We start from the raw sequence: 115,343 nt of genomic DNA on the forward strand, positions 1-115,343 counted from the left end.
TCTGCTGCAAATAGCATGAGAATTGCAAGTGAAGCTACTAAAGAAGCTGCTTCAAGTATAGGTGTTATGTTAGCACCTATTATTGCAAAGGTAGCTCAACATATTACTTCACTCGTAAAAGGCTTTAGTTCTTTAAGTGATGGCACAAAGAAAGTAATACTTGTTATTATGGGTTTAATTGCAGCCATAGCACCGGTGGCAGGGTTAATAAGTGGAATTGCCACCATAGTTGGAGCTGTAACCGCAGTAATTACAACTATATCAGGAGCAATAGCTTTATATACAGGTGCAGCCACAACAGCAGGTATTGCATCCACTGTATTAGCTGGTGCCATAACATTTATAACTAGCCCTGTGGGAATAGTTATAGCAATAGTTACAGCTCTTGTGCTTATTATCAAGCATTTATGGGATACAAATAAAGACTTTAGAACTGCGGTTATAAGTATATGGAATGGAATAAAAACAACCATTGGCAGTGTAGTTGATGCATTAGTGAAGTTTTTTACAAGTACAATTCCGGGGGCATGGAATAGATTAGTGTCATTTTTTACAGGCATACCGGCTTGGTTTACCAGTTTAATAAATAAAATAAAGACTAATATACAAAGCTCTTTTAATGCCATAAAAACATTTTTTTCAACGGTATGGAATGGAATAAAAACCACCATGATAGCAATTATAACTAGCATAGTAACTGCAATTAATTCTAAATTTGGCGGAGTTGTAACAGGTATAAAAACAATATTCAATGGGGTTAAGACCTTCTTTACTGGATATTGGAATGTTTTAAAAACACTATTCTTAGGAGCAATACTTATAATAACTGACCTTGTAACAGGAAGGTTTGATAAATTAGGCTCTGATATAAAGCTTATATTTAATAAACTCATAAGTTCTTTTCAAACTATTTGGAATGGTATAAAACTTATATTCACAGGAGAAATACAAGTAATAGTTTCTTATGTTACAGGTGTATTTAGTACCTTAAGTACAGTTATACAAACCATATGGAACGCTATTTCTAACTTTTTCGTTGCACTATGGAACGGAATAACAAGCACAGCAGTAAGTGCATGGAATAATTTAAAAGAAACTGTAGTTAATATTATAAATAGCCTTGCAGACAATATTAAATATGTATGGACTAGCATTTTAAATTGGTTTGAAAGTTTACCGGGGCGATTATATTCTCTTGGAGTAAGTATAATAAACGGACTTGTAAATGGTATTCAAAGTATGGTAGGAAGTATAAGCAGCACTATACAAAATGGTTTCAATGATGCTATAAACTTTATAACTTCGCTTCCAAGTAAAGCTCTTCAATGGGGTAAGGATTTTATAAGTAACCTTGTAAGCGGTATTACTGGTAGTATTGGTGATGTTGGAAAAGCAGTTGAAGGAGTAGGTGATAAAATACGTTCTTTTCTTCATCATAGTGTGCCTGATGAAGGACCACTTAAAGATGATGATGAATGGGGAGGCGATTTTGTTCAAAACTTAGTTGATGGAATAAATGCTAAAAAGAATTTATTAGGAAATGCAGTGAGAAACCTTGCAAGTGATATAAAATTAGGGATGCAAATAACTCCGGCACTAGCTACAGGAATAATGCCTACAAGTAAAGATAATAGTAATTATAGTTCAAATACAAAGAACACTATAAATAATATCAATATAACAAGTCCAGTAGCACAAACACCAGCACAGCAAAGGCGAGACATGGAGGCAACCTTAAGAAAGCTGGCATTTACAACATCATAGAAAGGAGATAATATGCAGGAGCTTACATTTACAAATTCAAAGGGGCAATATATTACTTTTGGTAATACTGCCCCTTTTTTACTAGAAAAATTTGATCCTGATCCACCTAAAAGTACAATTTTAACAAGTAAATCACCTAATCAAGATGGTAAAACATATCATGGTACCCTTTTAGATGAAAGAGTATTAAATATAGAAATTGCAATACTAGGTGATAGTAGTAATGACATGTTTCTAAAAAGGCAGTATTTTTATAATGTATTTAATCCTAAATTAGATATAACGCTAACTTATACAAATGATGTAGGAACACACATTATAAAAGGTGTGGTGCAAGATAGTCCAACCCCTAAAGACAGAACTATTACTTCACAAGAATTCTTAATACAGTTATTTTGTCCTAGTCCCTATTGGCAGGAGCTTGAGGAAATAAAAAAGGAAATGGCTTTATGGGTGAGTGATTTCGAGTTTCCTCTTGAAATACCTGATAAGGTTGGAATTGAAATGGGACATAGGTCAAGTAATTTAATAGTTAATGCATGTAATACAGGTAATGTTGAATGTAGTATGAGAATAGAATTTACAGCATTAGCAACAGTTGGTTCACCTAGTATTGTGAACGTGTATACTAAAGAATTTATTAAAGTTAAGAGAACTTTGGTTTCAGGTGATAAGCTTGTTATTAATACAGAGTTTGGAAATAAAAAGGTTGAAATGGTTCATAATGGAGTAAGCACAAATGTATTTTACTATATTGATTTACAAACAACCTTTTTACAATTAGCGGTGGGTGATAATTTATTAAGATACAATGCAGAGCAGGGAATTGATAATTTAGAAGTAGCAATATATTTCACACCAAAATATACAGGTGTTTAAGGGGTGATAGCTTGGAGAAAAGCGGTTTTTTTAATAGTATAAATGGTGATAGAAGGTATCAAGCCAAAGACTTTGCAGAATACTTCAATAGTTTTATAACAAATGGGGTATTCCCTAATCCTTCATCAGCTTGTCAGGTCATGGGAGACAACAACAATATGACTATAAACTTTAAACAGGGTAAGGCTTGGATAAATGGTTATGAATATTATAATGATAGTGATTTGATTTTAAATATAGATGCGGCAGATGGTGTTTTAAATAGAATAGATAGAGTTGTTTTAAGGATGGATACCGTTGGCAGAGCAATAAACGCAGTGGTAAAGAAAGGTGATTTTCAAAGTACACCCATAGCTCCGGATTTACAACGAGATGCTGATAGGTATGAATTAGGTATTGCAGATATTTATATTTGTGCTGGTACCACAAGTATAGTACAGGCTAATATAACGGACTTAAGACTTAATACAAGCTTATGCGGTATAGTGAGCTTTGTAAATCCTATTGATACAACAGCCATATTTAATCAATATGAAAGTTGGTTTGAAAGTAAGGTTAAACAATACGAAAATGATATGTCTTTAAAAGAAAGTGACTTATATACTCAATTTAATAATTGGTTCAACAATGTAAAAGGTCAACTTAGTGGAGATGCAGCAGGAAATTTGCAAAATGAAATAAATATACTTCAAAGTAGAAGACAAATATTTATATCTAATAATCAGCCTACAACAGCAACTAGCGGTGACATATGGATTCAGGAGTTAACATCATGAAAAAGGTATCTTTAAGAATTATTGATACAAGCTTTAATTTACTTGGAGAGATAGATGATTATGAAAGTCTTCAATTTATAAGAAGATTCTACAGTGTAGGAGAGTTTGAACTTCATATAAATATAAATAAAAACAACACTAATTGCTTAGTAAAAGATAATTTAATACTTTTAGGTAATAGCCTTAATAAGGTTGGTATTATCATGTATAGAGAAAACCAGCCGGACAGCTCCGGCAATGATGAATTGATAATAAAGGGTGTAACCTTAAAAGGCATTATGAATAGAAGACTTATATTACCTACTATAGATGGTGGTGGTTATGATATTGAAACAGGTACTACAGAAACAGTGATAAAAAAGTATGTTAATAACCATGTAGTTAATCCTACAGATATTAAAAGGAAAATACCTCAATTAGTTATAGCAGAAAATAAGGATAGAGGGACACAAAACACTTGGAAATATAGATATGAAAATTTAGCAGATAAAATTTGTGAAATATCTCAATATACTCAATTAGGTTGGGATGTAACCTTAGATGTAGAGAATAATAGATGGGTATTTGATGTAATTGAAGGTAGGAATTTAACCGTAGATCAGGAGGATTTACCACCAGTAATTTTTAGCACTAACTTTGATAATATATTAAGTCCTCATTTTATTGAAAGCAGCATGAACAGTGCTAATGTAGGTTATGCCGGTGGAAAAGGTGAAAATGAAAATAGAATTGTAGAAGAAATTGGAGATAAGGAAGGTATAGAAAGAATAGAGAACTTTTTCGATTGCTCTAATACGGATAATAATACCGATCTTACTACATTAGGTATTCAAAAACTAGATGAATTAAAGGAAACAAAAACCTTTGAATTTCAAATTGATCCGGATAGTACATTTACCTATGAAAGAGATTATGATTTAGGTGATTTTGTTACAGCTCAATCAAAAGAACTAAATATAACAATGAACGCACAAATTATTGAAATAAAGGAGATTTACGAAACTGACAAGGTTAATATTGAAGCAACCTTTGGAAGTAACATACCTAATCTTATTACTAAAATAGATAAGCTTAAAACTAAAAATACAGAAGTACCAACAAAAATTAGTGAGTTTGAAAATGATAGTAATTATGATACAGAAGCAGGAGCACAAGAAAAGGCTGATGCTGCTGAAAATAACGCAAAGGCTTATGCGGATAATTCACTACAAGTTGAAAGAGATTATGCAGATAAAGGAGACCAAGACACCTTAAGCAGTGCAAATAAATATACAGATGATGAAATAAGCAAATTACAAAATAACTTAAATGCACATGTGGCTGATAATACAAGGCATATTAAAGAGCGTGAGAGGAACGCTTGGAATAGTAAAGCAGAAGGGACACATAAGCACACTAAAGGGGATATAACAGATTTTCCAACATCATTACCAGCAAGTGGAGGGACAGCAGACAAGGCAACTATAACTCATAGGTTATACAGACATGAAAATGAAAGTGAAGATTTTTATTTTATATCGCCTTATTGGACAGGGAATATTAATGGTTGGAGAATAGGAGCATATAACACTAATGGAGATGAGCAGGTAAATATTCATAGGGTTTCAGTTGATTATGCTGACAGTGCTGGTAACGTTCCAACAAAATTAAGTCAGCTTGAAAATGATATTGGAGCAGGTGCAGGAACAACCATTATAACTTCAAGTAATGAGCCAAGCAGTCATGCAAATGGTAGAGTTTGGGTTGAAATATTATAGAAGGAGGCTTTAATTTGGCACAAATAAAAAAGGCAATTTATAAAGTGGATAATGGAACAGACTATGACATTATTCACTTTGAGACAGAAGAAAGCATGGTTAAAGGAGTTTCAGGAAAGATTGAATATTTTGCACAAAGTACACCACCTCAAGGTTATTTAAAATGCAATGGTGCTGCCATATCACGTGCAGCATATCCGGAATTGTTTTCAGCCATAGGCACTTATTATGGAGCTGGTGATGGCTCTTCAACCTTCAATGTTCCTGATGTTCGAGGTGATTTTATACGCTGCTTAGATGATAACAGAGGTGTTGATTCAGGAAGAGTTTTAGGAAGTCATCAAGATGATACAATGGCAAACCATAGGCATACACAAACATTAAAATTTACAACGAGGACATACGAGAATGGAAATGGTTTAAAATATACCTCCGGCGAAAGTGTTCCGGATGATGTAACATACACCGGCTGGGATACAACTAATAATCGAATAGATAGTACAGAAACAAGACCAAAGAATACAGCTTTTTTAGCATGTATTAGATATTGTTAAAAGGAGGTTTTAAGATATGGAAATATATAATTATAGTAGAGAAACATTTGAATTTTTAGGTACAAGCACAGCAGACGAAAGTCCAAGAGAACCTGGTGTGTTCCATATACCAGCATTTGCAACAAATATAAAACCGCCAAGTGTTTCAGAAAATCAAGCAGCAGTTTTTGAGAAGGGGAATTGGATAATTAAAGAAGATTATAGAAATAAGTCCGCTTGTAAAATAGATACAAACGGATTTTTTATTAGTGAATATAATTTTTCAATAGGTGAAAGTCCAAGCTTCACATTAATATTAGCAGATGTTCCAGATGTAAACTTGTATAAACCTAAATGGAATGGTGAAAAGTGGATAGAAGGCTTAAGCGATTCGGAACTTGATAAAATTAAAAAGCAACAGAGTTCTAATGTGGTAATGCTTACACAACTAAATGAATTAACTGTATTATGTGCACAGCAGGACAAAATGATTAAAACTTTAGCACAAACAGTAAATAATTTAAATTTAAAAATAGAGGGGGCAGATAATAATGCACAGCAATAATTTTGATTTTTATGATGTATTTTACTCACTAGGATTTTTTACAATAAATCAAGTTCAAGAGGCTTGCAAATGGAGTGTAATAAACCAAAGTGAGTTTAAAGAAATTACAGGACAAGAATATACTTCAAATACTCAATAGGGGTGTACTATGGAAAATGGAATATTTAGATTAGCAGTTAATCAAGGTATATGGGCAGCACTTTTTGTAGTGTTGCTTTTTTATATACTCAAAGAGCAGGAAAAAAGAGATAAGAAATCAGAAGAAAGAGAAAGAAATTATCAAAATATTATAGATAAACTTACAGAAAAATTTGATTTGCTAAATGGCATAAAAAAAGATATTGAAGATGTGAAAAACAAGATTTTTAAATAGGAGGATTTTTTAAGATGAAAGGTATTGATATATATTCAGGTAATGGAACAGTGGATTTTAACGCAATAAAAAATAGTGGAGTTGAAGTGGTTTATATTAAGGCAACGGAAGGTATAACTTATACAGATTCAACCTATAAAATTTTTTATGATAGAGCAAAGGCAGCAGGACTTAAAGTTGGATTTTATCACTTTTTAAGAGCCAATGATCCAGCAATCGAAGCGGAGCATTTCTTAAATGCTATTTCAGGTTTAGAGCTAGATTGTAAGTGTGCTATAGATGTTGAAGTTACATTTGGACAAGGCAATGACAAAATAAGTTCTAATGTAAGACAGTTTGCAGACCACTTAAAGGCGAAAGGCATTGATACATGCATCTATACTTATACAAACTTTTATAAAAATAATTTAAATGAAAGTATTAGGAATATACCTTTGTGGGTGGCTGAATATGGAGTTGATAGACCTAATATATCAAGGGAATATGTAGGCTTTCAACATAGCGAAAGTGGTTCTTTAAATGGTATTAATGGAGATGTAGATTTAAATGAATTTGGGGAAGGAATATTAATAGGAAAAGCAGGAGTATGTAACACTGTTGAGGTTCATAGTGAAAGTGATACCATAAAAATAATACAACAACAGCTTAACACTATTTTAAAGAAAGGACTTACAGTTGATGGCATAGAAGGAGAATGTACTATATTAGCTATAAAGGAATTTCAAGGAGCTATGGGACTTGTGCAGGATGGAATTTGGGGGCAAAAAACAATATGTGCAGTTGGTGAAATATTTAGTAAGCCAGTTGATGGAGTTCCATACCCACATTATGAATATGCTACTAGATATATTCAGTATAGAGTTGGTGGAAAGGTTGATGGTGTGTTTGGTAATGGTACAAAAGTAAATGTGCAAAACTGGCAGGCACAGCATGGACTTGCAGCAGATGGAGTTGTGGGAGCTGGTACTTGGAGTAAATTATTAGATGAAAATTGTTAGGATCATAGGAAACTATGGTCTTTTTTTATTTAGAATGAAATTTTGGAGGAATGAGAAATGAAAGAATTAGTTATAAATCAAATATTAATACCGTTGTTAGTTGCTGTTATAGGAACTATTTTGGAGGTTTCAAGGAGACAGTTAAAGGGATATTTAGATAGTAAAAAGGAGCTTATAGAAAAGCAGAAAGAAGCATTAAAGCAAAGTATGGGAATTGAACAATACAATAAGGATGTTGCTATAATAAAACAGGCTGTGGCTACAGTTGAGCAGTTAGGAAAAGAGTTTAATTGGGATGGCGTTTTGAAGCATAGTAAGGTGCTTGAGATGATTAGAGGTAAAACGAAATTTACAGATGAAGAAATATACAACATGATAAAAGCTACAGTTTTAGAAGTTTAATAAATTTAAGTAAAAAAATACAATGGTTCCATTTATATGATATAGTAATATATATATAATATTTTATATAGGTGATTAGTTGGGAGGAAAAGATGAGGATTAAATATATACATGTAAAAAACTTTAGGAGTTTTGATGATCAAGTTATTGATTTTGAAAAGTTAAATATTTTGATAGGAGCAAATGCAGCAGGAAAATCAAATACAATTGAAATTTTTAGATTTATTAATAATATTATAAATTATGGCTTGGAAAATGCATTTGCACTTATGGGTGGAATTAACTATGCTGTTAATGCTTCAATAGGGAGATATACTCCTATATATATAAAATTTGAATTAGATTTAAGTGATGAAAAGTGGATAAGGAATATAAATGAAAAAACAGGTCATTTATTACAATTATGTTATGTAAGGTGTGAATTTGAAATTTGCTGTAATAAAAGAGGAATGGGATTTAAAATTAGTAAGGATAAAGTGAAAATTGGATACAAATGTGTGGAGATTGATTCTAAAAAAGTAAAAGAGGATGAATTTTATTATAATCTTACAGATAAAAGTTATGAAGTAATATATGAAAAAGTAGGTAATAGAGTTAAACTTAATGTTAGTAATCAAAGTAATTATGAAGACAAAAAGCTAGAAAAGGGTTTAGGTGCTAGTTTTATTTGTAATGTTATTAATGAAGAGTATAAAACAAAAAAAGAGCTAATTATCAATAAACTAGCATTTATGATGCCACCAATGTTTATGGAGGATGATTTTATTAGAATATATGACTTTGAACCTAAGCTAATGAAACAGTCCAGTTCACTAACTACTATAAGAAAGTTAAAAGAGGATGGTTCTAATTTAGCTAGTATTTTACAAATAGTACTGAGAAATAAAAAAGATAAAAAATTGCTTATGAATTTGTTAAGTGATTGTTTACCTTTTATTGAGGACATTTCGGTAGAAAATAATATTGATAAATCAGTTTCATATAAAATCAAAGAGAATTTTAATAGTAAGAATTTTTATTCGAATTTCCTGTCTGATGGAACTGTTAACATATTAGCATTAACAATTGCTTTATATTTTCAAAAGGATACAGGTATTATAATTATTGAAGAACCAGAAAGAAATCTTCATCCACAATTAATGAGGAAAATAATTGAATTAGCGAAAGATAAGTCTATTAATAAACAGATAATTATTACAACACATAACTCAGAGTTTGTGAAGAATGCTGAACTGGATTCATTACTGTTTGCAAAAAGAAAAGAAAATGGTTTTACATCAATTAGCAAACCTGTAAATGATGAGAAAGTGAAAATATTTTTGGATTCTGAATTAGGTATAGATGATTTATTTGTTAAAGGAATATTGGAGGAGTAATATGAATGATATGATAATTTTTGTAGAGGGACCAGATGATGAAAGATTCTACAAATGGTATTTTAAGAATAAAGTTAAAATTATCCCATATGCTACGGAGAAAAAAGAAAAAATTAATAATTACATAAAAAGCATAAAGAAAATAGATTATATGGATTATATTTTTACATGTGATATAGATTCAGTTAATTTAAGTGAAAAAAAGAAATTAATATTAAAGACTTTTTCAAATTGTGATGAGGATAAAATTATAGTTAGTATAGCTGAAATAGAGAGCTGGTATTTAGCGGGATTAAATAAAGAAAATTCAAAAAAAATGAAAATAAAATATTTCTCAAATACAGATAATATTACTAAAGAAAAGTTTAATAATATAATCCCTAAGAAATATTCTTCAAGATTAAGTTTTATGATTGAGATATTAGAAAATTTTGATTTAGAAGAAGGTGTTAGAAAAAATAAAACACTATATTATTTTCATGATTTTATAAGAAAACTGGCTGTTTAGATTTGTATTAGGTAACAGCCAACTAATACAAATCATTTATATATTATATCAATTTAAATATATAATATACATTTAATAGTTAGAATAATCAAGAAATTTATATTATATATATGTTTTTTAAAATTATAATAGTCATATAAAATTTCTCATATAGTGAATGTAATTAAGTCAATCTTCTATATGTTTTTTTAAAAGCAAATTTTAAAGGAATTGATAATAAAATAGTATTTGTACAGAATAATGAGACCACTTCATGATAATTTTTATAGAACGTTTTGATAGATGTGATAATATAAATTTAATTTGACAAAGTAAAAATATAAAGAATAAAAATAAATACTTAAATCAAAAGTATGCAAAAAATAATTTGAAATACTAAATAAAAATCTTATTTTTGTCCGGATTGGATTTTATTGACAAATATGCAAGATAAATAATATCTATGACTATAAGATTTTTATTTATGTTTGAAGATATATATTTTTTATAATCAATTTTTAATACAAAACTTAACTTATAAAATTAATTATCTATTAAAAAACACTAGTTTTCGTGCTTAGTGTTTTTGGAATATTATTCTGCATTATTTTTAAGTTATGGGTAACTAGATGCGTATATACATTGCATACAATACTTTACATATTATTGTAAAAATGCTATACTATAGTAAAAAAATTTTATTACCGTATATTGAGGAAGTGATAAAACTATTATGACTAGAATTTTAACAATTGGAGAGAAAATAAAGCAATTAAGAAGTGAATATAAATTAAATCAAGATGATATCGTAGGGACAGAACTCACACGTAATTTAATTAGTCAGATAGAACATGGAAAAGCAAACTTGACAAGAAGTACAGCAGAATTAATAATTAGAAATACAAAAGATATATTAGAAAAAAGAGGGACAACCCTAGATGAAGGTATAAATGTAGAGTATCTTTTAGAAACAGAAGAATCCCAAGCTAAAAAGGTAATCAGAGCATATATAAAAGAACTTAAGGAAGTAAGTGTATATAAAGGTAGTCGTTTTAGTAATTTACTTGAAAAAATAGAGGATTTACTGTCTAAATGGGAATTTGGAGATTTAAAGATTGAGGTATGTGAGATTGCTGGAGACTATTACTCAAGCAAGAATGATTATCTTAAGTCTTATATATACTATGAAAATGTAAAGTATTTAATTGGTTGTCAAACGGATATGAAAAGAGTAATTTCTATTTTTCGTAAACTATCAACAACCTACACTTATACTGGTAATTTTGAAGAAGGAATACGTATTTGTCAATATGCACTTGGAAGATTTGTTGACATGGAAGATAGTTACAAGTGTATATTTACTTTTAATATGAGCTTATACTATAATTATCTTGGTGAATATGAGAAATCGTTAAATGTACTTAATGGATTTGAAGATGTAATAAAAGAAATCTATAAAGACAGGTATAGCAAATTATTGTTATTAAAAGCTTCAAGTCTACAAGAGTTAAGACGTTATGCAGAAGCTATTCATGTTTATAATGAATTACTTAAAATTACTTCAAAAGATGATTTCAACAATTTATGTGTTTATTATAATAACATGGCACAGGTGTATATAGGTATGGGTAAAATGGATTTTGCTAATAATTATATAGATACAGTTGTAAATAATCTTTCTAATCTCTCTAATAATTTTGAGGCTTTACCACAAATATACTGTGAACTAGGTAAAAGTTATCATATGTTAGCTGATAATGATAATAGTGTTAAATACCTGACAATAGCTTTAAAGTTATCAAAGTCATTCCAATATTATAGTTTCACAAAGAGTATTCTTGATGAACTTTCCCAGATAAATACCTGTATTAGTGAAGTAAATCTTAAAGAAGAATTTATTACACTAATTGAACAACTTGGGAACTCCTATGATAGATATAATCATAGTTTGATATTTAATATAATACAATATTATAATAGATTAAATGATATTAAATCAATTAGTGAACTTTGTGAATATTGCAAGGAAAGGAAGGTTGGTTAATATGAAATTGAAAGTGAAAAAATTATTATTTTTGGCATGTTGCTCATTAGTAGTTATAGGATATTTATCTGTTACGCACATTTCTGTATTAGCTAGTTATCCCGGTTTGGGTTGGTAGTAAATATTAATTTAAATGAAAGTACTGGTTTGGATACCGGTATTTTTTCTATTTACTATTAGATAGTCGTAGGTTGCCTGATTTACAGAGGTGTCTATTATAAGTCATATATAAGATTTACTGTAAAAATATTAATATTAAGTTTTATATTTGTTTTGTATTTACTTACAATAATTACAGTAATATAATAAATTACGTTGTGAGTGTCCGTCCTAACCTTCTGAAACGGTATTGAGAATTAATTGGGTTAATATATTTATCCTTTGACACTCACAAACAAATCTTAATTCAATATTATACCCCAAAAACTACTAGTATGTTAATAGCATACAGTGGCAATTATATTGTTGGCACTTTTCCTGTTAAAATTATAAAAAACATAAAATTAAATTTTTAAAAAGCTATAAAATCTATAATTTAAACAATTCGTAATCAGTTACTCGATTAATATTGTATTTATTTGATGTAAGATTTAAATATATTTCAAGCGTACTAAAAACGTACTTATATTTTTATAAATCATTTAAAATCTAATATTTATAGTGTAATATATGTAATAAAAACAAGAAGTATCAAGGGTTGATACCTCTTATTAAAATATAAAGATTGAGTGGGAGTTGTAGCATAAATACAAGTTATTCAAATGAGAAAAACCAAGAGTATGGCAAAAAACAATTTGCCATACTCTTGCCATACTAAAAATAAAAACTTCATTTTTACATAATTTAATTGTATTTTTATAATAAACCTGTAAGCCAAGTAATACCAATGATTACAAGACCTTTATTTGTATTTGAGAACATATATTTTTATAATTAATTTTTAATACAGAACTCGGCTTACAGGTTTAGTCGTCCATTGAAAACACTAGGTTTCGTGCTTAGTGTTTTTTATTTTGCCGATATTCTTCCGCAATAATTTTAAATTGGATTTATGAAAACTTATATAAAATATTAAAATGCTATTGAATATGTTATAATAGAGACGTAAATAATAACTTTTATCAGGAGGAATGTTATATGGAGCATAAAGAAAAGAGTTTGTACGATATTTTTATGAGTTATTCGTATAAGGATATGATGAAATTATTTCAAAATGCGAAAACGAAAGAAGAAAAAGATTTTTATGCTAATTTGTCAAATATAATTCTTCAAAGAGAGCAAATGAAAGTTATAGGTAAGTAATATGAAAATTTATACTATATTCGCAGGTGTAAATGGAGCCGGAAAGACGTCCATATATAAATCTGTATATTATAATGAAAATAAAAGTGAAAAAAGAATAAATACTGATGAAATGGTTGCTAAAATTGGATCATGGAAGGATGATAACCTTCAAATAAAATGTGCAAGGGAAGCAATAAAATTAATAAAAAAGTATATTTCAGAAGGAATATCATTTAATCAAGAGACTACATTATCTGGGAAGAGTATAGTTAAAAATATAAGGTTAGCAAAGCAAAATGGTTTTTATGTTACAATGAACTATATAGGTGTTGAAAACGTAAACATAGCTAAAGAGAGAGTTAAAATACGTATTAGTAAAGGCGGGCATGGAATTCCAAATGAAGCGATAGAGAGAAGATATACTGAATCGTTATTAAATTTAAAAAGTTTACTTAATGTATGTGATAAGATTGATATATATGATAATACAGAAATGCTAAAGTTAGTTATGTCAATTGAAAAAGGAAGAATAATATGGCAATATAGAAAAATACCTAATTGGCTTGATAAGTTTTTAAAATCTTCTGATATTCTTCCGACATTGCACAAAATAAACTAAGATGAATTAGAATAAAGTAAAATATAGAAATGCTTATAAAGCTAGAAGTTGTAAGGCTTTAAAGATATGATATGATAAATTAAGATACATAAAAATATGAGGCGCAGCAAATACAGAACTCTGTTTATAGGTTTAGTTGTCCACTTACAACACTAGGTTTCGTGCTTAGTGTTTTTTATTTTGCCATACTAATAATTTTTAAATAAGGTAAATAGTTTTTCAGTAGAATCTTTTTGCATAGTTTTATTTACATGAGAATAGATATTTGCTGTTGTGGAAATGTCTTTATGCCCAAGACGTTCTTGAATGACTTTTAAATTAATACCTTGTTCCAATAATAATGTTGCATTTGTATGCCTTAAATCATGAAACCTAATAGCCTTATTTATTTTTGCAAGTTTTAAAACTTTTCTTATTTTATTTGTATAAAACATAGGATGAATATATTTACCTGAACACCACTTCATAATTAAATCATATTTTTTCCCATCAAATATATTATCTGCATAAAATTCTTGTGCAGCTATTTTATGTTGTAGCTGCTTATTGTGTAGATCATTTAATAAGTCTAAAATAGATATTTTCATACAATACCTCTAATACGAAAGTTAAAATTTATTTGACATACAATAATTGGTATGTTATTTTAAATTTAGGTCGTACGTACGAACTTATAATATTTTAGGAGGCATTATTTATGAATGAAAAAACAGTTAATCGTATTCAACACTGTTGTGCTTGGTCTGGTCTTGCTTTTGTAATTTTTTATGGCTTGTCATGGGTTGTCTTAGGACACAATTATCCACCTCCAAATCCTAAATTTACTGGAGCTGAATTGGTAAATAATTTTTATCTTCCATTTCGAAATAATATTCTTTTAGGACAATCATTGTCAACATTTTTTGGTATGTTTTATCTTACATGGACTTGTCAACTTACCGTACAGATGTGGAAAAGAGAAAAAACGCCAATTTTATCTTTGTTGAATCTTACAGGAGGACTACTTACAGCATGGGTTCTTTCTTTCGGTCCAGTATGTTGGGTTTTGTGTGCAGAATTTGCTGGAACAATTGACCCACAAATTATTAAGATGGTTCATTTTTTAGGTTGGTATACGTATGATATGACATATATGATTACAACTATTCAGGGAATAGCCATTTTCTTATTTACACTTCTTGATAAGAAAGAACCAGCAATTATTCCTCGATGGGCAGGATATCTTGCACTTTTTACAGCACTTTCTTTCTTGCCTTTAACATTTCTTCCGTATTTTAAAGAAGGTATATTTGCACTTAATGGTTACTGGTCTTTTCATATCGCATTTGGTTCTTATGGTTTATTTACTGGTGTTATTAGCTATTACATGGCAAAAGACCTTAAGAGAGTTAAAGTTAGATCTGCACAAAGTATAGGACAAGCAAATAGTCGAAATTATAACAATTAAAATTCAAATAAAATATGTCTATGCTACAATTCTCAAATTTGTATCCATGACGTATTTTATACACAAAATAAAGGATGGTATTAATATGAATAAAAGCCGCGAACTTCAAATAATAGAAACAAATTCTGAAAATAGTCTTGGGATTGTAAAAGTACATCCATTAGATATGTTTAATCTAGGGTGCAATAATGGTGATATTATTAAATTAAAAGCAACTCGAAATACTATTGCAAAAATTTTAAGTTCAACTGATTGTAATGAAGGTACCATCCAAATTGACAATATTATGAAACAAAATATTGGATCTGCCACAAATATGTATGTTGAAATTTCAAAAACTTCATATAGCAATGCACAAAGTATTACGTTAGAACCTTCTGCTGATACAAAAATCTTATTTCAAACAAGTTCTGAGAAAAAAAATTATATATTTAATTTACTAAAAAAATTTAAAAATGAACCATCTCAAAAACAAGGTGAAGATATTCGTAAGTATCAACGTTTGGTTGATGGTATGCCTGTAGTCAAAGACAATATAATCCGTATTCATCTTTTTGGACATTTTCTAACTTTTAAAATTTTAGAAACCATTCCTGATACTAACGTAATAATTACACAATCAACACAAATTTCAATTATTGGAGGTGCTATTTTAAAACCACAAAATAATACCATTTCATATGATGATATTGGAGGATTAAGTAAAGAAATTTCTAAAGTTAAAGAAATGGTTGAATTGCCTTTAGTATATCCAAAGTTATTTGAACAAGTTGGTATAGATCCACCTAAAGGCTTACTTTTATATGGACCTCCTGGTTGTGGAAAAACGCTTATTGCACGTGCTGTTGCTCAGGAATCAGGTGTTTATTTTATTAATGTAAATGGTCCTGAAATCATTCAACAACATTATGGTGAATCTGAAGAAAAACTAAGGAAAATTTTTGAGGAAGCCCAAGAAAATGCTCCTTCAATTATATTTTTTGATGAAATCGATGCTATAGCTCCAAATAGAGATACAGTTCTTGGAGATGTGGAAAAAAGAGTTGTTGCACAACTTCTTACTCTCATGGATGGTCTTAAAAACCGTGGTAGTATTATTGTAATAGGTGCAACTAATCTACCTAATAATGTTGACACTGCACTTAGACGTCCAGGTAGATTTGATAGAGAGATAGAAATTAATCCGCCTGATAAAATAGGACGATTAGAAATTTTGAAAATTCATACTCGAGCAATGCCTTTAGACAAAGATATAAATCTTGAAAGTATAGCTGAAGTAACTCATGGCTTTATAGGTGCAGATCTTGCAGCACTATGTCGTGAAGCGGCTATGGTTTGTATTAGAGAATTCTTGCCTAAAATTAATTTTTCTAATAATGAATTTTCGAAACAAGAAATTGAATCCATTAAAATAGGACTAAATCATTTTGAAATTGCATTAAATGAATTTGAACTTTCTGCAACTCGTCAGGTTTCTACTGAAATTTCTGAAGTTAAATGGGAAGATGTGGGCGGTCTTGAAAATGTAAAAAATACTCTACACGAATGTATAGAATTACCATTAAAATATAGTGAGCGATTTAAATTAGCAAAAATAAAACCACCAAAAGGAATTTTATTAACTGGATCTTCCGGAACTGGGAAAACCCTAGTTGCTCGGGCACTCGCAACTGAAAGTGAAATAAATTTTATAACAGTAAAAGGCCCAGAGCTTCTTTCAAAATGGGTTGGTGAATCTGAACGAAGCATTCGTGAAATATTTAAAAAAGCTCGGCAATCTGCACCATCTATCATTTTCTTTGATGAAATTGATGCTATTCTTCCATCACGAGGAAATGGTGGCAGCGGATCACATATTGATGAACATATTGTAGGTCAGTTTATTTTAGAAATGGATAATATAGATGAATTACAAGGTATATTAGTTCTAGCTGCAACTAATCGTCCAGATCTAATAGATAGAGCATTACTCAGACCTGGTCGTTTTGATTTAATTATTGAATTACCTATACCAGATTATGATACACGCCTATCTATTTTAAATATATATTGTAAAACACGGCATCTTGATCCTGATATTTCTCTAGATGAATTAGCCAAAAGAACAAATGGGATGACAGGAGCAGATTTAGCTAGTCTCTGTCATAGAACAGCTATGTTTGCAATTAAAGAATCAATAGAGAGCCATCCTGAAAATGAGTTTACTGATTTTTCAATAAAAAAATCTCACTTTGAAGCTGTACTGAGTAGCATACAAAAAAAACTTTGAATGTTAACTGTATAAACACAAATCATGACCACTGGCTAAGCTGGTGGCTTGCTTTTGACCTATAAGGGGCTATTATTACTTGCTGGGCTGAAAGTCTTCTAAATAATCTGCCAATCGCATGTTTCTTCATGCAGTCGCTAAAGTGACTATTTTTGTTCTTTTTTTATTGGTTCACCAGTAAAATTTTAGGTGGTATTTCTACTGGCATGTGTATGTGATCCGGACAGGCTTATGTTTCTATTATCTTTACAACCTTACGTTCACATAACTTTCTTATAATTTTTCCTATATTACTCTTTACTTTCTCATATATCACTTGTATCCTATACTTTGATGCAAAGACTAGGTTCTTTCCAGAGTTAGTTGAAGGTGCTTTATTTTGTAATATACTGATATTAGAAAATAAGGTATTGCTTATAAATTAAATTATAAAATTATTAGACAATAATTTATGTAACAATGGTATTAATATTGTTACACTTAGAGAAAAATATAGATTTAATTGGGAATGTAATCAATGGGAAAACAGTATAAATTGAAATCACAATATAAATTTTTAATAAAAGTTTTAGTCTAATCATCATAAAATCAGTGAAAATTGCAGTTGATTTTCGTTGGCTATTTTAACTTACAGATTTATAGATGGTTTCATATCCATAACCATATAACGTCATGGGTTTTAAAATTAAATTAACTATAGTATTATGAATATTTGACAAAAATATATTTGCAAATTATACTGTGAGTAAGTATAATGCAATTTTTAAGGAGATATTTTTACATGTTTGAAAGAGAAAAAGATACGTCTCAAAAAATACTTAGGGCTGCTTTTAAGTGTATATCTGAAAAAGGGTATGCTAATGTATCTATGAGAGATATAGCAGAAGAAGCAAATGTTGTGTTAAGTCAAATAAACTATTATTATAAAAATAAAGAGGGACTATTTTGTAAATTAATTAGAGAAGTAACAGAGGAATATTTAAAAATAATTCAAGACAATTTACAAAAAATTACAACAACAAAAGAAAAGGTATCCTTTTTTATAAAATACTGTCAACATATAATGAAAGATAATATTAATACATATAGGCTTATATTAGATTTTTTCAGTATGGCAATGTGGTCAAAATCGTTTAATCAAGAACTAAATTATTTTTTAAATAAAGTTTCACAAGTTATTGAAGAATATGTTACAAATGACTATTTAATAGATGAAAGTTTGCAAAACTATTCTTCTAATACAATTGCAAGAATGATTCTAGGTATTATATTTGGTATGGCTATGCAATATATAATAGAACCAGATAATGAAGAAGTTTTGGATGCAATTAATGTAATTCAAGCATTAATAAAATAAAAAAATGTATCTAAGTGTTCAATTTAAAAAAATACTATATTCTCATTAGAATGTACCCTGTAAGATAGACAATTCAAAATATTGTAATTGGAATTCGAAAAATTCCAATTACTCCCGTAATATTGGTAAGCGTGAAAAATTTAGTAAATAGAATAAAAACACTTCCTTTGAAAATAGAATTTTTCTATATTTTATCAAAGAAAGTGCTTTTATTACATTTACTAAATTTTTCACGCTTACTATTATGGTACAACAAAAGAGATTTTAAATGAATTCACACAGTTTGATACGTCAGAACTGCCAATCGACTTGTTAAAAGAATTTACATTGCTAACAGAAATAACAGGAATAGCAGATAGTAAACTGGTATACAATGTAATTCAATATTATGGTAAAATAAATGATGTGAGTACTGTATGTAAAATTTGTTATTACTGTAAATAAAAGTCTGATAAAATCAAGGGGTGTTTATAATGAAATTTAATAAGTTCAAGAAGTATAAGGCTTTTTTAATAACAGCAGTGGCTATTGTTGTAGCTATAGGGTACATGTCAGCGTTACATGTTGCTGTATTGGCTAATTATCCTGGATTGTCATGGTAGTTTGATAAAACTTAATATTTAACAAATGGAAGGGTAACTGTTGTTAAAAAACTTTCTGTTTTGTGCTTTCTATATAATGTCAGATTTTATTGTCTATAATTTGTATTTCAAATACTGTATTATTTTAGAGAGATGTACATTAATGTCAAGAATCTAAAACAACATGGTAACAGAATTACTCGTTTAATATTATATTTATCTGTTACGCACATTTTTTTGATAGCTCGGTATCTTGGTTTGGGTTGGTATTAAATATTGATTTAAATGAAAGTATTGGTTTTGACACCGGTACTTCTTTTATTTACTATTGTATAGTTGTAGGTTACCTGATTTACAGAGGTGTTTATTATAAGTCATATATAAGTTTTACTGTAAAAATATTTAAATAAAGTATTGTGCTTGTTTTGTATTTACTTGTAACAATTACAGTAATATAATAAATTACGTTGTGAGCGTCTTTCCTAACCCTCTGAAACGGTATTGAGAATTAATTGGGTTAATATATTTATTATTTGATACTCACAAACAAATTCTATCACAATAGTATAATAAATAATTATTAATATATTTTAAACAGAAGTATCTAATAGTGCATTTACAGGTATATTTCTATTTCTCTTATTACCAAATTGCTCATCAATTCCGTAGATATTCAAAACTCTTTGATGAACATTATCAAAAGCATTTTGTACTTCTTTAAAAATATTATCAAAATTTGTGTCAGTATGGGAGTTTAAACCTATGCTTTCAAATGATTTTATATTAATAGAATCAGTGTCTACATCAACACCGAGCTTGTTTTTTAAAATGTCTTCCACATGCTCTATTCCAGGATTAATATTTTCTGATATACCTTTATTTAAATTAGAAATATATTCTGGTGATGTACGATATATTATTTCAGCTTTTGCAGAATTTAATTTTGTTTCAATTTTCTTTCGTTCATCGTCACTTAAATCTTTTCTTTTTAATTCAGAAGTAAATTGATTATATCTATTTTCAGCTATCACCAGGCTTTTTACTGTATCTATAACTGGAGAGTATAAACCGTATAAAACATCAGTTGCAAATGAAATAGATGAAGTTCTATTCTTATTATTTTCAAGTCTTTTTAAATCATCATTAATTTTGTTGATATCATTTTTAGATTGCTTTTTTTTTATATATTTTATTTCCACAAGTATCCATAAATACATTAAATTGTTTTGAAGACATTCTATTTGCATTAATTTCATCAAATGACATTTACCATTCCTCCAATTTAAATTAGTTATTTAACTAATTTAATAGTATAGTTATCGTCAATGCATATTTTATTTTTATCCTTATAATAAAGAATTTTTAGAGGAGATAGCTTCAACATTATTAAGTCTCTTGTTCATTTCTTGTATTTCACTATACATTTTAGTCATTAATTGAAATAAATCAGTATTGCTTTTCTCCATTCTATATAAACTCCTTCTGTAATTCATCTGAATTTTAATTTATTAGTTTTACTTTGAATTTTAATATACAGTAATTAATGCATATTTTCAATGTTATTAGCAATTACATCGTATTTAATTAATTTTGAGAAAAATTATCAACATGCTTTAATTAGCTATAATGAATTAAAAGGTATTCGCCGTAATAAGATAGAATTTAATATAAACTAAAATATAAATAAAATTAAACAAATTGAATTGAAAAATTAGAAGTGTAATCAACTTATTAGGTAAAACCGGCAGTTCTACATAAATTAGTTTTAAGGGAGGTCATGAAATGTTGGATTGGTATAATAAATTTGTTATTAAATTTATTATTATATTAATCATTGTGGCTTTTACTATTAAATTTTTGACTAAAGTAATTTCTTTTTATATATACAGCATGAATATAAAAAAGGTAAAGAGATCTGGAATTTTGAGTTTAATAGTAATAGTTATTAATGCAGCTATTATAATAGGATATTTATTATTTACAAAAAAATATCCTAGATATAATTGTGGATTCACACTAACATTAGTATATTTTTTTCAGTTATTATTAATATTGGCGGTAACTATTCTAACTAAAGAAGGGATTTCTAGTTTAGGAATAACAAAAAATAATGCGTTTAAATCAATCGTTGTTGGAGGACTTTCTGGAGTTATTTTTTGTGTAGCATATAAAAATATTGCGATAGTAAGCTCGGATATTAATATCATGCTTAATAATAACTGTGTCAGGAACTATTTTTGGATATATGAGAATAAAGACTAAAAATATAATTGCATGCTCAATTCTTCATACAGTTATTGATTGGGCACAAGTAGTAATGCAAGCAGTAGGTTAATATATTTTAATAATAGCGGCTTTAAACATAATTTTTTAAAGAAAGATTTTCATTTAATTTAGGTTATAAGCATATTTTATATAAGAAATAATAATATAAAGTATTGAGAACTTTTTAGGTGTGTAAATAAATATGGAATTAGTAGATAATATTGATTTAAATATAGGTGAAAACTATTTAAATGATTGGGATGTATATTATGCTATAAGAGAAATTATTGCAAATGCGATAGATGAAGCAAAAAGTGATAAGATTGAAATAAAAAAAGAAGCTGAAGATGAGTATATAATTAGAGACTTTGGTAGAGGATTAAAATTAGATAATTTTATCATGATGGATAGTGGCAAAGCTACTAAGAATAATGTTATAGGTAAATTTGGAGTAGGTTTAAAAGATGCACTAGGAGTACTTAGTAATAGCGGTATTGAGGTGGAAATTATCACAGCTAATTATATATTTAAAATTAATATGCAGCAGAAAAGTTCAATGATAAAAATTAAAACATTACATGTTGAAGTATACAATAATATTCAAAAAGAATTCAAAGGAACAAAATTTATATTTAGAAAATGTAAAAATGAATATATAGAGAAAGCTAAGAATGAATTTTTGATATACAAAGATAAAGAAATTAAGATTATAGAATCAACATATTATGGTGATATTTTAACAAGAGAAAATAATACATCCAATATTTATATAAATGGAATGAAGGTAAGTGAAAATAGTGATTTATCATTTTCATATAATATAAAAAATATATCTCAAAAATTGAAAAGAGCTATTAATAGAGAAAGAAGATATATAAGCAGAGATGCTTATAGAGAGGATATAAAGAAAATTATTAAGAATTGCAAGCAAAAATCTATTTTAGACAGTTTTGCAAGGCAACTTAAAGGAAGCTACAGTGGTGAAAATTATAAAGAGATAGAATGGAATGATGTATTAATTGCTGTGGTCAACTATATTATAAATAAATATAGACATAAGGATGTAAGATTTATAGATAGTATTGATATTGAAAATAATAAAGAATTATTTGATAGTATTCGTAAAAGCAAGAATACAGAAATAATTAAAGTATCTACAAAAATTAAAAGGAATATAAAAAACTATAAAAAAGCTATAAATAAAGAAAACTTATTTATTGAAGATTTAAATCTTGATAAAGAAAATTTATTAACCCTAGATGAGTTAGAAGAAACAAAGAAGAAAATAGTACAAGAATCTATTAATATTTTGAAGAAAGTAGATTTTATTAAAAATGATTATGTTTCATGGGATAAAATAAAGATATCCAAGGAGCCGGTTGGAAGCATTATGAATGATGAGTATGGAATAGTAATACCATTAAATTCATTAACCGATTTGGAAACTTGTACAGTTAAAATTATAAATGTATTATCTAGTTTAGGAAATAACTCAACAGAATTTAAAGATAAGATAGTTGGGAATTTAATAAACATAATTTATAAAAGTAGTTTAAATAAAAATTATTGAAGTAATTGTATATGAAAAATGAAATAGCATCAGTTAAACCACTATGTCTAGAAGTTAACGATTATTAAAGAATTATAAAAAAAAATCATTAATATCAAAGAAATTTTTATTTAATATTTTAGGAGCAAGATAAAAGTCTAATGGCTAATTAAAAAGGCTTGTAAGGGTAAAAGTCAAATGTAACCATAAGATGAAAAAGGCGTATTAATAGGCTGAAACAATCAATGATGTGTTATTTTATTAACTAATGTTGACACTACAAGATAAATATGTGATACTAATTATAACAAGTAAACATTTACATTAAAACTAGAAGAAATTCAAAATATAGGCTATAGAGAATTTAGAGAATAAGCCGTGTAAAACTGAATTTACTTAGTAAATATTATTAAGTTTAGTTGTACTTAAATGTATTATCTTTAATAATAGCTAAGTAAATTTCAAATATCTATCTTATGAGTATTTTTTAAGATAGGATAAGTTTTATGCGGCTATTATTTTGTAAAAATTCATATAGTATAGGTTTTGGGGGGATAGCTCTTTAAGAAAATATAGTAAGTTAAGTTGATTTTACAATTTAAGAGGAGTTGATGCTATGACAATTTTTTTTGCAGAATTAGTAGGTACTTTATTGCTTATTCTTTTAGGTGATGGTGTTGTCGCCAATGTTGTTCTTAAAAACTCAAAAGGTCATGCTTCGGGGTGGATAGTAATATCAATGGGATGGGCTTTTGCAGTAGCAATTCCAGCTCTTATATTTGGAAGTTATAGTGGAGCGCATTTCAATCCTGCATTAACAATTGCACTTGCGGTAATAGGAAAAGTAGCTTGGAGTAAAGTACCGATTTATTTAGCAGGTCAATTTATTGGAGCTTTTTTAGGAGCAGTTTTAGTGTTTGTTTTGTATTATGATCAATTTAAAAGTAGTGAAAATAAAGCTGACAAGCTTGGAGTATTTTGTACAGGACCGGCTGTAAGAAACAGTTTAATTAATTTTTTATGTGAAGTTATTGGCACATGTGTATTAGTATTTGGAATTTTAGGAATGGGAGCACAAAATTTAAAGAATGGTATGGGAGTATTATTTGTAGGATTCTTAATTTTGGCAATTGGTCTTAGTTTAGGTGGCCCAACAGGATATGCTATTAATCCAGCTAGAGATTTAGGTCCAAGAATTGCACATGCAGTTTTACCTATACCCAATAAAGGTGATTCGGATTGGTCCTATGCATGGATTCCAGTAATTGCTCCTATAGTAGGTGCTATAATGGGTGCAGTATTCTATATAATACTTTTCTAGCATACAAATATAATATATAATTAAAAAGTACATAAGATGTATTAGAATATAAAAGACAACGTTTACTTGGAGGCATTTATGAATATTAAAGAATTATTAGAAGAAAACCCTATAATAGCAGCAGTAAAAAATCAGGAACAACTAGAGTTAGCAGTAAACTCGGAAATTCAAATCATATTTGTTCTATTTGGGGACATAGTCAGCATAAAAGAAATAAGTAAAGTTATAAAAGCCAAAAATAAAATAGGAATAATTCATATTGATTTGGTAGAAGGATTAACTAATAAGGAAGTTGTTATAAGATATATAAAAGAAGAAACTGAATTTGATGGGATAATCAGTACAAAGTCCCAAATTGTAAAAAATGCTATAAAGCATAATTTAATAGCAGTTCAAAGAGTTTTTATTTTCGATACTATTTCATTAAACAATGTTAAGAATCATATTATCTCTGAATGTGATGCAATAGAGGTATTACCAGGAGTAATTCCAAAGGTACTTAGAATTATTGCAAAGCATTCCAATAAGCCAGTAGTTGCTGGTGGATTAATTGAAACAAAAGAGGAAGTAATTGAGGCTTTACAATCTGGGGCAACCTGTGTATCTACAACTAGGAAAGAGATTTGGGAAATGTAAAGTGTTAAAATTTTAGAAAGTTGGTGTACTATGAAAAAATATATAATGGCATTAGATCAAGGAACTACAAGTTCGAGAGCAATAATATTTGACCATGAGCAAAATATATTAGAAATTAGTCAAAAGGAATTTACACAAATTTATCCTAATAAAGGATGGGTGGAGCATAATCCTTTAGAAATATGGTCAAGTCAATATGGTGTTTTGCAAGAAGTAATGGCAAAAGCTAATATAACTCAAGAAGATATTGTAGCAATAGGTATTACTAATCAAAGAGAAACAACAATTGTTTGGGATAAAAACACAGGAGAACCTGTTTATAATGCTATTGTATGGCAGTGTAGAAGAACAGCAGATATAGTGGAAGAGCTTAAAGCTGATATGGATTTTTCTAATTATGTAAAAGAAAATACAGGGCTAATATTAGATGCATATTTTTCAGCAACAAAAATAAATTGGATATTAGATAATGTTGAGGGTGCAAGAGAAAGAGCTGAAAAAGGTGAATTATTATTTGGTACAGTTGATACTTGGCTTGTTTGGAAGCTTACCAATGGTAAAGTACATGTAACCGATTACACAAATGCGTCTAGAACTATGCTCTATAATATAAAAGAATTAAAATGGGACGAAAGAATTTTAGAAAAACTTAATATTCCAAAATCAATGCTGCCAGAGGTTAAAAATTCATCTGAGGTTTATGGATATACAAATCTTGGAGGTAAGGGTGGCATTAGAGTACCAATAGCAGGTATGGCAGGAGATCAACAATGTGCATTATTCGGTCAAACTTGCTTTGAAGAAGGTAGTGTTAAAAATACTTATGGCACAGGATGTTTTTTACTTATGAATACAGGAGAAAAAATGATTCAAAGTAAAAATGGTCTAGTAACAACAATTGCAATTGGATTAGAAGGAAAGGTTCAATATGCATTAGAAGGTTCGGTATTTATAGGTGGTGCAGTTATCCAATGGATTAGAGATGAACTTAAATTAGTTAGTGAAGCTGCAGATACAGAGTATTTTGCTAAAAAGGTAAAGGATAATGGTGGAGTATATGTTGTACCAGCTTTTACTGGTCTTGGAGCTCCATATTGGGATATGTATGCTAGAGGTGCAATTTTTGGACTAACAAGAGGTGCAAATAGAAACCATATAATTAGAGCGGCACTTGAATCTATTGCATATCAATCCCGAGATCTTATAGATGCAATGAAAGAAGATTCAGAATGTGAAATTACAAGAATTAAGGTTGATGGAGGCGCTAGTAGAAATAATTTATTAATGCAGTTCCAAGCAGATATTACAGGAACAGAAGTTGTAAGACCTATAATAACTGAAACAACAGCACTTGGTGCAGCATATTTAGCAGGACTTGCGGTGGGCTTTTGGAAATCAAAAGAAGAAATTGCTGAGAAGTGGTCTGTAAGTGAAGTTTATACTCCAGATTTAGATGAAAATGAGAAGATAAGGTTATATAAAGGTTGGAAAAATGCAGTTAAAAGAGTTCAGGGCTGGGAAGAATAAATTTTGTATTTATTGGACAAAAATAGTTTTCTATGATATAATATAAGTAAAATTAAATATAAATGCTTAGAGAAAATAGAGTCAAGCATAAAACTTTGGTGATTACACCTTTGTTTTTGCTTGGCTTTTTTATGTTTAAATCAGGGTGTACATAAAGATTATAATTAAAATTTTAAGAGTCTTATAATTAGAGGGAGGATTTAATATGTATGATGTTGCAATAATTGGAGCGGGTGTTATTGGGTGCTCAATATTTAGAGAATTAACAAAATACAATTTAAAGGTAGTTGTTTTAGAAAAAGAAAGAGATGTCTCCATGGGAACAAGTAAAGCAAACTCTGCAATAGTTCATGCAGGATATGATCCTGAAGAAGGTACGTTAATGGCAAAGTACAATGTAAAAGGAAATGAGATGTTTGAAGAGTTATGCAAAGAACTAAGTGTACCTTTTAAAAGAAATGGATCCTTAGTTTTAGCTTTTGATAAAGAAGATATGTCTAAGGTAAAGCATCTTTATGAAAATGGAACTAAGTTAGGTGTAAAAGGATTAAAAATTTTAAATAAAGCTGAAGTACTAGACATGGAACCAAATCTTAATGAGGAAATAGAAGGAGCATTATATGCGCCAACTGGTGGTATAGTAGGTCCCTTTGAATATACAATTGCATTAGCAGAAAACGGAGTCCAAAATGATGGAGAAATAAAATTAAAGAAAGAAGTTGTTTCAATAAAAAAGGATGGTACGTTTAAAATCTTAACTAAAGATGGAGAAACAATTGAAGCAAAATTTGTAATAAATGCGGCAGGAGTTTATGCAGATAAAATTCATAACCTCATTTGCAAGGAAAGTTTTAAGATATCTCCAAGAAGTGGTGAATATTTTGTAATGGATAAAAGCCAAGGAAACGTTGTAAGTCATACAATCTTCCAATGTCCATCAAAACTCGGTAAGGGAGTTTTAATAACACCAACCGTACATGGCAATTTACTTGTGGGACCTGATGCTAGGGATGTGGAAGATAAAGAGGACTTGGGAACTATTTCAGAAGGACTTAACCACGTAAGGGAAGCTTCTATGCGTTCTACAAAAGAAGTGAATTTTAGAGAGTCTATAAGAAATTTTGCAGGACTTAGAGCTAATCCAGATACAGGAGATTTTATAGTTGAAGAAAATGATGAGGTTAAAGGTTTTATTGATGTGGCAGGAATGAAATCACCAGGCTTATCATCAGCACCAGCTATTGCTCTAGATGTAGTTAACATACTAAATGCAGCAGGTTGTAGTTTAGAAAAGAAAGAAAATTTTGTTAATAAAAGAGAACAAATTCACTTTATGGAGTTATCGCCTGAAGAAAAAGCAGAATTAATAAAGAAGAATTATATGTATGGAAGAATAATATGTAGATGCGAAAGTATAACAGAAGGCGAAATTGTAGCTGCAATTAAAAGAAGCTTTGGAGTACTTTCTTTAGATGGAATTAAGAGAAGATGTAGACCAGGAATGGGAAGATGTCAGGGTGGTTTCTGTGGACCAAGAGTTCAAGAAATAATAGCAAGAGAATATAAGGTTCCACTAGAAAGTGTGGTTTTGGAAAAGGATAATTCTTATATTTTATTAGGAAAAACTAAATAGAAGGTGAGGTAGAATTATGAACTACGAATTAATAGTTGTTGGTGGAGGACCAGCAGGTCTTGCGGCAGCATATGAGGCATATAACAAGGGAATAAAAAATATTTTAATTTTAGAGAGAGATAAAGAACTTGGTGGTATACTAAATCAATGCATTCATAATGGTTTTGGACTACACACCTTTAAAGAGGAGCTTACAGGACCTGAATATGCAGATAGATTTATTGAAATGGTTAAGGACACTAATGTAGAGGTTAAACTCAATACTATGGTACTTGAGATAACAAAGGATAAAAAAGTTTATGCTATAAATTCAGAAGAAGGCTATATGGAGCTTCAAGCTAAGGCAATAATTCTTTCTATGGGTTGTAGAGAGAGAACTAGAGGAGCTATTAATATACCAGGAGATAGACCAGCAGGTGTGTTTACAGCAGGTGCAGCTCAAAGATATATTAATGTAGAAGGATATATGCCAGGAAAAGAAGTTGTTATTTTAGGATCAGGAGATATAGGTCTTATAATGGCAAGAAGAATGACGCTTGAAGGAGCAAAGGTTAGGGCTGTGGTTGAATTATGCCCATATTCAAATGGCTTAAATAGAAATATAGTTCAGTGCTTAAACGATTACGATATACCACTATATTTATCTCATACAGTTACAGATATCATTGGAAAAGAAAGAGTTGAGAAAGTAATAATAGCTAAAGTGGATGAAAATAGAAGACCAATTAAAGGTACAGAAATTGAATTTGATGCGGATACATTATTATTATCAGTTGGTTTAATTCCAGAAAACGAGCTATCCTCTAATGCAGGAATAGAGTTAGATAGAAGAACAAATGGGTTAAAGGTTACTGAAAGTATGGAAACTTCTGTAGATGGAATATTTGCCTGTGGTAATGTAGTGCATGTTCATGATTTAGTTGATTTTGTAACAGAAGAATCAAAACGTACAGGAATTTCAGCTGCAAGATATATTAAAGGTGAACTGAAAAAAGACAAGTATGTAAATATAATAAATGGTACAAATGTTAATTATACAGTTCCTCAAAAGCTTAATGTAGATGATGTAGAGGATAAGTTAACTATATTTATGAGAGTAAATAATATATATCATAATAAAGCATTAGTGGTTAGAAGTAAAGATGTGGTTATAGCTAAGTTTAAGAGAGCTCATTTGGCACCATCAGAAATGGAAAAAGTGGTTTTAAGCAAGGTTTTTCTAGATAAAATTAAGGATGATATAACAATATCATTAGAGGATGGTGAATAAGATGGAAAGAGAATTAATATGTATTTGTTGTCCTAAGGGATGTCATTTAAAGGTTGATGATAAAAGTTTAAAGGTAGAAGGAAATAGTTGCCCTAGAGGTGCTGAATATGGAGTTAATGAAATTACAAATCCAGTTAGAATAATAACTTCAACAGTTAAAGTAGAAAAAGGGGATGCGGTAGTAGTCACGGTAAAGACTAAAGAGCCAATACCTAAAAAGCTTACTATGAAATGTATGGAGGAGATTAATAAAGCAGTAGTAACTGCGCCTGTTAAGATAGGAGATATTGTAATTAAAGATGTACTCAAAACAGGTGTAGATGTTGTTGCAACTAAAAACATATCCTGCATATAAAAAAATAAAGAGAGATATAGAAAAAAGAGGTTGGAAATATAAATTTCTAATCTCTTTTTTAATTAAGTTAAGTATATGAGGGACCACTAATAATATGGTTTATTTTTTATGAATTATAATAAGTGGATATAATCTTATAATAGTAAGACTATTGGAGGTATGTAAAATGATACAAAGTATGGTTCTAACGCTTATAGGCTATATACCAAATGCGCATCAATCATTAGCAATACTAGATAAATTAAAAGCTTTAATGTTCGTGGTTCCGGCTGTTGGTGTTGCAGTAGCCCTTTTAATATTTGTATTTTTCTATAAGTTAACAGACGAAAAGTACAGAAATATTTTAGCCCAATTAAAAGAAAGAAGAGAGGGTAATGCTGTTAAATAGCTACAATACATAATTTATTGAATATAACAGGAGGATAGTATAATGAAAATAAGTACTAAAGTTATAAATATTAAAAAGATTGAGAATTTTTTGGGGATTGCTACTAATGCAGCTAAATATAGAATTATACTTCTAAATGATGATATAATAAGAATCCGCTGCACCTTCAATAAAGAATTTGAAAAGGAGTAATCTTATGCTTTAGTTATGACTGCTTGGGAAGACGTTACAGATGATTTATTAGCTAAGGAAAGAATGAAAGTAAAAGCACTTAGCAGCGAGTATGACGATTTAGGTGATTATATTTTATTAGCTACTAAAAATTTAAATATAAAGATTTATAAAGAACCATTTGGAATAGAGATTTTAGATAAGTTTGGTAATATATTGCATTCCGATTTGAGAGAAAAGGCTTATAAGAAAGACCCCCATGGAAGATTGTACCATTATTCATGTATGTCAGATGAAGATTATTTTTATGGATTTGGTGAAAAATCTGGATATTTAAATAAGAGAAAAAGAAGAATGAGAATGCATAACTATGATACTTATGGATACGATTCAGAGTATACGGATCCATTATACAAGCATATACCATTTTATATTAAGTTTAATAGCGAAAATAATACAGCTAGTGGAATATTTTATAACAATTCTTATGATTCAATTTTTGATGTAGGATGTGAAAGATCAGGTTAAAAGATAAAATTCAATAAAGAAGGTAATTATAAGACAGAGGTTAAAGAAATGTTTGTAAATGTAATCTGCAAGGATATGGTTCCAAAAGAAGTTAAGTTTAAAGATAAAAAACTTCCTATGTTCTTAGATAAAAAAGAATGGGAAAATAATGAATATGGTTGGTATTATGATATTGAACAGAGAACAGTAAAGATAAAATACAATAACATTGAAGGAGATTATATATTGCATGTTGATTGTGATTTTAAGGATTTAATTGCAATGTAATAAAATAAAAGGTTTAAAGCTTTAAAAATAAATTCATGCCCAAATGTTATGGATAACACATTTTCGCATGAGTTTATTTTTTCAATAATTACAGTAGATCATAAATCAAGAAATTGTAGAAACAAGTCATGGTGTAATAACAAAATTTATCTAGATTATTGCAGCTAAATTTAACATCAAGAGTGAAATTATGGGATTTGACACTAGTGAAATGAATTAAACTTGTGGGTCTAAAGGAAAGATAAAAACCAAAACAATAGGAATTTGTAGGGATTGTGGTGAAAAATTTAATGTCTAAAAGTATTTCTATTAGATAATTTCATAATTAAAATTTGCATAATCAATTCAGTGTATTTACAATGGGGAGAGTGTAAAATTCTTTCTGTAAAATAACTTTCTATGGTAAGTTTTAAAAGACAAGATTGTCAAAAGTGACTTTCTATCTTGTTTTAAATATACATTCTAAAAATATGTATGTCAAGAACGCCTTTAAAAACAGGCGTTTTTGGCATATTAAGCTTTTTATTCAGTAAGTCGTCCTTCATACATAATGGATAATTCACCGTACACTTTACCCCAATTTCTTAGTGGCAAACGCCATTTTTTTGTAGCTTCAAAAGTAGCAAGGTATAAAGCTTTTAAAAGTGATGTATCGCTTGGAAATACAGTTCTTTGTCTATTTAATCTACGATATGTGCTGTTGAGACTTTCGATTGCATTTGTAGTATAAATAACTTTTCTTACATCAGCAGAGAACTTAAAAATAGGGCTAATAGCATCCCAATTTGATTTCCAGCTTTTCATTGAGTTAGGATAATGTTTTTCCCATTTTCCAGTGATTTCTTCTAATTGCTTATATGCAATTTCCTCAGAAGGTGCATGATATATAGTTTTTAAATCTTTTGCAAATTCTTTTTTATCTTTATCAGAAACATACTTTAATGTATTTCTTACTTGATGAACTATACAACGTTGATATTCAGTATTTGGAAAAGCTACTGATATAGATTCCTTTATCCCTGTAAGACCATCTGCACAAAGGATAAGGATATCTTGAACACCTCTATTTTTTAATTCATTGAGAGCACTAAGCCAATATTTACTGCTTTCATTTTCTCCAATATTTATAGAAAGTACTTCTTTTCTGCCTTCATTATTTATACCAAGAATAATGTAAGCTGCAAGCTTACGTATAACGTTATTTTCCCTTACGGAAAAATGAACTGCATCAATGAAAACAATTGGATATACTGTAGATAAAGGTCTATGTTGCCATGCTTCTATTTCAGGAAGAAGTTTATTGGTTATATTTGAAACCATTCCTTCACTAACTTCAAACCCATATATATCTTCAATTTGTTCTGAAATTTGTCTGGTACTTAATCCTTTAGCATACATAGAAATAATTTTTTCTTCTATACCAGAAATATCTTTCTGGTGTTTTTGTACTATTTTAGGTTCAAAAGAACTTTCTCTATCCTGTGGTACATCTATATTCATCTCACCATATTTGCTTCGAATTCTTTTTTGTTTTTTCCCATTTCTTGAGTTTGTAGTTTCGGCTCGTTCATATGGTTCATAGCCTAAATGCTCGTCCATTTCACCTTCAAGCATAGATTGAATAGTTCCACCTAATAGATCTTTTAAAGCTTCCTGAATATCCTCAGCTGACTGAATATCATACTCGTCTATAAGAGCTGATATAATATTTCTTTTTCCTTCATTCATTGGTTTTACCTTATAAATATCTTTTTTTCTTGCCATAATAAAAGGCCTCCTATGATTTTATTTTACCATAGAAAGCCTTATTATTTTTATTTACAGACTTTTCTTCACATGCTCACAATGGGAATGCTACATTACTGTACATTCCCTGAAATTTTATTTCATATTAATAGATTTTACTGTCACTACATCCAGCTCTTTTAAATCATGAATCATATTTTCTAGACTCTCATCTTTACCTCTGAAATTTAAAGTTATGAGTCCATGCTCTTTTTCGCCTGGATCATGTGTTCCAAATCTAGAAACAATACTATCTCCATATTTAGTTAATACCTCTTGAACTTTTGCTGCAGATTTTGTCCGCTCATCTACTAAAATCCCTACTATACTTAATTTACTCAAATCAAACACCTCCATTTAATATTTTTTACACTGACTGAAAAAATATTCTTTTAGTTCTTTAAATTTTAACTAGTATAAAATTTAATAATTGAATACATGTAGATTTATTGATTCGTGAGTAAATATAAAAAAGAAATGGAGTTATTTCATAATGAAAATGTATATTAGTAATTTGTGGTAATAAGCATTAAGACTAGTGAACAGTTATAAGAAATTACATGACTAGCTTGAAAAATTTATCAAGCTAAGGTGGATAATTACCTTAATTTAATAGTAAAATTACTAGTTAGTTAATAGTTGAATTTGTATTATTGTAAAAAAATAAGATAAAGAGTATAATTATAATATAATGGCATATTTTGTACAAAAACATAAAAAATAGAAGAAGATTTAAATAAGAGAATAGTAAAGATATAGCATGTATTAGTGCAAAATTATATGTAAATAAATTAAGTGAGGATAGGTATATCATCAATGAATAGTTTTAATATATATAACAAGTACAAAGACCCAATGAGTTTGTATATCTTAGATATTCACTGAATTTTATGAATACAAATTAAGTTTTTAATTAAAGCTAGTGAATTAAAGTAAATGTAGATGAGGTATATTTTAATTTGAAATTGTATCATGTTAGCCCTAAAAGTATGCTAATATGATATTTTTATATAACAAAAATATCATGATAGGTGGTGATATAATGAGGGTGTATGCGATTTCCGATGTTCATATTGATTATAAGGAAAATTTGGAATGGCTATGTGACATATCAAATTATGACTATAAAGATGATGTAATAATTTTAGCAGGAGATATTTCACACAAAATTAATTTGGTTGAAAAGGCTTTTCAAATTTTGTCTAAAAGTTTCTCAGAGGTGCTATATGTTCCTGGTAATCATGATTTATGGATTAGAGGTAATGAATGTAAGGATTCTTTTATGAAATTTAAACAAATAAAAGAGGTAGCAGATTTTTATAATGTACATATGAAACCAGTGAATTTTTGTAATATAGCTATTGTACCATTGTACTCATGGTACGATTATTCCTTCGGTGAATTGAGTGAGGAGTTGATTTACAAATGGACAGATTTTATTGCTTGTAACTGGAAGGATTATGATGCTCCTAAAGTAAATAATTATTTTACTGCTCTTAATGATGAATTTTTAGGAGAAAGGAATAAAAGAATAATCTCTTTTTCTCATTTTTTGCCATCAATTAAACTAATGCCAGAATTTATACCAAATAGTATGAGGTATATTTATCCTGTACTAGGAAGCAATTCATTGATGAGATACATACAAGAATTAGATTCAACTATACACATATATGGGCATAGCCATGTTAATGTAGATAAAGTAGAGAATGGTGTTAGATATATTAATAACGCATTTGGTTATCCAAGAGAATTTAGAATAAGTGCTAAAAAATTAAAATGTGTTTACGAAGAATAAATTTTATTGTAATACTAATACATTTATTGACATAAAAAATTGATAATTATATACTTATATTATAATAAAAGTATAATTATAGTAAAGTGAATTTTATATTGAGAAATTATTTTATACATATTGGGGGGAAGATCATGAAATTATTTTGTTTGCCATATGCTGGAGGAGCTAAAAATATATACTATAAATGGATAAAGGCAATAGATGAACATATAAAGATAGAGGGCATAGAATTAAAGGGTAGAGGAATTAGGTATGGGGAAGGTTTTTATGTTGATTTTGAGGAAGCAGTAGAGGATATATACATAAACATCAAGAATAAGATTCAAGATGATGACTATGCAATTTTTGGACATAGTATGGGCAGTTTATTGTCATTTGAATTGTATTATAAAATATTAGAAAATGGCGGGAAATTACCAAAGCATATGTTTTTTTCGGCATATAGGGCACCTCATATTGTGAGAACTGAAGAACCTATACATAATTTGCCGGATGATGAGTTTATTAAGGAAGTTATAGCACTTGGAGGTACACCAAAAGAAGTGGCAGAGAATAAAGAACTTTGTGAATTAGTAACACCCATACTTAGAAATGATTTTAGAATATTAGAATTATATAAATATAAGGAAAAAACGAATCCTATAGAGTGTGATATAACTGTTTTAAATGGAAAATATGATAAATTGAATGTGAAAGACATTAATGGATGGAAAATTCATTCATCAAAACATACAAGAATAATCAATTTTGAAGGAAATCATTTTTTCATAAATAGTAATATGGATAAAATTATAAATATAATTGAAGAAACTTTACTATGTGATAGTATTCAAATATAAATTAAAGTTATATTAGGAGAGTACATATGGAGATTGTAAAAAGAAAAATTGATCGCAATTTAAGTAGGGAAAAGTTCGATTATTTGTTGAGTTTTGTAAATGAAAAAGAAAAAAAGAAAATACTGAGATATAGAAGATATGAAGATTCTCTAAGATCACTTTATGGGAAAATAATCCTTAAGGATATGCTTAATTTAGAAAAAGTCGAGTTAGAGTATAATAAATGGGGACAACCTAAATTAATGAATGAGGATAAATTATATTTCAATATTTCGCACTCAGGAGAGTGGGTAGCTGTTGCAGTAGCTGAAAAACCAGTAGGTATTGATATACAAGAGATAAATAAAACTGATTTAGATATTGCCAAAAGTTTTTTTTCTAAACAGGAGAATGAGTATATATCATCGCTTCCAGAAGAAAAAAGGATAGAAGCATTTTTTATGTTATGGACACTTAAAGAGGCATTTATAAAGGCAAAAGGTAGAGGATTGTATATTTCTCTTAATTCGTTTACCATAGATATTTCAAATAAAAAACCTTTATTATATAATGAAGAAAATGAAGAATGTGAATTGTCACTTGAAAGAGTAGAAGAAAACTATTTTATGGCTACATGCATATTGGAAAAGAGCTTTTAGGCTCTTTTTTTGTGTTATTTAATAATTTTAATGTATAATTAAAAAGTAAGTATCATTAAAAAGGAGGAGATAATTTGGAGACAGTTAATATTTTAGGTACTGGAAGTGCTATGGTTACAAAATGTTATAATACATGCTTTACACTTTCAAATGGTGAAGAGCATTTTTTAGTAGATACAGGAGGGGGAAATACTGTACTTTCAAATCTTGAAAAGTTAAATATAGACATAGGAACTATACATAATGTATTTATATCACATAGGCATAATGATCATATAACAGGAATTATATGGATTATTAGAGCGGTAGCTCAGAGAATAATTAATGAAAAATATGATGGGAATTTAATAATTTACTGCCATAAACAGAATGTTGAAGTTATAAATACAATAAGTAATTTGTTATTAGCAAAAAAGTTTACAAAATATATAGGTAATAGAATAAAGTTTTGTGAAATCTTTGATGGTTCTAAATTTGATATATTAGATTGGAATGTGGAATTTTTTGATATAAAGAGTACAAAGCAATTACAATTTGGCTTTACAACAGTACTTAATAATGGGAAAAAGATGACCTTTCTAGGTGATGAACCCTATAGGGAAACTGTATATAGATATGCAAATAATTCAGATTATATTTTTCATGAAGCTTTTTGTCTATACTCAGAGAAAGATGTGTTCAAGCCTTATGAGAAACATCATGCTACAGTAAAAGATGCCTGTGAAAATGCAGAGAAGCTTAATGTTAAAAATATAATTCTTTATCATACAGAAGATAAAAATATAGAAAAAAGAAAAGAATTATATAGTCTAGAAGGAAGTAAATTTTTTAAGGGAAACATCATTGTCCCAGATGATTTAGATATTATTGAATTGAAATAGATTTTAAAAAGCTGTCATTTGTACAGCTTTTCTTTTAATATACAGCTAAACTTTTAACAAGGTGTTAGGCTTTATTTTTATGTTTTGATATTGGGTAGAAGCGTTAGAGATTATAGGTTGTTTTATTAGACTACAATTTATTATAAAAATTAGCATGGTCATATTCGGGTCACATTTTTAGTTTATATTATATATACACTATATAACAAGGAGGATGTTAGTACCATGAATAACATAAAAATGGAAGTAAGATATTATACACAATCAGGAAATACAAAAAAAATAGCGGATACAATTGCAGAAGCTTTAGATTTAAAAGCTTTTTCTATAAAAACACCTATTAATAAAAAGGTGGACCTATTATTTTTAGGTGCATCAGTATATTGGGGCGGTATTAATAAAAATATGAAGAAATTTATAGATAATATGCCTGCTGAAAATATAGGAAGAGTTGCTATATTTAGTACCTCAGCTATGAAGGAGAATGCATACACAGAAATTAAAAAAAGAATTGAAAAGAGAGGAATTAAAGTAGAGGAAAGAGATTATTACTGCAAAGGAAGTTTTAAAATCTTTAATAAAAATAAACCGGATATAGAAGACTTGCAAAGAGCAGCAAACTTTGCCAAAAGCTTTCTTTAACTAAGGGGTGCTTTGTATTATGAAAAATTTTAATTTAGAAAGTTATTTAAGTGACGGTGTACAGAAAATTGTTAAAAGGATAATAAAGTCAACTTTATCCAATCCAAAGGAAAGCTTATTTATGGCTAAATATTCTGCAGCAAGCAAAAATGCTATAAAATTGCGAGCTGCAGCAGCTAAAAAAGGGGAACATGTTCCACCATTTTTAATTGCAAGTATTACAAGTAAGTGTAATCTTCATTGCAAGGGATGTTATGCGAGACATGTTAACTCTTGCACAGACGAAGAAACAGTGAATCAGCTTAAAGATGAGGATTGGAGGAAAATATTTCATGAGGCAAATAACATGGGGGTTGGATTTATATTGTTATTAGGTGGAGAACCACTTATGCGTCCTAATGTTATAAAAATGGCAGGCGAAATTCAGGATATACTATTTCCTATATTTACAAATGGAACTATGATAAATGAGGAATATATTAAATTATTTAAGAAGTATCGAAATTTGATTCCTATTTTTAGTATAGAGGGTAATGAAAATAATACAGATGATAGACGTGGTAAAGGCATTTTTACTAAAATAATTAAAAAAATGAATGAAATTTATGAAAATAATATTATATATGGAGCATCAATTACTGTTACTAAAGATAATTTGAAAGAGGTAACATCACAGAAGTTTTTAGATGAACTCTATAATAAAGGTTGCAAGTCTGTAATTTATGTTGAGTATGTTCCTGTAAGTGAGGATACAAAAAAGTTGGCACTAAATGATGAACGAGAATTTTTAGAAGAGAAATTAGTACAAATTAGAAATAAATATAAGGACATGCTTTTTGTATCCTTTCCAGGAGATGAAAAGAGTTCAGGAGGATGTCTTGCTGCTGGAAGAGGTTTTTTTCATATTAATTATAATGGTGGTGTAGAGCCATGTCCATTTTCACCATATTCCGATACTAATTTGAAAAACACACCTCTAAAGGAAGCGATAAATTCACCTTTATTTAAGAAACTAAGAAGTAATAGTATGCTTATAGAGGAGCATTCAGGCGGTTGTGTACTATTTGAAAAAGAAGAAGTAGTACAATCACTTTTACAAAAGGAGTGATTTAGTGTTTTCAATACTAGTAGTAGAAGATGACGAAACGCTAAATAAATTAATTTGTGCCAAACTAAAAAAGGAAGATTTCAATGTTTTTAAAGCATTTGATGGAGGTGAAGCATTAAATGTTTTAGATAAGGAACATATAGACTTGATAATCAGTGATATTATGATGCCTAATATAGACGGCTATGAACTTACAAAGGAACTTAGAGATGCTTCATATACACTACCAATTTTAATGATAACAGCAAAAAATCAAATGGAGGATATGGAAAAAGGATTTCTTTTAGGATCTGATGATTACATGATAAAGCCTATTAACTTAAAAGAAATGATTCTTAGAGTTAATGCTTTGCTTAGAAGGGCCAAAATAGCGAATGAAAGAAAGATATTTGTAGGAAATATTGTATTAGATTATGATGCACTAACAGTTAAAACAAAAGATGAATTATATGAGCTCCCTAAAAAGGAATTTTATCTTCTATTTAAGCTATTAAGTTATCCTAATAAAATTTTTACTCGTCAAGAGTTAATGGATGAAATATGGGGAATGGACATAGAAATTGATGAAAGAACAGTGGATTCTCATATAAAAAAACTTAGAAGAAAGTTTAACCATGTAAGGGAGTTTGAAATAGTAACTGTAAGAGGATTAGGATATAAAGTGAGGAAGGATGTATGAGAAATAAAATAAAGACATCTGTAAGATTAAAGAATTCACTGGCATCTATTGTTACCTTATGTATTGGATGTTTTTTATCATCTATTATAGTTATTTCTGGTTTTGTACTCTTTTTTCATGAAAATATGTCAATAGGTTTAGTTTACATTATGGTTCTGATTACCTGTGTACTTTCAATGATAATAGGAAGTGTACTTTTGTGGTATACTTCTAAATTTATTACAGAGCCAATTATAAAATTAAGCGAGGGAGTAAGAAAAGTCTCAGACGGTGATTTTTCAATTGTAATTAATAATAGTAGCCAGGATGAAATAGGTTGTCTTGTGGATAATTTCAATAAAATGACCAAAGAGTTAAATAGTATGGATTATATGAGAAGAGATTTTATGAGCAATGTGTCACATGAAGTAAAAACTCCTGTAGCAGCTATTACTGGATTTGCAGAAATGCTTGAGGAAGGGGGATTATCTAAAGAAGATGAAAAAGAGTATCTATCACTCTTATATAAAGAATCATTTAGATTAAGTAGACTTTGTGATAATATGCTTAATATGTCAAGGCTTGATAATCAACAAATACTTAATAATAAGAAGGAATTTTATGTAGATGAACAAATTAGGCGTTGTATAATACTACTAGAAGAAAAATGGGTGGAAAAACGTATTAATTATAAATTGAAACTTAACAAGTGTAAAGTAGTGAGCGACTATGATTTTTTATATCAAGTATGGATAAATATAATTGATAATGCAATAAAGTTTTCTCAAAACTGTGGTGTTATCAGTATTTCAGCAAATTATGATGAAAATAAAAGGGTAGTAATAAAAATAAAGGATTATGGAACTGGAATTGAAAAAAACAAAATTTCAAAGATTTTCGATAAGTTTTACATGGGAGATAAATCACGAAAAAAAGAAGGAAATGGATTAGGACTATCCATTGTAAAGAGAATCATTGAGCTAATAGGGGGAGAAATTATTTGTAACAGCAAAGAAAATGAGGGAACTGAGTTTATAATTATAATATAAACAACTGCAAAGAAGAAATTAATAAAAGGCTAAGAGACCAGATAATTACATTCTGGTCTTTTAATTTTAATAAATTTATCTAAAGATATGTAGGAACGGGCTGATTAACCTCGTTATACATAGATGATATTGTATTTTGTTCGTTTCTATCAGCTGGAGATAAAGGATAGAAGCCTTTTTGGACCATCCACTGCCATACATCGTAAGCGTGATTACAACTCATTGTAAATGCATCCTTTAAAAATTCTCTTATTTCAGGGTTACTCATTTCCATGGCACTCCAAGCATATTCTCTACCAGCCCTTTTTAAGGTTAGGAGGTATGCTGTTGCTATTTCTCTATCATTCATTTGTTGTACATCAGTTCTAGGAGCAATTGGTGGAAAAGAGTTAGATGGTGATGATGTAAAGTTCTGAAGCATTACATTTAAATTAGGAACATTTAATTTTTGGTTTGTTCCTTCAGCTTTCTTTAAGAACTCAACCTTCATGTTATAGTCTTGTATATGAGCTGGAAAGTGAGTGTCTAAAATATTTTTTAAATCCTGATCTTGAACAATGCTTTTAAACATAGCCATATTAGTTATTGAGTTTACACAGCTGACTATTAGCTCATGTAGATCGTATAATTCGTGTGAAGCTAATTGCATTTAAATCCCTCCAATATTATATATTTATTAGTTATTCAATAAATACTTTTCCTCCCAAAAGTATATTTTATTCAGATTAATTAAAATATATTGTAAAATTTTAGATTTTAATAATTTGAATATTTTAAGAAGTAAAGAATATATGTTGTTTCATTCTTTAAAAGTAACAAAATTTTGAGATAAGAATATTATGTTACAGTGAGTAAACATTAGGAATGAAAGTAAATACGATGTACGAAGATAATGATATATATGACAATGATACAAATATAAACTATTCTAGAAAACAAAATTGTATTCCTCAGGAAACTGTAATAAGAAATGTGAGCTTAGCAGCAGCATATGTTCCTTTCCAAAGAATGTGTAATATTCTTCCACCATTAGAGGGACTTAAAAGGGGAACTATTTTTATAGAACTTTATAGTCCATATGGGCGCAAAAAAAGAGAGGGAAATTATTAAATTAATTAAAGGAGATATTCTTATGGAAATGGAAATGAATAAAATGGGTAAGATGGAGCTTTTGAAGCAAATTATGGCAGTAGATTTTGCTGTAATAGATTTGAGTTTGTATCTTAATACTCATCCAGGTGATAAAGAAGCCATTGCTAAGCACAATGATCTTGTAACTCAGTCTCATATGCTTAAAGGACAATATCAAAAATATTATGGTATGCTAACGGCTACTAATAGTTTCAGCCCTTATCCTTGGCAGTGGATAAATGAACCATGGCCTTGGGAATATGATGCGAATTTTAGGCTTTAGAATTATAAAGAGGAGAGATAATAAATGTGGATATATGAGAAAAAACTAGAGCATCCAGTGAAAATTAAAAATCCTAATGCTCAGTTAGCGAAAGTAATCATAACCCAATACGGTGGTCCAGATGGTGAGTTGGCTGCATCTATTAGATACTTAAGCCAAAGATTTTCTATGGTTACACCCCAAGCAATAGCAACCTTAAATGATATTGGTACTGAGGAATTAGCACATCTTGAGATAGTAGGTTCAATAGTTCGTCAATTATCAAGAGGACTTAGTGTTGAAGAACTTAAAAAAAGTGGATTAGATGCATATTTTGCAGATCATGATTCAGGTATTTATCCAGCAAGTGCGGCAGGAAATCCATTTACAGCGGCATATATACAATCAAAAGGAGATCCTATAACAGACCTTTATGAAGATTTAGCAGCAGAACAAAAGGCAAGATCAACTTATGAATATTTAATTACACTTTGTGATGATCCAGATGTAATTGAACCACTTAAATTTTTAAGAGAAAGGGAAGTAGTTCATTTTCAGAGATTTGGAGAGGCTTTGAGAATAGTTCAAGATTATCTTAAGGAGCCTAAGCTTGCTGTAATTCAAAAACCAGATTGCATGAAAAAATAGGTGATAAAAAAGAGGCAGTATCATTAAACGATATGCCTCTTAATTGTATAATAGAGTTTACGTGCAAAGGACAAATTATTTTAATTTAGCAGTGGAATTTCTAATAACAAGCTCAGGTTCATAAAGAATAGAATCACTAGCTTCAAAATGATTATTATTATTTATTAAAGATATAATTAAGTTAACTGCATCTTTACCCATTTGTTCCTTTGGATGGGTTATTGTAGTTAAGTTTGGCTGCAGTATTACAGCAAGACTAGAATCATCAAAACCAACTATGGATAATTCTTCAGGAACTTTAATATTTAATTTGTCAGCAATAGTAAGAACTATATAAGCTATTTCGTCATTATAGCAGAAAATTCCACTAGGCCTTTTTTCTGATTTTAATGCATATTCTATTTTATCAGGAAGGGATGAAGTGATTTCCTCAGATAGATATGTTAAAATTTGACCAGAAAAGGGAGGAATATTATTTTCCTGACATTCTGAAATAAAACCGTTCATTCTATTTATTCCCTGTGAATCATCTGCTTTAAAAATACCCATTATTCGTGTATGACCTAAAGAGATAAGGTGATTTGTTGCTATTTTACCACCCTTAAAGTCATCTACCTTTAGACTAGGAACGCTTAATTCAGGATAGGAAGCATTTAGGGTCACAATTGGAATGTTTTTGGAGATTATATTATTTAAATAACCTATATTTGGACTTTGGTACGCACTTTTAGTTGGTTCTAAAATAAGACCATCGACTTTATGTGCTAATAAATTTTTTAAATTACTATTTTCAAACATAACATTGTTATTTGTTGAAGATAGTAAAAGTGAGTAGGATTCAGAATAAAGTGTGTCTTCCATACCTTTAATTATATCAGGAAAGATATAATTGGATATGTGGGTTGTTAGTACAGCGACATTTTTAGTGCTTTTAAGATATTCTCTATTCTCCGTCCAGTCAGAAATATATATACCACTTCCTTGAATCCTATATACATATTGCCTAGCTACAAGATCACCGATAGCTTTTCTTATGGTATGTCTACTTACATTAAACATTTCCATAAGTTCAGATTCAGTTGGAATCTTTTCGTGGGGTTCGTATTTGCCGTTTGTAGCCCAATCTATAATTTTGTCTTCTACTTCTTCATATTTATGCTTCATTGTTTTCTCCTAAAAAATAATTGTTTTTTATAGGAACATTATATCAAAAATATACCTATTTCACAACAACGTTGATTTTTATTTATACGCATGAATTTTAAAAGGACTAATTTTTACAATAAAGATGCATTATAGTTAAATTTATAACTGAGACAATGAAATGCATATTAATTATAAGGTTTTCAGTAATGTAGTTATGGATTTTTTAAATAAATTTATACGTATAAAAATAAAATGTATTGACATTTATAAGTACAAATAATATTATATAAATATAATCGTTTTCTAAAAGATTAAGATATAAAACAAAGCAAGGATAGAGAAACAAATAGTTATTAATTATTATATCCAATTATTAAAAAGTAAGTACTAATATTTATTTTAACATTTCAGTAAACGTTTTATGAATTAAAGCTAAAATGAGCATGTTTCAAGAAATTGTGTATAAATACATTATAAAAAGAATGTAAAGTTCTTAAAGGTAATGTAGTTTAAAAAATTAAAGATTAGGGAGGAGTACTTTATGTTAGAAGCTTTAAAACAGGAAGTATTAGAAGCAAATCTTATGTTACCTAAATATGGTTTGGTTGTATTCACTTGGGGAAACGTTAGTGGTATTGACAGAGAAAAAGGTCTTATAGTAATAAAGCCAAGTGGAGTAGAGTACGATCAAATGAAGGCAAGTGATATGGTAGTTGTAGATTTAAATGGAAAGGTTGTAGAGGGAAACTTAAATCCTTCCAGTGATACCCCAACTCATATAGTTTTATATAAGGAATTTCCTGATATAAAAGGAATTGTGCATACACACTCACCTTGGGCTACATCTTTTGCACAAGCGGGAGTTGCTATTCCAGCAGCTGGTACTACTCATGGTGATTATTTTTATGGCAATATTCCTGTAACAAAGGCAATGACAAAAGAAGAAATAGCTACAGATTACGAAAAGCAAACAGGAGATGTCATAGTAAGAACTTTTAAGGAAAATAAAATTAATCCAAATGAAGTACCAGCCGTACTTGTGAATGATCATGCACCTTTTACTTGGGGAACTGATCCTAAAAATGCAGTGCACAATTCAGTTGTATTAGAAGAGGTTGCTAAAATGACTTATCATTCGCTGCAGCTTAATCCTCATAATATTGAAATGAGCCAAGATTTATTAGACAAGCATTTCAAAAGAAAACACGGTGCAAATGCATATTATGGTCAAAAAACAAAGTAAGAAAAGAGGACATAAAATGTTGATAAATAAAAAGTTAGAATTTTGGTTTGTAGTAGGAAGTCAAAATTTATATGGTGAAGAAGCTTTAGCTGAGGTAAAAAAAGATTCAGAAGAAATTGTAGATTGTTTAAATAAAAGTGGAAAATTGCCTTATACTATCGTATTTAAAGCTTTGGCTACATCAGCAGATGAAATTAAAAATATAGTTAAGGAAGTAAATTACAATGATGAAGTAGCAGGAGTTATTACTTGGATGCATACTTTCTCTCCTGCAAAAATGTGGATAGCAGGAACAAAACTTTTACAAAAACCATTACTTCATTTGGCAACACAATTTAATGAAAATATCCCATGGAAAACTATAGATATGGATTATATGAATTTACATCAAAGTGCCCATGGTGATAGGGAATATGGTTTTATTAACGCCAGATTAAATAAGAATAATAAAGTTGTTGTAGGATATTGGAAAGATGATGAAGTTCAAAAGGAAATTGCACAGTGGATGCAGATAGCTTATGGATATGTTGCAAGTGAAGGCATAAAGGTTGCAAGATTTGGCGATAATATGCGTAACGTGGCTGTAACAGAAGGAGACAAGGTAGAAGCTCAAATTCAATTTGGATGGACAGTAGATTACTTTGGTATAGGCGATTTAGTAGCTGAAATGGACAAGGTTTCACAAAAGGATATAGATGCTACTTATGAAGAGTTTAAAGATATTTATATATTAGATATAGAGGATAATGATCCTAAGTTCTATGAAGAGCATGTAAAAGAACAAATCAAGATAGAGATAGGTCTACGTAATTTCTTAGAAGCTGGTAACTATACAGCATTTACAACAAATTTTGAGGATCTATATGGAATGAAGCAATTACCTGGACTTGCAGTTCAACGTTTAAATGCAGAAGGTTATGGTTTTGCAGGTGAAGGAGATTGGAAAACAGCAGCACTTGATCGTTTAATTAAAATCATGACAGATAATAAAAAGACAGGATTTATGGAAGATTACACTTATGAACTAAGTGCTGGTAACGAAAGAATACTCGGAGCACATATGCTTGAGGTTGATCCAACCCTTGCTGCTAGTAAACCAAGAGTTGTAGTTAAGCCACTTGGAATTGGTGACAAAGAAGCTCCTGCTCGTTTAATATTTGATGGAGTTGTAGGTGATGGAGTAGTTGTATCTATGCTTGATTTAGGAACTCATTATCGTTTACTTATTAATGAAGTAAAGGCAGTTAAACCTACAGAAGATGCACCTAATTTGCCTGTAGCTAAATTAGTATGGCAGCCACAACCAAACTTTAAGGATGCTGTTAAAGCGTGGATTTATGCTGGAGGTGGACATCATACTGTTGCTACTTTGGAGTTAACAGTTGATCAAGTTTATGATTGGAGCCGTATGGTAGGATTAGAAGCTATAGTAATCGATCATAACACAAATTTAAGAGATATTATAAGAGAAACTTCAAGATAATAATTATTTTAGTAGATTAACAACTATGAAGTTAAGCGTAATAACTTCATAGTTGATTAAATAAATGTAAATTTATACGTACAAATAAATTAAAATATATTGACATGTGCGTACAAATATTTTACTATAATTATAGTACATATAATATTTGGTTTAAGTCTTTAATTAAAATTATAAACAAGGAATCTAAAAATGTGTCATAAAATCACACTAAATGATTTCATAATTATAAATTAGGAGGAATATTATGCAAAGTATAATAGAAAAACATAAGAATAAAGGGGAAATTACACCTGAGTACTTAAAAAAAATTGATGCTTATTGGCGTGCAGCTAATTTTATATCTGTAGGTCAGTTATATTTGCTAGACAATCCATTACTTAGAGAACCTTTAAAACCAGAACATTTGAAGAGAAAGGTTGTTGGACACTGGGGTACTATTCCTGGTCAAAACTTTATATATGCTCATTTAAATCGTGTTATTAAAAAATATGATTTAGATATGATTTATGTTTCTGGACCAGGTCATGGTGGACAAGTAATGGTTTCTAATTCTTATTTAGATGGAACTTATAGTGAAGTTTATCCTAATGTTAGCCGTGATTTAAATGGACTTAAAAAATTATGTAAGCAATTTTCTTTTCCAGGTGGAATTTCTAGCCATATGGCACCTGAAACACCTGGTTCAATAAATGAGGGCGGTGAATTAGGTTATTCTTTAGCTCATTCTTTTGGTGCTGTCTTTGACAATCCAGATTTAATTACTGCTTGTGTTGTTGGAGATGGAGAGGCAGAAACAGGACCTCTTGCAACTTCTTGGCAAGCGAATAAATTCTTGAATCCCGTTACTGATGGAGCAGTACTCCCTATTTTACATTTAAATGGATATAAAATCAGTAATCCTACTGTATTATCTCGTATTCCAAAGGATGAATTAGAGAAATTCTTTGAAGGAAATGGTTGGAAACCTTATTTTGTAGAAGGCGAAGATCCTGAAGTAATGCATAAATTAATGGCAGAGACTTTAGATATAGTTACAGAAGAAATTTTGAGTATTCAAAAAAATGCTCGTGAAAATAAAGATTGTTCACGTCCAAAGTGGCCAATGATAGTATTACGTACACCAAAGGGTTGGACAGGTCCTAAGTTTGTAGATGGTGTTCCAAACGAAGGCTCTTTCCGTGCGCATCAAGTACCACTTGCAGTTGATAGATATCATACGGAACATATAGATTTATTGGAACAATGGCTTAAAAGTTATAAACCAGAAGAATTATTCGATGAAAATTATAGATTAGTACCAGAACTTGAAGAGTTAACTCCAAAGGGACCTAAGAGAATGGCAGCAAATCTTCATGCTAACGGCGGTTTATTATTACGTGAATTACGTACACCTGATTTCCGTGATTATGCTGTAGATGTTCCTACACCAGGTAGCGTAGTTAAGCAAGATATGATTGAACTTGGAAAATATGTGCGTGATGTTGTTAAATTAAACGAAGATACTCGTAATTTCCGTATTTTTGGACCAGATGAAACTATGTCTAATAGATTATGGGCAGTTTTTGAAGGTACTAAACGTCAATGGTTATCAGAAATTAAGGAGCCAAATGATGAATTTTTAGCAAATGATGGACGTATTGTAGATTCAATGCTAAGTGAGCATTTATGTGAAGGATGGTTAGAAGGCTATCTTTTAACAGGTCGTCATGGATTCTTTGCAAGTTATGAAGCTTTCCTTCGTATTGTAGATTCTATGATTACTCAACATGGTAAATGGTTAAAGGTTACATCTGAGCTTCCTTGGAGAAAAGATATTGCTTCTTTAAATTTAATAGCAACATCTAACGTATGGCAGCAAGATCATAATGGATATACTCATCAAGATCCAGGTTTATTAGGTCATATAGTAGATAAAAAACCTGAAATAGTTAGAGCATATTTACCAGCAGATGCAAATACACTATTAGCTGTATTTGATAAATGTCTTCACACTAAACATAAAATTAATTTACTAGTAACCTCTAAACACCCAAGACAACAATGGTTAACAATGGATCAAGCTGTTAAGCATGTAGAACAAGGAATAAGTATTTGGGATTGGGCAAGTAATGATAAAGGACAAGAACCAGATGTAGTTATAGCTTCTTGTGGAGATACTCCAACGTTAGAAGCTTTGGCAGCTGTTACAATTTTACATGAACATTTACCAGAATTAAAGGTTCGTTTTGTAAATGTAGTAGATATGATGAAATTATTACCAGAAAATGAACATCCTCATGGTTTAAGTGACAAGGATTATAATGCATTATTTACAACTGATAAGCCTGTAATATTTGCATTCCATGGCTTTGCCCATTTAATAAATCAATTGACATACCATCGTGAAAATAGAAATTTACATGTACATGGTTACATGGAAGAAGGAACTATTACAACACCATTTGATATGCGTGTTCAAAATAAATTAGATCGTTTCAATCTTGTAAAAGATGTAGTTGAGAATTTACCTCAGCTTGGAAATCGTGGTGCACATCTTGTTCAATTAATGAATGATAAATTGGTAGAGCATAACCAATACATTCGTGAGGTTGGAGAGGATTTACCTGAAATATCCAACTGGCAGTGGCATGTATAAACATTAATAAATTGGCTGTTATACTAAGAGATTAGTATAACAGTTACATTATAAAAGGTAAAAAAGATAAAATAGGTACGTACCATTTTAAAAAAAACGTTGACATGTACGTACAAAAGTAGTATATTTAATATAAAGAGTTACTTAAATATTTCGGGAAGGGGTTTTAAAATTGACTATAGAAGAAAAAAGAGTACAAGAAATTAAAAATGGTGAAACATCACTTGGAATAGAATTTGGATCTACTCGAATTAAAGCTGTCTTAATTGCAAACGATTTCTCCATACTTGCTAGTGGAAGCTTTGAATGGGAGACTAGTTTAGAAAATGGAGTTTGGACATATTCTTTAGATGAAATTTGGAAAGGGTTACAATACAGTTATCAAAAGCTTTTTGCTGAGGTAAAAGAAAAATATGGAGTAGTACTTTCTACCATTGGTTCAATTGGTTTTTCAGCAATGATGCATGGATATATGGCTTTTGATAATAAAGGAGAACTTCTTGTTCCATTCAGAACTTGGCGTAATACAATGACTGAAGAAGCAGCTAAAAAGTTAACAGACTTATTTAAGTTTAATATTCCTGAAAGATGGAGTATAGCTCATTTATATCAAGCTATTCTTCGTGATGAACCCCATATTGAAAAACTTGATTTTTTAACTACTTTAGCTGGTTACATTCATTGGCAGCTAACAGGTGAAAAGGTTTTAGGTATTGGAGACGCTTCAGGTATGTTCCCAATTGATATGAATACACATAACTATGATAAAAATATGTTAGAAACTTTTAAGCATTTACCAGAAGTTGAAAAACATTCTTTAGATTTAGAAAAATTATTACCAAAGGTTTTATTAGCAGGAGAAAATGCTGGAGTGTTAACCTTAGAAGGAGCAAAGAAGCTTGATGTAAGTGGAAACCTTAAGCCAGGTATTCCGTTGTGTCCACCAGAAGGTGATGCGGGTACAGGTATGGTTGCTACAAATTCAGTGGCACCACGTACAGGAAATGTTTCAGCAGGTACATCAATTTTTGCTATGGTTGTTCTTGAGAAACCTCTTAATAAGGTTCATCCAGAGATAGATATAGTAACAACCCCTTCGGGTGATTTGGTTGCAATGGCTCATGCAAATAATGGATGTTCAGATTTAGAGGCTTGGGTTAATATTTTTCAGCAGTTCACTGAAGCTATAAATGTAACTATGAAGAAGGATCTTCTTTATATGGCATTATATACTCAAGCTTTTCAGGGTGACGCTGATTGTGGAGGAGTTTTGGCTTACAACTATTTTGCAGGTGAAAATATTACAGGTGTTTCAGAAGGAAGACCTATGGTTGTAAGAAAAGCAAAAAGCAATTTTAATCTACCAAACTTTATGAGAGCACATTTATTTACTTCTTTAGGTGCATTAAAAATTGGTATGGATATTCTATTGAAAGATGAGGCTGTTAAGCTTGATAAATTACTTGGACATGGTGGATTATTTAAAACACCTATTGTTGGTCAAGCAGCAGTGGCAGGTGCAGTAAATGCTCCTGTATCAGTTATGGAAACTGCAGGTGAAGGTGGAGCTTGGGGAATTGCAATACTAGCTAATTACTTAAAGAATAACGAGGATAAAACTACTTTGGCAGAATTCTTATCAAAGCATGTTTTTGCAGGTTATGTAGCAGAAGAAGTACAACCTGATCCAAAGGATGTTAAAGGTTTTGAACAATTTATTGAAAGATATAAAAAAGGAATTCCTATACAACAAGCAGCAGTAGAACATTTAATTTAAGAGTAAAGCTTAGAAAATGATCAGAATTAAATCTTTATTACCTTAACAGATAGTCAAGATTTAATCTGATTGTTAAAAATATATATTAAATAATTGCTGAAAGGATTGATGTTATTAGAAGGTAAGATAAGAGTTTATCATTAATGTAACCGTTTTAAAACAATTGTGGTAGTCTAATTCAATAGTATTATTTAATTACAAATTGAGGAGGAATATAAAATGAATAAAAAAATATCTCCAGCACTAATTTATTTCTTTGGAGCCTTCGGTGGATTCATGTTTGGATATGATATTGGAATAATTAATGGTGCTTTACCTGGAATTAATGCAACGTGGCATGTAAGTTCTTGGTTAGAAGGATTTATCACTTCTGGATTGTTTGTTGGAGCTATGATAGGAGCGTCATTAATGGCGTCACTAGCCGATAGATTTGGTCGTCGTAGAATGATTATGTGGAGTGCTATAGTATTTGCGATTGGTGCATTAGGTTCGGCAGTTTCTACTAGTACTAATTTTTTAATCGGTGCTCGTGTTATTTTAGGAGTAGCTGTAGGTGGTGCTTCTGCTTTAGTTCCAATGTATATGGGTGAAATTAGCCCAGCTGAAACACGTGGAAAACTATCTGGTTTAAATCAATTAATGATAACTGTTGGAATGCTTTTCTCATATGGTGTAAATTTTGCGTTTGCTGGTGCATTTGAAGGATGGCGTTGGATGCTTGGAGGAGCTATGGTTCCAGCTATGGTTCTTTTAATAGGAACATTCATACTTCCAGAATCACCAAGATTCTTAGCTAGAATAGGAAAAACAGAGTTAGCAAAACAAGTACTTCAGACTTTACGTTCAAAAGAAGAAGCTGAAATTGAATATCAAGAGATTGTTAATTCAAAACATACTGAATCAGGTTCTTTTGGAGATTTATTTGCAAAACAAGCACTACCAGCTGTAATTGCAGGCTGTGGTTTAACACTACTTCAACAAATTCAAGGTGCAAACACTATTTTCTACTATTCATCACAAATTTTATCCAATGTTTTTGGATCATCAAATGGTGGAACTATTAGTACTGTTGGAATTGGTGTGGTTCTAGTATTGGCAACTATTGTAACTTTAATGGTTGTAGACAAATTCAAACGTCGTACATTATTTATGACTGGTTCTATTGGAATGGGTTTATCGCTTCTATTAGTTGGATTAATTTATCCATATTCTGAAGCTAAACATGCATGGGCAACTTGGTTAGTATTCTTCTTCATATGTCTATACGTTGTTTTCTATGCATACTCTTGGGCAGCTACTACATGGATTGTTGTTGGAGAATTATTCCCAAGTAATGTTAGAGGACTTGCAACAGGTATTGCATCAGCAGTGAACTGGTTTGGTAACATTTTAGTTGCTTTATTCTTCCCAGTATTACTTGAAACTGTAGGTTTATCTGTAATCTTCTTCGGTTTTGCTGCAATTTGTGTAATAGGCTTCTTATTTGCAAAGTATGTTCTTTATGAAACAAAAGGAAAATCTCTAGAAGAAATCGAGACATATTTGTACAATCGTTCTATTGGAAAAATTAGAGGATTAAATGAGTAGTTTATAAATGTTTTTTAGAATAAATAAAAATAGATAAGGGGAGATATATCATGTTAGAAAATAAAAAAATGGAATTTTGGTTTGTAGTAGGAAGTCAACATCTATATGGTGAAGATGCTTTAAAAGAGGTAAGAAAAAATTCACAGACAATTGTAGATGAATTAAATAAAAGTGCTAAGCTTCCATATAAAATAATATTTAAAGATTTAGCAACTTCTGCTGATAAAATAAAAGAAATAATGAAGGAAGTTAACTATAGAGATGAGGTAGCAGGAGTTATAACTTGGATGCATACGTTTTCTCCAGCTAAAATGTGGATAGCAGGTACAAAGATATTACAAAAACCTTTACTTCATTTTGCAACTCAATATAATGAAAATATTCCATGGAAAACAATAGATATGGATTATATGAATTTACATCAAAGTGCTCATGGTGATAGAGAGTATGGATTTATTAATGCAAGACTTAAAAAGCATAATAAAGTTGTTGTAGGATATTGGAAGGATAAAGAAGTTCAAAAACAAGTTTCAGATTGGATGAAGGTTGCTGCAGGCTATATTGCAAGTGAAAGCATAAAAGTTGCACGTTTTGGTGATAACATGCGTAATGTTGCAGTTACAGAGGGAGATAAAGTAGAAGCTCAAATTCAATTTGGATGGACAGTAGATTACTTTGGTATAGGTGATTTAGTTGCTGAAATGGACAAAGTAAGCCAAGATGAAATAAATAAAACTTATGAAGAGTTCAAAGATCTATATATTTTAGATCCAGGCGAAAATGATCCTGCTTTCTATGAGAAGCAAGTTAAAGAGCAAATTAAAATTGAAATAGGCTTAAGAAGCTTCTTAGAAAAAGGAAATTATAATGCATTTACAACAAACTTTGAAGATCTTTATGGAATGAAACAGTTACCTGGACTTGCAGTACAACGTTTAAATGCAGAAGGATATGGTTTTGCAGGTGAAGGAGACTGGAAAACTGCAGCTTTAGATAGATTATTAAAGGTTATGACTAATAACACTAAAACAGGTTTTATGGAAGATTACACATATGAACTTAGTCGTGGAAATGAGAAGGCATTAGGAGCTCATATGCTTGAAGTTGATCCAACCTTCGCTTCAGATAAGCCAAAAGTTGTTGTTAAACCACTAGGAATTGGAGATAAAGAAGATCCAGCGCGTTTAATATTCAATGGTTCAACAGGAAAAGGTGTAGCAGTTTCAATGCTTGATTTAGGAACTCATTATCGTTTAATAATAAATGGACTTACAGCTGTAGAGCCTGATGAAGATATGCCAAATTTACCAGTTGCTAAAATGGTATGGAAACCAGAACCAAACTTCATTGAAGGAGTTAAAGCTTGGATTTATGCAGGCGGCGGACATCATACAGTTGTTACACTAGAATTAACAGTAGAACAAGTTTATGATTGGAGTCGTATGGTAGGCTTAGAAGCTGTAATAATAGATAAAGATACTAAATTAAGAGACATAATTAATATGGCAACAAAATAAAAAACTGTAAATAAAGTTAAATGTAATTAATGGAATCTAAACTTAGGTGTAGGGTTCCATTAATACGCATTTAATTTCTAATTTTTATTATAAATTATAGTAATTAAGAGGGCTTTGTTTTGAATAAGTATTAAGAAGAGAGCTTATTTGAATAAAGCTTAAAATATAGGAGGCATTAACAATGAAACTTTTTATAGATACAGCTAATGTAGAAGAGATAAGAGAAGCAAATAACATGGGGATAATATGTGGAGTAACAACAAATCCTTCACTGGTAGCAAAAGAAGGAAGAGATTTTAATGAAGTTATAAAAGAAATAACATCTATTGTGGATGGACCTATAAGTGGAGAAGTTATTTCACTTAAGGCTGAAGGAATGATAAAAGAAGGAAGAGAGATTGCAAAAATTCATAAAAATATGGTAGTAAAAATACCAATGACCGAAGAAGGCTTAAAGGCTGTAAAAGTATTATCAAGTGAGGGTATAAAAACTAATGTAACCCTTATTTTTTCAGCAGGTCAAGCTCTTTTAGCAGCTAGAGCAGGAGCTACCTTTGTTAGTCCTTTCTTAGGAAGACTTGATGACATAGGCGCTGATTCTATGGGATTAATAAAGTCAATTGTTAATATATTTTCAATTCATAACATAAAGACAGAAATAATAGCAGCTAGCATAAGAGGACCTAAACATGTAATTGATGCAGCTGAGGCAGGAGCACATATAGGAACAATTCCATATAAGGTTTTAAAGCAATTAGTAAAGCATCCTTTGACTGATTCAGGAATAGAAAGATTTATGAAGGATTGGGAAGAAGCTTTTAATAAATAATAAAGGAGAATACTTAAATGAATATAGATAATTTAGCTATAAATACCATAAGAATTCTTTCTGCAGAAGCTATACAAAAGGCAAAGTCTGGCCATCCAGGTTTACCTATGGGATGTGCACCAATGGCATATACACTTTGGAGTAGACATTTAAAACATAATCCTAATAATACAAAATGGAAGGATAGGGATAGATTTGTACTTTCGGCAGGTCATGGTTCTATGCTTCTATATTCATTACTCAATATATTTGGATACAATGTAAGTATCGAAGAAATAAAAAGCTTTAGACAATTTAAAAGTAAAACTCCAGGACATCCAGAGTATGAATGGACTGAGGGAGTTGAAACTACAACAGGACCTTTGGGACAAGGAATATGCAATGCTGTAGGAATGGCATTAGCAGAAACTTATCTATCTAATAAATTCAATAAGAAGAATTACAATGTTATAGATCACTATACCTATGCACTTGTGGGTGATGGTTGTCTTATGGAGGGAATATCAGGAGAAGCAAGTTCACTTGCAGGCACGCTACAGCTTGGGAAATTGATAGTTTTATATGATTCAAATAATATATCAATAGAGGGAAGCACAGATATAGCCTTTAGAGAAAATGTAGCTTTAAGATATGAGGCTTATGGCTGGCAGGTTCTTAAGGTAGAGGATGGAACAAACATAGAAAAGATAGACTTGGCAGTAAAGGAAGCTAAGACAGAAAAAAATAAACCTACCATAATAATAGTTAAAAATATTATAGGATATGGATGCCCATCAAAGCAAGGAAAATCATCTGCTCATGGAGAGCCTTTAGGTGATGAAAATTTAAAGCTTACAAAAAAAGCATTGAATTGGAATTATGAGCCTTTTACTGTTCCAGAAGAGGTGAGAGCATATACTGAAGAGTTTAAAGAAAGAGCTCAAAAGGAAGAAGATAAATGGAATAGTATGTTCGAAGAGTACAAAAAGGAATATCCAGAGCTTTATAAGGAGTGGAAAGTTTGGTTTAGTGAAAAAACACCAACTGAACTTTTGAATAATGAGGATTTTTGGAAGTTTGATAAGGCTATGGCAACAAGACAATCTTCTGGAGTTATAATAAATAGACTAGGAAAGCTTATTCCAAACTTAATAGGAGGTTCTGCTGATCTATCGCCATCCAATAAGACTTACATGGAGGGCAGAGGAGATTTTTCGGCTGAAAATAGAAGTGGAGCTAACATGCATTTTGGAGTTAGAGAGCATGCAATGGCAGCTATAGCAAACGGAATGTATTTGCACGGTGGACTTAAAGTTTTTGTAGGAACTTTCTTTGTGTTTAGCGATTATATGAAGGGAGCTATGAGACTTTCAGCTGTAATGAAACTTCCAATAACTTATGTTTTGACTCATGACAGTATTGGTGTAGGGGAAGATGGACCAACTCATGAACCAATTGAACAATTAGCAGCCTTAAGAGCTATGCCTAACATGACTGTATTTAGACCAGCGGATTCAAATGAGACGGCAGCAGCTTGGTATAGTGCATTAAATTCTAAAACTGGTCCAACGGCTTTAGTTTTAACAAGACAAACTCTTCCTTTGTATAAGACTTCAGGAAAAAATGCATTAAAGGGTGGCTACATTTTAAAGCATTCTAAAAATAAAGAAAATCCAGATGTAATACTTATGGCTTCCGGTTCAGAGGTTGAACTTATTTTAAAGGCAGCAAAAGAACTTGAGGATGAAAATATAGATGCAAGGGTTATTAGTATGCCTTCCTTTGAAGTGTTTGAGAAGCAAAGTGAAGAGTATAAGAAATCTATACTTCCAAGTAAGGTTAGAGCAAGAGTTGCAGTAGAAGCAGCATCAACTTTTGGTTGGCATAAATATGTTGGACTTGATGGTGAAGTAATTGGTATGGAAAGCTTTGGTGCATCAGGAAAAGCAGAGATTTTATTTAAGGAATTTGGTTTTACTATAGAAAATGTAGTTGGAAAAGTTAAAAAAGTTTTGGAAAGTTTAAAATAAAAGGTGGTAGTAAATATGATTGAAAAGAGTGTTTATGGAAACCTAGAAGGAAAAGAAATTTATAAGTATACTATAAGTAATAAAAATGGCATGAAGTTCTCCTGTATTTCTCATGGTGCGACTTTAACAGAAATATTGGCTTTGGATAAAAACAAAAAGCCAGTAAATGTTTTAGTTAAGCTTGATGATTTAGATTCCTATGTTAAAGACACAAAAATGTTTTCAGGTGCAGCAATTGGAAGAGTAGCAGGACGTATTGATAATGGACAATTTGAAATAAAGAACAAGAAATATGCACTTGAAGCTAATGAAGGAAAAAATGTTCTTCATGGGGGTAAATACGGTTTTAACTCATATATATGGGAAAGTAAAGTTTCTGAAGAGAAAAACAGTGTGACTTTTTATAAAACAATTAATGAAGGAAAAGGTGGATTTTCAGGAGAACTTAAGGCTGAAATAACATATTCTTTAAATGATAACAATGATTTGAATATTTATTTTAGTGGATTATCAGATGAAGATACTCTCTTTAATCCAACAGTGCATTCCTATTTTAATTTAAGTGGAAATTTAGATAATTTACTTAAAAACCATAGGCTTAAAATTAATGCAGATTATGTTGCAGAAACTAGACAAGATAATGTACCAACAGGAAAACTTAAAAAAGTTAAGGCAACAGAATTTGATTTTTTAGAAGCTAGAGATTTAATGGATTCCATAGATAAGGTTAAGAAAGAATATAATTTAGAAGGAATAGATCATCCTTTTAAACTTAAGTCTGAAAAAGCAGCAACTTTAAGTAGTGTTGATACAGGAATAGAGCTTTCTATAGAATCAGATCGTAATGCGTTGATTCTATATACTTTGAATTTTCCATGCGAAGATCTTAAGCTAAATGGTAAGAATATACCTAAATACGGTGCAGTAGCACTAGAACCACAAACTCTCCCAGATGCAATTAATCATAGTAATTTTGGTGATATATTGCTTCTTAAGGATGAAAGAAAAACTTATAATATAAAATATCATTTTTCAGTAATTTAAAAAACAGCTTTTCATTATATGTTATTAAAGTATAGTGAAAAGCTGTTTTTACGTATTTATAGTTATAACTTCCTATTTAGTAAAATAGTGATATAATAAAAAAGGACTAATACTAGAATACAATTTATGACAATTAGAAGGAAGGATATAAGGATGGATAATAAAAAATTAGCTTATTTGTTTTTAGTTATTACTACTAGTGCATGGGGAAGCTTATATGTAGTAAGTAAATTTGTGCTAAACACTATGCCGCCAATTACGGTTTTATTTTTTAGGTATGTTATAGCTGCCATAGTACTTTTTATAATACTTAAAAGAAGGAAAAAAGATAAAATTGCAAAGGAAGATTACAAGTATATTTTTTGTATTGGTTTTATAGGATATTTTGTTTCTATTGCAGCTCAAATGATAGGAACAAAGCTTGCTAATGCATCTACTGCTTCAATTATAAATGCAATGAATCCTGTATTTATAATTATGTTCGCAGTGCCAATACTAAAGGAAAAGGTTACAATTAATAAGGTTATTGCAGTAGCAGCATCAATTGTAGGTGCATATATAATTGTTGGAGGAGGAAAAGGTGGAGCATTACTTGGAATTTTATTTTCAGTTATATCAGTAATTATGTGGTCTTTAATGTCAGTACTTGTACGTAGAGTAACACAGAAATATGATGCGGTAACAATTACTACCTATGCTATTATAATTGCAATGATATTCTCACTGCCAGCATCAATAGTTGAACTTAGTACTACTAAGCATATTGCTTTTACAGCTATTAATATAGTATGTCTTTTTTATATGGGAATCATTTGTACAGCTATTCCTCATTTATTATGGAATAAAAGTCTTTCAATGATTGAAGCGGGAAAGTGCTCTCTTTTTTATCCTTTGCAGCCAGTTGTAGCTGCATTTTTAGGCTTTGTTTTCTTAGATGAGATTATAAATAGAAGATTTATAATTGGATCAGTATTAATTATAAGTGGCATTTTATTTAGTATTTTCTCTGATAACAAGAATTTAAAAAGAAATAATAACAAAGAGGTTAAAAAAGTCTCATAATATGTCAAAAAGAAAGCACTATTTTTAAATTGTAGTACTTTCTTTTTTATAAAAACTAAATTTTATTTTGTACCTTGCATTTTTAAATATTTATCTGCATCACTAGGTACTACAAGTTCATAAGGTACGAAAATATTTTTATCTATTTTCTCTCCCTTAACTAATTTATAAGCAGCTTTTAAAGCTTCTGAACCTTGTCCTGATGCATTTTGAAATACTGTAACCTTAAGACTACCTTCCTTAAGAAACTTTAAAGCATCAGGTGTAGCATCAACACCTCCAACAAAAACATTATTTATTAAGTTATGATTTTTTAATGCCATTATTGCACCAATTGCCATTTCATCATTATTAGCTAAGACAGCATCAAATTTAGTGCTGTTTTTAATCCAGTTCTCTGTAATTTGCATTCCGAGGGTTCTTTTCCAGTCACCATTTTCTTCAGCTACTATCTTTATATTAGGGTAATTTTGTAAAACTTGTTTGATTCCTTCTGTTCTTTTGATAGCAGCTTCGTGAGTTGCTTCTCCTTTTAAAATAACTACGTTACCCTTGCCATTAAGCTGTTTTGCGGCATATTCAGCTTCCATAATACCAGAAGTTATGGAATCAGAACCTACATATGCTTCAGCATCATTTTGATTTTTTAAAAAGGTATTGGCACTTATTATTGGAACACCTGAATCCTTTGCTATTTGAGTGTAGTCACCAGATTGTTCAGTGTCAACAGGCAAAACTATTATGGCATTACATTTTTGAGCTACCAAATTGGAGATTTGAGCCTTTTGTCTTGCAGGATCACCTTTAGCATTTACAATAACTAAATCAGTATCAGTTAAGCTTTGGGCATCTTTTTTTATAGCACTTATTACTCTATTTCTAAAATTATCATCTGAAGCAGGAATGGAGAGTCCTATTCTATATTTTTTACTTTTATAAACTATTGCCTGTTTTGAGGAGCATGCTGTAAACAAAAAGCATGTAGCTATCATAAGTAAAATTAAAATATGGCTAGTCTTTTTCATGGAAAATCCTCCTAAACTTTAAACTCATTTATCAAAGTTTTTAATTCATTAGACATTTTGGATAAAACAGTGGTAGTAGAGAAAATTTCCTCAACACTAGCAGTTTGTTCTTCTACAGCAGCAGCAACATCATGATTTGATTCAGAAGAACTTTTGGCAATTTTTTCTATATCAAGGCTCATTCTTTCTACATTAGAAATTTCCTTTACAATACCTTCGATTTCCATTGATATTTCCTTCATTTGTTTGTCCACATCACTGCTAGTGTTTAGTATATCATTAAATGCTTGTTTTGCAGTTTCTGCGATTGAAGTACTTTCTTTTATTTCTTGTACACCAGAGATCATATTTTTTGATAATGTATTTGATTTTTCTTGTATTTCTAGTAACATATTTGTTATTTCTACAGTAGCATTTTGTGAATCTTCAGCCAGTTTCTTAACTTCATCAGCTACAACTGCAAAGCCTTTACCATTTTCTCCAGCACGAGCTGCTTCAATAGCAGAGTTTAAAGCTAATAAATTAGTTTGTGAGGCTATTTCTGTGATGGTATCAACTACTGTCTTGATTTCATTAGATCGTTGATTTAAAAGTTCTGCAATAGATTGCACAGGGACTATTTTACTTTCTACAATTTTTATTTGTTCGATTACCTTCTTTAATTTTTCATTTCCGAGTACAGCTGCATTTGTTGCGGCATCAGAAGTACTTAAAACTTTATAGGCATTTTCACTAATTCTTTTATTAGCCTTAAATAGATCATTTACTACAGAAACGGTTTTCTCAGCTTGATCTGCTTGGATTAATGCTCCTTCAGACAATTCTTGAACTGATACTGCAATTTGTTCAAGTGCTTTTGAACTTTGCTCTGTATTTGTTTGAAGATTATATGCAGCATCTGTTACGTTACTGCTCTCATTATTAATTCTGTTTATTAAATGTCTAAGATTACCTTTCATCTTATTAAAAGCCTCTGCAAGTACACCTAATTCGTCAGAAGATTTTATATCTATATCAGCTAATGCTAGATCATTTTCGGCTATAGAGGTTGCATAATTAACTAATTTTTTAATAGTGCTAACTATGGTATTTATTAAGTAAGTGGCTACAGTAAAGCTTAATATACTTATTGATATTATAAGAAGTATAATTACGATACCAATAACGCTTGCAGTTTTAAGTAGAGCTATTTTTTCGGTTCTTTGATCTGTAAGTTGATTTGTAACTAAATCCTGTATACTATCATTTGAGGAGTTTAAAGTTAAAGAAATTACTTTAAAGCTTTTCATAGCTTGTTCTGCATTTCCGGATTTATTAGCCTCAATTAATTTATTGAGATTTTCTTCGTAAGTAGACATAATTCTTTCAATAACATCTACTGATTTCATACTATTTAGGCTTGTAGTATTTTCTTTAATGAAGTTAATGTTGTTTTTTACAGTCCTTAAAGTTTTTAAGGCGGCATTGTTGGACTTATCATCTTTATTCAATACAACGTTATTAACTTCACTGGTTGAAGTATCAACTAATGAAAAAATCTCATTGGATTTTACGGTTACTTCAATCATGGTATCTAATCTGTTCATTAAATTTTTCATGATTGCAAAGGTTCCTATACTGAGAAAGGTCATAGGAATAATAATACCTGCAAGAATAGTAATTAGCTTTACTCTTAAGCTTCGATTACGTATATTGCCCTGAATATTTTTATGCATAATTCAATCCTCCTGGAATAAAATTGATTATTTTATAATTACAAGCATTAAATAATATAAAAGTTACTAACAGGTTTATCGTAATATACATAATAGATTTAACGACACAAATTATGGCAGATCAGTTCTGCTATTGTATACATAAAATACACTACTAATGATATAAATTAATTAATATGTTGTAGAATTTATTCAAATGTTATAATATAAATTTAGGTAAAAGAATACAGGAGGAGTGTAATGAAAAAGAGTATACATGATAAACTTTTAGAGATAACAGAGGAAGAAAGAAAAATTTTAGATGAGAAAGTTTTTAAAGTAGATAAGAGTATTTATACAAATGAGAATAAGTTTATCATTGATAGTAATATGCTTCTTCCTAAAGGCGAATTAATTGATATTAGAAAGCATACTAGATTTATTGATTTTCCAGAACATAATCATAATTACATAGAAGTTAGCTATGTGTATCAGGGAGAACTAAGAGAAAGCATAGATGGAAAAAGTATTACTCTTAAAAGGGGAGAAATTATTTTTTTAAATCAATTTATAACCCATAGAATTGAGGCGGCAAAAGAAGAGGATATAATAATCAATTTTATAATTAAACCTGAGTTTTTTGATTATGTATTAACTTTTTTAGATAATGAAAATGTAATAAGTAAGTTTTTGGTTACAACCTTATATAAAGAATATAACAAGGGGGAATACCTGTATTTTAAAGTAGCAGATCAAGAAGAAATTCAAAAGCTTTTAGAAAAAATCATAATAGAATTGTATTCACCATCGGTTATGAGTAAATCGGCTATAAAGCTTATGGTTGGTCTACTTTTAATTGAACTTATGCGAAATTCTCAATATATGGATAGCTATTCTTCCAATAATTATGAAAAAAAGATTATGATAGATATTTTTAAATATATAGAAGAAAATTATAAGGACGCTGTATTGAGTGATATTTGTGAAAAGTTTAAACAGCCTCATTACAAATTAAGTAGACTAATAAAAAGATATACAGGCATGACCTTTAAAGAACTTTTACAGGAAAAAAGATTAACTAAAGCTGTAGAATTTCTTGAATTCAGTAATTATTCAATATTGGATATTATTGATGCCATAGGATATGAAAATCCAACATATTTCTATAAAATATTTGAACAAAAATATGGAGTTACTCCTAAAAAATATAGGGATGAAATGTGATTAATTTTTAATTTGCATAAAATTAAATAAAAAAATAAGGATAGAAGCTGTATTGCTATAAGTTAGTAATACAGCTTTTTTACGTAATAAGGTAAAAATACACTCAAACTTTTAATGTATAAAAAGTATAATAAGTGCAAATAAGGATAAAAAAAATAAATTATTTGGATATTAAAAAATGCAGAAACGAAGTTTATAATGTAAACATCAGTAAACGTTTTAACAAAAATCTATTATTAAAAAATATTAATTTTTTATGAGCGATATATTAATTTTATCGTTTAGGGAGGAGAATAAAATGATTCGAAAAGGAACTGTAATGAAACTATTTAATGGATTTGAGAAAGAATATGAGCTGCGTCACAGTAAAATATGGCCTGAAATGGTACAAATGTTACATAAGTATGGTGCGAAAAATTATTCTATATTCTTAGATAAAGAAAGTAATAATTTATTTGCATATGTAGAAATAGAAAATGAAGAAAGATGGAATAAAACAGGTGAAACGGAAATTTGTAAAAAATGGTGGAAATATATGAAAGATATTATGGAAACCAATAAGGATAATAGTCCTGTGTCAATTGAATTGAGAGAAGTGTTTCATTTAGATTAAATGTAAAGGTTTAGATAGGAGCGATGAATAATGAATAATAGTGAAGAAAAAAAATCATCTTGGTTACCGACGGTTGCAGCATCCATGGCAAACTATATTGATGCAGGTTCTATTGTTGCTGGTGCAGCAGGTTTATCATTTTGGACAGCGTATCTTCATATGACTGATTTACAGCTGGGAGCCTTGAGTGCTTTTAGTTCAAATGCTATTTCAGCTGCTATTGGTGCATTAATAGGTGGTAAGCTGTGCGATAAATATGGACGTAAGTTTATATATAATTGTTCTATGATATTTTATATGATAGGCGTAGCGCTAATTGTCTTTGCACATAGTTTTCCAGCCTTTTTCATTGGATATGTAATCATAGGTTTATCGGTTGGTTTTGATATTCCAGCATCTTGGACAACCATTGCAGAAGGTGCGCCAGCTAAAAATAGAGCTAAGCATTGTGGATCAGCACAGCTTGCATGGTCAGCAGGTCCAGTTATAGTGTATGTACTTTCAGTTGTACTTGATAGATATGGACTTCTTGGCAGTCGTATAGTTTTCGCACATTTATTTTTCGTGGCATTATTTACTTGGATATTAAGAAGAAGAGTTCCAGAATCAGCATCTTGGAAGGCTGAAAGAGAAAGAGAAAAGGAACTCAGAGCAAAAGGACAAGTAGTAGAAAAGGCTAAATTAAAAAATTTATTTGTGAAAATAAATTTAAGAACATTATTATTTCTAGTGGGAGTTTATTTATTTTGGAATTTAGCAGCAGGAACAATGGGCTTCTTTATGCCATTAATATATCAAACAGTTGGAAATGTATCCTCTAAAACAGCCAATTTGCTTCAAGCAGCTTTATTTGCACTTACAGCAGGTGGAACATACTTTATTTTTATGAAGTTGGGAGATAAAGTAAGCCGTAGAGGTATTTATGCAGTATCCTCTATAATGGCAATAATAGCATGGTCAATATTTATTTTACCTCAGTCCAGTATGAAACCCTTTATGCTTGTTATATTTGTTGTTGTATATGGATTTTCTTGTGGATTTGGTCAACAGCCATTTTATCAATTATGGTCCAGTGAGCTTTTCCCAACAAAATATAGAGGTAGTGCTCAAGGGGTGATGTTCTTTATTGTTCGTGTAGCACTCGGAATATGGAGCTTTGTAATTCCAACAATTATGAGTAAATTTGGCTTTCAATTAGCAGCAGTATGTATGGTAGGTTTTCTTATAATTAGTGCAGCTATTGGAGTTATATTTGCACCAAATACTCAAGGTAGGTCACTTGAGGAAATTGAGAAAGAACGTTATGGTAATGCAGTTTAAAGTAAATAATATTTTAGCTATTTTAAAATATATAAAAATGAGAAAGTGCAAATAAGGATAAAAAATATAATTTATTTGGATATTAAAAATACTAAAAGGATGAACTATAATTTAGGCATAAGTGAAATCGATTAAACCAAGGGGTGAAAATTATTATGAAATACCATTTGGCCGTTGATATAGGTGCTTCAAGCGGTAGACATATACTTGGATATATGGAAAATGGAAAGCTTGAAATAGAAGAAATATATAGATTTGAAAATGGAATAAGTAAAATAGGAGACGAATACTGTTGGGACATCAAAGGTTTATTTAAGGAAGTAAAAAATGGAATAAAAAAGTGCAAAGAAATAGGAAAGATACCAGAGAGTATAGCAATTGATACTTGGGGAGTGGATTTTGTCTTATTAGATGAAAATAATGATATGCTTGGAAACTCAGTGGCATATAGAGATGATAGAACAGAGGGAATGATGGAAAAAGCATTTGAAAAAATTCCTCAGGATATGCTCTATTTGTATACGGGAATTCAATTTCAAAGATTTAATACGTTATATCAACTACTTGCAATAAAGAATAAAAATAAAGAGACTTTAGATAAGGCAAAAACTTTTTTAATGATACCGGATTATTTGAATTTTTTACTTACGGGAAAAAAGGTAAATGAATACACGAATGCCTCAACAACTCAGCTTGTTAATTCTTTTGATAGAACTTGGGATGAAAAAATACTAGAGGAATATGGCATAAATAAGGACATGTTCCAAGAGATAAAGCTTCCTAAGACTAATATAGGTGGATTAAGAAAAGAGTTAGGAGAAGAATTTGGTTTTGATATGGAGGTAATACTTGCAGCAACCCATGATACAGGTTCAGCATTTATAGCTTCGGTTTGTAATGATAGTGACAGTATTTATTTAAGCTCTGGAACCTGGTCCTTAATAGGAGTTGAAAATCGATTTCCAATATGCATTCCTAAGGCAATGGATTACAATTTCACAAATGAAGGTGGAATAGATTATAGATACAGATTTTTAAAGAACATTATGGGACTTTGGGTAATACAAGAGGTTAGAAGGAATTTGGATAATAAATATTCCTTTGCAGAATTAGTAGTATTAGCAAAACAGTATATGGATTTTAATTCTATTGTTGATGTTGATGATGATAGATTTCTAAAACCAGATAATATGATAGAAGAAATTAAAAATTATTGTAGGGAAACTAAGCAGAAAGTTCCTAATGAGATTGGTGAAATAGCTGTTTGTGTATACAATAGTTTAGCACATTGTTATAAAAAAGCAGTGGATTCTCTAGAAGAGATATTTGAAAAGAAATTTAAGAGAATAAATATCTTTGGTGGTGGATGTAAAAATGAACTTTTGAATGAAATAGTTTCAAAGGTAACAGAAAAAGAAATATTAGCAGGGCCAGATGAGGCAACAGCTATAGGAAATTTAGTGGCGCAACTTATAAGCTTAGGCATTTTTAAAGATTTAAGTGAAGCAAGACAAGTTATAAAAGAGTCTTTTAATATAAAAAAATTTGAACCAGGAAATTAGGAGGTTAGAGATATGAATATAAAAGAAAAGTATGAATCAGCTAAAAGTGAATATGCAAAATGGGGAATAGATGTAGACAAAGTATTAGAGGAACTTAAGAAAGTAAAAATATCTGTACATTGCTGGCAAGGTGATGATGTTACAGGTTTTGAAAAAAATAAAGAGGCACTCTCTGGTGGTATTGCAGCAACAGGAAATTACCCAGGAAAAGCAAGAACTCCAGAAGAATTAAGGTCAGATTTAGATAAGGCACTTAGCTTAATTCCAGGAAAACACAAAGTAAATTTACATGCAATATATGCGGAAACTAATGGAGAAGTTGTTGAAAGAGATGAGATAAAACCAGAACACTTTAAAAATTGGGTAGAATGGGCAAAAGAAAGAGGACTTGGACTAGATTTTAATCCAACAATATTTTCTCATCCAAAAGCTTCAGATGGTTTAACACTTTCTAATCCCAATAAAGAAATTAGAGATTTTTGGATAAGACATTGCAAAGCTTCAAGAAAAATTGGAGAGTATTTTGGTAAGGAACTTGGACAAACTTGTTTAACAAATATTTGGATTCCAGATGGTTATAAAGATATTCCAGCAGATAGATTAGGACCAAGACAAAGATTAAAGGATTCTTTAGATGAAATATTAAAGGAAGATATAGATAAGAAATATAATTTGGATTGTGTAGAATCAAAGGTTTTTGGTTTGGGAGCTGAAGCTTATACTGTAGGTTCAAGCGAATTTTATATAAATTATGCAGCTAAAAACAACATATTATCTTTACTTGATACAGGACATTATCATCCAACAGAAGTAGTATCAGATAAAATTTCAGCAATGTTATTATTTGATGAGAAGGTAGCACTTCATGTTAGCAGACCTGTTCGTTGGGATAGTGATCACGTTATAGTCTTTGATGATGAACTTAAAGAAATTGCTAAGGAAATAGTAAGAAATGATGCATTAGATAGGGTTATAATAGGCTTAGATTTCTTTGATGCAAGCATTAATAGAGTGGCAGCTTGGACTATAGGAACAAGGAACATGATAAAAGCATTATTATTTGCTATGTTAATGCCAAATAAAAAGTTAAAAGATCTGCAGGATGAAGGAAACTTCACTGAAAGATTAGCGCTTATGGAAGAATTCAAAACTTACCCAATGGGTGATATATGGAATTACTATTGTGAGATAAACAACGTACCAGTTAAAGAAAACTGGCTAAGAGAAGTAAAAAAATATGAAGAAGAAGTATTATCAAAAAGAAAGTAGGTATTAAATATGAAGGTTGAAGAATTAGATTTTGTTAAAAATTATATTAGAATTACTCAAGATGCATGGCTTAAGGGATGGCATGAACGTAATGGTGGAAACTTTTCATATAGAATAACAGATGAAGAAGTAAAAGAGTTAAACGGACTAATCAATGAAAATAGTGAGTATACTCCAATTGGTGTATCTGTTCCTAATCTTAGTAATGAATATTTCTTAGTTACAGGAAGTGGTAAATTTTTAAGAAATGTAATTTTAGATCCAGAAGCAAATATTGGTATAGCTAAAATAGATGAAAAGGGTGAAAATTATAAAATTGTTTGGGGACTTATAAATGAAGCAAGACCAACAAGCGAATTTCCATCACATCTTATGAGCCATTCTGTTAAAAAAGAAGTAACAGATGGAAAAAATAGAGTTATACTTCATTCACATACTACAAATATTATAGCTTTAACTTTTGTATTGCCTTTAGATAGCAAAGTATTTACAAGAGAATTATGGGAAATGGCGACAGAATGTCCAGTTGTATTCCCAAGTGGAGTTGGAATTGTGCCTTGGATGGTACCAGGTGGAGCTGCAATAGCTAAAGAGACAAGCAATTTAATGAAGGAATTTGATGTAGTAATTTGGGCTCATCACGGAACTTTCGTTTCTGGTGAAAGCTTAGATTTAGCTTTTGGACTTATGGATACAGCAGAAAAATCAGCAGAAATTTTAGTAAAAGTTTTATCCATGGGTGGGAAGAGGCAGACAATAACAGCTAACAATTTTAGAGAGCTAGCAAAAGATTTTAAGGTTGAGCTTCCTGAAAAATTCCTTTATTAATAAAAAATATATAATGAATAAAAAGATGACTTCTAAATAGGAGCAAAAACTGTTTATTTTTGAGTGCAAAGTTATGTTAATTTTTGCACTCTTTATTTTTATTTAAATAGATGATGCTTGCACATAAATTCAAAATATACTTCAGGCTATAACTATATTAGTTTATAATATATACAATAGTAAATAATTGCGAAAGATGTATAGATAGATTATACGCAGTGAATGGAGTATAGGATAAAATGGATATGTTTGATGTAATAATTATTTTAGGCTTTCCTGCGTTACAGGATGGGAAGCCTTCTCCTATAATGAGGGAAAGAGTTATAAAAGCAGTTGAATTATTTAATAAGGGATACGCGAGTAACATTATATGTTCAGGTGGAGGAGTATATAATAAATATATTGAAGCAGATATTATGGCTAATTTTGCAGAATCATTAGGTATTCCAAATAGTTGTTTGATTAAAGAAAGCAAATCAAGAAACACATATGAAAATATAAAAAATTCAATAAAGATAATGGAACAGAGAAATTGGTTATCAGCAATGGTAGTTACTTCTCCTTGGCATGTAAGACGTTCTAATTATTTTTTATTAAAGTGCAGTATTAAATATGAGATGGAGAAATCTGACTATCCAGGGGAATTCTCTTGTTTTTATATCGCTGCAATGTACATATGGGAAAGTTATATAATGCTCAAAACCAAAATAAAAAAGCACTAATATTATGTTGTTTCACAGCTTTCGTATATTGTTCATAAATAAATTTAGGCTATGTTTTAATACAGTGTTGAAATATAGTCTAATAAAAATTATAGGTGTGATTGTCTATCTAAATTCTCAAAAGATCGTGTGAAGAAAAGTCTGTAAATAAAAATAACAAGGCTTTCTATGGTAAAATAAAATCATAGGAGGCCTTTTATTATGGCAAGAAAAAAAGATATTTATAAGGTAAAACCAATGAATGAAGGAAAAAGAAATATTATATCAGCTCTTATAGACGAATATGATATTCAGTCAGCTGAGGATATTCAGGAAGCTTTAAAAGATCTATTAGGTGGAACTATTCAATCTATGCTTGAAGGTGAAATGGACGAGCATTTAGGTTATGAACCATATGAACGAGCCGAAACTACAAACTCAAGAAATGGGAAAAAACAAAAAAGGATTCGAAGCAAATATGGTGAGATGAATATAGATGTACCACAGGATAGAGAAAGTTCTTTTGAACCTAAAATAGTACAAAAACACCAGAAAGATATTTCTGGTATAGAAGAAAAAATTATTTCTATGTATGCTAAAGGATTAAGTACCAGACAAATTTCAGAACAAATTGAAGATATATATGGGTTTGAAGTTAGTGAAGGAATGGTTTCAAATATAACCAATAAACTTCTTCCTGAAATAGAAGCATGGCAACATAGACCTTTATCTACAGTATATCCAATTGTTTTCATTGATGCAGTTCATTTTTCCGTAAGGGAAAATAACGTTATACGTAAGCTTGCAGCTTACATTATTCTTGGTATAAATAATGAAGGCAGAAAGGAAGTACTTTCTATAAATATTGGAGAAAATGAAAGCAGTAAATATTGGCTTAGTGCTCTCAATGAATTAAAAAATAGAGGTGTTCGAGATATCCTTATCCTTTGTGCAGACGGTCTTACAGGGATAAAGGAATCTATATCAGTAGCTTTTCCCAATACTGAATATCAACGTTGTATAGTTCATCAAGTAAGAAATACATTAAAGTATGTTGCTGATAAAGATAAAAAAGAATTTGCAAAAGATTTAAAAACTATATATCATGCACCTTCTGAGGAAATTGCATATAAGCAATTAGAAGAAATCACTGAAAAATGGGAAAAACATTATCCTAACTCAATGAAAAGCTGGAAATCAAATTGGGATGCTATTAGCCCTATTTTTAAGTTCTCTGCTGATGTAAGAAAAGTTATTTATACTACAAATGCAATCGAAAGTCTCAACAGCACATACCGTAGATTAAATAGACAAAGAACTGTATTTCCAAGCGATACATCACTTTTAAAAGCTTTATACCTTGCTACTTTTGAAGCTACAAAAAAATGGCGTTTGCCACTAAGAAATTGGGGTAAAGTGTACGGTGAATTATCCATTATGTATGAAGGACGACTTACTGAATAAAAAGCTTAATATGCCCAAAACGCCTGTTTTTAAAGGCGTTCTTGACATACATATTTTTAGAATGTATATTTAAAACAAGATAGAAAGTAACTTTTCTGACAATCTTGTCTTTTAAAACTTACCATAGAAAGTTATTTTACAGAAAGAATTTTACACGCTCACCAAAATAAAAAAGCACTAATATTATGTTGTTTCACAGCTTTCGTATATTGTTCATAAATAAATTTAGGCTATGTTTTAATACAGTGTTGAAATATAGTCTAATAAAAATTATAGGTGTGATTGTCTATCTAAATTCTCAAAATAAGAATATTCCTTTCCCTTGTTTTTGCATCCACTTTAATTTCAAATGAATTTAATGAATTATCCCAGAATATATCATTATTCATTAGATTATAGATAGTTTTTAATAACACTTATTATAACATAATTTACAAAACAGCACACATACTATATATACATTGGTTCTTTATTTTCCAAATCTTTAATTTTGATATACGAATGAGTTAACTATCTAGATTACAACCCATTTTTCTATTAAATATTCATTTTTAAACATTGATTTAAAGTATAGCCCAAATTTAAAAACCTATGCTAAAACTGTTGTTAAAGCATAGGTTTTCTTTTGCAAAATTGTATATGAATTTTATTTATTCTTCGTCTTCATCGTCATCTTCTAATTCATCCATTCTACCTGGAGTTGGTAAATTGAATTTAGTTATTACAAAATAGAATATTACGTAATAGATTACTGCATATATTATACCAATTACAATAAGAAGTATTGGTTTTGTTGATATTCCGAAATTTAATGCATAGTCTATAAACCCAGCAGAATATGTAAAACCTGAATGTATTCCAAGTGCAGAAGTTATCGCCATGGAAAGCCCTGTTAAGAAAGCATGTATAACATATAATACTGGTGCTAAGAACATAAAAAGAAATTCAACTGGTTCAGTTATACCTGTAAGAAATGTTGTAAAAGCTATTCCTAGAAGCATTCCTGTAACTTGTTTTCTGTTTTCCTTTTTAGCAGCTGCAATCATGGCAAAACATGCTGCTGGAAGTGCAAACATCATTATAGGGAAGAAACCAGTCATATATGTTCCGGCTGTTTTATCTAAAGCAAAGAATCTGTTTAAATCTCCAGTAACTATTTTACCTGAAGCAGTTTTAAAGGTTCCGAATTGAAACCAGAATAATGTATTTAAAACATTATGAAGTCCCATTGGTATAAATAATCTATTTAAAAATCCGTAAATAAAAGATCCAATAGGGCCTGCGTGAGCTACAGAGTTACCAAAAGTATTTATAACATGTTGAATAGCAGGCCAAACGATTCCTGAGATTATACCTAAAACTAAAGAACATAAAGATGTTATTATTGGAACAACACGTTTTCCACCAAAAAAGCTTAAATAATCTGGAAGCTTAGTGTCCTTAAATTTGTTATATAGAGCACCTGCTAAAATACCTATTATAATACCACCAAGTATTTCCATATTAATGTTTTTATTAAAGGATGTAGCAACACTTGTTAAAATATAATATCCAGCTGCAGCAGAAAGTCCAGCCACACCGTTATTATCTTCAGCAAAACCTATAGCAATTCCAATAGCAAATAGTATTGGTAGGTTATTAAAGATAGCTATTCCGGCAGCTAACATCCAAGATATATTAAGAACATCAGGTTGTCCCAATCTTAAAAGTAAGCCTGCAACAGGTAAAATTGCAATAGGAGTCATTAGTGATTTTCCGAGTTTTTGACAATATGCTAGTAGTGTGTTTTTTTCGTTCAAAATTAGAGTCCTCCTTAAAATATAGATAAAATAAATTTATTAATGCAAATATTATTAAGTCAAATTTGGCGCACTAAAAAAAGCTCAAAAAAGACTATCCTTTCTTAAGCTTTTGCCATGTCAAGCACGCTTATAGATAATATTATAGCATTAAAAAGAAAAATGTCAATATAATGGTTAAAAGGTAACGTTGTGTATAAAAAGCACATTAGTAACGTTTACAAATGTGGCATAATACTATATTTTTTGCATTTGTTTTATTAAATTATAAAAATAGTGCAATAAATAGAGAGACAATATCAAAAATAAATCATTGTGGAGTTGATAAATTTTTATTAGAGATATAAAATTATTGTGGTAATATTTTTAATGAAAGGAAATAAATATGAATAAGGCGATTTTTACTGGTATTTTAACTATAATAATTTTTAGCATTATTAGTACATTGTATTACAAAAATCCAAAGCAAGCATTAAAATCCATTGAGAGATATCCTGCAAAGCACAAATCGGCTACTAGAGAAAATACATCGACTAAAGTTCAATATTTAAAATTAAAGGGTTATAAGGGAAATTCAATAGAGGGAGGACATAGCATTATATTGAATCCAACAAAATAAAAATATTAAATGTATAAAGAAAAAATCCAACCGGGTATGGCTGGATTTTTAAATAAACTAGAATCTAAAATCTCTTTTTCCTTCTTCAATTTTTGTAAGACGTTCTCTTACTATTTCTCTTACTTTTTCATTAGGTATTTTATCAATATCTTCAGCGATAAGCGCCTCTCCATCTTTTTTTGTATCAGAAGAAGCATAATCTTCTAAGTATTCTTTAAGCGTCATTAATGCATTTGGACCACAGCAGTTTGCTATTTGTCCTGATTTAACAAGGCTCATAAAGCGGTCTCCAGTTCTTCCTTCACGATAGCAAGCAGTACAGAAACTTGGAATATACTTCATCTTTAAAAGCCAATCCACTATTTCATCAAGAGTACGATTATCATTAACATCAAATTGTGAAGAGTTTTCATCTTCCTTTTCAGGTTCAACATAACCACCAACACTTGTTCTAGAACCGCCACTTATTTGTGATATACCAAGTTCAAGTACTCTTTCACGAGTTTTTTTAGATTCACGTGTAGATACAATCATACCTGTATATGGAACAGAAATACGAATAATTGCCACAATTTTTTCAAATATTTCATCTGATATTGCATTTGAGAAATTTTCAGGATCAATATCGTCAGCAGGGCGTATACGTGGAACACTTATAGTATGAGGACCTACACCCATAGCAGCTTCTAAGTGTTCAGCATGCATAAGTAAACCAACAAGATCATACTTGTACATATTAAGACCAAACAAAACTCCTATACCTACATCATCAATTCCGCCTTCCATAGCACGGTCCATAGCTTCAGTATGATATGCATAGTTACTTTTTGGACCTGTAGGATGAAGCTCTTCATAGCTTTTCTTGTTATAGGTTTCTTGGAAAAGTATATAAGTTCCAATACCTGCCTCTTTTAATTTTTTGTAGTTTTCTACAGTAGTGGCAGCGATATTTATGTTAACACGTCTTATTGCACCATTTTTATGTTTTATACTATATATAGTTTTTATACAGTCTAAATAGTATTCCATAGTATTTTTTACAGGATCTTCACCGGCTTCTAAAGCTAAACGCTTGTGACCCATATCTTGAAGTGCAATTGTTTCCTTTTTTATTTCTTCTTGTGACAATTGTTTTCTTGCTATATGCTTGTTCTTATGATGATATGGACAATATACACAGCCATTAACACAATAATTTGAAAGGTAAAGTGGAGCAAACATTACAATACGATTACCATAAAATTTCTGTTTGATTTCCTTTGCAAGCTTATATATTTTTTCGTTTTGATTATCTAAGTCACATTCTAAAAGTACTGCAGCTTCTCTGTGCGATATACCCTTACAGTTTTTTGCTTTTTCTATAATGCTTTCGATAAGAGGAGCATTACTCTTATTTTTTTTAGCATATTCAAGAGTATCAAGAATCTCTTCATCATTGATAAATTCAGTTGCAACCTTAGATTTAATATTATACATTGAAAAACCTCCAATTTTATTTAGTTTATAGACTGATATAAAATGATTTGAGTAATATAAATTAGCGTTTATAATAATAAAATCCTTGAACCTAAAAAGGAACAAGGATAGTAATAAAGCTAAACAGAAAACTATAAATACATTAGAATAAAATAAGAAATATATTCTGAAGTATAAACAGTTTAAGCTATACTAAAATAACTATTCTCTCGCCTTCTAATTTAGGACTAACCCTCATTCATTCAGTACGATACTTTTTTATAAGCATGGTAAGTTCTAGGAAGTAACAAGAAGTGCTAAATCGCAGATACTATACCAATACGATATATTATATCACAATACTATAGAAAGTGAAATTATATGCAACATGGATAAGATCTGTATACTTATTACTATTGTAGAATTTAATATAATATTTCTAGAAAAAATTTAAAAATAACATATAACATTAATATAAACAATTTATTTTTGCCGAATTACTATATGATGTATTAATCTTTTAAAGAACACAATGTAAGTAGTAAATGCATTATATTAACAGGCGACTAATTTTTTTGGGTATATTTTTATAGTTAATCAGTTTTAGCTATAAAGCATATTAAAATACTAACAAACTTCATGTAGACAAATTTTGTCTGTGTGGAGTTTTTTTATTTTAAATTAAGGGGGGAAGAGGCAAAGATAATTTTTTTACAAAACGATTTGAATTAAGGGGGAAGAAAAAATGAAAATTAAACTTTTTTTAGACTATAAGGATTATCATATTGTAATAGAAGATGAGGGAGAAAAAGTTGATGTGGTTGTTAATTTTACGAAACATCAACATAAAAGAAGTAGACAAAGAGGAGTGGATAAAAGGAACATATTAGAGTCACTTTTAGAAGTAGAGAATAATGAAATTTTATATTTAAAGAATAATGAGAAGGCTGTTATAAGAGATTTTAAAAGAAATATATCTTATGCAGTAGAAGTATATTCTGACTTTACTATAGTTACTAATGTTATTACAAGCTTAAATAGACCAAATCTTAAAGCTTATAAAGGTGAAAAGATAATATTTGTAGGGAAAGAAGAGGACGACAAGCATTATTTAAACTAAAAAAATATTACTAATTTACAGAAGAAACAGCTTAGTTTTAATTAAGCTGTTTCTTTTGGTTATAAATTCACTTTAAGCTACAACTTGTAAATTGAAAATGTACATAAATGATATGTTGTGAAGGAATAACTAATATTAGAAGTAAGTATACAAAAAGTTTTATTGGGGGAGATTTGACGTATGAAAAATGGCAATAGATTAAAAAAGAAAAATATTATTATAACATTGGGTTTAGTGTTGATTTCTTTTGGCTTTTTTTCTGCTATATTATTAAATAATATGCATAAAAATAATTTGAGAAAGCAAGAAGTTGAAAAACAAAATGAAATAGCTAAAAGACATAAAAAGGAAAAGAAAAAGCTTGAAGAAAAAAAGGCGAAAGAACGCAAAGAAGAAACGCCAGGACAATTTACACCTTGGACAGTTAAAAGAGAAGATGGTAAGAAAATTGCATATTTAACTTTTGATGATGGACCATCACCCAATACTGCTAAAATAATAGACATACTAAATCAAAATAATATAAAAGCAACCTTTTTTTTAATAGGAAGTAATGCCGAAAATTTTCCTGACTTAGTAAGAGAAGAATTCAAAAATGGAGAGGTTATAGGTAATCACACATATAGTCATATATTAAGCAACAAGTTGAATCCAGAGAAGTTTTTAGAGGATTTAAACAAATGTGATGAGGTACTAAAAAACATATTGGGTAAAAATTATGATTCTAGGCTTGCTAGATTTCCAGGAGGATCATTTGGCAATAATTTGAATGCAACTAGAGAAGCTGTTACTAAAGCAGGCTATAGATTTGTAGATTGGAATGATGAAATTGGAGATGCGCGAGGGAAAAATTTACCGGAAGCAGTACTTTTATCAAATCTAAAAAAATATACAAATTATGATACAGTTGTGTTATTAATGCATGATACTACTCCTAAAACAACTACAGTAGCAGTTCTCCCACAGATAATTCAATATTTAAGAGATAGAGGATATATATTTGCTACATTGTAAACAAAATTATTGAAAAATAATAAGTGTTTCTGATTATAAATAAAGTAGTAACTCTTAATAAATTAATGCATAGAATAAAGTGTAATATTTAAATTGGAGGCACATATGTATTTTGACCAATATAAATGTCCATTTCTAAATGATGATTATTACTTTGATTACAGGTCTGAGGATGAACTATATATGAGACCTGTAAGGAGAGCACAAGCTAATATAGTAGGAGGAGCAATAGCACCTAATATTAGGGGAGTTGTTATTTTTACAGCTGTAGCTAACGGAACAGAAGTTTCTGTTGTACTTAATGGACTTCCACCATATAGACCTGCAATGGGTGGAAGACCTCAGGTTGGTCCTCATGGTTTTCATATACATGGAATTGGAGATTGCACAAAAGGAACAGCGCTTAAACCATTTCCAAACACTGGAGAACACTGGAATCCAACTAATCAACCACATGGCAATCATGCGGGAGATTTCCCTGTAATTTTTTCGAATAACGGTTATGCCCGTATGACATTTTTTACAAACAAGTTTAGAGTTCCTCAAATTATAGGGAAATCTGTGGTGATTCATGAAAGTCCAGATGATTATAGAACTCAGCCAGCAGGAGCATCTGGTAGAAAAATAGCATGTGGTGTTATTAGAGCATTATAATAGAAATTCTATAAAGGAGTCTTCTTATTAATAATGTAAGGCTCCTTTTAATGTTGTGTTTTAGAAAGAAAATATAGTATAATATGATTTACATATTTTAAGGAGGAAGACTATGAAGTACGACATACCATTTTTACAAAAATCAAATTTAAAATTAAAAAGTAAAATCACGTACATAGTTTTAACAATTTTTATGTTAGCAATGGCAGCAGTATTTTTCACATTAATCATGCAAAGTAGCTTTATTTTTGGATTTTTATTTGGAGTTTTCATGGCAGCTATTGGATTATTTATGGGATATTTGTTTATATATGCTGGGCTACTAAAGAAGTTCTATATTAAAATGACAGATCAGTATTTAGAAGTGTCCATGCCATTTAAGACTAGAAAAGCATACTGGAATGAAATTTATAGCGTAGAAATATATAGGATAAATAATAATACAGCTGTATCTATTTTATTAAAGAAAGACATAGGCAAGGCGAGGAAGAGAACAGTATTTAATAATTTTAATCAATTATATGGAATTAACCCATATTCTTTTCAAATATCATTATCGTTTTTTGAAGATATAGATTTAAAAAAATTTATAACAACAATAGAAATAAAGAGAAAAGAAAATTTTGATCCTAATATAATAGAGGAAAATATAATAGAGGACAATGATTATAAGGAGAATAAAAATAACATACTTAAGGCAGTCATAGTATCCATTATGGTTACTCTTGTTTTAGGAGTTATTTATGGATTTCTTATATGTAATTCTAAGAAAAACTACATAGCAATACCTATGTTTGGTAGTGCAGTTATAATAGCTGTTTTTAATAAATATTATTTAGAGAAAGCTTTTAGTTTAATAGTAAGGTTTGTAGTTGGAATAGTTTGTTTAATGCAGATTCCCATAGCAATTATTTCAGCTTGTCTATTTGAAGGTGGAGCTGATTTTAGTATTAGCTATGTTATTTATATAATTAGAGCGTACTATGAATATGTTATATACGATACAATGAAGGCATTTGGGTTTATTTTTGCAGCAGTAGTTTGTTTTGGTATTGGTTTCTTTGCTGGACGAATTAGCATAAGTAAGAAATAAAATATATTACAAACAAGCTTTTATGCATAAATAATAAAGCATTAGTTATTAAAAAATGTTTTAGGTTTTAAAAGTTATTAATTAAAATGATTATAGGGGCTGGTATTATATATCAGCTTTTGTTTTGTTATTTATATACAATTGTATTTCTATGGTTTATATGGTAGCATATAAAGTATTAAGATTATATTAAAATTTAATAGAAAAAGAATATAAAAATTTTAGTGTACTGCTAGAATTTGTGGGTTCAACTAAATTTTTTAGTTGATTAAAAAGGAATCAGGTTAAAATCCTGAGCGGTCCCGCCACTGTAAGAAAGGAGTTTAAGTACAATAGGTCACTGGGAAACTGGGAAGACGTACTTAAATTATGATTTTCAAGCCAGGAGACTTGCCATATTCTATTATATTTTTTCTACGAGCGATAGGAGGAATAGTCATGAAATGTAATTATATAATTACTATATGCATATGACCTTTTAACGTTTAGTTGAGGGTTTTTTTTATTTTACATAAATTAAAGGGAGTGTTTTATATGCATATAGAAGACGGTATATTATCATCAGCAGCATGGGGAACCTGGTATGCTGCATCAGCTTTATTTGTTATTCCAGGTGTAAGAGAAATAAAGAAAAGATCAGAGAAAAATTTATACTATAAACCATTTTTATCAATGGTTGGCGTGGGGGTTTTTGTAATATCCTGCATGCATATACCTGTTCCTGTGACAGGATCCTGTTCTCATCCCTGTGGAACACCGCTGGCAGCTATATTAATAGGACCTTTAGCTACTACTGTTATAACAGCAATAGCTCTGCTGTTTCAAGCTCTGTTTTTGGGACATGGAGGTATAACAACTATTGGAGCAAACAATATTTCAATGGGAATAGCAGGAGGGTTATCTGGATATGCTATGTTCAAGCTTTTAAAGAAATTTAATGCACCTTTGTGGTTAGCAGCTGGAATGGCAGGTTTTGTTGGAGATATTGTCACATATTTAGTAAGTGCATTAGAACTAGCAATAAGTTTGCATGGACATACATCTATATTCAAGCAGTGGATGATATTTTTTATGGGATACGGTCCAACACAAATTCCACTAGCCATTGCAGAAGGAATTTTCACTGCAGCAATAATAAAGATAATGCTTAAAAGAAGACCAGATATTTTAAACAGTTCTATGAGTAACATAATAGGGAGGAGTAAAGATGAATAGTAAAAATCAAGTTAAGTGGCTAGATAGTTTTACAAAAACCCTATTAGGAATAATGCTTGTAATTCTTATATTTATTTTTATATCTGGTAAATATATGGATATGCATAAAATGGAGGCATCTGGTACTGATGATAAGGTTAATTCTATGGCATCAGGAAAGCATCATCCATTTATAGAACTTCCAGGGGATGCAGAAGTAGGAGCTTTTTCAGTTGTTAATTTTTTTGCAGGAATTATTATAGGACATCACTGGGAAAAGTTATTTGGAAAATCAAAAGAAGAAAATGTTCAGGAGAAAGCTTAAATGAGTCTTTTGGAATTTAAAAATACAGCTGAAGTAGAAAGTTTCGTTCATAGGTTTGATGGAAGAGTGAAAACTATTATATTCTTTATAGGTATAATAACAGTAGTAATGCTTTCAAAATGGTATGTCATTTTAAGTTTCTGGATTTTTTCATTATTATTGTTTTTTAGTGCAGGAATTAATATGAAAAAACTTATCCATAGATTATCTATGCCAGCTTTAATGGCAGTCATTGTTTTTGTAAATGTAAGTTTTACTAATGGAAGTCACTGCATTTATACCTTAAACCTTGGATTTAAGCTTAATATTTATTTAGAAGGATTACAGTTTGGTAGTATAGTCTTTCTTAGAGTAATTGCAGCAGTTACTCTAGGATATTTACTTATTTATACTACTCCTATGACAGAAATTCTTGAAACTTTAAGGATATTAAAAGTGCCTACTACCATTATAGATATAGCTAATATGATGTATAGATATCTTTTTATAATAGAAGAAGTAAGAGATAACATGAATAGAGCTCAAATATGCCGAATGGGCAAAAATGCTTCTCCTTATAAAAGACTAATAGATTCAGGAAAAACCGCAGCCTACGTACTAATTAAATCATTAGATAAGAGTACATCCATATATAAAGCAATGATTTCAAGAGGCTACAATGCAGAGACGACGCACTTTACTTTTTTTCGTGAAAAGATAAGGTTTCAGGATAAAGTTTTTATAATATTAGCCATAGCATTTATAGCCATAGAAATTATAGCTAATCAAATGTGAAACTAAAGCTATATTTGTACAGATTATAGAAAGCACCAACTATAATTGGACAAAGATAGCTTAAAGTTGAACTTGAGTTAGCTAGTGTCAATCAAATGTGAAACTAAAGCTATATTTGTACAGATTATAGAAAGCACCAACTATAATTGGACAAAGATAGCTTAAAGTTGAACTTGACTTAACTAGTGTCAATAAGATGTGAAATAAGCTGTACCCATATTTAAATTTAAGGTGGTTAAAACAATGCAAATAAGTATTAAAGATGTAAGCTACATTTATAGTGACGGTTTTAAAGCGCTTAATAACATTAATATAGATATAGAAAAAGGGGAAAGAGTAGCTATTTTAGGGCCTAATGGAGCAGGAAAATCCACCTTGTTTAATATGCTTAATGGAATAATAACTCCATCTTGTGGAATAGTTGAAATAAATGGGCTTAGTACTTTGAATAAGAAAAATTTGAACTTAGTACGTGAAACAGTTGGAATGGTATTTCAAGATTCAGATGACCAACTATTTAATTCAAGTGTAATGCAAGAAATAGCTTATGGTTTGATGAACATGAAACTTCAGGAAAAAGAAATTGAAGAAAGAACAAAGTGGGCGCTTAAAATTGTAGATATGGAAGGTACTGAAAAGAGAAGTCCTCACAACTTGAGTGGAGGGCAAAAAAAGAAAATAGCTCTTGCTAGTGTTTTATCTATGAGACCACAAGTTTTAGTATTGGATGAACCTACAGTATCACTAGACCCAAGGGGAACAATAAAGCTTGTAAAACTTCTTAATGAAATAAATAAAGAAATGGGAATCACAATTATATTTTCCACACATGATATGGATATTGTACCGCTTTTAGCAGACAAAATATATGTATTAGATGAAGGAAGAGTAATTTTAGGTGGAAGTACAAATGAGGTATTCAACAATAAAAATATACTTAGAAATATAAATTTAAGGCTTCCAAGAGCGGCACATCTAAGTGAAATTTTGCAGAAGGATGGCTATCTTGAGTTTGAAAAATTACCGCTTACTCTAGGTGCTGTAAGGGGAGAAATTAAAAATTTTAGGAGGGATTAGATGATTCACGGTGGAGATATTTACACAGAAGGTGTTTTTAAAGGAAAAGAGCTCATAGATTATAGCTCTAATATAAATCCATTAGGTGTTCCTAAAACTTTTTTAAGTAATATAAATGAGGCAGTAAAAAATCTAGAAGTATACCCAGATGTGAGTTATAGGAAAATAAATAAAAGCATAGAAAATTATCTAAAAATAAAAAATATGGGTATAGTACTTGGAAACGGGGCTTCAGAGATAATTGAACTCTCAGTAAGTCTTTTTAAAAGAATTTTAATAGTAGTTCCATCCTATATAGAATACGAAATTAATGCTAGAAGACATAATGTAGATATTATATATTCTTATTTAAATAATGATATGGATATTGATTATGAAGATATAATGTCTAAACTTAAAGATGTAGAGGCCATTATAATAGGAAATCCAAATAACCCTAATGGTGGAATAATAAATAAAGATAAATTTAAATACATATTGAATTTTGCGGAGAAAAATAAGAAGACAATTATTATAGATGAAGCTTTTGTTGAATTTACAGGAAACACGAATTTCAGTTTTACACAGGAAGCAGAACAATATAACTGTTTGTTTATAATAAGAGCTATGACAAAATTTTTTGCAATGCCTGGAATAAGATTTGGATATGGAATAACGAAAAACAAGGAAATCATAAATAAAATAAAGGAAAAACAAAATCCTTGGAATATAAATTGTTTTGCTGAAATAGCAGCAATTAAATGCTTAAGTGATAAAAAATATATTGAAGAATCTCTTTTATGGATTAAGAGTGCAAGGGGAAATTTTATAAATGAGCTTCATGATATAAGTTTTATAGAAAAGGTATTTTATCCACATGCAAATTTTGTACTCATAAAGCTTAAAAAAATAACAGGGGAAACGCTTTATGAACTTTTATTACAAGAGGGCTTTGTAATAAGACGAGCAGAAAATTTTAAGGGACTTGATGATAGCTTTGTCAGATTTGCTATAAAGGATGATAGGTTAAATGAAAGCTTTATAAAAGTTCTTAAGGGTGTGGAAGGTAAAATATGAGAACAGCACTTATAAGTTTAAATAGTTATGGAGACCAAATTGGAGAAAAGTTAAAGAAGGCTATGGCAATTGACATATATTCAAAAAATCATATTGAAAATTTTAAAATAAAGGATCTTACAGGTAGGCTTATGAAGGAATACGATGCTCTGATTTTTGCGGCATCTACAGGAATAGCAGTTAGAGCTATTGCTCCTTTTATAAAAAGTAAAACTGAAGATCCAGCTGTAATTGTAGTGGATGTACTCTCAAAATTTACAATAAGTCTTTTAAGTGGTCATATAGGTGGAGCAAATGCTTTAACCTTAAAAGTATCAACAATATTAGCTTCAACTCCAGTAATAACAACAGCTACAGATAACCTTAAAATAAAAGCTCCAGATATTATTGCAAAAGAGAATGGACTTATAATAGATAATCTAAAAAAAATGAAAGACATATCAGTTCTTTTAGTGGCATCTAAAAAGGTTGCTTTTATAGATGAAGAAAATTTGATTGATATACAAGAAGGCTACACAAGTGATTTAAATGCAGAGGGTAAGGTCTATGTCACAAATAAATTGATGACTTTGAAGAATAATGAACTAAAGCTTATACGAAAAAATATTGTTTTAGGTATAGGATGTAGGAAAAATTATGATGTAGATAATATGCGAAATATAGTTTTAGAAAAATTAAAGGAGTTTTATATAGATAAAAGGGCTGTTAGAATTGTAGCTTCAATAGATGTTAAAGCAGAAGAAAAGGCGATTATTTCTCTAAGTGATTATCTAAATGCTCAATTTGTAACATTTACTAAAGAAGATATAAAAACAGTAGAAGATATGTATGAAGGCAGCGAATTTGTACAAAAAAATGTTGGAGTAAAATCTGTATGTGAACCTTCAGTAAAGCTTTCAGGTGGAGAAATACTTTTCCCTAAGATGAAGATAAATGGTATGACTTTGTGCATAGGAAAATTAGAGGAAAAGTTATGAAAGCACGAGCAAGATATCCAGCGAGTTTTGGAGAATTAGTACAAGGAAGAAATCAGGGAATGGATATACTAATTTCATGTCCTGTTAACTTATTTACTGAAGTAACCTTGTTTGAAAGTAAAGAAAAAAGGCAGCAAAATAATTTTAAAAGTATTAAGTTTTTACATAACATTTTAACTAGATGGGGATTAGAAGAATACATAGATGATTTAGATATTATAGTGAATTCAAATATTCCAAGAGGAAAGGGCTTTGCTAGCAGTACTGCAGATTTGAGTGCTCTATATTATGCGCTTTTGGACTTTTATGGAAGACAATTTAATGAAAAAGAATTGATTGAAGAATGTATAAAAATAGAGCCTACAGATAGTATAATATTTGATAAATTAACTGTATTTGATTATAAAAAAGGTACTTATAAGAGAGCTCTTGGAGAGTATCCTAAGCTTTACATTTTGGCCTTTGAAGGCAGAAAAATAATTGATACTATAAGCTTTAATAAGAGAAAATTGAAAAAAGCTGAAGAAGTTGGAGATTTGATTGATAAGGTAAAGGCTTCTCTTAAGGTAAATAATATAGAAGATATTGCTTTAGCTTCAACTGAAAGTATTATTAGAAATAAAGCTAGACTTAATTATGAAATTTTAGACGAAATTCTTAGGCTTAAGGATAATACTTTTGGGCTTGGAATTTTGGGAGCTCATAGTGGAGACGCTCTTGGAATAATTTATGATAGTAAAAAGGCAAGAGAAAAAGCAATGGAAAAAGTTTTTAATATAAGGGGCTATAAAATATACAAACTTGAAACATTATTAAAACATGAAATGAATTGGGGGATAAGTAATGAATACTATGGAATTAATAAATAAAATTCATGGATTAAATACTGAGGCTATGGACATAATTCAAAAAAGGTTAAATAACTTAACTAAGCCGCTAGGAAGTCTAGGGACTTTAGAGGATATAGTAAAAAGACTTGGAGGTATAACAGGAGATGAATTTCCTTCAGTTAAAAATAAAACAGTTATTATAATGTGTGCTGATAATGGTGTTACAGATGAAAAGGTGAGTTCTTGTCCTAAAAGTGTTACAGCCACAGTTACAGAGAATTTTACAAAGGGCTTTACGGGAATAAATGTGTTTACAAGGCATGTTGGTGCAGATATAAAGGTTATAGATATAGGTGTAGATGCAGACATAGATATAGATGGAGTAATAAATAAAAAGATAAGAAAAGGTACAAGTAATATGGCAAAAGGACCTGCAATGACTAGAGAAGAGGCGTTAAAGGGGCTCACAATAGGAATTGAAACAGTGAAAGAACTTAAGGATAAAGGTGTGAATTTACTTGGAACAGGAGAAATGGGAATAGGAAATACCACAACCAGTAGCGCAGTAGCATCAGTATTAACTGGCTCAGATGTGGAGAAAATGGTTGGTATAGGCTCAGGACTTACAAAAGAAGCCTTTAAAAATAAAATTGAAATTGTAAAAAGGTCCATAGAAATAAATAAACCTGATAAAGACGATCCTATTGATGTTTTAAGAAAAGTTGGTGGCTTTGATATAGCGGGGCTTGCAGGATGCTTTTTAGGAGCAGCAATATATAGACTGCCTATAGTTATTGATGGTTTTATATCAGCAGCTGCGGCACTTTTAGCAGTTAAAATAAATCCTGTGGTTAGAGAGTTTTTAATTCCATCTCACGGGTCAGCAGAACCGGGAAGTACATGGATTATGGAAGAGCTGAAATTAGAGCCAATGTTAAACTTAAAAATGAGATTAGGTGAAGGTACAGGTGCAGCGTTGGCTTTTCAATTAATAGATATGGCGGTTTTTTCTTATGTCGAAATGGGAACCTTTCAAAAAGCTGAGATAGAACCATACAAACCATTAAAATAATATATGGAGTGATTTTTTATGAAAAAAGCAATTTTAGTAATAAGTTTTGGTACAACTTATGAAAATACGAGAAAACTAACAATAGATAAAATAGAAGAAAAAATTAGGAATGAATTTAAAGATTATGAAATTAGAAGAGCATTCACTTCTTACAAAATAATAGAAGTTCTAAAAAAGAGAGATAACATAATTGTAGATACTCCAGATACCGCGCTAGAAAAATTAAAACAAGATGGTTATGAAGAAATAATTATTCAACCTCTTCATATTATACCTGGTTCTGAGTACGAATTTGTGAAAAGAATAGTGGAAAAATATTCGGAGGAATTTAAGAAAATAAAACTTGGCAGACCTGTTTTATATTATAAAGGTATGCCAGAAAATTTCCCGGATGATTATGCTATTATGATAGATTCTATAAAGGATATAATTCCTAAAGAAAAATTAGTAATACTTATGGGACATGGAAGCAATCATAGTTCTAATGCATGTTATTCCTGTCTTCAACTTGTATTAAGAGATAGAGGATTTCATAATGCCTTTATAGCAAATGTAGAAGGCTATCCTAATATTGATGATGTACTAGGATATATTAAAGATTATTCGAGTAAGGAGGTTACTTTGATTCCACTTATGTTAGTAGCGGGAAATCATGCACTTATAGATATGGCAGGAGAAGATGAAGATTCCTTTAAAAATGTACTCATAAAGCATGGTTTTGAAGTAACGCCTTATATGCACGGACTTGGGGAAATTGAAAAGTTTCAACAAATATATATAGAGCATATAAAAGATACTATAAAAGAGAGGTATGAGGGAGAATTAAAGGGGGAAAAGTAAATGGCAAAAATAATGATTCAGGGAACTGCATCTTCTGTAGGAAAGAGTATATTAGTTGCAGCGCTTTGCAGAATTTTTAAGCAGGATGGTTATTCTGTTTGTCCATATAAGTCTCAAAACATGTCCTTAAATTCATATATAACACTTGAAGGTAAAGAAATGGGAAGAGCTCAAGTACTTCAAGCCTATGCGTCTAAACTTGAACCTGAGGTTTATATGAATCCAATACTTTTAAAGCCTACAACAGATAAAAGCTGTCAGGTTATTGTAAAAGGTGAGGTTTATAAAAATTGTAGTGCTAAAGACTACTACAGCATGAAAAAAGAATTTGCCCCTATGCTCAAAAAGGATTTTGAAGAGTTAGAAAATAAATTTGATATAGTTGTAATAGAGGGAGCAGGAAGTCCTGCTGAAATAAATTTAAGAGAAAATGATATTGTAAATATGGGTTTGGCAGAGCTTGTAGATGCACCAGTAATTTTAGCTGGAGATATAGACAAAGGAGGAGTTTTTGCTTCTCTTTTTGGAACAGTAATGCTTTTAGAGGAAAATGAGAAAAAGAGAATAAAAGGGACTATAATAAATAAATTTAGGGGAGACGTGGACATACTAAAACCCGGACTTTCAATGCTTGAAGAAAGAATAAACATTCCTTGCTTAGGAGTTGTACCATATTTTAATTTAAATTTAGAGGATGAGGATGGGGCTGTAGAGTTTAATACAGAAGTCAATTCTAATATAGACATAGCAGTAATTAAGCTGCCTCACATATCTAATTTTACAGATATTGATGCGTTAAAAATAGAAGAAGATGTTTCTTTAAGGTATATAACTTCAAGTGAGAATTTTGGTAATCCTGATTTACTCATCATTCCTGGTAGTAAGAATACTATAGGTGATCTACTATATATAAGAGAAAATGGAATAGAGAAAAAAATAAAAGAGTACGCAGAAAATCATGGATTTATTTTTGGTATATGTGGTGGATATCAAATGCTCGGAGATTTAATTGAAGATCCTTTTAAGATGGAAACTGAGTTTTTAAGTGTGAAAGGTATAGGGCTTCTTAATATAGATACTACTTTCTTAGACAGTAAAGTTACTACAAGAGTTAAAGGAAATGTAATAAATCCTAAAATTCCAGTTTATGGTTATGAAATACACATGGGAGTTTCTAAATTTGGTGAAAAAGTTAAGCCACTTATAGAAATTATTAATAAAAATGGTGAAGAGGTTTTAATAGAAGATGGAGCAATAAATGAAGAAAAGAACGTTATGGGAACGTACATTCATGGAATATTTGATGGGCGTGAATTTAGAGAGTATATTATTAATTCTTTAAGAGAAAAAAAAGGTATTAAGAGAAAAAAATCAGTAGTATATGAGGATATTAGAAATGCTGAAATAGATAAACTTGCAGATATTGTTAGAGATAGCCTTGATATGAATAAAATATATGAAATCATTGGAATTGAGGAAAAAGTATGAAGAGCATAATTGTAGCCTCAAATAGCAGTGGGGGCGGAAAGACTACAGTGACTCTTGGACTTATGCAAGCACTCATAAATAGAGGACTTAAGGTTCAAGGCTTTAAGGTTGGTCCAGATTATATCGATACGGCTTTTCATGAAAGAGTTACTAAGAAACCATCAAGAAATTTAGATTTATTTTTGATGGGGAAAAATGGTGTTAAGGCTTCTTTTTCAAGAGGTGAAGGAGATTATGGTATAGTAGAAGGGGTAATGGGACTTTATGATGGACGTGGTATAACCTCAGAATATTCTACAGCACATTTAAGTAAAGTTTTAAAGCTTCCAGTGGTTTTAGTTCTAACACCTAAGGCGCAGAGTGTAACCTTGTGTGCTGAAATATCAGGTATATTGGCCTTTGATCCAGATGTAAATATAGTAGGAGTTATTTTAAATAATATAACTGAAGGCTACTATAAACTTCTAAAAGCTGCTATTGAAAAAAATCTTAAAGGAAAAATAAAGGTGTTTGGATATCTACCTAAGGAAGAAAAACTTCAGCTTAAAAGCAGACATTTAGGATTGGTACAAAGTGTTGAAGTAGCATCTCTCAATGAAAAACTCCATGAGTGCAGTAGTCTTTTAGAAAAACATGTTGATATAGATGAAATTCTTAAGTGTACTAAGAGTATGCCTACATTCCAAGATGAGTATCATTTGAAAAATAGAAATCTAAAAATAGCTGTGGCAAAGGACGAGGCATTTAATTTTTATTACAAAGAAAATTTGGAACTTTTAAATGAATTAGGTGAGGTAACTTATTTCAGCCCTCTAAGAGATAAAATTCTTCCAAAGGATTTGGACTTTCTTTACATAGGAGGAGGATATCCAGAAGTTTTTAAAGAGGAATTAAGTAAGAATAAAAGTATGTTGTTAAGTATAAAGGAAAGACTTGAAAGTGGACTAAAATGTTATGCCGAGTGTGGGGGCTTAATGTATCTTATGGAAAACATAGAGGAGAGTCCTATGGTAGGCTTTTTTAAGGGAAATGCATACATGACTAAAAGACTTCAAAACTTTGGGTATGCTAAGGTAATTATAGAAAAAGAAAATACAATGCTTCCTCTTGAAGCTCAAATCAATTGTCATGAATTTCATAAATCTTTCGTGGAAACAGAAGAGGAGAAGGTATATTCAGTTATAAAAGATAATTTTTTAGGTGAACAGAAGATTTGGAACTGTGGTTATGTTAAAAAAAACACTTTAGCAGCATATCCACATGTACATTTTTTTCATAATCTAGATTTTTTAAAATATTTGATAAGGTAAAGGTGAAATATGGATTATATAAAGAACCCAAAAAAAATTGAAGAAGAAAGTTTTAGAATAATAGAAAGTGAAATGGGTCAGCATAGCTTTACAGAAAGAGAACTTAAGATAGTAAAAAGAGTTATACATACTACTGCTGATTTTGAATACAAGGACTTACTTTATATAAGAGAAGGGGCTATTGATGCGGCTTTAAGCTTGTTTCAAAAAGGTGGAATTACAATTTATGCAGATACAAATATGATTACAGCAGGAATAAGCAAGAAAGTACTTGAAGCTTTAAATTGTAAGGTAGTTTCCTATGTACGAGATGAAGAAATAGCAAAAATAGCAAAAGAAAAAGGGATAACTAGATCTATGGCAGGCATAGAGAAGGCAGCTAGTGAAGGAGTAGAAATTTTCTTGTTTGGAAATGCTCCTACAGCACTTTATAAGCTTAAAGAACTTATAGAGGAAAGAAAAGCATGTCCTAAATTTGTTGTGGCAGCACCAGTTGGTTTCGTTGGGGCAGCTCAATCTAAAGAGGATTTTGAAAAAATAGATATTCCAATGATTACGGTAAGAGGAAGAAAAGGTGGAAGCACTGTTACTACAGCTATTGTAAATGCACTTTTGTATATGCTTTAATTAAATTTATGAAGGGAAAATTTAAACATGATTGAAATGTATGTGAATTGTGATGGAAAAAAATTAAGATGTGGTTATACTACTGGTTCTTGTGCAGCAGCTGCGGCAAAAGCAGCCACATATATGCTGTATGAAGATAAGAATTTAGACTTTATAAAAATAGATACACCTAAGGGAATAGAACTTAAGCTTCCAATTGAGAATATTAAAAAAGGTGATGGATTTGTAGAGTGTTCTATTGTTAAAGATGGAGGAGATGACCCAGATATAACACATGGCATTGAAATATGGGCAAGAGCGGAAGAAAAAAAGGAAGGCTATGAATTAAAGGGTGGAATTGGAGTAGGCATAGTAAAAAGTGAAGGACTTTACATAAGAAAGGGTGACTATGCAATAAATCCTGTTCCAAGACGTATGATTGAAAAAGAAGTAAAGGAAGTTTTGCCAGAGGGTAAAGGCGTTTTAATAACAATATTTGTTCCAGAGGGTGAAGAAATAGCAAAAAAAACTTTCAATCCAAGACTTAATATAATAGGTGGCATATCAATTTTAGGAACTACTGGTATTGTGGTTCCAATGTCAGAGGAAGCTCTTCGTGAATCTATAAAGCTTGAAATAAACCAAAAGTTTGAAAGTGGAATTAGAGATTTTACATTCTTGTTTGGAAATATGGGAGAGGATAAGGCTAAAGCCATAGGACTTCATTCTGAAAATTTTGTTATAATGTCTAACTATGTGGATTTTGCATTAAATTGCTGCATGGAGAAGGATATAAAGAAGATTTTAATGGTAGGGCATATAGGCAAAATGTGTAAGATAGCAGCAGGATGTTTTAACACTCACAGTAGAGTTTGCGGAATAAGACTTGAGGTTTTAGCCCTTGAACTTGCCTTAATGGGAGCTGATAGAGGCTTCGTTGAAAGAATATATAAGGAGAAAACCACAGAGGGAGCAGTTAAAATAATAGGTGAAGAGTATAAAGACATATATAGAAGGCTTGGAATAAAAATTAAGGAAAAAATAAAAGAATTCACTTATGGTAGGGTAGAGGCAGAGATTGTTTTGTATTCAATGGATAAAGGAACACTGTGGGATTCCAGAGGAGTGATTTAAAGTGAGATATATAAAAGATGAAGAGTTTATACGTGGTGATTGTCCTATGACTAAGGAAGAGGTTAGAATACTTAGTATAGCAAAGCTTGAGATAGGTGATGGTGATACTCTTTTAGATGTGGGAGCGGGAACAGGTTCTATTAGTATACAGATGTGTAAATGTGCAGCTAAGGGAAGAGTTATAGCAATAGAAAAAGAGGATAAGGCACTTAAAGTACTAAAGCAAAATAAAGAAAAGTTTAAAGCGGATAATTTAGAAATTATTGAGAGAGATGCTTCTGAACTTGATTTAAAGGAAAGCTTTAATGGCATTTTTATTGGTGGCAGTAAAGGAAGTATAGATAAAATAATAAAAATATATGCTAAAAAGTTAAAAAAGGATGGAATAATGGTTTTAAATTTTATAACCATAAATAATCTTTATAAAGCACTAGAGACTTTAAAAGAAATAAATTTTGAGACAGAATGTATTGAAGTAGGAGTTAGCAGAATGAAAGGAAAAAGTTATATGATGCTTTCAAATAATCCTATTTTCATAGTAACAGGAAAATTAATGGAGGTATAAAAATGGCTAAGATTTATGGAATAGGAGTTGGACCTGGAGATAGCGAGCTTCTTACGATAAAGGCAGTAAAGACAATTGAAAAGTGTGAAGTTATAGTAGCACCAGTAGCTATGAAGGGAAAAAGAAGTATAGCTCTTAATATTGCAAAAGAATATATTAAAGAGGATGCAGAGGTTCTGTTACTTCATTTTCCAATGGGAGGTATGGAGCAGGATACAAAAATATATGAGGCATTTAAAGCAGTTGAAGAAAAGCTTAGGGAAGGAAAAAATGTGGGCTTTTTAACCATAGGAGATCCCTTTGTATATAGTACTTATATATATTTATTAGAGCATGTAAAAAAAGCTGGATATGATGCAGAAACAATTCCAGGAATAACTTCTTTTTCAGCTTGTGCTAGTCTTGCAGAAGAAGCCTTAGTTATAGGAGATGAGCCTCTTTTAATAATACCTGGTAATAGGCTTAACTGCATAAAAGACGAAAAAAATGTTGTTATAATGAAGGTATATAAAAAAGAAGAAGAAATATTAGATGCACTTGAAGAAAAAGGTTTTACTTACGTATGTGTAAAAAGAGCAGGAAGAGAAGGACAAAAAATTACAAGAGACAGAGAAGAAATAATAAATGAAAAAGAATATATGTCATTAATAATAGCACATAGAAAATAGGAGGGATTTTATGGTTTATTTTATAGGTGCAGGGCCAGGCGATGTTGATTTAATAACAGTAAAGGGAAGAAAAATAATAGAGAAAGCAGATGTCGTTATATATGCAGGTTCTCTTGTAAGTAAAGAACATATGGAATTCTGTAAAGTTGGTGTAGAACTTTATAATTCGGCTCATATGACACTAGAGGAAGTTCTTTCAGTTATTGAAAAGGCAGAAAAGGAGGGAAAAGTAACAGTGCGTCTTCACACAGGAGATCCATCTATATATGGAGCTATAAAAGAGCAAATGGATGAACTCTACAAAAAGAATATAGAGTTTGAAGTTATACCAGGAGTTAGTTCTTTTACAGCAGCAGCTTCAGCTATAAAAAGAGAGTTCACCCTTCCAGGTGTAAGTCAAACTGTTATTTTAACTAGAATTGAAGGAAGAACACCCGTACCAGAAAATGAAGATATAGAAAAATTGGCAGCACTTGGAGCGTCTATGGCAATATTTTTGTCTGTGGGAATGATAAATAAGGTTGTAGAAAAGCTTAAAAGGGGTTATAAAAGAAATGTACCAGTAGCAGTAGTTGAAAGGGCCTCTTGGGAAGATGAGAGAATTGTAATGGGAACGCTAGAAGATATAGGAGATAAGGTTAAAAAAATGGGTATAACAAAATGTGCTCAAATACTTGTAGGAGACTTTATAGATTCAAGCTATTCAAAAAGTCTTCTTTATGATAAAAACTTTACTCATATGTTTAGAGAAGGAAAGAAAAAATGATAGCATTAATTCTAGGAACCTCTGAGGGGAAAAGCTTACTAAAAGAACTTAATTTATTTACCTCAGATATTTTAGTGTCTACTACAACTAATTATGGTGGAGAGCTTTTAAAGGATTATAAATATAAAACGTTAAATACAAAGCCACTTTTAAAGGATGAACTTAAAGAAGTGTTAATGGAAAATAATATATCAATTTTAATAGATGCTTCTCATCCTTATGCATCTAAAATATCTGATAATTGCATAAGTCTTGCAAAAGAACTTAAACTTAAGTATTTAAGATATGAAAGACCATCAGTTTGCGAAAAGTATAGAAATAATGAAAAAGTTATTTTTGTTAAGGATTATGAAGAACTGATAGATAAAATAAAAGTTATAGGAAATTTAAATAAAAGAGAAGCAGCCATTTTAAATACTACAGGCAGTAATAATGTAGAAAAATTTATAAAGTCAGATATAAAGAGTAGAGTTATTCATAGAGTACTACCTTCCCTTAAGGTTTTAGAAAAGTTATTTTTACTTGGAGTTAAGGTAGAGGATATAATTGCAATAAAAGGACCTATCGGTTTCGAGTTAAATAAAGGTTTTATAGAGCAGTATAGAGCAGATGCAATTGTGCTTAAAGATAGTGGAACACTCGGAGGAACGGAAGAAAAAATAAAGGCTGCCTTGGATAAGGATATATATAGTTTTATAATTGAAAGAGAAAAAAAGGATTATAAAAATCTGTTTTTTAGTATAGAAGCCTTAGTTAATTATATAAAAATCAATAAACTTTATTAGGAGGCTATGTTTTGGGTAAATTATATGTAGTTGGAATAGGACCAGGTGGACTTAATGATATGACATTAAAAGCTAAAAAAGCTATAGAGGAAAGTGAAATTATAGTAGGTTATACAAAATATATTAGTATGATTGAGGAATTGATTTTAGGAAAAGAAGTATTTCAAACTGGTATGAAGCAGGAAGTAGATAGATGCAAAAAGGCATTAGAACTATCACAAAATAAAGTAGTTTCAATAATAAGCACAGGTGATGCTGGGATATATGGAATGGCAGGACTTATTCTTGAAATGAAAAAGGACGAAATAGTTGAAGTTATTCCAGGAGTTACATCTTCAATAGCAGCAGCGGCATGTTTAGGCTCACCTCTAATGCATGATAACTGTTTAATAAGTTTAAGCGATTTAATGACTCCTTATGATTTGATAAAAAAGAGAGTTTTACTTGCAGCAGAAGGTGATTTTGTAATTTCTTTTTATAATCCTAGAAGTAAGGGCAGACCTAATTATTTAAGAGAGTGTATTGATATTATAAGGGAATATAGAGAAGATACAACTCCTGTAGGTATAGTTAAAAATGCTATGAGACAGGGAGAAGAAGTAAGTATAACTACCCTTCAAAATTTTGATGAAACAAAGGTAGATATGATGTCCATGGTTATAATCGGAAATAGTAATACCTTTATCAAAGGAAATATGATGATAACTCCAAGAGGATACAAACTTTAATTTTAGGAGGGTAAAATGGAAAAGCTTATTTTGGTAACTGGTGGGGCTAGGAGCGGAAAAAGTTCTTATGCAGAAAAATTAGCATTGAATGTAGGGGGAGATATATTATATGTAGCAACCTCAACACCTTTTGATGCAGAAATGAAGGAAAGGGTAAAAAAGCACAGACAGAGGAGACCATCAAATTGGAGTACCTTAGAAGGCTATAAGGATTTTGATTTAAAGCTTTTAGATGAGGCAAGAGAGAAAAATGGGGTGCTTTTAGACTGCATAACTAATATGGTGTCAAATTTAATCTTTGAAAAGCTTAAGGATGAGAACAATATAAACACAAAGGACGCCGACAAAGTACAAAAATATGTGGAAGAAGAAATAAAAAAATTAATAAAAACAATAGAAAAATTAAAGGTACCAGTTATTTTAGTTACTAATGAAGTTGGAATGTCATTAGTTCCAGAATACCCATTAGGTAGATTGTTTAGAGATGTAGCAGGTTTTGTAAATCAAATACTTGCAAAAAAAGCAGATGAAGTTTATTTTTGCGTTTCAGGAATACCTATGAAAATTAAATAATATTGGAGATGGTGAGATGGTATTTTTCAGAAGACTTATTTTAATGCTTCAATTTTTGACCAGAATACCAATTAAATATGAAAGTGATATTACAACAGAGGATTTTGGAAAAGCTCTTGCGTTAGTTCCTATAGTAGGTCTTGTACTTGGAGGCATAATGGGAATAACTTATATGCTTTTGATTCATATATTTTCTTACAAGATTTCAGCGGTTATAATTTTAGTGGAGTACATATTTTTAACAGGAGGAATTCATTTAGATGGTTTAGGGGATACCTTTGATGGATTATTTTCATATAGATCTAAAGAAAGAATTCTTGAAATAATGAGAGATAGTAGAGTAGGAACAAATGCTGTACTTGCAGTTATAGCAGTTATGCTTCTAAATTATACTATTTTAACTGAAATTGATAAGCACTACATGCTCAAGGTTATTATTCTTTTTCCAGTAGCAGGAAGGCTTGGTTCTATAGTAGGTGCAAGTTTATCTACATATGCTAGAAAGGGAGAGGGAATGGGAAAATCCTTTATAGATTGCTGTACAATTAAAGAACTTATTGTAGGAATGATTTTATATGTCGCAATATTTTTATTAGTTGGATTAAGTAGAGGTTATATTATAATGATTTTCCCTATAATAACAGCAGTATTGCTTATAAAATATTTTACAAGAAAAATAGATGGTGCAACAGGAGACGTTCTTGGTGCAGTTTGTGAGTTGAATCAAACTTTTTATTTACTGGCGGTATATGCAGTTTTAAATTTTAGAGGGTGATGTTGTATGCTTAAAATAACATTAGTAAGGCATGGTGAAACAGACGGTAATAAAGAGAAAAAATATTTAGGCTGGACAGATATTGAGTTAAATGAAAAAGGTATTCTTCAAGCTAAAATAGTAAGGGATAAATTAAGTGAAGAAAAATTTGATTTAATAATATCAAGTCCACTTAAAAGAGCAAAAGCGACAGCTGAAATAATAGGAAATACAAATATAATTTATGAAGATAATTTAAAGGAAATAAATTTTGGATTGTTTGATAATCTTTCTTATAAAGAAATAAGAGCACAATATCCGGAGGAATGTGAAAAATGGATTAATAACAATGATTTTACTTTCCCCCATGGAGAGAGCTTTTCAAGAATGTATACAAGAGTGCAAAACTTTGTAGATAAGATAAAAACTAAGGAAGGGTCTATTTTAGTTGTTACACATAGTGGTATAATAAGAAGTATTATAGCTTATTTACTTAATATGGAAGAAGAGAAAGCGTGGCATTTTTCTATTGATAATTGTGGTATAACAGTAATAGACATTACGAAGGGTTATGCTGTTCTCAGAGCATTAAATAAATAAATTTTGAAAGGGGATAATATATGAAAATAGCCAATGGAGTAGAAATGCTTGAGATAAAAGGAGATGTTATGGGGAATCCGTCTGTTGTTCATCTAACACTTATTTATGATAAAGATAATGTGATTTTGGTTGATACAGGTTTTCCAGGACAACTGCCAGGTATTCGTAAAGCTGTAGAAGAAGCAGGGATTGATTTTGAAAAAATAAATAAAATTATTTTGACTCATCATGATATTGACCATATTGGAAATCTTGCAAACATTTTAAAAGATTCAAAGGAAAAAATAGAAGTATTTGCTCATGAGGAAGAAATAGAATATATAAATGGAGAAAAAACACCACTTAAGCTATTAAATCAGGAAAGGCAAGCTAAAGTTTCACAGGAAGCTAAGGTTATGTTTGAAAAGTTTAAAGCTGGTTTTGAGGGATGTATAGCAAATGTAGACAAGAGCTTAAAAGATGGTCAGAGGCTTCCGTTTTGTGGTGGAATTACAGTAATTCATACTCCAGGACATACATTAGGACATATTTGCCTTTATCTTGAGGCAAGTAAAACTATTATAGCTGGAGATGCTCTAGGGGTTGAGAAGGGTGAACTTAGTTTATTACCTTCATTCCTTAATTTTGATTCAGATCTTAGTAAAAAGTCTTTAAAGAAGCTTACAGATTATGATATGAAGACTGCTATATGTTATCATGGTGGATTAGTACGTAATAATATAAATGAAAATATTAAGAATTTAGCAGAAAAATAAATTAAATAAGGATAATTTTTATAGACATACTTACTTAGTATGTCTATATTTTTTTGCATTATAAGGGAAAATGGTAAAGTATGATAACTATACATTAAAAACATATTTTCCTAATAAATAAAATAAATAAAAAATATGTAATATGTCGAAAAATATGGTATAATACTATACATAAATAAAGTATATATTTTGTAATTTGCCTAAATTTATGAATTTACAGTTGATCTAAAAGAAATATATGCAGAAAAGACAAAAGGTGGGGGAAAAATGTGGATTTTTAAAGATATGAAAATTTTTAAAAAGTTAATTTTAGCATTTATATTAGTTTCAATACTTACTACAATTACAGGAGTAATTGGATTGACTTATTTAAGCATTGTAGAGGACAATTTGGACAGTATATACAAAATGAATCTTAATGGAACAAATGAACTTACAGAGTTAAAAGCCAATCTTATGGTCACAAGGCTTGATATGGTTAACCTAAAAGATAAAAATAATAAGAATAATATGGATGACTTAATTAAAGAAATTAATAATTTAAAAGAAAAAAATAATGAAATTATCAATAAGTGCAGTAATGCAATTGTAAAAGAAAAAGATAATGGAATATTTAATAGTGTAAATATTGAATTTGGAAAATACTCAAATGAAAAAAATCAATTTATCGATGCTGTAAAACAAGAGGATTATGATAAAGCATATATATACTTTAATAAAGCATCAAACTCTACAAATATTATTCTTAAAGATATAAATAGAGAAATTGACTACAATACTAAGCTTGCTAAAGTTAATTATGATAGTAGTAAAATAGAGTATAGAAATGCTATTATTATTTCAAGAATTGTAATTATTATAAGTGTAATTACTTCGGTTATATTGGGATTAATTATGGCAAAGCATATAAATACTCCTTTGAAAAAAATAAAAGACCTAGCAGATAGATTAGCTGAATTTGATTTTTCAACATCTATTGAATTAACAAGAGGTGATGAATTTGGTAAAGTAGGCAAATCCCTTAACAAGGCTCAAAGAAATGTCAGTGATTTAATTAAGGTTATTATGAGTGATTCTGATAAGATGAGTACTGCTAGTGAAGAACTTTCGGCTATATCAGAAGAGTTATCCTCAAAATCCAATGATATAGATGCCTCTGTAAATACTATAGTATCAGGCATACAATGTAGTAGTGCTTCATCAGAAGAGGTTGGTGCATCAATTGAAGAAATGAATACAAATATAAATGAATTAGCAGAAAAAGCTATGAATGGAAGTAATAATTCTAACAATTCAAAAAATAAAGCGAATAAAGTTAGTAAATATGTAGAGGAAGCCATAATTGGAAGCAGAGAATTATACATGGAAAAAGAGGAAAAGATACTGGAGGCAATTGAAAAAGGAAAGGTAGTAGAAGATATAAAAATAATGGCCGATACTATTGCAAGTATAGCAGAACAAACAAATTTGTTAGCACTTAATGCAGCGATAGAGGCTGCTAGGGCAGGTGAAGCAGGAAAAGGGTTTTCAGTAGTAGCAGAAGAAGTTAAAGAACTTGCGGAGCAGTCATCAGAGTCGGTAGCGGGGATTAATGATACTATACTTAAGGTTCAAGAGGCTTTTAATAATATTTCACTAAATAGTAATGAAATATTAAAATTTATGAAGGAAAATCTAAGTAAGCAGTTTGACGTTTTTCAAGATATGAGAAAAAGCTATTATGGTGATGCTAACTTTATAAGTAATATGTCAGAAGAAATAGCAGCTATGACAGAGCAACTTGCAGGAGCAGTAGGACAGGTGAGCGATGCCTCAGAGAATATGGTAGAAACTCAAAAGAAATCCTATGAATATGCAGCAGAAATAAAGTCTAGTATTGGTGGAGTGGCAGAAGCTACAGAACAGGTTGCATTAACAGCACAGAATCAAGCTGAACTTGCTCAAAAACTTAATGAGGTAGTATTTAAGTTTAAAATATCCTAATACATATTTTAATAAGTAATAATATAGACATACTGAGTAAAGTGTGTCTATATTTTTTTTATAAAAATTACTACATTATATTATGAAAATGTTTGTATAATGACACATTAAAGAGTAAAGAGTAAAAAAAGTTAATAATTATAGAAAATATGCACATTTTTGTAAGAAATGTATTGGATCGCTGTTATGTAAAATGTCGAAATTGTGATATAATACTATGGGTAAAATGAGGCATATATTTGTAGATTGCTTAAAACATTAAATATTAAGCACATATATGTACAAAAGGTAAAAGGTGGAGAGAAAAATGAGAATTTTAAAAAACATGAAAATTTTTCAAAAACTAATCTTATCGTTTGGATTGGTGTCTATACTTACGATTATTGCAGGTGTGGTTGGAGTTACTAGTCTTAAAAATATAGATAGTAACTTGGAAAATATATACAATGTGGACCTCAAGGGAACTAATGAACTTATGGAATTAAAAGCTAATTTTATGGAAACAAGAGCTGATATGCTAAAACTTAAAGATAGAAATAATAAAGATAGTGTTGATAGTCTAGTTAAGCAGATTGATGAATTAAAAGTGGAAAATGGTAAAATAATTAATAAATATAAAGATACAATTATAACGGAAAAAGATAGAGAAATGTTTAATCGAGTAAATAGTGGACTAGAAAAATGGGAGGATGCTGGAAGCAACTTCATTGATGCTGTAAAACAAGGTGATTACGATAAGGCGGATATTTATTTTACTAAAGTATCGAATTATAGAATTGCTATGTCTGGAGATTTAAATAAGGAAATTGATCTTAACACTAAACTTGCAAAAAATGATTACAATAATAGTAAAGTTGCATATAGAAATGCGTTTGTTATTTCAACCATTGTAGTTATTATAAGTGTATTTGGATCAATCATATTAGGATTAATTATGGCAAAACATATAAATACTCCTTTGAAAAAAATAAAAGAATTAGCAGAGAGATTATCAAAATTTGATTTTTCAATACCTATTAAAATAACACGTGGTGATGAGTTTGGTAAAGTCGGAAAATCCCTTAATGATGCTCAGGAAAATGTTAAGGATTTAATTAAAATTATCATGAGTAATTCTGAAGATATGAGTGCTGCTAGTGAGGAACTTTCAGCTACTTCAGAAGAATTGTCTTCAAAATCAAATTCTATAGATGAAGCTGTAAATAATATAGTATCAGGAATACAGGATAGCAGTGCATCATCAGAGGAAATAAGTGCATCTATTGAGGAGATTAATTCAAACATAAATCAATTAGCTCAGAAGGCAATGGATGGGAGCAATAGTTCTAGCAATTCCAAAGAAAAGGCTAATAAGGTTAGTGAACATGTAAAGAGAGCTGTAGTTCAAAGTAGAAAACTATACGATGAGAAGGAAAAAAATATAATGGAAGCCATTGAAAAAGGAAAAGTAGTAGGAAATATAAAAATAATGGCGGATACTATTGCAAACATTGCAGAGCAAACAAATTTATTAGCACTTAATGCAGCAATAGAAGCTGCTAGAGCAGGTGAAGCAGGGAAAGGATTTGCAGTAGTAGCAGATGAAGTTAAAGAACTGGCAGAACAATCAGCAGAGTCAGTTACAGGAATTAATGATACTATTGTTAAAGTTCAAGACGCGTTTAATAATCTTTCATCAAATAGTAATGAAATACTGAAATTTATAAGAGAAGATGTAAATAAGCAGTTTGAGGTTTTTGAAGATATGGGTAAGGGATACTATAAAGATGCTGATTTTATAAGCAATGTAACAGAAGAAATAGCTGCAATGACGGAAGAACTTGCAGCAACAATAGGACAAGTAAGCGATGCATCAGAGGGAATGGCTACAACTCAACAAAAATCTTCAGAGCATGCAGAAGGAATAAAATATAGTGTTGATGAAGTGGCAAAGGCAACAGAGCAAGTGGCATTAACAGCTCAGAGTCAAGCTGAGCTTGCTGAAAAACTTAATGAGGTAGTGCTTAAATTTAAGATTTCATAATATTAAATTTGTAGAATGTTCGCAAAAATTTTGAATTTTTGCGAACATTTTTTGTTGAATTATTTCATATTTTTTTCAACCTTTTTAATCATATCTTTTACCATTTGACCACCAACATTATATTGCTGATTATTTGGATTATTTTTGTTGTTTTCTGCCAATTCATTTGAGGCTTCTGTCTTAAGTTTTTGAAGTCCATCTCTAGCTCCAGGCACTAATACCCTATGATTTCTAGACATTTATAATCATCTCCTTTTTTTTAGGTTTTACGATTTAAGTAAATATATGCAAGAATAAAGTTTTAAAATTAATTATATGACATGATATAATAACTATAAAATAATGGAAAGAGGCTATATTATGGAGGTAAAAGTTTATATATTAAATTCTTTTGCAAAATTAGAGGGAGGTGGTAATCCAGCGGGTGTAGTTTTAAATGCAGATGAACTTTCAATAGATGAAATGCAAAAAATTTCAGCAAAAGTTGGGCTTTCTGAAACGGCTTTTATAACAAAGATAAATAGTACAAATTTTAAGGTTAGGTTCTATACACCAAATAGTGAAGTTGATTTATGTGGACATGCAACTATTGCTTCATTTTCTTTGATGCTGAATAATGGATCAATTAAAGCTGGAGAATATACAATTCATACCAAGGTGGGCACTCTAAAAATTCAGTGTGAAAAAGATGGTACAATCTTTATGCAGCAAAATAAGCCTATGTTTGATGAAGTGGCTAATAAAAATGAAATATTATGTTCACTAAATATAAGTAAAGAAGATTTAATAGAGAGTCTTCCTGTTAAGATAGTATCTACAGGACTAAGGGATATTTTGATTCCTATTAAGTCCTTAGATATCTTGTATAATATAAAACCAGATTTTCATAAAGTTTTAAAATTATCGAAAGAACATAGGGTTGTAGGATATCATGTTTTCTCTTTAGAAACAGAAGGAATAGCTAATGCAAACTGTAGGAATTTTGCTCCACTGTATGGCATTAAAGAAGAATCTGCCACGGGAACATCAAATGGGGCATTGAGCTGTTATTTATATAAGTATGGTGTGGTATCAGAAAATGAAACTAAAAAGATGTTATTTGAGCAAGGTTATTCAATGAAAAAGCCTTCTGAAATTCTTTCCACTTTGACAATAAAAGAAAAAAACATTTTAGAAGTTAGGGTGGGAGGAAAAGCTTTAAACATTAATGAAGAAATTATAGAAATATAGGAGGAAAATATGAAGTTAGTAAATACAAACAATATACCAGAAGAATATATTTATGACAAGGATTTTAATTCTAGGCTTAAGACCGAATTACTAGGTGATGCTGTTAAGACAGAAGGATTTTATGTAAATATAGATTTTATAAAACCTGGCGCAGAAAGTACAAAATATCATTCACATTCAAAACAAGAAGAATTTTTTTTAGTAATAGAAGGTAGTGGTATACTCAGAATAAATGAAAAAAAAATTATAGTAAAAAAAGGAGATATAATATCAAAACCAGCTGGGAAGGGCATAGCGCACCAATTTATAAATAATGGAGAGGAAATACTTAAAATACTTGACATAGGAACTCGAGAAAAAGATGATATTATAACTTATCCTGATGAAGAAATTGTATATATAAAAGATAAAAATCTAGTTTTTAATAAAAAAGATAGTATTAAAAATTGGAGTTCAGAACCTAATAAATAAAATTTTATATTCTTGAATTATTGTTATTAGATATCTCAAATCTTATAAATCAATTTGATGAAAAAGAAAAAAATATATATAAAAAAGATATTAAAAGCCGTATAAAATTGCTAAAATAGCAAAAAAGTATTGACTATATTAATAGATAGATATATATTGATAATAAGTAAAATTGTGTATTAATATTAACCAAAATTACACATAGAGATAATAGGACAATAGTTTTAAGGGGGAATATAAAGTGAAAAAAATTTTAAACACCATGCTTATTACTAGTTTATTTCTTATAGTTCTATCTTTTAATCAAAGAGTACTCGCAGATACAAATTCATTACCAAAAGTTACATATCAATCACAGGTTGAAAATATAGGATGGCAGAATAATGTTGAACAAGAACAAACGTCAGGAACCATGGGACAGGCATTGAGAGATGAGTCGTTTAAAATAAATCTTTTAAATGCACCTAGTGATGCTCAAATTCAGTATGAGGCACATGTTCAAAATATAGGTTGGATGAATGCAGTTTCTGGTTCAAATATTGCTGGAACAGTGGGGCAAAGCTTAAGACTTGAAGCTATAAAAATTTCACTTATAAATATGCCTGAATATTCTGTCCAATATAGAGCGTATATTCAAAATATAGGTTGGCAAGATTGGACAAATGATGGTGAAGTGGCGGGAACAGTTGGACAAGGACTAAGGCTTGAGGCATTTCAGGTAAGGATAGTAAAAAAGCCTAATGCTCAGGCCATAGTTTTAAATAAAACTTTAGATAATTTATTTGTAGGAAATACAGATAAGTTAACGGCAATAATATCACCTAAAAATGCTGTAATACAAAATATAAATTGGACGTCATCAAATCCAGCTGTTGCATCTGTTGATAATACTGGAAAAGTAACAGCTATATCTGAAGGCGATGTTACAATAACAGCTACTACAGCTGATGGTGGGAAGACTGCTTCTTGCAATTACACGGTTACTAGTGTTACTAATGTTTCAAGTGTTAGCTTAAATAAAAGCAGTGAAGCACTTAATGTGGGGCAAACAGATAATTTAAGTGCAAATATATTACCTACAAATGCAACCAACAAAGCTGTAAGGTGGACATCCTCTAATAATTCAATTGTTTCTGTAGATAATATTACAGGTAAAATAACAGCAGTGAGTGCAGGAGAAGCGTCAGTAACTGCAACTACAATTGATGGAAATAAAACAGGGGTTTGTAACATTGAAGTTAAAAGTACTGAAAATGATGGCGTATCCGTTTCGTATAGTGCAAATGTAGATAGTAGAGGATGGCAAAATTCAGTGAGTGACGGAGAAATTTCAGGGACGGTTAATGAAAGCTTGAATACACATGGGTTTAAAATAGAACTTTTAAATGCTCCAGAAGGTGCAGGTATTGCTTATAGTACAAAAGTAGCAAATAGTGGATGGACATATCTTGTTAGAGATGGAAAAGAGTCAAATGTAGATGAGCCTTATGCAAATATTGAAGCAATAACAGTTTCTCTTTTGAATATGCAAGGATACCATGTTGAGTATCAAGCTCAAATACAAAATATAGGTTGGCAGACTTGGGTAAGTGATGGACAAATAGCAGGAACTCTTGATAAAGGTTTAAGACTTGAAGCTTTAAGGATTAGAATTGTAAAAAAATTTGATGTACAGTACAAAGCACAATTTGAGAGCACTGGATGGACGAATACCTCTGCTAGTGATGGGGCAGTAATAGATACATCAGGACAAGCATTAAAAATGGAGGCACTTAAAGTTAATCTTCAAAATGCACCTAGTGGTGCAAGAGTTGAATATCAGGCTCATGTTGAAAATGTAGGGTGGATGGATCCAGTTTATGATGGAGCTGCTGCTGGGATGGAAGGACAAGGATTAAGAATAGAAGCTTTGAAAATGAAACTTATAAATGCTCCTAATTTTAGTATAAGGTATCAAGTGGATATACAAGGAATAGGATGGACAAATTGGGTTAGTAATGATGAGATTGCAGGCACAACTGGGGTAGGACTTAGAATACAAGGCATAAGAGCAGAGGTGTATTTTGATAATGGTACGGATAAATCAATGGCAACAACTCCATCAGAAAATCCAACAGCAGCACTTTTAACCTCAACAAACTATAAATTGTCTGAATATTTACGTTCTTCAGCTAATATACAAGAAACTAATCAAACAGCAATAAAGCTTCATGGGGGAGTAAACAGTAATAATTGTGTGTATTTTTCAAGTACAGCCTTAAGGAGTGTAGGTATAAATGTTCCAACAGATATGTGTAATACAGGTGTATATACTAATTTCTTAGCGTCTCTTGGATGGTCAAAACAGCTGGATCGAGACTTTTTAACTCCAGGAAGTATATGTTTCACATATGATGGTGACTATACTTGTCCTACGCATACTTATGTGTTTTTGGATTGGGTAAATCCAGATGATCATACACTAGCATACATTGCAGACAATCAAAGTAGTAGTGTTCATATAAGAAGCTTAGTAGAAACAGAACAATTCGATCCTTTTGTATATTTTATGCATGAATAAATAACAAAAAACTAAAGGGATATGAGTACATTATTATACACTCATATCCCTTTAGTTTTTTGTTAAATGCAATTTATTTTTTACATCAAATTAAAATAAATCCAGGAATAAACAGAATAACACGAACATTAAAGTTTTAAAATGAATATTTAACAGTCACAATACGAACAATATAAAATTAAAATGTCATAATGTTATTGACTTATGAAAAATATTATGCTAACATAAAATCATGTTGACGAAGAAAATTCACAAATGAAATTCTAAGTAGGAGGCATTTCAATGAAGGTTGCTATTATATTTGGAAGCAAATCAGATACTGAAAAAATGAAGGGTGCAGCTAATGCACTTAAAGAATTTGGAATTGATTATAAAGCTTATGTATTATCAGCTCATAGAGTACCAGAAAAATTAAGCGAAGTTATTAAAAATCTTGAAGAAGATAATTTTGAGTGCATAATTGCAGGGGCAGGCTTAGCAGCTCATCTTCCAGGAGTTATAGCTTCTCAAACTACACTTCCAGTTATAGGAGTTCCTATAAATGCGGCACTTGATGGTCTTGATTCTTTATTTTCAATAGTTCAAATGCCTAAAAATATACCAGTTGCGACTGTGGGTATTAACAATAGCTATAATGCAGGAATGCTTGCAGTACAAATACTTTCGATTAAATATCCTGAAATCAAAGAGAAACTTGTGAAATTCAGACAGGAAATGAAAGAAAACTTTATAAAGGATAATGAAGAAGGAGTGCAATTTTAAAATGGAAAAAAAAGAAATGTTATATGAAGGAAAAGCTAAAAAGGTATATGCTACAGAGGATTCAGATAAGGTTGTTATATATTATAAAGATGATGCAACAGCATTTAATGGAGAAAAAAAAGGTCAAATCGAAGATAAAGGAGTTCTTAACAATAATATAACTTCAATGCTTTTCGAATTATTAGAAAAACATGGTGTTAAAACTCATTTTGAAGAAAAATTAAATGATAGAGAACAACTTTGCAAAAAGGTTGAAATAGTACCACTTGAAGTAATAGTTAGAAATGTAGCAGCAGGAAGTATGGCAAAAAGACTTGGCCTTGAAGAGGGATATGAGCTTAAAACAACAGTTTTTGAATTATCATATAAGGATGATGATTTAGGCGATCCACTTATAAATGATACTCATGCCGTTGCTATAGGAGCAACTACTTTTGAAGAATTACATAAAATCTATGCTATGACTAAAACAGTAAATGATGTACTTAAAGACTTTTTCCATAAACAAGGAATAAAATTAATTGATTTTAAAATAGAGTTCGGAAGATTCCATGATGAAATAGTACTTGCAGATGAAATATCACCAGATACTTGTAGATTATGGGATGAAAAAACAAATGAAAAGTTAGATAAAGATAGATTTAGAAGAGACATGGGCAATGTGAAAGAAGCTTATGTTGAAATACTTAATAGAATAACAGGAAAATAGACATAATAAGTGTATGGGCTATTGTGCTAATAAATATAGTACTATAGCCTATATTTAACCTACTGCAATTTAATTATTTATCTTTATATAAAAGAGAAGGAGATAGGTATGATAGAAGAACAGTGCACAACTGAAAGAGAAGATTTAGATAAATTTAAAGAAGAATGTGGTGTATTCGGGATTTTTTCAAACAAAGATATAGATGCATCTAGACTAACTTACTATGGTTTATATGCACTTCAACATAGAGGACAAGAAAGTGCTGGTATTGCGGTATCTAATGGTAAAGAACTTTCTATTTATAAAAATATGGGGCTTGTGGCAGATGTATTTAATCCTGAAATCATAAATTCTTTAGTTGGAAATTCAGCTATAGGTCATGTAAGATATTCAACAACAGGAGGAAGTAATGTAAATAACGCTCAGCCTATAATGAGTAATTTTAAATTAGGTTCTATAGCTATTGCTCATAATGGAAACCTAGTTAATGCCGATGTTATAAGAGAACTACTTCAAGATGGGGGCACTATGTTTCAAACCTCTATTGATACAGAAGTAATCTTAAATCTTATAGCTAGAGGTGCTAAAAAAGGAATAGAAAAAGCAGTTGTAGATGCAATTCAAGCAGTTAAAGGTTCTTATGGAATCGTAATACTTACAAATGATAAGTTAATAGGTGTAAGAGATCCTAATGGTATAAGACCACTTTGTATTGGAAAAATTGATGATAGTTACATAATTTGTTCTGAAAGTTGTGCACTAGATACTGTAGGTGCTGAGTTTGTAAGGGATGTAAATCCAGGAGAAATAGTAATAGTAGATAAGGATGGACTTAAAAGTATAAACTTTGCAGAGAAAACAAAGTGTGAAACTTGTGCTTTTGAATACATTTATTTTGCTAGACCTGATAGTGTAATAGATGGAATAGATGTAAATAAGTCAAGAGAACTTGCGGGAGAAGAATTGTTTAAAGCTTCACCGGTTGATGCTGATATAGTTATTGGAGTACCTGATTCAGGAATACCAGCGGCTATTGGCTATGCTAGAGCTTCTGGGATACCATACACTTTAGGACTTATAAAGAATAAATACATAGGAAGAACCTTTATAACTCCTACTCAAGAGCTTAGAGAAAAAGCGGTATCTGTTAAATTAAATCCTGTAAAATCAATAATAGAAGGAAAAAAAGTTGTTTTAATAGATGATTCTATAGTTAGGGGAACTACAAGTAAAAAACTTGTTGATCTTATACGTAAAGCCGGAGCTAAAGAGGTACATTTTAGAGTATCTTCACCTATAGTAAAATTTCCATGCTACTTTGGAATAGACACTCCTTATAGGAAAGAGCTTATTGGTGCACACAGAAAGGTTGAGGAAATAAGGGAATTTATAGGAGCAGATAGTTTGGGGTATTTAAGTATGGAAGCTCTTTTAAAAACTCTTGGAGAAAATAAAAAATTCTGTCTTGGATGTTTTAGTGGTATATATCCAGTGTCAGCACCAGTTGAAGCTGATAAGGATAGACTTGAAGTATAAAATTTTTGAAAGGTTGTGTACAAATGGTAACATATAAGGATAGTGGAGTAAATATTGAAGAAGGATATAAATCTGTAAAACTCATGAAGGATTATGCAGCTAAAACTTTTATTCCTGGTGTAATAAACAATCTTGGAAGTTTTGCTGGTATGTTTGAAATAGGAAGCGGATATAAAAATCCAGTTTTGGTATCAGGAACAGATGGTGTTGGCACAAAGCTTGCGGTTGCATTTGCTACTAAAAAATATGATACTGTTGGAATAGATTGCACAGCTATGTGTGTCAATGATATTCTTTGCCATGGAGCAAAACCAGTATTTTTCTTAGATTATATAGCTTGTGGTAAGCTTGAAGCAGAAGTTGCCTCAGACTTAGTTAAAGGAGTTTCAGATGGATGTAGTCAAGCTGGATGTGCTTTAATTGGTGGAGAAACAGCTGAAATGCCGGGTTTTTATAAAGAAGGAGAATATGATTTGGCTGGATTTGCTGTGGGGCTTGTAGATAAGGATAAAATAATTGATGGCAGTAAAATTGAAGATGGAAATGTACTTATAGGTATAGCATCTTCTGGAATACATAGTAATGGATATTCACTTGTAAGAAAGTTAATAACTAATTTTGACGAAGAATTTAATGGAAAGACAATGGGAGAGGAATTATTAACTCCTACAAAAATATATGTAAAGCCTGTTTTAAAGGTTTTAGAAAACTTTGATGTAAAAGGTATGGCTCATGTAACTGGGGGCGGTTTTTATGAGAATATACCAAGAATGTTCAAAGGAGATTTTACAGCTGTAATAAACAAGGAAAGCTTAGAAATTCCAGAAATATTTAAACATATAATGTCACTTGGAGTTGATGAAAATCACATGTTTAATACCTTTAATATGGGAATTGGTTTTGTGATTTGTGCAGCTAAGGAAAATAAAGACGGAATAATTAAAATGCTTAAAGAGGCTGGAGAAAATGCATATGAAATTGGATACGTAAAAGCTGGAGGTAATGGAGTATGTATAAAATAGCTGTTCTCGTTTCTGGGGGCGGAACAGATCTTCAATCCATAATCGATGCTATAGAAAATGGATATATAAAAAATTGTGTAATCGAAGCTGTCATAAGCGATAAAAAAGGGGCTTTTGCAATAGAAAGAGCAGAAAAACATTCTATCAAAAATTATGTTTTTGATAGAAAAGAATTTAAAGGAGCTGTATGCGATGAAGTATTAAAACTTCTTGGGGGCAAGGTTGATTTAATAGTTCTCGCAGGTTTCCTTTCAATACTTAAAGGGGACTTACTAAATAAATTTAAAAATAGGATAATAAATATACATCCATCTCTTATACCGGCCTTTTGTGGAAATGGTATGTATGGAATGAAGGTACATGAGAAAGCTATAGAATATGGGGTTAAGCTTTCAGGTTGTACAGTCCATTTTGTAGATGAGGGAACAGATAGTGGTCCTATTATACTTCAAAAAGCAGTAGAGGTTTTAGATACTGATACAGCAGAAACACTTCAAAAGAGAGTTTTAGAAGTGGAACACAAGCTTCTCCCAGAGGCAGTAAAATTATTGGCTGAAGGAAAAGTTCACATAGAAGGAAGACATGTTAAAATTATTAAATAAGGAAAGGAAGTGAAGATATTTTAACTTTTCATTGAAAGTTAAAATACTAAGTATGATAAAAAGAGCACTTATAAGCGTATTTAATAAGGATGGAGTTTTGAAATTAGCAAGATTTTTAAATGAAAAAGGTGTAGAAATACTATCAACTGGCGGAACCTTTAAACATCTTAAGGAAAATGGTATTCCAGTAGTAGAGGTTTCAGATGTTACAGGCTTTGATGAAATACTTGATGGAAGAGTAAAAACACTTCATCCTAAAATACATGGCGGAATTCTAGCTATAAGAGATAATAAAGAACATATGGAAACTATTAAAGAAAAGGGAATAACACCTATTGATATGGTAGTTGTTAATTTATATCCATTCTTTGATAAGGTTGCTTCAGACATAAGCTTTGAAGAGAAGGTTGAATTCATAGACATTGGTGGACCAACGATGATAAGAGCAGCAGCTAAAAACTTCCAGGATGTTGTAGTTTTAACAGATGTAAATGATTATGATGATGTAATTAATCAGATAGAAGAAACTGGTGAAGTTTGCTATAATACAAAGAAAAGATTGGCAGGAAAAGTATTTAATTTAATGTGCGCTTATGATGGTGCAATCAGTAGATTTTTACTTGAAGATGAATATCCTGAATATTTAGCTGTACCTTACAAGAAGAAAATGGATTTAAGGTATGGAGAAAACCCTCATCAATCAGCAGCTTTTTATGAGGCGGCTTTTGGAAATGGAGCAATGAAAGGATTTGACCAGCTTAATGGAAAAGAACTTTCTTATAATAATATAAAGGATATGGATATAGCTTGGAAGGTTGTTAATGAATTTGAAGAAACAGTATGCTGTGCTTTAAAACATAATAGTCCATGTGGTGTGGCTATGGGAGATACACCTGTGGATGCTTACATAAAGGCTTTTGAATGTGATGATACTTCAATTTTTGGTGGAATTGTTGCCTTAAATAAGACAGTAGATAAGGCTGCTGCAGAAGAAATGGTTAAAATATTTTTGGAAATAGTTATAGCTCCTGATTTTACAAGTGATGCACTAGAGGTACTAAAGTCCAAGAAAAATTTAAGAGTTATAAAAGCTAATAAAAAGCCTTCTGATAATTTTGAACTTGCAAAGGTTGATGGCGCAATGCTTGTTCAAAGTGCAGATGATAAACTTACTGAAAAAATAGAAGTAGTTACAGATAAGAAGCCAACGGATGATGAAATGAGAGATATGATTTTTGGAATGAAAGTAGTAAAGTATGTAAAATCCAATGCTATTGTTGTTGTAAAAAATGGTGCAGCTGTTGGAATTGGTGGAGGTCAGGTTAATAGAATTTGGCCAGCTAAAGATGCAATGGAAAGAGGAAGTGGTGCTACTGTTCTTGCATCAGATGCTTTCTTCCCATTTGGTGATATAGTAGAAGAAGCACATAAAAATGGAATTAAAGCTATAATTCAACCAGGTGGATCTATAAGAGATAAGGAATCCATTGATGGCTGCAACAAATACGGAATTTCAATGGTTATGACAGGAACAAGACATTTTAAGCACTAGTTTATATTTGGAGGTTAATGTATGAAGATTTTGCTTATAGGTTCAGGAGGACGTGAACATGCTATGGCATGGAAAATGGCACAAAATAGCACTGTTGAAAAAATATATTGTGCACCGGGAAATGGCGGAAGTGCAAAAGAAAATAAATGTGAAAATGTAAACTTAGAAAAAACAGAAGAACTTATAAAGTTTGCAAAGGAAAATAATATAGATTTAACGGTAGTCGGACCTGAAGCTCCTCTTGTTGAGGGAATAGTTGATGAATTTAAAAAGGCAGGACTTAAAATATTTGGACCAGGTAGTTTAGGAGCTAAGCTTGAAGGAAGTAAGTCTTTTTCTAAGGACTTTATGAAAAAATACAATGTTAAAACAGCTGAATATGCAGTCTTTGAAGATGCTAGTAAATCTCTTTCCTATTTAAAAAGCTGTTCATATCCTATAGTTATAAAGGCAGATGGTTTGGCAGCAGGCAAGGGAGTTGTAATTTGTGAGGATTACACTTTAGCAGAAGAAACTATTAAATCCTTTATGGTTGAAGATGTTTTCAAAGGTTCTGGAAAAAAAGTTGTAATTGAAGAATACTTAGAAGGTGTAGAGGCTTCAATTCTATCAATTACAGATGGAAAAACTATAATTCCTTTTGTGTCTTCAAAGGATCATAAACAAATTTTTGATGACAATAAAGGACCCAATACAGGTGGAATGGGAGCTATTTCTCCAAATCCCTACTGCACAGAAGCTGTACTTAAAAGTTTTAATGAAGAAATTTTAAAGCCTACTTTGGTAGGTATTCAAGAAGAAAGAATGGATTTTGTTGGAATAATTTTCTTTGGACTTATGATAACAAAAAAAGGAGTATATCTTCTTGAATACAATGTTAGACTTGGAGATCCAGAAACACAAGTAGTTTTATACTTAATGAAAAGTGATTTTGTTGATTTAATAAATGCTGCAATAGACAAAAAACTTAGTGATTTTGATTTAAAGTGGCATGAAGGAAATGCTTGCTGTGTAGTTGCTTCTTCAAAGGGATATCCTAAAAAATATAATACGGGTTATGAAATAAGTGGAATAGATGATGCAGGGGATAAAGTATTTTGTGCAGGTGTTAAGTTAGAGGATGGAGTGTATAAAACCTCAGGGGGAAGAGTTTTGTGCGCAACTGCTAAAGGAACTACTTTAGACGAAGCTATAGAAAGAGCTTATAGGGATATAGAAAAAATTAAATTTGACGGAATTTACTATAGAAAAGATATTGGAAGAGCAAAATAGGGAATATAGCTATTTACATTTGAAAAAATAAGTGGTAGCATAAAGATGCTGACAAAATTTAATATGTAAATTAGTGCTAGGGGTGCCTTTTGGCTGAGAGAAGTTATAAAAACTTTAACCCTTTGAACCTGATTCGGTTAATTCTGACGAAGGAAAGCTTTTATAACGTTAACTTAAAGCACTATGTTTATAGTGCTTTTATTTTTTTATTAGGGAGAAAAAAATGTTTGTAGATGCACATAATCATTTGGACTTTTTTGAGAGTAAAGAAAAACTAGACAAGGCATTAGGCATTATAAGAAATGAAGAAATACTTACACTTGGATGTTCCATGGATTGTAAAAGTTATGAATTTACGAAAAAACTAGCCGTGAAAAATAAAAATATTATTCCTTGCTTTGGTATTCATCCTTCTAAAGCTCATGAAAATTATAAAAAACTTGATAAATTTCATGAATATATAAAGGAGAGCAGAATAATAGGAGAAATAGGGCTTGATTATGTATGGGTTAAGGAAAAGGAAAAATATCCTTATATGAAAAAAGTTTTTATATATTTCTTAGAGCAAGCCAGAAGATACAATAAAATAACTAATATACATACAAAGGGTGCAGAAGGAGAAATATATAATTATATAAAAAAGTATAAGCTTAAAACACCTATAATTCACTGGTACAGCGGTGATAAAGACACTTTAAGAAAGCTTTTAGAATATGGCTGCTATTTTACTATAAGTGTTGATATTGAATATTCTAAGCTTTCTAAGGAAATTGTTCAATTCCTTCCTCTTGATAAAATACTAACAGAAACAGATGGACCAACTTCTCTTCAGTGGGTCAATGGAAGATATGGTTATCCAAGTGTAATTAAAGACATAGTAAAGGAAATAGCTAAAATAAAAAAGGTTAAAGAAGGTGAAGTTGAAAAAAGCATATTGAATAATTTTAAATCATTAATTTAAGAAAGAAGGATTTGTATTATGAAACCAGTTGTAAATGTAAGCTTGCAGGTACTTCCAGTTGTTGAGGAAAAAAGACTATATGAGGTAGTTGATAAGGTAATAGAATACATAAAAGCTTCAGGTGTAAAGTATATAGTTGGACCTATGGAAACTACTATGGAAGGTGATTTAGATACACTCATGGAAATAGTAAAAAAGGCTCAGGAAATATGCATTAAGGAAGGCTCAGAGAGAGTTGCATCTGTTGTAAAAATAGATTATAAGGCTGAAGGCGTGACTATGAATGAAAAAGTGGGAAAATATAAAGAATAAATTATATCCAGTAGCCGCTATAATAATTGTAATAGCAATGTGGCAGTTTATAGTGGATTTTAGAAAAATACCAGGGTATATAATTCCATCACCTAAGGATATATACCTAACATTAATTAGTGAGTTCAATGTGATAATTGACAACACGAAAGTTACAATTTATGAAGCACTTGTGGGATTTCTTATTTCTATAATTTTTGCTTTTATACTTGCTATAATAATGGATAGTTTTAAGGTTATTAGAAAGGCCATTTATCCTATAGTTGTTATCTCACAAACTATACCAACCATAGCAATTGCACCACTTTTTATAATATGGTTTGGCTTTGGTCCGCTGCCTAAGATAATAGTGGTTGTAATAACTTGTTTTTTTCCTATAGCAATAAGTCTTGTGGATGGTTTTGAAAAAATTGATAAAGACTATATAAATCTATTTAAAAGTATGAAAGCATCTAAACTTCAAATTTTCTATCATTTAAAGCTTCCATCCGCTATGGTAAATTTATTTTCTGGAATTAAAATAGCATGTACCTATATGATTATGGCAGCAGTTATAGGTGAATGGTTAGGTGGAGATGGAGGCATAGGTGTTTATATGGTAAGAGCAAAAAATGCCTATGCGCTAGACAAGGTTTTTGCAGCAATTGTCGTCATTGTGGTTATAAGTATAGTGTTAATTTATATTGTAGATTTTATCCAAAAGAAGATAATTCATTGGAAATAAGGAGAGCGATTAAAGTGAAAAAGAAAAGAATATTATCATTAATATCTGCAGTTGTTATGACAGCAATTGCTATTACAGGGTGTGCATCTAGTAGC

Annotated in this window: 114 protein-coding genes, 2 pseudogenes and 2 riboswitches (2 of these 118 running past the window's edge); of the genes and pseudogenes, 104 read left to right on the forward strand and 12 right to left on the reverse strand. The window is 30.3% G+C overall.

What is annotated here, in order from left to right; genetic code table 11:
- The 15 genes from CLFE_RS09225 to CLFE_RS09295 all read left to right on the forward strand — a co-directional run.
- Nucleotides 1–1,764, forward strand: the 3' portion of a protein-coding gene (locus CLFE_RS09225; protein ID WP_077893780.1) for a hypothetical protein. The gene continues 960 nt to the left of window position 1, outside the view; 1,764 of the gene's 2,724 nt are visible here — the last part of the coding sequence; its start codon lies off the left edge, out of view; it ends in the stop codon at nucleotides 1,762–1,764.
- Between the two features lie 12 nt (nucleotides 1,765–1,776).
- Nucleotides 1,777–2,643, forward strand: coding sequence for a phage tail family protein (locus tag CLFE_RS09230; protein WP_077893781.1), 867 nt, complete (start codon nucleotides 1,777–1,779; stop codon nucleotides 2,641–2,643).
- 11 nt (nucleotides 2,644–2,654) lie between these two features.
- Nucleotides 2,655–3,419 carry a hypothetical protein gene (locus tag CLFE_RS09235; RefSeq protein ID WP_077893782.1) on the forward strand — a complete coding sequence of 255 codons (765 nt, stop codon included), beginning with the start codon at nucleotides 2,655–2,657 and terminating at the stop codon, nucleotides 3,417–3,419.
- Nucleotides 3,416–5,176: a siphovirus ReqiPepy6 Gp37-like family protein gene (locus CLFE_RS09240; RefSeq protein WP_077893783.1), complete on the forward strand. Its 1,761-nt coding sequence runs from the start codon at nucleotides 3,416–3,418 to the stop codon at nucleotides 5,174–5,176. Before CLFE_RS09235 ends, CLFE_RS09240 begins: the two co-directional genes overlap by 4 nt.
- 14 nt (nucleotides 5,177–5,190) lie before the next feature.
- Complete coding sequence (locus CLFE_RS09245) at nucleotides 5,191–5,730, forward strand: phage tail protein (protein ID WP_242951641.1); 540 nt, start codon at nucleotides 5,191–5,193, stop codon at nucleotides 5,728–5,730.
- 16 nt (nucleotides 5,731–5,746) lie between these two features.
- On the forward strand, nucleotides 5,747–6,274 hold the full coding sequence (locus CLFE_RS09250) for a YomQ N-terminal domain-containing protein (RefSeq protein ID WP_077893784.1): 528 nt from the start codon (nucleotides 5,747–5,749) through the stop codon (nucleotides 6,272–6,274).
- Nucleotides 6,261–6,413, forward strand: coding sequence for an XkdX family protein (locus CLFE_RS09255; RefSeq protein ID WP_077893785.1), 153 nt, complete (start codon nucleotides 6,261–6,263; stop codon nucleotides 6,411–6,413). Before CLFE_RS09250 ends, CLFE_RS09255 begins: the two co-directional genes overlap by 14 nt.
- 9 nt (nucleotides 6,414–6,422) lie before the next feature.
- On the forward strand, nucleotides 6,423–6,647 hold the full coding sequence (locus tag CLFE_RS09260) for a BhlA/UviB family holin-like peptide (protein WP_077893786.1): 225 nt from the start codon (nucleotides 6,423–6,425) through the stop codon (nucleotides 6,645–6,647).
- Nucleotides 6,648–6,661: 14 nt separating this feature from the next.
- Nucleotides 6,662–7,645 carry a GH25 family lysozyme gene (locus CLFE_RS09265; RefSeq protein ID WP_077893787.1) on the forward strand — a complete coding sequence of 328 codons (984 nt, stop codon included), beginning with the start codon at nucleotides 6,662–6,664 and terminating at the stop codon, nucleotides 7,643–7,645.
- A gap of 57 nt (nucleotides 7,646–7,702) precedes the next feature.
- Nucleotides 7,703–8,047, forward strand: a complete 345-nt coding sequence (locus CLFE_RS09270) for a hypothetical protein (protein ID WP_077893788.1) — start codon at nucleotides 7,703–7,705, stop codon at nucleotides 8,045–8,047.
- Between the two features lie 92 nt (nucleotides 8,048–8,139).
- Nucleotides 8,140–9,423, forward strand: a complete 1,284-nt coding sequence (locus CLFE_RS09275; RefSeq protein ID WP_077893789.1) for an AAA family ATPase — start codon at nucleotides 8,140–8,142, stop codon at nucleotides 9,421–9,423.
- Between the two features lies 1 nt (nucleotide 9,424).
- Nucleotides 9,425–9,931 (forward strand): hypothetical protein, encoded by a 507-nt coding sequence (locus tag CLFE_RS09280; RefSeq protein WP_139356178.1) that lies wholly within the window; start codon nucleotides 9,425–9,427, stop codon nucleotides 9,929–9,931.
- Nucleotides 9,932–10,643: 712 nt separating this feature from the next.
- Nucleotides 10,644–11,954, forward strand: coding sequence for a helix-turn-helix domain-containing protein (locus tag CLFE_RS09285; RefSeq protein WP_077893790.1), 1,311 nt, complete (start codon nucleotides 10,644–10,646; stop codon nucleotides 11,952–11,954).
- Between the two features lie 1,137 nt (nucleotides 11,955–13,091).
- Complete coding sequence (locus CLFE_RS09290; protein WP_169850955.1) at nucleotides 13,092–13,256, forward strand: hypothetical protein; 165 nt, start codon at nucleotides 13,092–13,094, stop codon at nucleotides 13,254–13,256.
- A gap of 1 nt (nucleotide 13,257) precedes the next feature.
- Nucleotides 13,258–13,857 carry an ATPase gene (locus tag CLFE_RS09295; RefSeq protein WP_077893791.1) on the forward strand — a complete coding sequence of 200 codons (600 nt, stop codon included), beginning with the start codon at nucleotides 13,258–13,260 and terminating at the stop codon, nucleotides 13,855–13,857.
- 188 nt (nucleotides 13,858–14,045) lie between these two features.
- On the opposite strand, the gene CLFE_RS09300 is transcribed toward CLFE_RS09295, so the two are convergent.
- The gene (locus CLFE_RS09300) at nucleotides 14,046–14,444 is read right to left on the reverse strand and encodes a tyrosine-type recombinase/integrase (protein WP_077893792.1); all 399 of its coding nucleotides are present in this window, start codon (nucleotides 14,442–14,444) and stop codon (nucleotides 14,046–14,048) included.
- A 110-nt stretch (nucleotides 14,445–14,554) separates the two neighbouring features.
- Between CLFE_RS09300 and CLFE_RS09305 the strand changes: the two genes are divergently transcribed.
- Both CLFE_RS09305 and CLFE_RS09310 read left to right on the forward strand, forming a co-directional pair.
- Nucleotides 14,555–15,304, forward strand: coding sequence for a hypothetical protein (locus CLFE_RS09305; protein ID WP_077893793.1), 750 nt, complete (start codon nucleotides 14,555–14,557; stop codon nucleotides 15,302–15,304).
- 85 nt (nucleotides 15,305–15,389) lie between these two features.
- Nucleotides 15,390–17,573 (forward strand): CDC48 family AAA ATPase, encoded by a 2,184-nt coding sequence (locus CLFE_RS09310; protein ID WP_077893794.1) that lies wholly within the window; start codon nucleotides 15,390–15,392, stop codon nucleotides 17,571–17,573.
- Nucleotides 17,574–17,805: 232 nt separating this feature from the next.
- Here the strand turns inward: CLFE_RS09310 and CLFE_RS09315 are convergent.
- Nucleotides 17,806–17,967 (reverse strand): annotated as a pseudogene (locus tag CLFE_RS09315) (transposase); the annotation flags it as partial.
- 387 nt (nucleotides 17,968–18,354) lie between these two features.
- Between CLFE_RS09315 and CLFE_RS09320 the strand changes: the two are divergent.
- The gene (locus CLFE_RS09320; RefSeq protein WP_169850956.1) at nucleotides 18,355–18,930 is read left to right on the forward strand and encodes a TetR/AcrR family transcriptional regulator; all 576 of its coding nucleotides are present in this window, start codon (nucleotides 18,355–18,357) and stop codon (nucleotides 18,928–18,930) included.
- A gap of 473 nt (nucleotides 18,931–19,403) precedes the next feature.
- The gene (locus CLFE_RS24245) at nucleotides 19,404–19,532 is read left to right on the forward strand and encodes a hypothetical protein (protein ID WP_284738951.1); all 129 of its coding nucleotides are present in this window, start codon (nucleotides 19,404–19,406) and stop codon (nucleotides 19,530–19,532) included.
- A gap of 569 nt (nucleotides 19,533–20,101) precedes the next feature.
- Here the strand turns inward: CLFE_RS24245 and CLFE_RS09325 are convergent.
- On the reverse strand, nucleotides 20,102–20,710 hold the full coding sequence (locus tag CLFE_RS09325; RefSeq protein WP_250944760.1) for a hypothetical protein: 609 nt from the start codon (nucleotides 20,708–20,710) through the stop codon (nucleotides 20,102–20,104).
- Between the two features lie 583 nt (nucleotides 20,711–21,293).
- Between CLFE_RS09325 and CLFE_RS09330 the strand changes: the two genes are divergently transcribed.
- The 13 genes from CLFE_RS09330 to CLFE_RS09385 all read left to right on the forward strand — a co-directional run bounded on the left by CLFE_RS09330 (nucleotide 21,294) and on the right by CLFE_RS09385 (nucleotide 31,421).
- Nucleotides 21,294–21,773 carry a hypothetical protein gene (locus CLFE_RS09330; protein WP_077893797.1) on the forward strand — a complete coding sequence of 160 codons (480 nt, stop codon included), beginning with the start codon at nucleotides 21,294–21,296 and terminating at the stop codon, nucleotides 21,771–21,773.
- Entirely contained in the window at nucleotides 21,757–21,846 is a 90-nt protein-coding gene (locus CLFE_RS24470; protein ID WP_077893798.1) for a hypothetical protein, read from the forward strand. Before CLFE_RS09330 ends, CLFE_RS24470 begins: the two co-directional genes overlap by 17 nt.
- Nucleotides 21,847–21,978: 132 nt before the next feature.
- Complete coding sequence (locus CLFE_RS09335) at nucleotides 21,979–23,346, forward strand: ATP-binding protein (protein WP_077893799.1); 1,368 nt, start codon at nucleotides 21,979–21,981, stop codon at nucleotides 23,344–23,346.
- A 595-nt stretch (nucleotides 23,347–23,941) separates the two neighbouring features.
- The gene (locus tag CLFE_RS09340; RefSeq protein WP_077836142.1) at nucleotides 23,942–24,646 is read left to right on the forward strand and encodes an MIP/aquaporin family protein; all 705 of its coding nucleotides are present in this window, start codon (nucleotides 23,942–23,944) and stop codon (nucleotides 24,644–24,646) included.
- A 78-nt stretch (nucleotides 24,647–24,724) separates the two neighbouring features.
- Nucleotides 24,725–25,282 carry a glycerol-3-phosphate responsive antiterminator gene (locus tag CLFE_RS09345; RefSeq protein WP_077835884.1) on the forward strand — a complete coding sequence of 186 codons (558 nt, stop codon included), beginning with the start codon at nucleotides 24,725–24,727 and terminating at the stop codon, nucleotides 25,280–25,282.
- Between the two features lie 30 nt (nucleotides 25,283–25,312).
- A complete protein-coding gene (glpK, locus tag CLFE_RS09350; RefSeq protein ID WP_077893800.1) occupies nucleotides 25,313–26,809 on the forward strand; it encodes a glycerol kinase GlpK in 1,497 nt (498 codons plus the stop codon).
- 205 nt (nucleotides 26,810–27,014) lie between these two features.
- The gene (locus CLFE_RS09355) at nucleotides 27,015–28,442 is read left to right on the forward strand and encodes an NAD(P)/FAD-dependent oxidoreductase (protein WP_077893801.1); all 1,428 of its coding nucleotides are present in this window, start codon (nucleotides 27,015–27,017) and stop codon (nucleotides 28,440–28,442) included.
- Nucleotides 28,443–28,458: 16 nt separating this feature from the next.
- Nucleotides 28,459–29,712 carry an NAD(P)/FAD-dependent oxidoreductase gene (locus CLFE_RS09360; protein ID WP_077893802.1) on the forward strand — a complete coding sequence of 418 codons (1,254 nt, stop codon included), beginning with the start codon at nucleotides 28,459–28,461 and terminating at the stop codon, nucleotides 29,710–29,712.
- 1 nt (nucleotide 29,713) lies between these two features.
- Nucleotides 29,714–30,067 carry a DUF1667 domain-containing protein gene (locus CLFE_RS09365; RefSeq protein ID WP_077835888.1) on the forward strand — a complete coding sequence of 118 codons (354 nt, stop codon included), beginning with the start codon at nucleotides 29,714–29,716 and terminating at the stop codon, nucleotides 30,065–30,067.
- Nucleotides 30,068–30,233: 166 nt separating this feature from the next.
- The gene (locus tag CLFE_RS09370; protein WP_077893803.1) at nucleotides 30,234–30,455 is read left to right on the forward strand and encodes a hypothetical protein; all 222 of its coding nucleotides are present in this window, start codon (nucleotides 30,234–30,236) and stop codon (nucleotides 30,453–30,455) included.
- Between the two features lie 42 nt (nucleotides 30,456–30,497).
- On the forward strand, nucleotides 30,498–30,647 hold the full coding sequence (locus tag CLFE_RS09375) for a hypothetical protein (RefSeq protein ID WP_242951642.1): 150 nt from the start codon (nucleotides 30,498–30,500) through the stop codon (nucleotides 30,645–30,647).
- 15 nt (nucleotides 30,648–30,662) lie between these two features.
- The gene (locus CLFE_RS09380; RefSeq protein ID WP_242951643.1) at nucleotides 30,663–31,154 is read left to right on the forward strand and encodes an alpha-glucosidase domain-containing protein; all 492 of its coding nucleotides are present in this window, start codon (nucleotides 30,663–30,665) and stop codon (nucleotides 31,152–31,154) included.
- Between the two features lie 48 nt (nucleotides 31,155–31,202).
- The gene (locus CLFE_RS09385) at nucleotides 31,203–31,421 is read left to right on the forward strand and encodes a hypothetical protein (RefSeq protein WP_139356181.1); all 219 of its coding nucleotides are present in this window, start codon (nucleotides 31,203–31,205) and stop codon (nucleotides 31,419–31,421) included.
- A gap of 522 nt (nucleotides 31,422–31,943) precedes the next feature.
- Here the strand turns inward: CLFE_RS09385 and CLFE_RS09390 are convergent.
- Nucleotides 31,944–33,149: an IS256 family transposase gene (locus tag CLFE_RS09390; RefSeq protein WP_169851002.1), complete on the reverse strand. Its 1,206-nt coding sequence runs from the start codon at nucleotides 33,147–33,149 to the stop codon at nucleotides 31,944–31,946.
- A 153-nt stretch (nucleotides 33,150–33,302) separates the two neighbouring features.
- Entirely contained in the window at nucleotides 33,303–33,548 is a 246-nt protein-coding gene (locus tag CLFE_RS09395; protein ID WP_077835890.1) for a hypothetical protein, read from the reverse strand.
- Between the two features lie 700 nt (nucleotides 33,549–34,248).
- Between CLFE_RS09395 and CLFE_RS09400 the strand changes: the two genes are divergently transcribed.
- From CLFE_RS09400 to CLFE_RS09435, 8 genes are all read left to right on the forward strand, one after another.
- Entirely contained in the window at nucleotides 34,249–35,004 is a 756-nt protein-coding gene (locus tag CLFE_RS09400; protein WP_169851028.1) for a metallophosphoesterase family protein, read from the forward strand.
- A gap of 134 nt (nucleotides 35,005–35,138) precedes the next feature.
- A complete protein-coding gene (locus tag CLFE_RS09405; protein ID WP_077895303.1) occupies nucleotides 35,139–35,846 on the forward strand; it encodes a thioesterase II family protein in 708 nt (235 codons plus the stop codon).
- Between the two features lie 26 nt (nucleotides 35,847–35,872).
- Nucleotides 35,873–36,484, forward strand: coding sequence for a 4'-phosphopantetheinyl transferase family protein (locus CLFE_RS09410; RefSeq protein ID WP_077895302.1), 612 nt, complete (start codon nucleotides 35,873–35,875; stop codon nucleotides 36,482–36,484).
- Between the two features lie 74 nt (nucleotides 36,485–36,558).
- Nucleotides 36,559–37,365, forward strand: a complete 807-nt coding sequence (locus CLFE_RS09415; RefSeq protein ID WP_077895301.1) for an MBL fold metallo-hydrolase — start codon at nucleotides 36,559–36,561, stop codon at nucleotides 37,363–37,365.
- Between the two features lie 225 nt (nucleotides 37,366–37,590).
- Nucleotides 37,591–38,007: a flavodoxin family protein gene (locus CLFE_RS09420; RefSeq protein WP_077895300.1), complete on the forward strand. Its 417-nt coding sequence runs from the start codon at nucleotides 37,591–37,593 to the stop codon at nucleotides 38,005–38,007.
- A gap of 16 nt (nucleotides 38,008–38,023) precedes the next feature.
- Nucleotides 38,024–39,115: a radical SAM protein gene (locus CLFE_RS09425; protein WP_077895304.1), complete on the forward strand. Its 1,092-nt coding sequence runs from the start codon at nucleotides 38,024–38,026 to the stop codon at nucleotides 39,113–39,115.
- A gap of 4 nt (nucleotides 39,116–39,119) precedes the next feature.
- A complete protein-coding gene (locus CLFE_RS09430; protein ID WP_077836173.1) occupies nucleotides 39,120–39,794 on the forward strand; it encodes a response regulator transcription factor in 675 nt (224 codons plus the stop codon).
- On the forward strand, nucleotides 39,791–40,822 hold the full coding sequence (locus CLFE_RS09435) for a HAMP domain-containing sensor histidine kinase (RefSeq protein ID WP_077852378.1): 1,032 nt from the start codon (nucleotides 39,791–39,793) through the stop codon (nucleotides 40,820–40,822). Before CLFE_RS09430 ends, CLFE_RS09435 begins: the two co-directional genes overlap by 4 nt.
- A gap of 79 nt (nucleotides 40,823–40,901) precedes the next feature.
- On the opposite strand, the gene CLFE_RS09440 is transcribed toward CLFE_RS09435, so the two are convergent.
- The gene (locus CLFE_RS09440; RefSeq protein ID WP_077895299.1) at nucleotides 40,902–41,471 is read right to left on the reverse strand and encodes a spore coat protein; all 570 of its coding nucleotides are present in this window, start codon (nucleotides 41,469–41,471) and stop codon (nucleotides 40,902–40,904) included.
- A gap of 215 nt (nucleotides 41,472–41,686) precedes the next feature.
- On the opposite strand from CLFE_RS09440, the gene CLFE_RS09445 reads away from it, so the two are divergent.
- From CLFE_RS09445 to CLFE_RS09455, 3 genes are read left to right on the forward strand one after another with little or no spacing between them, the layout of a single operon-like run.
- Nucleotides 41,687–41,932, forward strand: a complete 246-nt coding sequence (locus tag CLFE_RS09445; protein WP_242951723.1) for a spore coat associated protein CotJA — start codon at nucleotides 41,687–41,689, stop codon at nucleotides 41,930–41,932.
- 22 nt (nucleotides 41,933–41,954) lie between these two features.
- On the forward strand, nucleotides 41,955–42,236 hold the full coding sequence (locus CLFE_RS09450; RefSeq protein WP_077835588.1) for a spore coat protein CotJB: 282 nt from the start codon (nucleotides 41,955–41,957) through the stop codon (nucleotides 42,234–42,236).
- 24 nt (nucleotides 42,237–42,260) lie between these two features.
- Entirely contained in the window at nucleotides 42,261–42,863 is a 603-nt protein-coding gene (locus CLFE_RS09455) for a manganese catalase family protein (RefSeq protein WP_077835587.1), read from the forward strand.
- 75 nt (nucleotides 42,864–42,938) lie between these two features.
- Here CLFE_RS09455 and CLFE_RS09460 read toward each other — a convergent pair whose 3' ends face one another.
- A complete protein-coding gene (locus CLFE_RS09460) occupies nucleotides 42,939–44,027 on the reverse strand; it encodes a GntR family transcriptional regulator (protein WP_077895298.1) in 1,089 nt (362 codons plus the stop codon).
- Between the two features lie 523 nt (nucleotides 44,028–44,550).
- On the opposite strand from CLFE_RS09460, the gene araD reads away from it, so the two are divergent.
- From araD to CLFE_RS09510, 10 genes are all read left to right on the forward strand, one after another.
- The gene (gene araD / locus CLFE_RS09465; protein ID WP_077835585.1) at nucleotides 44,551–45,252 is read left to right on the forward strand and encodes an L-ribulose-5-phosphate 4-epimerase; all 702 of its coding nucleotides are present in this window, start codon (nucleotides 44,551–44,553) and stop codon (nucleotides 45,250–45,252) included.
- Between the two features lie 16 nt (nucleotides 45,253–45,268).
- A complete protein-coding gene (gene araA / locus CLFE_RS09470; protein ID WP_077895297.1) occupies nucleotides 45,269–46,735 on the forward strand; it encodes an L-arabinose isomerase in 1,467 nt (488 codons plus the stop codon).
- 247 nt (nucleotides 46,736–46,982) lie between these two features.
- The gene (locus CLFE_RS09475) at nucleotides 46,983–49,373 is read left to right on the forward strand and encodes a phosphoketolase family protein (RefSeq protein WP_077895296.1); all 2,391 of its coding nucleotides are present in this window, start codon (nucleotides 46,983–46,985) and stop codon (nucleotides 49,371–49,373) included.
- A 172-nt stretch (nucleotides 49,374–49,545) separates the two neighbouring features.
- On the forward strand, nucleotides 49,546–51,150 hold the full coding sequence (locus CLFE_RS09480) for a xylulokinase (RefSeq protein ID WP_077852945.1): 1,605 nt from the start codon (nucleotides 49,546–49,548) through the stop codon (nucleotides 51,148–51,150).
- A gap of 219 nt (nucleotides 51,151–51,369) precedes the next feature.
- Nucleotides 51,370–52,737, forward strand: a complete 1,368-nt coding sequence (locus CLFE_RS09485) for a sugar porter family MFS transporter (protein WP_077895295.1) — start codon at nucleotides 51,370–51,372, stop codon at nucleotides 52,735–52,737.
- 50 nt (nucleotides 52,738–52,787) lie between these two features.
- Nucleotides 52,788–54,254 (forward strand): L-arabinose isomerase, encoded by a 1,467-nt coding sequence (gene araA / locus CLFE_RS09490; protein WP_077895294.1) that lies wholly within the window; start codon nucleotides 52,788–52,790, stop codon nucleotides 54,252–54,254.
- Nucleotides 54,255–54,435: 181 nt separating this feature from the next.
- The gene (fsa, locus tag CLFE_RS09495) at nucleotides 54,436–55,083 is read left to right on the forward strand and encodes a fructose-6-phosphate aldolase (RefSeq protein ID WP_077835579.1); all 648 of its coding nucleotides are present in this window, start codon (nucleotides 54,436–54,438) and stop codon (nucleotides 55,081–55,083) included.
- Between the two features lie 17 nt (nucleotides 55,084–55,100).
- Nucleotides 55,101–57,092: a transketolase gene (tkt, locus tag CLFE_RS09500; protein WP_077895293.1), complete on the forward strand. Its 1,992-nt coding sequence runs from the start codon at nucleotides 55,101–55,103 to the stop codon at nucleotides 57,090–57,092.
- Nucleotides 57,093–57,107: 15 nt separating this feature from the next.
- Nucleotides 57,108–58,136 carry an aldose epimerase family protein gene (locus CLFE_RS09505; RefSeq protein ID WP_077895292.1) on the forward strand — a complete coding sequence of 343 codons (1,029 nt, stop codon included), beginning with the start codon at nucleotides 57,108–57,110 and terminating at the stop codon, nucleotides 58,134–58,136.
- A 153-nt stretch (nucleotides 58,137–58,289) separates the two neighbouring features.
- Nucleotides 58,290–59,198 (forward strand): DMT family transporter, encoded by a 909-nt coding sequence (locus CLFE_RS09510; RefSeq protein WP_077895291.1) that lies wholly within the window; start codon nucleotides 58,290–58,292, stop codon nucleotides 59,196–59,198.
- Nucleotides 59,199–59,260: 62 nt separating this feature from the next.
- On the opposite strand, the gene CLFE_RS09515 is transcribed toward CLFE_RS09510, so the two are convergent.
- Nucleotides 59,261–60,223, reverse strand: coding sequence for a sugar ABC transporter substrate-binding protein (locus CLFE_RS09515; RefSeq protein WP_077895290.1), 963 nt, complete (start codon nucleotides 60,221–60,223; stop codon nucleotides 59,261–59,263).
- A gap of 11 nt (nucleotides 60,224–60,234) precedes the next feature.
- Nucleotides 60,235–61,938 carry a methyl-accepting chemotaxis protein gene (locus tag CLFE_RS09520; RefSeq protein ID WP_077895289.1) on the reverse strand — a complete coding sequence of 568 codons (1,704 nt, stop codon included), beginning with the start codon at nucleotides 61,936–61,938 and terminating at the stop codon, nucleotides 60,235–60,237.
- A 240-nt stretch (nucleotides 61,939–62,178) separates the two neighbouring features.
- On the opposite strand from CLFE_RS09520, the gene CLFE_RS09525 reads away from it, so the two are divergent.
- The 8 genes from CLFE_RS09525 to CLFE_RS09560 all read left to right on the forward strand — a co-directional run bounded on the left by CLFE_RS09525 (nucleotide 62,179) and on the right by CLFE_RS09560 (nucleotide 70,898).
- Nucleotides 62,179–63,141, forward strand: coding sequence for an AraC family transcriptional regulator (locus CLFE_RS09525; RefSeq protein WP_077835462.1), 963 nt, complete (start codon nucleotides 62,179–62,181; stop codon nucleotides 63,139–63,141).
- A gap of 298 nt (nucleotides 63,142–63,439) precedes the next feature.
- A complete protein-coding gene (gene rhaM / locus CLFE_RS09530; protein ID WP_077895288.1) occupies nucleotides 63,440–63,754 on the forward strand; it encodes an L-rhamnose mutarotase in 315 nt (104 codons plus the stop codon).
- 30 nt (nucleotides 63,755–63,784) lie between these two features.
- Nucleotides 63,785–65,074, forward strand: coding sequence for an MFS transporter (locus CLFE_RS09535; RefSeq protein WP_077895287.1), 1,290 nt, complete (start codon nucleotides 63,785–63,787; stop codon nucleotides 65,072–65,074).
- A 155-nt stretch (nucleotides 65,075–65,229) separates the two neighbouring features.
- Nucleotides 65,230–66,636, forward strand: coding sequence for a rhamnulokinase (gene rhaB, locus CLFE_RS09540; protein ID WP_077895286.1), 1,407 nt, complete (start codon nucleotides 65,230–65,232; stop codon nucleotides 66,634–66,636).
- Between the two features lie 12 nt (nucleotides 66,637–66,648).
- Nucleotides 66,649–67,905: an L-rhamnose isomerase gene (gene rhaA, locus CLFE_RS09545; RefSeq protein ID WP_077895285.1), complete on the forward strand. Its 1,257-nt coding sequence runs from the start codon at nucleotides 66,649–66,651 to the stop codon at nucleotides 67,903–67,905.
- A 9-nt stretch (nucleotides 67,906–67,914) separates the two neighbouring features.
- A complete protein-coding gene (rhaD, locus tag CLFE_RS09550; RefSeq protein ID WP_077895284.1) occupies nucleotides 67,915–68,733 on the forward strand; it encodes a rhamnulose-1-phosphate aldolase in 819 nt (272 codons plus the stop codon).
- 239 nt (nucleotides 68,734–68,972) lie between these two features.
- The gene (locus CLFE_RS09555) at nucleotides 68,973–69,455 is read left to right on the forward strand and encodes a YdcF family protein (protein ID WP_077895283.1); all 483 of its coding nucleotides are present in this window, start codon (nucleotides 68,973–68,975) and stop codon (nucleotides 69,453–69,455) included.
- A 237-nt stretch (nucleotides 69,456–69,692) separates the two neighbouring features.
- Nucleotides 69,693–70,898: an IS256 family transposase gene (locus CLFE_RS09560; RefSeq protein ID WP_250944771.1), complete on the forward strand. Its 1,206-nt coding sequence runs from the start codon at nucleotides 69,693–69,695 to the stop codon at nucleotides 70,896–70,898.
- Nucleotides 70,899–71,572: 674 nt separating this feature from the next.
- Here the strand turns inward: CLFE_RS09560 and CLFE_RS09565 are convergent.
- Nucleotides 71,573–72,643, reverse strand: a pseudogene (locus tag CLFE_RS09565) (PTS transporter subunit EIIC); the annotation flags it as partial.
- 439 nt (nucleotides 72,644–73,082) lie between these two features.
- On the opposite strand from CLFE_RS09565, the gene CLFE_RS09570 reads away from it, so the two are divergent.
- Nucleotides 73,083–73,316 (forward strand): hypothetical protein, encoded by a 234-nt coding sequence (locus CLFE_RS09570; protein WP_077894949.1) that lies wholly within the window; start codon nucleotides 73,083–73,085, stop codon nucleotides 73,314–73,316.
- A 57-nt stretch (nucleotides 73,317–73,373) separates the two neighbouring features.
- Here CLFE_RS09570 and hydG read toward each other — a convergent pair whose 3' ends face one another.
- A complete protein-coding gene (gene hydG / locus CLFE_RS09575; protein WP_077894950.1) occupies nucleotides 73,374–74,792 on the reverse strand; it encodes a [FeFe] hydrogenase H-cluster radical SAM maturase HydG in 1,419 nt (472 codons plus the stop codon).
- A gap of 724 nt (nucleotides 74,793–75,516) precedes the next feature.
- Here hydG and CLFE_RS09580 point away from each other — a divergent pair.
- The 28 genes from CLFE_RS09580 (at nucleotide 75,517) to CLFE_RS09715 (ending at nucleotide 101,535) form a co-directional block, all read left to right on the forward strand.
- Nucleotides 75,517–75,891 (forward strand): hypothetical protein, encoded by a 375-nt coding sequence (locus CLFE_RS09580; RefSeq protein ID WP_077835470.1) that lies wholly within the window; start codon nucleotides 75,517–75,519, stop codon nucleotides 75,889–75,891.
- A 180-nt stretch (nucleotides 75,892–76,071) separates the two neighbouring features.
- Nucleotides 76,072–76,905, forward strand: coding sequence for a polysaccharide deacetylase family protein (locus CLFE_RS09585; protein ID WP_077894951.1), 834 nt, complete (start codon nucleotides 76,072–76,074; stop codon nucleotides 76,903–76,905).
- A gap of 105 nt (nucleotides 76,906–77,010) precedes the next feature.
- On the forward strand, nucleotides 77,011–77,559 hold the full coding sequence (locus CLFE_RS09590) for a superoxide dismutase family protein (protein WP_077894952.1): 549 nt from the start codon (nucleotides 77,011–77,013) through the stop codon (nucleotides 77,557–77,559).
- Nucleotides 77,560–77,671: 112 nt separating this feature from the next.
- Nucleotides 77,672–78,652, forward strand: coding sequence for a hypothetical protein (locus CLFE_RS09595; protein WP_077894953.1), 981 nt, complete (start codon nucleotides 77,672–77,674; stop codon nucleotides 78,650–78,652).
- Nucleotides 78,653–78,878: 226 nt separating this feature from the next.
- Nucleotides 78,879–79,064: riboswitch (cobalamin riboswitch) on the forward strand.
- Between the two features lie 122 nt (nucleotides 79,065–79,186).
- Nucleotides 79,187–79,867 (forward strand): energy-coupling factor ABC transporter permease, encoded by a 681-nt coding sequence (locus tag CLFE_RS09600; RefSeq protein ID WP_077894954.1) that lies wholly within the window; start codon nucleotides 79,187–79,189, stop codon nucleotides 79,865–79,867.
- The gene (locus tag CLFE_RS09605; RefSeq protein ID WP_077852497.1) at nucleotides 79,860–80,171 is read left to right on the forward strand and encodes a hypothetical protein; all 312 of its coding nucleotides are present in this window, start codon (nucleotides 79,860–79,862) and stop codon (nucleotides 80,169–80,171) included. The genes CLFE_RS09600 and CLFE_RS09605 overlap by 8 nt, the downstream gene beginning before the upstream one ends.
- Nucleotides 80,172–80,945: a cobalt ECF transporter T component CbiQ gene (gene cbiQ / locus CLFE_RS09610; protein ID WP_077894955.1), complete on the forward strand. Its 774-nt coding sequence runs from the start codon at nucleotides 80,172–80,174 to the stop codon at nucleotides 80,943–80,945.
- 243 nt (nucleotides 80,946–81,188) lie between these two features.
- A complete protein-coding gene (locus CLFE_RS09615; protein ID WP_077894956.1) occupies nucleotides 81,189–82,022 on the forward strand; it encodes an energy-coupling factor ABC transporter ATP-binding protein in 834 nt (277 codons plus the stop codon).
- Nucleotides 82,023–83,078, forward strand: coding sequence for a pyridoxal phosphate-dependent aminotransferase (locus CLFE_RS09620; protein WP_077894957.1), 1,056 nt, complete (start codon nucleotides 82,023–82,025; stop codon nucleotides 83,076–83,078).
- Entirely contained in the window at nucleotides 83,075–84,055 is a 981-nt protein-coding gene (gene cbiG / locus CLFE_RS09625) for a cobalt-precorrin 5A hydrolase (RefSeq protein WP_077894958.1), read from the forward strand. The genes CLFE_RS09620 and cbiG overlap by 4 nt, the downstream gene beginning before the upstream one ends.
- Nucleotides 84,052–84,924, forward strand: coding sequence for a GHMP family kinase ATP-binding protein (locus CLFE_RS09630; RefSeq protein ID WP_077894959.1), 873 nt, complete (start codon nucleotides 84,052–84,054; stop codon nucleotides 84,922–84,924). The genes cbiG and CLFE_RS09630 overlap by 4 nt, the downstream gene beginning before the upstream one ends.
- Nucleotides 84,899–85,957, forward strand: coding sequence for a nicotinate-nucleotide--dimethylbenzimidazole phosphoribosyltransferase (cobT, locus tag CLFE_RS09635; RefSeq protein WP_077894960.1), 1,059 nt, complete (start codon nucleotides 84,899–84,901; stop codon nucleotides 85,955–85,957). Before CLFE_RS09630 ends, cobT begins: the two co-directional genes overlap by 26 nt.
- An 18-nt stretch (nucleotides 85,958–85,975) precedes the next feature.
- A complete protein-coding gene (locus tag CLFE_RS09640; protein WP_077894961.1) occupies nucleotides 85,976–86,797 on the forward strand; it encodes a sirohydrochlorin cobaltochelatase in 822 nt (273 codons plus the stop codon).
- Nucleotides 86,798–88,285: a cobyric acid synthase gene (locus tag CLFE_RS09645; protein WP_077894962.1), complete on the forward strand. Its 1,488-nt coding sequence runs from the start codon at nucleotides 86,798–86,800 to the stop codon at nucleotides 88,283–88,285.
- Complete coding sequence (locus tag CLFE_RS09650) at nucleotides 88,282–89,595, forward strand: cobyrinic acid a,c-diamide synthase CobB (RefSeq protein ID WP_077894963.1); 1,314 nt, start codon at nucleotides 88,282–88,284, stop codon at nucleotides 89,593–89,595. The genes CLFE_RS09645 and CLFE_RS09650 overlap by 4 nt, the downstream gene beginning before the upstream one ends.
- Nucleotides 89,596–89,604: 9 nt before the next feature.
- Complete coding sequence (locus CLFE_RS09655; RefSeq protein ID WP_077894964.1) at nucleotides 89,605–90,222, forward strand: precorrin-8X methylmutase; 618 nt, start codon at nucleotides 89,605–89,607, stop codon at nucleotides 90,220–90,222.
- Between the two features lie 27 nt (nucleotides 90,223–90,249).
- Nucleotides 90,250–91,335: a cobalt-precorrin-5B (C(1))-methyltransferase CbiD gene (gene cbiD, locus CLFE_RS09660; RefSeq protein WP_077894965.1), complete on the forward strand. Its 1,086-nt coding sequence runs from the start codon at nucleotides 90,250–90,252 to the stop codon at nucleotides 91,333–91,335.
- Nucleotide 91,336: 1 nt separating this feature from the next.
- Nucleotides 91,337–91,900 (forward strand): precorrin-6Y C5,15-methyltransferase (decarboxylating) subunit CbiT, encoded by a 564-nt coding sequence (gene cbiT, locus CLFE_RS09665; protein ID WP_077894966.1) that lies wholly within the window; start codon nucleotides 91,337–91,339, stop codon nucleotides 91,898–91,900.
- Nucleotides 91,901–91,902: 2 nt separating this feature from the next.
- Complete coding sequence (locus tag CLFE_RS09670; protein WP_077894967.1) at nucleotides 91,903–92,568, forward strand: cobalt-factor II C(20)-methyltransferase; 666 nt, start codon at nucleotides 91,903–91,905, stop codon at nucleotides 92,566–92,568.
- A gap of 10 nt (nucleotides 92,569–92,578) precedes the next feature.
- On the forward strand, nucleotides 92,579–93,334 hold the full coding sequence (gene cobM, locus CLFE_RS09675; protein WP_077894968.1) for a precorrin-4 C(11)-methyltransferase: 756 nt from the start codon (nucleotides 92,579–92,581) through the stop codon (nucleotides 93,332–93,334).
- The gene (locus CLFE_RS09680; protein WP_077894969.1) at nucleotides 93,331–94,119 is read left to right on the forward strand and encodes a cobalt-precorrin-6A reductase; all 789 of its coding nucleotides are present in this window, start codon (nucleotides 93,331–93,333) and stop codon (nucleotides 94,117–94,119) included. The genes cobM and CLFE_RS09680 overlap by 4 nt, the downstream gene beginning before the upstream one ends.
- A gap of 11 nt (nucleotides 94,120–94,130) precedes the next feature.
- Nucleotides 94,131–94,847: a precorrin-3B C(17)-methyltransferase gene (cobJ, locus tag CLFE_RS09685; protein ID WP_077894970.1), complete on the forward strand. Its 717-nt coding sequence runs from the start codon at nucleotides 94,131–94,133 to the stop codon at nucleotides 94,845–94,847.
- A 15-nt stretch (nucleotides 94,848–94,862) separates the two neighbouring features.
- Nucleotides 94,863–95,420, forward strand: a complete 558-nt coding sequence (cobU, locus tag CLFE_RS09690) for a bifunctional adenosylcobinamide kinase/adenosylcobinamide-phosphate guanylyltransferase (protein ID WP_077894971.1) — start codon at nucleotides 94,863–94,865, stop codon at nucleotides 95,418–95,420.
- Between the two features lie 16 nt (nucleotides 95,421–95,436).
- Nucleotides 95,437–96,195, forward strand: coding sequence for an adenosylcobinamide-GDP ribazoletransferase (gene cobS, locus CLFE_RS09695; RefSeq protein WP_077894972.1), 759 nt, complete (start codon nucleotides 95,437–95,439; stop codon nucleotides 96,193–96,195).
- Between the two features lie 6 nt (nucleotides 96,196–96,201).
- Nucleotides 96,202–96,774 (forward strand): alpha-ribazole phosphatase, encoded by a 573-nt coding sequence (gene cobC / locus CLFE_RS09700; protein WP_077894973.1) that lies wholly within the window; start codon nucleotides 96,202–96,204, stop codon nucleotides 96,772–96,774.
- A 20-nt stretch (nucleotides 96,775–96,794) separates the two neighbouring features.
- Complete coding sequence (locus CLFE_RS09705; RefSeq protein ID WP_077894974.1) at nucleotides 96,795–97,529, forward strand: MBL fold metallo-hydrolase; 735 nt, start codon at nucleotides 96,795–96,797, stop codon at nucleotides 97,527–97,529.
- Between the two features lie 267 nt (nucleotides 97,530–97,796).
- Nucleotides 97,797–99,512, forward strand: coding sequence for a methyl-accepting chemotaxis protein (locus CLFE_RS09710; RefSeq protein ID WP_077894975.1), 1,716 nt, complete (start codon nucleotides 97,797–97,799; stop codon nucleotides 99,510–99,512).
- Nucleotides 99,513–99,819: 307 nt separating this feature from the next.
- Nucleotides 99,820–101,535 (forward strand): methyl-accepting chemotaxis protein, encoded by a 1,716-nt coding sequence (locus tag CLFE_RS09715; protein ID WP_077894976.1) that lies wholly within the window; start codon nucleotides 99,820–99,822, stop codon nucleotides 101,533–101,535.
- 59 nt (nucleotides 101,536–101,594) lie between these two features.
- Here the strand turns inward: CLFE_RS09715 and CLFE_RS09720 are convergent, their stop codons facing one another.
- The gene (locus CLFE_RS09720; RefSeq protein WP_077834704.1) at nucleotides 101,595–101,774 is read right to left on the reverse strand and encodes a small, acid-soluble spore protein, alpha/beta type; all 180 of its coding nucleotides are present in this window, start codon (nucleotides 101,772–101,774) and stop codon (nucleotides 101,595–101,597) included.
- Nucleotides 101,775–101,895: 121 nt separating this feature from the next.
- Between CLFE_RS09720 and CLFE_RS09725 the strand changes: the two genes are divergently transcribed.
- The 14 genes from CLFE_RS09725 to CLFE_RS09790 all read left to right on the forward strand — a co-directional run.
- Entirely contained in the window at nucleotides 101,896–102,765 is an 870-nt protein-coding gene (locus CLFE_RS09725) for a PhzF family phenazine biosynthesis protein (protein ID WP_077894977.1), read from the forward strand.
- 9 nt (nucleotides 102,766–102,774) lie between these two features.
- Entirely contained in the window at nucleotides 102,775–103,236 is a 462-nt protein-coding gene (locus CLFE_RS09730; protein ID WP_077894978.1) for a cupin domain-containing protein, read from the forward strand.
- A gap of 241 nt (nucleotides 103,237–103,477) precedes the next feature.
- Nucleotides 103,478–105,796 carry an Ig-like domain-containing protein gene (locus CLFE_RS09735; protein WP_242951709.1) on the forward strand — a complete coding sequence of 773 codons (2,319 nt, stop codon included), beginning with the start codon at nucleotides 103,478–103,480 and terminating at the stop codon, nucleotides 105,794–105,796.
- Between the two features lie 282 nt (nucleotides 105,797–106,078).
- The gene (gene purE, locus CLFE_RS09740) at nucleotides 106,079–106,558 is read left to right on the forward strand and encodes a 5-(carboxyamino)imidazole ribonucleotide mutase (protein ID WP_077834701.1); all 480 of its coding nucleotides are present in this window, start codon (nucleotides 106,079–106,081) and stop codon (nucleotides 106,556–106,558) included.
- Nucleotide 106,559: 1 nt separating this feature from the next.
- Nucleotides 106,560–107,267, forward strand: coding sequence for a phosphoribosylaminoimidazolesuccinocarboxamide synthase (purC, locus tag CLFE_RS09745; RefSeq protein ID WP_077834700.1), 708 nt, complete (start codon nucleotides 106,560–106,562; stop codon nucleotides 107,265–107,267).
- Between the two features lie 108 nt (nucleotides 107,268–107,375).
- A complete protein-coding gene (gene purF / locus CLFE_RS09750; RefSeq protein WP_077834699.1) occupies nucleotides 107,376–108,803 on the forward strand; it encodes an amidophosphoribosyltransferase in 1,428 nt (475 codons plus the stop codon).
- A 23-nt stretch (nucleotides 108,804–108,826) separates the two neighbouring features.
- Nucleotides 108,827–109,825, forward strand: a complete 999-nt coding sequence (gene purM, locus CLFE_RS09755) for a phosphoribosylformylglycinamidine cyclo-ligase (RefSeq protein ID WP_077894979.1) — start codon at nucleotides 108,827–108,829, stop codon at nucleotides 109,823–109,825.
- Entirely contained in the window at nucleotides 109,813–110,427 is a 615-nt protein-coding gene (purN, locus tag CLFE_RS09760) for a phosphoribosylglycinamide formyltransferase (protein WP_077894980.1), read from the forward strand. Before purM ends, purN begins: the two co-directional genes overlap by 13 nt.
- 52 nt (nucleotides 110,428–110,479) lie before the next feature.
- Entirely contained in the window at nucleotides 110,480–111,979 is a 1,500-nt protein-coding gene (gene purH / locus CLFE_RS09765) for a bifunctional phosphoribosylaminoimidazolecarboxamide formyltransferase/IMP cyclohydrolase (RefSeq protein ID WP_077894997.1), read from the forward strand.
- A gap of 21 nt (nucleotides 111,980–112,000) precedes the next feature.
- Nucleotides 112,001–113,251, forward strand: a complete 1,251-nt coding sequence (gene purD / locus CLFE_RS09770; protein WP_077894981.1) for a phosphoribosylamine--glycine ligase — start codon at nucleotides 112,001–112,003, stop codon at nucleotides 113,249–113,251.
- 68 nt (nucleotides 113,252–113,319) lie between these two features.
- Nucleotides 113,320–113,423, forward strand: a riboswitch (TPP riboswitch).
- A gap of 51 nt (nucleotides 113,424–113,474) precedes the next feature.
- Nucleotides 113,475–114,212, forward strand: a complete 738-nt coding sequence (locus tag CLFE_RS09775; protein ID WP_077834695.1) for a TatD family hydrolase — start codon at nucleotides 113,475–113,477, stop codon at nucleotides 114,210–114,212.
- Between the two features lie 18 nt (nucleotides 114,213–114,230).
- Nucleotides 114,231–114,524, forward strand: coding sequence for an MTH1187 family thiamine-binding protein (locus CLFE_RS09780; protein WP_077834694.1), 294 nt, complete (start codon nucleotides 114,231–114,233; stop codon nucleotides 114,522–114,524).
- Nucleotides 114,496–115,248: an ABC transporter permease gene (locus tag CLFE_RS09785; RefSeq protein ID WP_077852512.1), complete on the forward strand. Its 753-nt coding sequence runs from the start codon at nucleotides 114,496–114,498 to the stop codon at nucleotides 115,246–115,248. The genes CLFE_RS09780 and CLFE_RS09785 overlap by 29 nt, the downstream gene beginning before the upstream one ends.
- Before the next feature lie 14 nt (nucleotides 115,249–115,262).
- A protein-coding gene (locus CLFE_RS09790; RefSeq protein WP_077834692.1) for an ABC transporter substrate-binding protein crosses the window boundary here: on the forward strand, nucleotides 115,263–115,343 show its start. Its footprint extends 918 nt past the window's final position; only the first 81 of its 999 coding nucleotides appear in the window; its start codon is at nucleotides 115,263–115,265; the stop codon falls past the right edge of the window.

Source organism: Clostridium felsineum DSM 794 (assembly GCF_002006355.2).
Classification (GTDB): domain Bacteria; phylum Bacillota; class Clostridia; order Clostridiales; family Clostridiaceae; genus Clostridium_S; species Clostridium_S felsineum.

Coding starts and splice junctions, on each gene's coding strand:
- CLFE_RS09605 (WP_077852497.1), top strand. CDS start 79,860: ATGAATAGTAAAAATCAAGTTAAGTGGCTAGATAGTTTTACAAAAACC.
- CLFE_RS09780 (WP_077834694.1), top strand. CDS start 114,231: ATGAAACCAGTTGTAAATGTAAGCTTGCAGGTACTTCCAGTTGTTGAG.
- CLFE_RS09385 (WP_139356181.1), top strand. CDS start 31,203: ATGTTTGTAAATGTAATCTGCAAGGATATGGTTCCAAAAGAAGTTAAG.
- CLFE_RS09775 (WP_077834695.1), top strand. CDS start 113,475: ATGTTTGTAGATGCACATAATCATTTGGACTTTTTTGAGAGTAAAGAA.
- CLFE_RS09230 (WP_077893781.1), top strand. CDS start 1,777: ATGCAGGAGCTTACATTTACAAATTCAAAGGGGCAATATATTACTTTT.
- glpK (WP_077893800.1), top strand. CDS start 25,313: ATGAAAAAATATATAATGGCATTAGATCAAGGAACTACAAGTTCGAGA.
- purH (WP_077894997.1), top strand. CDS start 110,480: ATGATAAAAAGAGCACTTATAAGCGTATTTAATAAGGATGGAGTTTTG.
- araA (WP_077895294.1), top strand. CDS start 52,788: ATGTTAGAAAATAAAAAAATGGAATTTTGGTTTGTAGTAGGAAGTCAA.
- CLFE_RS09650 (WP_077894963.1), top strand. CDS start 88,282: ATGAAGAGCATAATTGTAGCCTCAAATAGCAGTGGGGGCGGAAAGACT.
- CLFE_RS09290 (WP_169850955.1), top strand. CDS start 13,092: ATGGAGCATAAAGAAAAGAGTTTGTACGATATTTTTATGAGTTATTCG.
- CLFE_RS09640 (WP_077894961.1), top strand. CDS start 85,976: ATGAAAAAAGCAATTTTAGTAATAAGTTTTGGTACAACTTATGAAAAT.
- rhaM (WP_077895288.1), top strand. CDS start 63,440: ATGATTCGAAAAGGAACTGTAATGAAACTATTTAATGGATTTGAGAAA.
- CLFE_RS09420 (WP_077895300.1), top strand. CDS start 37,591: ATGAATAACATAAAAATGGAAGTAAGATATTATACACAATCAGGAAAT.
- fsa (WP_077835579.1), top strand. CDS start 54,436: ATGAAACTTTTTATAGATACAGCTAATGTAGAAGAGATAAGAGAAGCA.
- CLFE_RS09355 (WP_077893801.1), top strand. CDS start 27,015: ATGTATGATGTTGCAATAATTGGAGCGGGTGTTATTGGGTGCTCAATA.
- CLFE_RS09505 (WP_077895292.1), top strand. CDS start 57,108: ATGATTGAAAAGAGTGTTTATGGAAACCTAGAAGGAAAAGAAATTTAT.
- CLFE_RS09455 (WP_077835587.1), top strand. CDS start 42,261: ATGTGGATATATGAGAAAAAACTAGAGCATCCAGTGAAAATTAAAAAT.
- purD (WP_077894981.1), top strand. CDS start 112,001: ATGAAGATTTTGCTTATAGGTTCAGGAGGACGTGAACATGCTATGGCA.
- CLFE_RS09280 (WP_139356178.1), top strand. CDS start 9,425: ATGAATGATATGATAATTTTTGTAGAGGGACCAGATGATGAAAGATTC.
- cobM (WP_077894968.1), top strand. CDS start 92,579: ATGGTTTATTTTATAGGTGCAGGGCCAGGCGATGTTGATTTAATAACA.
- CLFE_RS09710 (WP_077894975.1), top strand. CDS start 97,797: ATGTGGATTTTTAAAGATATGAAAATTTTTAAAAAGTTAATTTTAGCA.
- CLFE_RS09535 (WP_077895287.1), top strand. CDS start 63,785: ATGAATAATAGTGAAGAAAAAAAATCATCTTGGTTACCGACGGTTGCA.
- CLFE_RS09645 (WP_077894962.1), top strand. CDS start 86,798: ATGGCAAAAATAATGATTCAGGGAACTGCATCTTCTGTAGGAAAGAGT.
- CLFE_RS09435 (WP_077852378.1), top strand. CDS start 39,791: ATGAGAAATAAAATAAAGACATCTGTAAGATTAAAGAATTCACTGGCA.
- CLFE_RS09475 (WP_077895296.1), top strand. CDS start 46,983: ATGCAAAGTATAATAGAAAAACATAAGAATAAAGGGGAAATTACACCT.
- rhaD (WP_077895284.1), top strand. CDS start 67,915: ATGAAGGTTGAAGAATTAGATTTTGTTAAAAATTATATTAGAATTACT.
- CLFE_RS09250 (WP_077893784.1), top strand. CDS start 5,747: ATGGAAATATATAATTATAGTAGAGAAACATTTGAATTTTTAGGTACA.
- CLFE_RS09295 (WP_077893791.1), top strand. CDS start 13,258: ATGAAAATTTATACTATATTCGCAGGTGTAAATGGAGCCGGAAAGACG.
- CLFE_RS09720 (WP_077834704.1), bottom strand. CDS start 101,774: ATGTCTAGAAATCATAGGGTATTAGTGCCTGGAGCTAGAGATGGACTT.
- CLFE_RS09620 (WP_077894957.1), top strand. CDS start 82,023: ATGATTCACGGTGGAGATATTTACACAGAAGGTGTTTTTAAAGGAAAA.
- CLFE_RS09270 (WP_077893788.1), top strand. CDS start 7,703: ATGAAAGAATTAGTTATAAATCAAATATTAATACCGTTGTTAGTTGCT.
- purE (WP_077834701.1), top strand. CDS start 106,079: ATGAAGGTTGCTATTATATTTGGAAGCAAATCAGATACTGAAAAAATG.
- CLFE_RS09785 (WP_077852512.1), top strand. CDS start 114,496: ATGAAAAAGTGGGAAAATATAAAGAATAAATTATATCCAGTAGCCGCT.
- CLFE_RS09260 (WP_077893786.1), top strand. CDS start 6,423: ATGGAAAATGGAATATTTAGATTAGCAGTTAATCAAGGTATATGGGCA.
- CLFE_RS09240 (WP_077893783.1), top strand. CDS start 3,416: ATGAAAAAGGTATCTTTAAGAATTATTGATACAAGCTTTAATTTACTT.
- CLFE_RS09670 (WP_077894967.1), top strand. CDS start 91,903: ATGGCTAAGATTTATGGAATAGGAGTTGGACCTGGAGATAGCGAGCTT.
- hydG (WP_077894950.1), bottom strand. CDS start 74,792: ATGTATAATATTAAATCTAAGGTTGCAACTGAATTTATCAATGATGAA.
- CLFE_RS09255 (WP_077893785.1), top strand. CDS start 6,261: ATGCACAGCAATAATTTTGATTTTTATGATGTATTTTACTCACTAGGA.
- purC (WP_077834700.1), top strand. CDS start 106,560: ATGGAAAAAAAAGAAATGTTATATGAAGGAAAAGCTAAAAAGGTATAT.
- CLFE_RS24470 (WP_077893798.1), top strand. CDS start 21,757: ATGAGAATAAAGACTAAAAATATAATTGCATGCTCAATTCTTCATACA.
- CLFE_RS09365 (WP_077835888.1), top strand. CDS start 29,714: ATGGAAAGAGAATTAATATGTATTTGTTGTCCTAAGGGATGTCATTTA.
- CLFE_RS09345 (WP_077835884.1), top strand. CDS start 24,725: ATGAATATTAAAGAATTATTAGAAGAAAACCCTATAATAGCAGCAGTA.
- CLFE_RS09680 (WP_077894969.1), top strand. CDS start 93,331: ATGATAGCATTAATTCTAGGAACCTCTGAGGGGAAAAGCTTACTAAAA.
- CLFE_RS09725 (WP_077894977.1), top strand. CDS start 101,896: ATGGAGGTAAAAGTTTATATATTAAATTCTTTTGCAAAATTAGAGGGA.
- CLFE_RS09275 (WP_077893789.1), top strand. CDS start 8,140: ATGAGGATTAAATATATACATGTAAAAAACTTTAGGAGTTTTGATGAT.
- CLFE_RS09585 (WP_077894951.1), top strand. CDS start 76,072: ATGAAAAATGGCAATAGATTAAAAAAGAAAAATATTATTATAACATTG.
- CLFE_RS09360 (WP_077893802.1), top strand. CDS start 28,459: ATGAACTACGAATTAATAGTTGTTGGTGGAGGACCAGCAGGTCTTGCG.
- tkt (WP_077895293.1), top strand. CDS start 55,101: ATGAATATAGATAATTTAGCTATAAATACCATAAGAATTCTTTCTGCA.
- CLFE_RS09590 (WP_077894952.1), top strand. CDS start 77,011: ATGTATTTTGACCAATATAAATGTCCATTTCTAAATGATGATTATTAC.
- CLFE_RS09510 (WP_077895291.1), top strand. CDS start 58,290: ATGGATAATAAAAAATTAGCTTATTTGTTTTTAGTTATTACTACTAGT.
- CLFE_RS09730 (WP_077894978.1), top strand. CDS start 102,775: ATGAAGTTAGTAAATACAAACAATATACCAGAAGAATATATTTATGAC.
- araA (WP_077895297.1), top strand. CDS start 45,269: ATGTTGATAAATAAAAAGTTAGAATTTTGGTTTGTAGTAGGAAGTCAA.
- CLFE_RS09310 (WP_077893794.1), top strand. CDS start 15,390: ATGAATAAAAGCCGCGAACTTCAAATAATAGAAACAAATTCTGAAAAT.
- CLFE_RS09305 (WP_077893793.1), top strand. CDS start 14,555: ATGAATGAAAAAACAGTTAATCGTATTCAACACTGTTGTGCTTGGTCT.
- araD (WP_077835585.1), top strand. CDS start 44,551: ATGTTAGAAGCTTTAAAACAGGAAGTATTAGAAGCAAATCTTATGTTA.
- CLFE_RS09335 (WP_077893799.1), top strand. CDS start 21,979: ATGGAATTAGTAGATAATATTGATTTAAATATAGGTGAAAACTATTTA.
- CLFE_RS09390 (WP_169851002.1), bottom strand. CDS start 33,149: ATGAATGAAGGAAAAAGAAATATTATATCAGCTCTTATAGACGAGTAT.
- CLFE_RS09655 (WP_077894964.1), top strand. CDS start 89,605: ATGGATTATATAAAGAACCCAAAAAAAATTGAAGAAGAAAGTTTTAGA.
- CLFE_RS09520 (WP_077895289.1), bottom strand. CDS start 61,938: ATGCATAAAAATATTCAGGGCAATATACGTAATCGAAGCTTAAGAGTA.
- CLFE_RS09580 (WP_077835470.1), top strand. CDS start 75,517: ATGAAAATTAAACTTTTTTTAGACTATAAGGATTATCATATTGTAATA.
- CLFE_RS09445 (WP_242951723.1), top strand. CDS start 41,687: ATGAAAGTAAATACGATGTACGAAGATAATGATATATATGACAATGAT.
- CLFE_RS09525 (WP_077835462.1), top strand. CDS start 62,179: ATGAAAAAGAGTATACATGATAAACTTTTAGAGATAACAGAGGAAGAA.
- CLFE_RS09300 (WP_077893792.1), bottom strand. CDS start 14,444: ATGAAAATATCTATTTTAGACTTATTAAATGATCTACACAATAAGCAG.
- cobU (WP_077894971.1), top strand. CDS start 94,863: ATGGAAAAGCTTATTTTGGTAACTGGTGGGGCTAGGAGCGGAAAAAGT.
- CLFE_RS09375 (WP_242951642.1), top strand. CDS start 30,498: ATGAAAATAAGTACTAAAGTTATAAATATTAAAAAGATTGAGAATTTT.
- CLFE_RS09705 (WP_077894974.1), top strand. CDS start 96,795: ATGAAAATAGCCAATGGAGTAGAAATGCTTGAGATAAAAGGAGATGTT.
- purM (WP_077894979.1), top strand. CDS start 108,827: ATGGTAACATATAAGGATAGTGGAGTAAATATTGAAGAAGGATATAAA.
- CLFE_RS09330 (WP_077893797.1), top strand. CDS start 21,294: ATGTTGGATTGGTATAATAAATTTGTTATTAAATTTATTATTATATTA.
- purN (WP_077894980.1), top strand. CDS start 109,813: ATGTATAAAATAGCTGTTCTCGTTTCTGGGGGCGGAACAGATCTTCAA.
- CLFE_RS09615 (WP_077894956.1), top strand. CDS start 81,189: ATGCAAATAAGTATTAAAGATGTAAGCTACATTTATAGTGACGGTTTT.
- CLFE_RS09285 (WP_077893790.1), top strand. CDS start 10,644: ATGACTAGAATTTTAACAATTGGAGAGAAAATAAAGCAATTAAGAAGT.
- cbiQ (WP_077894955.1), top strand. CDS start 80,172: ATGAGTCTTTTGGAATTTAAAAATACAGCTGAAGTAGAAAGTTTCGTT.
- CLFE_RS09265 (WP_077893787.1), top strand. CDS start 6,662: ATGAAAGGTATTGATATATATTCAGGTAATGGAACAGTGGATTTTAAC.
- cobT (WP_077894960.1), top strand. CDS start 84,899: ATGAATACTATGGAATTAATAAATAAAATTCATGGATTAAATACTGAG.
- CLFE_RS09370 (WP_077893803.1), top strand. CDS start 30,234: ATGATACAAAGTATGGTTCTAACGCTTATAGGCTATATACCAAATGCG.
- CLFE_RS09460 (WP_077895298.1), bottom strand. CDS start 44,027: ATGAAGCATAAATATGAAGAAGTAGAAGACAAAATTATAGATTGGGCT.
- CLFE_RS09340 (WP_077836142.1), top strand. CDS start 23,942: ATGACAATTTTTTTTGCAGAATTAGTAGGTACTTTATTGCTTATTCTT.
- CLFE_RS09515 (WP_077895290.1), bottom strand. CDS start 60,223: ATGAAAAAGACTAGCCATATTTTAATTTTACTTATGATAGCTACATGC.
- cobC (WP_077894973.1), top strand. CDS start 96,202: ATGCTTAAAATAACATTAGTAAGGCATGGTGAAACAGACGGTAATAAA.
- CLFE_RS09450 (WP_077835588.1), top strand. CDS start 41,955: ATGGAAATGGAAATGAATAAAATGGGTAAGATGGAGCTTTTGAAGCAA.
- CLFE_RS09410 (WP_077895302.1), top strand. CDS start 35,873: ATGGAGATTGTAAAAAGAAAAATTGATCGCAATTTAAGTAGGGAAAAG.
- cobS (WP_077894972.1), top strand. CDS start 95,437: ATGGTATTTTTCAGAAGACTTATTTTAATGCTTCAATTTTTGACCAGA.
- cbiG (WP_077894958.1), top strand. CDS start 83,075: ATGAGAACAGCACTTATAAGTTTAAATAGTTATGGAGACCAAATTGGA.
- CLFE_RS09400 (WP_169851028.1), top strand. CDS start 34,249: ATGAGGGTGTATGCGATTTCCGATGTTCATATTGATTATAAGGAAAAT.
- CLFE_RS09570 (WP_077894949.1), top strand. CDS start 73,083: ATGAATAAGGCGATTTTTACTGGTATTTTAACTATAATAATTTTTAGC.
- cbiD (WP_077894965.1), top strand. CDS start 90,250: ATGATTGAAATGTATGTGAATTGTGATGGAAAAAAATTAAGATGTGGT.
- CLFE_RS09440 (WP_077895299.1), bottom strand. CDS start 41,471: ATGCAATTAGCTTCACACGAATTATACGATCTACATGAGCTAATAGTC.
- CLFE_RS24245 (WP_284738951.1), top strand. CDS start 19,404: ATGAAATTTAATAAGTTCAAGAAGTATAAGGCTTTTTTAATAACAGCA.
- CLFE_RS09380 (WP_242951643.1), top strand. CDS start 30,663: ATGACTGCTTGGGAAGACGTTACAGATGATTTATTAGCTAAGGAAAGA.
- rhaB (WP_077895286.1), top strand. CDS start 65,230: ATGAAATACCATTTGGCCGTTGATATAGGTGCTTCAAGCGGTAGACAT.
- CLFE_RS09560 (WP_250944771.1), top strand. CDS start 69,693: ATGAATGAAGGAAAAAGAAATATTATATCAGCTCTTATAGACGAATAT.
- CLFE_RS09485 (WP_077895295.1), top strand. CDS start 51,370: ATGAATAAAAAAATATCTCCAGCACTAATTTATTTCTTTGGAGCCTTC.
- CLFE_RS09595 (WP_077894953.1), top strand. CDS start 77,672: ATGAAGTACGACATACCATTTTTACAAAAATCAAATTTAAAATTAAAA.
- CLFE_RS09600 (WP_077894954.1), top strand. CDS start 79,187: ATGCATATAGAAGACGGTATATTATCATCAGCAGCATGGGGAACCTGG.
- CLFE_RS09715 (WP_077894976.1), top strand. CDS start 99,820: ATGAGAATTTTAAAAAACATGAAAATTTTTCAAAAACTAATCTTATCG.
- purF (WP_077834699.1), top strand. CDS start 107,376: ATGATAGAAGAACAGTGCACAACTGAAAGAGAAGATTTAGATAAATTT.
- CLFE_RS09555 (WP_077895283.1), top strand. CDS start 68,973: ATGGATATGTTTGATGTAATAATTATTTTAGGCTTTCCTGCGTTACAG.
- CLFE_RS09405 (WP_077895303.1), top strand. CDS start 35,139: ATGAAATTATTTTGTTTGCCATATGCTGGAGGAGCTAAAAATATATAC.
- CLFE_RS09630 (WP_077894959.1), top strand. CDS start 84,052: ATGAAAGCACGAGCAAGATATCCAGCGAGTTTTGGAGAATTAGTACAA.
- CLFE_RS09320 (WP_169850956.1), top strand. CDS start 18,355: ATGTTTGAAAGAGAAAAAGATACGTCTCAAAAAATACTTAGGGCTGCT.
- rhaA (WP_077895285.1), top strand. CDS start 66,649: ATGAATATAAAAGAAAAGTATGAATCAGCTAAAAGTGAATATGCAAAA.